Source organism: Citrobacter sp. Cf136, from assembly GCF_030333815.1.
GTDB lineage: Bacteria > Pseudomonadota > Gammaproteobacteria > Enterobacterales > Enterobacteriaceae > Citrobacter > Citrobacter freundii.
Map to the genome: position 1 here is coordinate 692,058 of NZ_JAOWFE010000037.1, position 115,343 is coordinate 807,400.

General features: G+C 51.4%; 99 protein-coding genes, 1 tRNA gene, 1 other RNA gene and 1 pseudogene (1 of these 102 only partly in view). 63 read left to right on the forward strand and 39 right to left on the reverse strand.

Annotated features, from left to right (window positions below; translation table 11 throughout):
- From OGV98_RS17080 to OGV98_RS17095, 4 genes are all read right to left on the reverse strand, one after another.
- A protein-coding gene (locus OGV98_RS17080) for a DUF1479 domain-containing protein (protein WP_048998119.1) crosses the window boundary here: on the reverse strand, positions 1–699 show its 5' portion. It extends 564 nt beyond the left edge of the window; only the first 699 of its 1,263 coding nucleotides appear in the window; it begins with the start codon at positions 697–699; the stop codon falls past the left edge of the window.
- A 153-nt stretch (positions 700–852) separates the two neighbouring features.
- Positions 853–1,668 (reverse strand): Cof-type HAD-IIB family hydrolase, encoded by an 816-nt coding sequence (locus OGV98_RS17085; protein ID WP_003836989.1) that lies wholly within the window; start codon positions 1,666–1,668, stop codon positions 853–855.
- A gap of 167 nt (positions 1,669–1,835) precedes the next feature.
- A complete protein-coding gene (locus OGV98_RS17090; protein WP_286551734.1) occupies positions 1,836–4,268 on the reverse strand; it encodes a glycyl radical protein in 2,433 nt (810 codons plus the stop codon).
- A gap of 5 nt (positions 4,269–4,273) precedes the next feature.
- Positions 4,274–5,173: a glycyl-radical enzyme activating protein gene (locus tag OGV98_RS17095; protein WP_003845444.1), complete on the reverse strand. Its 900-nt coding sequence runs from the start codon at positions 5,171–5,173 to the stop codon at positions 4,274–4,276.
- Positions 5,174–5,305: 132 nt separating this feature from the next.
- Between OGV98_RS17095 and fsa the strand changes: the two genes are divergently transcribed.
- Both fsa and OGV98_RS17105 read left to right on the forward strand, forming a co-directional pair.
- Complete coding sequence (fsa, locus tag OGV98_RS17100; RefSeq protein WP_003836983.1) at positions 5,306–5,968, forward strand: fructose-6-phosphate aldolase; 663 nt, start codon at positions 5,306–5,308, stop codon at positions 5,966–5,968.
- Between the two features lie 179 nt (positions 5,969–6,147).
- Complete coding sequence (locus OGV98_RS17105; RefSeq protein WP_202580657.1) at positions 6,148–7,077, forward strand: Rpn family recombination-promoting nuclease/putative transposase; 930 nt, start codon at positions 6,148–6,150, stop codon at positions 7,075–7,077.
- A 48-nt stretch (positions 7,078–7,125) separates the two neighbouring features.
- Here the strand turns inward: OGV98_RS17105 and moeB are convergent, their stop codons facing one another.
- Positions 7,126–7,875, reverse strand: a complete 750-nt coding sequence (moeB, locus tag OGV98_RS17110; protein ID WP_049016251.1) for a molybdopterin-synthase adenylyltransferase MoeB — start codon at positions 7,873–7,875, stop codon at positions 7,126–7,128.
- Positions 7,875–9,110: a molybdopterin molybdotransferase MoeA gene (moeA, locus tag OGV98_RS17115; RefSeq protein ID WP_202580656.1), complete on the reverse strand. Its 1,236-nt coding sequence runs from the start codon at positions 9,108–9,110 to the stop codon at positions 7,875–7,877. Before moeA ends, moeB begins: the two co-directional genes overlap by 1 nt.
- Positions 9,111–9,285: 175 nt before the next feature.
- On the opposite strand from moeA, the gene OGV98_RS17120 reads away from it, so the two are divergent.
- From OGV98_RS17120 to gsiD, 6 genes are all read left to right on the forward strand, one after another.
- Complete coding sequence (locus OGV98_RS17120) at positions 9,286–10,074, forward strand: aminoglycoside adenylyltransferase family protein (protein WP_202580655.1); 789 nt, start codon at positions 9,286–9,288, stop codon at positions 10,072–10,074.
- 191 nt (positions 10,075–10,265) lie between these two features.
- Positions 10,266–11,231 (forward strand): beta-aspartyl-peptidase, encoded by a 966-nt coding sequence (gene iaaA / locus OGV98_RS17125; RefSeq protein ID WP_003836974.1) that lies wholly within the window; start codon positions 10,266–10,268, stop codon positions 11,229–11,231.
- Entirely contained in the window at positions 11,218–13,089 is a 1,872-nt protein-coding gene (gsiA, locus tag OGV98_RS17130) for a glutathione ABC transporter ATP-binding protein GsiA (RefSeq protein WP_202580654.1), read from the forward strand. The genes iaaA and gsiA overlap by 14 nt, the downstream gene beginning before the upstream one ends.
- A gap of 28 nt (positions 13,090–13,117) precedes the next feature.
- Positions 13,118–14,656, forward strand: a complete 1,539-nt coding sequence (gene gsiB, locus OGV98_RS17135; protein ID WP_088902498.1) for a glutathione ABC transporter substrate-binding protein GsiB — start codon at positions 13,118–13,120, stop codon at positions 14,654–14,656.
- A 46-nt stretch (positions 14,657–14,702) separates the two neighbouring features.
- On the forward strand, positions 14,703–15,623 hold the full coding sequence (gene gsiC / locus OGV98_RS17140) for a glutathione ABC transporter permease GsiC (protein ID WP_003836970.1): 921 nt from the start codon (positions 14,703–14,705) through the stop codon (positions 15,621–15,623).
- Positions 15,624–15,625: 2 nt separating this feature from the next.
- A complete protein-coding gene (gsiD, locus tag OGV98_RS17145) occupies positions 15,626–16,537 on the forward strand; it encodes a glutathione ABC transporter permease GsiD (protein ID WP_279279015.1) in 912 nt (303 codons plus the stop codon).
- Between the two features lie 55 nt (positions 16,538–16,592).
- Here gsiD and rimO read toward each other — a convergent pair whose 3' ends face one another.
- Entirely contained in the window at positions 16,593–17,918 is a 1,326-nt protein-coding gene (gene rimO, locus OGV98_RS17150) for a 30S ribosomal protein S12 methylthiotransferase RimO (RefSeq protein WP_003035305.1), read from the reverse strand.
- Positions 17,919–18,147: 229 nt separating this feature from the next.
- Here rimO and bssR point away from each other — a divergent pair, with 229 nt between their 5' ends.
- Both bssR and OGV98_RS17160 read left to right on the forward strand, forming a co-directional pair.
- A complete protein-coding gene (gene bssR / locus OGV98_RS17155) occupies positions 18,148–18,531 on the forward strand; it encodes a biofilm formation regulator BssR (RefSeq protein ID WP_003845496.1) in 384 nt (127 codons plus the stop codon).
- A 102-nt stretch (positions 18,532–18,633) separates the two neighbouring features.
- A complete protein-coding gene (locus tag OGV98_RS17160) occupies positions 18,634–19,731 on the forward strand; it encodes a PQQ-dependent sugar dehydrogenase (RefSeq protein WP_202580645.1) in 1,098 nt (365 codons plus the stop codon).
- Positions 19,732–19,736: 5 nt separating this feature from the next.
- On the opposite strand, the gene OGV98_RS17165 is transcribed toward OGV98_RS17160, so the two are convergent.
- Positions 19,737–20,363 carry a glutathione S-transferase family protein gene (locus tag OGV98_RS17165; RefSeq protein WP_003836961.1) on the reverse strand — a complete coding sequence of 209 codons (627 nt, stop codon included), beginning with the start codon at positions 20,361–20,363 and terminating at the stop codon, positions 19,737–19,739.
- 328 nt (positions 20,364–20,691) lie between these two features.
- Between OGV98_RS17165 and dacC the strand changes: the two genes are divergently transcribed.
- Positions 20,692–21,894, forward strand: coding sequence for a serine-type D-Ala-D-Ala carboxypeptidase (gene dacC, locus OGV98_RS17170; protein ID WP_003035316.1), 1,203 nt, complete (start codon positions 20,692–20,694; stop codon positions 21,892–21,894).
- A 45-nt stretch (positions 21,895–21,939) separates the two neighbouring features.
- Here the strand turns inward: dacC and deoR are convergent, their stop codons facing one another.
- Together deoR and ybjG are read right to left on the reverse strand one after the other, a co-directional pair.
- The gene (deoR, locus tag OGV98_RS17175; protein WP_003836960.1) at positions 21,940–22,698 is read right to left on the reverse strand and encodes a DNA-binding transcriptional repressor DeoR; all 759 of its coding nucleotides are present in this window, start codon (positions 22,696–22,698) and stop codon (positions 21,940–21,942) included.
- Between the two features lie 64 nt (positions 22,699–22,762).
- Positions 22,763–23,371, reverse strand: a complete 609-nt coding sequence (gene ybjG, locus OGV98_RS17180) for an undecaprenyl-diphosphate phosphatase (RefSeq protein ID WP_200018073.1) — start codon at positions 23,369–23,371, stop codon at positions 22,763–22,765.
- 298 nt (positions 23,372–23,669) lie between these two features.
- Here ybjG and OGV98_RS17185 point away from each other — a divergent pair, with 298 nt between their 5' ends.
- Positions 23,670–24,902, forward strand: a complete 1,233-nt coding sequence (locus OGV98_RS17185) for an MFS transporter (protein WP_003836956.1) — start codon at positions 23,670–23,672, stop codon at positions 24,900–24,902.
- A 28-nt stretch (positions 24,903–24,930) separates the two neighbouring features.
- Here OGV98_RS17185 and OGV98_RS17190 read toward each other — a convergent pair whose 3' ends face one another.
- The 3 genes from OGV98_RS17190 to OGV98_RS17200 all read right to left on the reverse strand — a co-directional run bounded on the left by OGV98_RS17190 (position 24,931) and on the right by OGV98_RS17200 (position 27,343).
- Positions 24,931–25,212 (reverse strand): hypothetical protein, encoded by a 282-nt coding sequence (locus tag OGV98_RS17190; protein ID WP_003836954.1) that lies wholly within the window; start codon positions 25,210–25,212, stop codon positions 24,931–24,933.
- 107 nt (positions 25,213–25,319) lie between these two features.
- Positions 25,320–26,135, reverse strand: a complete 816-nt coding sequence (locus OGV98_RS17195; protein WP_003035335.1) for a Cof-type HAD-IIB family hydrolase — start codon at positions 26,133–26,135, stop codon at positions 25,320–25,322.
- Complete coding sequence (locus OGV98_RS17200) at positions 26,135–27,343, reverse strand: MFS transporter (RefSeq protein WP_286551740.1); 1,209 nt, start codon at positions 27,341–27,343, stop codon at positions 26,135–26,137. Before OGV98_RS17200 ends, OGV98_RS17195 begins: the two co-directional genes overlap by 1 nt.
- Positions 27,344–27,428: 85 nt before the next feature.
- Here OGV98_RS17200 and OGV98_RS17205 point away from each other — a divergent pair, with 85 nt between their 5' ends.
- Positions 27,429–27,977 (forward strand): TetR/AcrR family transcriptional regulator, encoded by a 549-nt coding sequence (locus tag OGV98_RS17205; RefSeq protein WP_003035341.1) that lies wholly within the window; start codon positions 27,429–27,431, stop codon positions 27,975–27,977.
- 5 nt (positions 27,978–27,982) lie between these two features.
- Here OGV98_RS17205 and OGV98_RS17210 read toward each other — a convergent pair whose 3' ends face one another.
- Positions 27,983–28,897 carry a LysR family transcriptional regulator gene (locus tag OGV98_RS17210; RefSeq protein WP_106107478.1) on the reverse strand — a complete coding sequence of 305 codons (915 nt, stop codon included), beginning with the start codon at positions 28,895–28,897 and terminating at the stop codon, positions 27,983–27,985.
- 102 nt (positions 28,898–28,999) lie between these two features.
- Between OGV98_RS17210 and OGV98_RS17215 the strand changes: the two genes are divergently transcribed.
- On the forward strand, positions 29,000–29,914 hold the full coding sequence (locus OGV98_RS17215) for a DMT family transporter (protein ID WP_200018011.1): 915 nt from the start codon (positions 29,000–29,002) through the stop codon (positions 29,912–29,914).
- Positions 29,915–29,926: 12 nt separating this feature from the next.
- Here OGV98_RS17215 and OGV98_RS17220 read toward each other — a convergent pair whose 3' ends face one another.
- The 4 genes from OGV98_RS17220 to OGV98_RS17235 all read right to left on the reverse strand — a co-directional run bounded on the left by OGV98_RS17220 (position 29,927) and on the right by OGV98_RS17235 (position 34,966).
- Complete coding sequence (locus OGV98_RS17220; RefSeq protein WP_003845515.1) at positions 29,927–30,724, reverse strand: SDR family NAD(P)-dependent oxidoreductase; 798 nt, start codon at positions 30,722–30,724, stop codon at positions 29,927–29,929.
- A gap of 165 nt (positions 30,725–30,889) precedes the next feature.
- Positions 30,890–32,101 carry a multidrug effflux MFS transporter gene (locus OGV98_RS17225; protein ID WP_200018010.1) on the reverse strand — a complete coding sequence of 404 codons (1,212 nt, stop codon included), beginning with the start codon at positions 32,099–32,101 and terminating at the stop codon, positions 30,890–30,892.
- Positions 32,102–33,246: 1,145 nt separating this feature from the next.
- On the reverse strand, positions 33,247–34,266 hold the full coding sequence (locus tag OGV98_RS17230; protein WP_204528817.1) for a phage integrase: 1,020 nt from the start codon (positions 34,264–34,266) through the stop codon (positions 33,247–33,249).
- Positions 34,267–34,345: 79 nt separating this feature from the next.
- The gene (locus OGV98_RS17235) at positions 34,346–34,966 is read right to left on the reverse strand and encodes a phage repressor protein CI (RefSeq protein ID WP_286551741.1); all 621 of its coding nucleotides are present in this window, start codon (positions 34,964–34,966) and stop codon (positions 34,346–34,348) included.
- A 196-nt stretch (positions 34,967–35,162) separates the two neighbouring features.
- On the opposite strand from OGV98_RS17235, the pseudogene OGV98_RS17240 reads away from it, so the two are divergent.
- The 6 genes and pseudogenes from OGV98_RS17240 to OGV98_RS17265 all read left to right on the forward strand — a co-directional run.
- A pseudogene (locus OGV98_RS17240) lies at positions 35,163–35,657 on the forward strand (hypothetical protein); the annotation flags it as partial.
- Complete coding sequence (locus OGV98_RS17245; protein WP_137397120.1) at positions 35,629–36,174, forward strand: baseplate complex protein; 546 nt, start codon at positions 35,629–35,631, stop codon at positions 36,172–36,174. The pseudogene OGV98_RS17240 and the gene OGV98_RS17245, both read left to right, overlap by 29 nt.
- Positions 36,174–37,877, forward strand: coding sequence for a hypothetical protein (locus OGV98_RS17250; RefSeq protein ID WP_286551743.1), 1,704 nt, complete (start codon positions 36,174–36,176; stop codon positions 37,875–37,877). The genes OGV98_RS17245 and OGV98_RS17250 overlap by 1 nt, the downstream gene beginning before the upstream one ends.
- A gap of 105 nt (positions 37,878–37,982) precedes the next feature.
- Positions 37,983–38,315, forward strand: a complete 333-nt coding sequence (locus OGV98_RS17255) for a hypothetical protein (RefSeq protein WP_001738742.1) — start codon at positions 37,983–37,985, stop codon at positions 38,313–38,315.
- A gap of 148 nt (positions 38,316–38,463) precedes the next feature.
- Positions 38,464–38,712 carry a hypothetical protein gene (locus tag OGV98_RS17260; RefSeq protein WP_286551746.1) on the forward strand — a complete coding sequence of 83 codons (249 nt, stop codon included), beginning with the start codon at positions 38,464–38,466 and terminating at the stop codon, positions 38,710–38,712.
- Positions 38,713–38,903: 191 nt separating this feature from the next.
- The gene (locus OGV98_RS17265) at positions 38,904–39,629 is read left to right on the forward strand and encodes a hypothetical protein (protein WP_286551748.1); all 726 of its coding nucleotides are present in this window, start codon (positions 38,904–38,906) and stop codon (positions 39,627–39,629) included.
- Between the two features lie 88 nt (positions 39,630–39,717).
- Here the strand turns inward: OGV98_RS17265 and OGV98_RS17270 are convergent, their stop codons facing one another.
- From OGV98_RS17270 to OGV98_RS17280, 3 genes are all read right to left on the reverse strand, one after another.
- Positions 39,718–40,500, reverse strand: a complete 783-nt coding sequence (locus tag OGV98_RS17270) for a DUF2971 domain-containing protein (protein WP_286551750.1) — start codon at positions 40,498–40,500, stop codon at positions 39,718–39,720.
- A gap of 113 nt (positions 40,501–40,613) precedes the next feature.
- Positions 40,614–41,012, reverse strand: coding sequence for a hypothetical protein (locus tag OGV98_RS17275; protein ID WP_286551752.1), 399 nt, complete (start codon positions 41,010–41,012; stop codon positions 40,614–40,616).
- Positions 41,013–41,277: 265 nt separating this feature from the next.
- Positions 41,278–42,963, reverse strand: coding sequence for an aspartate:alanine antiporter (locus tag OGV98_RS17280; protein WP_003035354.1), 1,686 nt, complete (start codon positions 42,961–42,963; stop codon positions 41,278–41,280).
- A gap of 269 nt (positions 42,964–43,232) precedes the next feature.
- Here OGV98_RS17280 and OGV98_RS17285 point away from each other — a divergent pair, with 269 nt between their 5' ends.
- Positions 43,233–43,613, forward strand: coding sequence for an inner membrane protein YbjM (locus OGV98_RS17285; protein ID WP_003035356.1), 381 nt, complete (start codon positions 43,233–43,235; stop codon positions 43,611–43,613).
- 34 nt (positions 43,614–43,647) lie between these two features.
- Here OGV98_RS17285 and OGV98_RS17290 read toward each other — a convergent pair whose 3' ends face one another.
- Positions 43,648–43,911, reverse strand: a complete 264-nt coding sequence (locus OGV98_RS17290) for a GrxA family glutaredoxin (protein ID WP_003035358.1) — start codon at positions 43,909–43,911, stop codon at positions 43,648–43,650.
- 172 nt (positions 43,912–44,083) lie between these two features.
- Between OGV98_RS17290 and OGV98_RS17295 the strand changes: the two genes are divergently transcribed.
- The 10 genes from OGV98_RS17295 to rlmC all read left to right on the forward strand — a co-directional run bounded on the left by OGV98_RS17295 (position 44,084) and on the right by rlmC (position 52,949).
- Positions 44,084–44,374, forward strand: coding sequence for a YbjC family protein (locus tag OGV98_RS17295; protein ID WP_003845523.1), 291 nt, complete (start codon positions 44,084–44,086; stop codon positions 44,372–44,374).
- On the forward strand, positions 44,358–45,080 hold the full coding sequence (nfsA, locus tag OGV98_RS17300) for a nitroreductase NfsA (RefSeq protein WP_044701671.1): 723 nt from the start codon (positions 44,358–44,360) through the stop codon (positions 45,078–45,080). Before OGV98_RS17295 ends, nfsA begins: the two co-directional genes overlap by 17 nt.
- A 59-nt stretch (positions 45,081–45,139) precedes the next feature.
- Positions 45,140–46,042: a 30S ribosomal protein S6--L-glutamate ligase gene (rimK, locus tag OGV98_RS17305; protein WP_202580642.1), complete on the forward strand. Its 903-nt coding sequence runs from the start codon at positions 45,140–45,142 to the stop codon at positions 46,040–46,042.
- A 90-nt stretch (positions 46,043–46,132) separates the two neighbouring features.
- A complete protein-coding gene (locus tag OGV98_RS17310; protein ID WP_003035368.1) occupies positions 46,133–46,609 on the forward strand; it encodes a type III secretion system chaperone family protein in 477 nt (158 codons plus the stop codon).
- Between the two features lie 433 nt (positions 46,610–47,042).
- The gene (gene potF, locus OGV98_RS17315; protein WP_046669940.1) at positions 47,043–48,155 is read left to right on the forward strand and encodes a spermidine/putrescine ABC transporter substrate-binding protein PotF; all 1,113 of its coding nucleotides are present in this window, start codon (positions 47,043–47,045) and stop codon (positions 48,153–48,155) included.
- A gap of 138 nt (positions 48,156–48,293) precedes the next feature.
- Positions 48,294–49,427, forward strand: a complete 1,134-nt coding sequence (gene potG / locus OGV98_RS17320) for a putrescine ABC transporter ATP-binding subunit PotG (protein ID WP_003035373.1) — start codon at positions 48,294–48,296, stop codon at positions 49,425–49,427.
- Positions 49,428–49,436: 9 nt separating this feature from the next.
- A complete protein-coding gene (gene potH, locus OGV98_RS17325) occupies positions 49,437–50,390 on the forward strand; it encodes a putrescine ABC transporter permease PotH (RefSeq protein WP_044701670.1) in 954 nt (317 codons plus the stop codon).
- A complete protein-coding gene (gene potI, locus OGV98_RS17330; protein WP_003035376.1) occupies positions 50,387–51,232 on the forward strand; it encodes a putrescine ABC transporter permease PotI in 846 nt (281 codons plus the stop codon). Before potH ends, potI begins: the two co-directional genes overlap by 4 nt.
- A 59-nt stretch (positions 51,233–51,291) precedes the next feature.
- Positions 51,292–51,780 (forward strand): YbjO family protein, encoded by a 489-nt coding sequence (locus tag OGV98_RS17335; protein WP_003035378.1) that lies wholly within the window; start codon positions 51,292–51,294, stop codon positions 51,778–51,780.
- Positions 51,781–51,821: 41 nt separating this feature from the next.
- Positions 51,822–52,949 (forward strand): 23S rRNA (uracil(747)-C(5))-methyltransferase RlmC, encoded by a 1,128-nt coding sequence (rlmC, locus tag OGV98_RS17340; protein ID WP_286551755.1) that lies wholly within the window; start codon positions 51,822–51,824, stop codon positions 52,947–52,949.
- 141 nt (positions 52,950–53,090) lie between these two features.
- Here rlmC and OGV98_RS17345 read toward each other — a convergent pair.
- The 4 genes from OGV98_RS17345 to OGV98_RS17360 form a co-directional block, all read right to left on the reverse strand.
- Positions 53,091–53,227: non-coding RNA, RtT sRNA (locus OGV98_RS17345), on the reverse strand.
- Positions 53,228–53,271: 44 nt separating this feature from the next.
- Positions 53,272–53,359 (reverse strand) — tRNA-Ser (locus OGV98_RS17350).
- Between the two features lie 149 nt (positions 53,360–53,508).
- Positions 53,509–54,186 carry an isochorismatase family protein gene (locus OGV98_RS17355; protein WP_016149852.1) on the reverse strand — a complete coding sequence of 226 codons (678 nt, stop codon included), beginning with the start codon at positions 54,184–54,186 and terminating at the stop codon, positions 53,509–53,511.
- 16 nt (positions 54,187–54,202) lie between these two features.
- Complete coding sequence (locus OGV98_RS17360) at positions 54,203–55,063, reverse strand: pirin family protein (RefSeq protein ID WP_202580641.1); 861 nt, start codon at positions 55,061–55,063, stop codon at positions 54,203–54,205.
- A 108-nt stretch (positions 55,064–55,171) separates the two neighbouring features.
- Here OGV98_RS17360 and OGV98_RS17365 point away from each other — a divergent pair, with 108 nt between their 5' ends.
- Complete coding sequence (locus OGV98_RS17365) at positions 55,172–56,083, forward strand: LysR family transcriptional regulator (protein ID WP_003847025.1); 912 nt, start codon at positions 55,172–55,174, stop codon at positions 56,081–56,083.
- Between the two features lie 79 nt (positions 56,084–56,162).
- On the opposite strand, the gene infA is transcribed toward OGV98_RS17365, so the two are convergent.
- The 5 genes from infA to trxB form a co-directional block, all read right to left on the reverse strand.
- Positions 56,163–56,381 (reverse strand): translation initiation factor IF-1, encoded by a 219-nt coding sequence (gene infA, locus OGV98_RS17370; RefSeq protein ID WP_002211347.1) that lies wholly within the window; start codon positions 56,379–56,381, stop codon positions 56,163–56,165.
- A 285-nt stretch (positions 56,382–56,666) separates the two neighbouring features.
- The gene (gene aat / locus OGV98_RS17380; RefSeq protein WP_032948928.1) at positions 56,667–57,371 is read right to left on the reverse strand and encodes a leucyl/phenylalanyl-tRNA--protein transferase; all 705 of its coding nucleotides are present in this window, start codon (positions 57,369–57,371) and stop codon (positions 56,667–56,669) included.
- Between the two features lie 44 nt (positions 57,372–57,415).
- On the reverse strand, positions 57,416–59,137 hold the full coding sequence (cydC, locus tag OGV98_RS17385; RefSeq protein ID WP_286551760.1) for a heme ABC transporter ATP-binding protein/permease CydC: 1,722 nt from the start codon (positions 59,135–59,137) through the stop codon (positions 57,416–57,418).
- Positions 59,138–60,904, reverse strand: a complete 1,767-nt coding sequence (gene cydD, locus OGV98_RS17390; protein WP_044712554.1) for a heme ABC transporter permease/ATP-binding protein CydD — start codon at positions 60,902–60,904, stop codon at positions 59,138–59,140.
- A 114-nt stretch (positions 60,905–61,018) separates the two neighbouring features.
- Positions 61,019–61,987: a thioredoxin-disulfide reductase gene (trxB, locus tag OGV98_RS17395; protein WP_003035727.1), complete on the reverse strand. Its 969-nt coding sequence runs from the start codon at positions 61,985–61,987 to the stop codon at positions 61,019–61,021.
- Positions 61,988–62,534: 547 nt separating this feature from the next.
- Here trxB and lrp point away from each other — a divergent pair.
- The 8 genes from lrp to OGV98_RS17435 all read left to right on the forward strand — a co-directional run bounded on the left by lrp (position 62,535) and on the right by OGV98_RS17435 (position 74,825).
- A complete protein-coding gene (gene lrp / locus OGV98_RS17400) occupies positions 62,535–63,029 on the forward strand; it encodes a leucine-responsive transcriptional regulator Lrp (RefSeq protein ID WP_002439523.1) in 495 nt (164 codons plus the stop codon).
- A 134-nt stretch (positions 63,030–63,163) separates the two neighbouring features.
- Complete coding sequence (gene ftsK / locus OGV98_RS17405; protein ID WP_202580640.1) at positions 63,164–67,189, forward strand: DNA translocase FtsK; 4,026 nt, start codon at positions 63,164–63,166, stop codon at positions 67,187–67,189.
- A 111-nt stretch (positions 67,190–67,300) separates the two neighbouring features.
- Positions 67,301–67,912, forward strand: coding sequence for an outer membrane lipoprotein periplasmic chaperone LolA (gene lolA, locus OGV98_RS17410; RefSeq protein ID WP_003831898.1), 612 nt, complete (start codon positions 67,301–67,303; stop codon positions 67,910–67,912).
- Between the two features lie 10 nt (positions 67,913–67,922).
- Positions 67,923–69,266: a replication-associated recombination protein RarA gene (rarA, locus tag OGV98_RS17415; RefSeq protein ID WP_003836910.1), complete on the forward strand. Its 1,344-nt coding sequence runs from the start codon at positions 67,923–67,925 to the stop codon at positions 69,264–69,266.
- A gap of 92 nt (positions 69,267–69,358) precedes the next feature.
- Complete coding sequence (gene serS / locus OGV98_RS17420) at positions 69,359–70,651, forward strand: serine--tRNA ligase (RefSeq protein WP_202580639.1); 1,293 nt, start codon at positions 69,359–69,361, stop codon at positions 70,649–70,651.
- A gap of 236 nt (positions 70,652–70,887) precedes the next feature.
- On the forward strand, positions 70,888–73,332 hold the full coding sequence (gene dmsA, locus OGV98_RS17425; protein ID WP_003836906.1) for a dimethylsulfoxide reductase subunit A: 2,445 nt from the start codon (positions 70,888–70,890) through the stop codon (positions 73,330–73,332).
- Positions 73,333–73,342: 10 nt separating this feature from the next.
- Positions 73,343–73,960, forward strand: a complete 618-nt coding sequence (gene dmsB, locus OGV98_RS17430) for a dimethylsulfoxide reductase iron-sulfur subunit DmsB (protein ID WP_171862266.1) — start codon at positions 73,343–73,345, stop codon at positions 73,958–73,960.
- A gap of 1 nt (position 73,961) precedes the next feature.
- Complete coding sequence (locus OGV98_RS17435) at positions 73,962–74,825, forward strand: dimethyl sulfoxide reductase anchor subunit family protein (protein ID WP_202580638.1); 864 nt, start codon at positions 73,962–73,964, stop codon at positions 74,823–74,825.
- Positions 74,826–74,934: 109 nt separating this feature from the next.
- Here the strand turns inward: OGV98_RS17435 and ycaC are convergent, their stop codons facing one another.
- Positions 74,935–75,561: an isochorismate family cysteine hydrolase YcaC gene (gene ycaC, locus OGV98_RS17440; protein WP_171862267.1), complete on the reverse strand. Its 627-nt coding sequence runs from the start codon at positions 75,559–75,561 to the stop codon at positions 74,935–74,937.
- A 384-nt stretch (positions 75,562–75,945) separates the two neighbouring features.
- Here ycaC and OGV98_RS17445 point away from each other — a divergent pair, with 384 nt between their 5' ends.
- Together OGV98_RS17445 and OGV98_RS17450 are read left to right on the forward strand one after the other, a co-directional pair.
- Positions 75,946–77,094, forward strand: a complete 1,149-nt coding sequence (locus OGV98_RS17445; RefSeq protein ID WP_003836902.1) for an MFS transporter — start codon at positions 75,946–75,948, stop codon at positions 77,092–77,094.
- A gap of 213 nt (positions 77,095–77,307) precedes the next feature.
- Complete coding sequence (locus OGV98_RS17450) at positions 77,308–78,729, forward strand: amino acid permease (protein WP_003035749.1); 1,422 nt, start codon at positions 77,308–77,310, stop codon at positions 78,727–78,729.
- Between the two features lie 43 nt (positions 78,730–78,772).
- On the opposite strand, the gene pflA is transcribed toward OGV98_RS17450, so the two are convergent.
- The 4 genes from pflA to ycaO form a co-directional block, all read right to left on the reverse strand.
- Complete coding sequence (gene pflA, locus OGV98_RS17455; protein WP_003035751.1) at positions 78,773–79,513, reverse strand: pyruvate formate lyase 1-activating protein; 741 nt, start codon at positions 79,511–79,513, stop codon at positions 78,773–78,775.
- Positions 79,514–79,698: 185 nt separating this feature from the next.
- Positions 79,699–81,981, reverse strand: coding sequence for a formate C-acetyltransferase (gene pflB / locus OGV98_RS17460; protein ID WP_003035753.1), 2,283 nt, complete (start codon positions 81,979–81,981; stop codon positions 79,699–79,701).
- Positions 81,982–82,040: 59 nt separating this feature from the next.
- On the reverse strand, positions 82,041–82,898 hold the full coding sequence (focA, locus tag OGV98_RS17465) for a formate transporter FocA (RefSeq protein WP_003035756.1): 858 nt from the start codon (positions 82,896–82,898) through the stop codon (positions 82,041–82,043).
- A gap of 405 nt (positions 82,899–83,303) precedes the next feature.
- Positions 83,304–85,064, reverse strand: coding sequence for a 30S ribosomal protein S12 methylthiotransferase accessory factor YcaO (gene ycaO, locus OGV98_RS17470; RefSeq protein WP_016149860.1), 1,761 nt, complete (start codon positions 85,062–85,064; stop codon positions 83,304–83,306).
- Between the two features lie 136 nt (positions 85,065–85,200).
- Here ycaO and OGV98_RS17475 point away from each other — a divergent pair, with 136 nt between their 5' ends.
- The 14 genes from OGV98_RS17475 (at position 85,201) to OGV98_RS17540 (ending at position 101,072) form a co-directional block, all read left to right on the forward strand.
- Positions 85,201–85,893, forward strand: coding sequence for a DUF421 domain-containing protein (locus OGV98_RS17475; protein ID WP_003847009.1), 693 nt, complete (start codon positions 85,201–85,203; stop codon positions 85,891–85,893).
- Between the two features lie 212 nt (positions 85,894–86,105).
- On the forward strand, positions 86,106–87,194 hold the full coding sequence (gene serC / locus OGV98_RS17480; RefSeq protein WP_003847007.1) for a 3-phosphoserine/phosphohydroxythreonine transaminase: 1,089 nt from the start codon (positions 86,106–86,108) through the stop codon (positions 87,192–87,194).
- A 69-nt stretch (positions 87,195–87,263) separates the two neighbouring features.
- Positions 87,264–88,547: a 3-phosphoshikimate 1-carboxyvinyltransferase gene (gene aroA / locus OGV98_RS17485; RefSeq protein ID WP_049001087.1), complete on the forward strand. Its 1,284-nt coding sequence runs from the start codon at positions 87,264–87,266 to the stop codon at positions 88,545–88,547.
- A 138-nt stretch (positions 88,548–88,685) separates the two neighbouring features.
- On the forward strand, positions 88,686–89,447 hold the full coding sequence (gene loiP / locus OGV98_RS17490) for a metalloprotease LoiP (protein WP_049001090.1): 762 nt from the start codon (positions 88,686–88,688) through the stop codon (positions 89,445–89,447).
- A gap of 171 nt (positions 89,448–89,618) precedes the next feature.
- Complete coding sequence (gene cmk / locus OGV98_RS17495) at positions 89,619–90,302, forward strand: (d)CMP kinase (RefSeq protein WP_003035772.1); 684 nt, start codon at positions 89,619–89,621, stop codon at positions 90,300–90,302.
- A gap of 113 nt (positions 90,303–90,415) precedes the next feature.
- Entirely contained in the window at positions 90,416–92,089 is a 1,674-nt protein-coding gene (gene rpsA / locus OGV98_RS17500) for a 30S ribosomal protein S1 (RefSeq protein WP_003035776.1), read from the forward strand.
- 159 nt (positions 92,090–92,248) lie between these two features.
- On the forward strand, positions 92,249–92,533 hold the full coding sequence (gene ihfB / locus OGV98_RS17505; RefSeq protein WP_003035780.1) for an integration host factor subunit beta: 285 nt from the start codon (positions 92,249–92,251) through the stop codon (positions 92,531–92,533).
- 206 nt (positions 92,534–92,739) lie between these two features.
- Positions 92,740–95,004, forward strand: a complete 2,265-nt coding sequence (locus OGV98_RS17510; protein ID WP_049001093.1) for a ComEC family protein — start codon at positions 92,740–92,742, stop codon at positions 95,002–95,004.
- A 36-nt stretch (positions 95,005–95,040) separates the two neighbouring features.
- Positions 95,041–96,789: a lipid A ABC transporter ATP-binding protein/permease MsbA gene (msbA, locus tag OGV98_RS17515; protein ID WP_003035784.1), complete on the forward strand. Its 1,749-nt coding sequence runs from the start codon at positions 95,041–95,043 to the stop codon at positions 96,787–96,789.
- Complete coding sequence (gene lpxK / locus OGV98_RS17520) at positions 96,786–97,763, forward strand: tetraacyldisaccharide 4'-kinase (RefSeq protein ID WP_044712540.1); 978 nt, start codon at positions 96,786–96,788, stop codon at positions 97,761–97,763. The genes msbA and lpxK overlap by 4 nt, the downstream gene beginning before the upstream one ends.
- Positions 97,764–97,804: 41 nt before the next feature.
- Entirely contained in the window at positions 97,805–99,037 is a 1,233-nt protein-coding gene (locus OGV98_RS17525) for a winged helix-turn-helix domain-containing protein (protein ID WP_202580637.1), read from the forward strand.
- A gap of 51 nt (positions 99,038–99,088) precedes the next feature.
- Positions 99,089–99,271, forward strand: coding sequence for a protein YcaR (gene ycaR / locus OGV98_RS17530; RefSeq protein WP_003035793.1), 183 nt, complete (start codon positions 99,089–99,091; stop codon positions 99,269–99,271).
- Positions 99,268–100,014, forward strand: coding sequence for a 3-deoxy-manno-octulosonate cytidylyltransferase (gene kdsB / locus OGV98_RS17535; protein ID WP_003035796.1), 747 nt, complete (start codon positions 99,268–99,270; stop codon positions 100,012–100,014). The genes ycaR and kdsB overlap by 4 nt, the downstream gene beginning before the upstream one ends.
- Positions 100,015–100,178: 164 nt before the next feature.
- Positions 100,179–101,072 carry a YcbJ family phosphotransferase gene (locus OGV98_RS17540; protein ID WP_003035798.1) on the forward strand — a complete coding sequence of 298 codons (894 nt, stop codon included), beginning with the start codon at positions 100,179–100,181 and terminating at the stop codon, positions 101,070–101,072.
- 117 nt (positions 101,073–101,189) lie between these two features.
- On the opposite strand, the gene elyC is transcribed toward OGV98_RS17540, so the two are convergent.
- Entirely contained in the window at positions 101,190–101,954 is a 765-nt protein-coding gene (gene elyC, locus OGV98_RS17545) for an envelope biogenesis factor ElyC (RefSeq protein WP_003846991.1), read from the reverse strand.
- A 135-nt stretch (positions 101,955–102,089) separates the two neighbouring features.
- On the opposite strand from elyC, the gene cmoM reads away from it, so the two are divergent.
- The 7 genes from cmoM (at position 102,090) to OGV98_RS17580 (ending at position 112,752) form a co-directional block, all read left to right on the forward strand.
- Positions 102,090–102,893, forward strand: a complete 804-nt coding sequence (gene cmoM, locus OGV98_RS17550) for a tRNA uridine 5-oxyacetic acid(34) methyltransferase CmoM (RefSeq protein WP_003846990.1) — start codon at positions 102,090–102,092, stop codon at positions 102,891–102,893.
- A complete protein-coding gene (gene mukF / locus OGV98_RS17555; RefSeq protein WP_286551768.1) occupies positions 102,886–104,208 on the forward strand; it encodes a chromosome partition protein MukF in 1,323 nt (440 codons plus the stop codon). The genes cmoM and mukF overlap by 8 nt, the downstream gene beginning before the upstream one ends.
- Entirely contained in the window at positions 104,189–104,893 is a 705-nt protein-coding gene (mukE, locus tag OGV98_RS17560; RefSeq protein WP_003035809.1) for a chromosome partition protein MukE, read from the forward strand. Before mukF ends, mukE begins: the two co-directional genes overlap by 20 nt.
- Positions 104,893–109,353 carry a chromosome partition protein MukB gene (gene mukB / locus OGV98_RS17565; RefSeq protein WP_286551771.1) on the forward strand — a complete coding sequence of 1,487 codons (4,461 nt, stop codon included), beginning with the start codon at positions 104,893–104,895 and terminating at the stop codon, positions 109,351–109,353. Before mukE ends, mukB begins: the two co-directional genes overlap by 1 nt.
- Before the next feature lie 245 nt (positions 109,354–109,598).
- Positions 109,599–111,350 (forward strand): L,D-transpeptidase, encoded by a 1,752-nt coding sequence (gene ldtD / locus OGV98_RS17570; protein WP_202580636.1) that lies wholly within the window; start codon positions 109,599–109,601, stop codon positions 111,348–111,350.
- Positions 111,351–111,527: 177 nt separating this feature from the next.
- Positions 111,528–112,076 carry a peptidoglycan L,D-endopeptidase MepK gene (gene mepK / locus OGV98_RS17575; RefSeq protein WP_003035820.1) on the forward strand — a complete coding sequence of 183 codons (549 nt, stop codon included), beginning with the start codon at positions 111,528–111,530 and terminating at the stop codon, positions 112,074–112,076.
- Between the two features lie 28 nt (positions 112,077–112,104).
- Positions 112,105–112,752 (forward strand): MBL fold metallo-hydrolase, encoded by a 648-nt coding sequence (locus OGV98_RS17580; RefSeq protein WP_003035823.1) that lies wholly within the window; start codon positions 112,105–112,107, stop codon positions 112,750–112,752.
- Positions 112,753–112,805: 53 nt separating this feature from the next.
- Here OGV98_RS17580 and aspC read toward each other — a convergent pair whose 3' ends face one another.
- Together aspC and ompF are read right to left on the reverse strand one after the other, a co-directional pair.
- A complete protein-coding gene (gene aspC / locus OGV98_RS17585) occupies positions 112,806–113,996 on the reverse strand; it encodes an aspartate transaminase (RefSeq protein ID WP_003035825.1) in 1,191 nt (396 codons plus the stop codon).
- Between the two features lie 183 nt (positions 113,997–114,179).
- A complete protein-coding gene (gene ompF, locus OGV98_RS17590) occupies positions 114,180–115,256 on the reverse strand; it encodes a porin OmpF (protein ID WP_016149871.1) in 1,077 nt (358 codons plus the stop codon).
- Between the last annotated feature and the right edge of the window lie 87 nt (positions 115,257–115,343).

Here is a 115,343-nt window from a genome sequence, read left to right on the forward strand (position 1 = left end):
ATCGTAATCTGCCAGCTTGCCATTGAAAACATGAGCAAATACCTGCTGATACGCAGGCAGCAGCCAGCGTTCCAGCGCGCCGGAATCCGTATGCGCTCCCAGCCCTTTGGAGGTGGTTCCCGGCGGACGGCGGCGTATACGGTCAGGGTAGATAACGCTGACATCCGGGTTAAACCATTGTTTACCTTCGCTTGAAAATGTCCAAAGACGATTGAGGAACGACTGGGCATTGGCCATTTCTTCACTTTGGCGGGCCTGCATCTGCGCCGGGGACCAGTAAATGGGGTAGATTTCAGGTCGCGATGCGCTCAGGGTGCCGAAGAAGTTATCGCCCGGCCCTTTGTAGACGTCATCAAAATGGTTGCGATCCAGGTAATCGAGCATCGACTGATCCCATGCCAGCGCCTGTTCGCGGGGGAAATGCCCTTTAATGACTGCGCATCCGCGACGCTTAATTTCTTCACGCTGCTCTGCACTCACGCGACCCGCTTTGATATCCGCATAGGACAACACAGGCCATACCGGGGAACCTTGCGCTTTGAGAGCGTTGATTTCCGCCACGCGGGTGGCAATGGCATCGCTCAGCTGATTGAAGATCAACTGAACATCCCCAAGCTGTGCCCGCAGTTGCTGTTTCATCTGACGGATTGCCGCTTTGTGATCGGCGGGCAACGTGTCGCTGGTAAAAGTAAAAGCCATAACCACCTCGCATTAACTTTCATTCGAAACTAAATCTGATTGCAAGTGATAATATAAGTTAAAAATTGGTTAATGCAAGTTTAAAAACCTGCTGGTGTGAGCAAAATAGAAAAAGAGTGAAAACCGGGATGAGGGATACCCCGGTTGGCAGGATCAGACGTTAAAAGGTGAAGTGTTATCCAGCACTGCCTGAATTACGTTCAGCGCGCCTTGATGGTTATTGTCATCGGTCTGATAGCGGGCAATCGCTTTGATGCTCTCTGCCGCATTGGCCATGGCGAAAGAGTAGTGCGCCATCTTCAGCATTTCCGCGTCATTGCCACTGTCGCCAATGGCGACCACGTTTTGCGGTGACAGGTTCCAGCGTTTTAGCAGACGGCTGATTCCGTTGGCTTTATGTAAGCCTGGAATGATCAGGTCGATAAACCCAAAGCCGCTGGTGACGGGCTTCATAATGCCGTCGAGAGCAGAATGAAGGTGATCGATAACTAATGGGATCTGTTGGTCTGGTAAATTCAGCGAGAACTTGAACAGCACATCGTCGATATCCTGATAATCCTTGACGGGTTTCAGGCGGTGGTAGTGTTTTGACATCAAACCGACAAAGGACTCTGGGGCATTTTCGCTCACGTAGGCGCTTTGCAGTCCACAGGCCACAAAGTTGAGCTGCTTATCTTTGAGCAGTTCGCCAATGACAATGCGTGATTCGTGGCGCGTAAGTTCGCCGTGAAACAGCTGTTTGCCATGTTCAAACACCAGCGCCCCGTTCTCGGCGACAAAAGAGATCTCATCTTTGAGCTGCGGGAAAAAGGAGATCAACTGGTAATACTGGTTGCCGCTTGCCACGACAAATTCAATATCTCGTTTCTTCAGTTCCTGATACTGCGCCATAAAGCGTGCACGATCGTATTGCTTGGCGTCGTCGAGAAAAGTTCCGTCCATGTCTGTGACGATAACTTTGATGGTCATATATGCTCCTGGCTCATAACTGCGACCAGAAACATTTTAATAACAATGTGAGCTAAAGCACAAATTTAATTTCGAATGAAAGTAAAACGCCAGGTGGCAACTTCGCCTTACCCGGCTAAAGGGGGAGTATGTAAGCCCGGTAAGCGCAGCGCCACCGGGCGGGAGGGTTACAGCATATGTTCAGTGCGCGCGATGATATCGTCCTGCGCATCCGGTGAGAGAGCGGTGAAGAAGGCGGAATAACCTGCTACACGCACCACCAGGTCACGGTACTGATCCGGGTGTTTTTTGGCTTCCAGCAGCGTTTCACGAGAAACGATGTTGTACTGAATATGCCAACCTTTGTGCTCTTCAAAGAAGGTACGCAGCAGAATCATCAGCTTTTGTTTGTCAGACTCATTTTCCAGCGTGGCCGGGTTCAGCTTCTGATTTAATAGCACACCACCGAGAATCGAACCGGTCGGCAGTTTACCCACCGAGCCAATTACCGCAGTTGGGCCGAGATGGTCCGTACCGGAAGCCGGGCTTGCGCCTTCTGCCAGTGGAGTGTGTGCTTTACGGCCATCCGGCGTTGCCATTGTTGCTGCGCCAAACGGCACGTTTGCAGAAATAGACGAGGTCCCGGCGTAGTAATTGCCGCCAACCGGACCACGCCCGTAACGCGGATTATGATACTGTTTCAGTTCATCGATATAAGTCTGATAAGCGCGGGCCAGCAGCGTATCAACGCTATCGTCATCGTTGCCATATTTCGGTGCGCCGTTGATTAGTCGTTGGCGTAACTGCTCATGGGTCAGACCGTCAAAATCATCGGCCAGCGCGGCGGCCAGTTGTTGTTGACCGATAGCGCCCTGTTCAAAGACCAGTTTCTTCACTGCTGCCAGGCTGTTGCCGAGGTTGGCGATACCCACCTGCAAACCTGATACCCAGTCATACTTCGCGCCGCCTTGCTTAATGCTTTTCGCGCGTTCGATACAGTCGTCTACCAGCGCGGAGCACAGAATATCGTGTACGTTCTCTTCCAGCATGGTGTCAACGACATACTCGATTTCAATGGATTTACGCGTGTAGTAGCGAATCTGTGTATCCCAGGCATCCATCACTTCATCGAAATTGTTGAAGTTGCCAGCTGAGAGCGCTTTTTCCTGCGGCAGGAAGACTTTGCCGCTGGTGGCATCGCGTCCGCCTTCCAGCGCCGCCAGCATCACGCGGGCAAAGTTAATAAAGCTCATGCCGGTGCAGCGGTAGCCCCATTTGCCGCCAACGGCGGTTTCGATGCAACCAATCGCTGCATAGTCATAGGCGTCTTGCGGTTCAATGCCCAGCTTAATGAATTCCGGAATGACGATTTCATCGTTGTTAAAGGCTGGCATCCCGAAGCCGCAGCGGATCACCTGCACGCAGGCATCAAGGAAGTCATTACTCATCCCCGCGTGATAACGCACGCTCAGGTTCGGCTGAGTAGAACGCAGGCGGCCACATGATTCCAGAATGGCGTAGGAGAGCGGGTTGACGGCATCCATCGCCTGACCGCTGACCAGGTTCTGGCCACCTATGGTTACGTTCTGATAGAGCGGGCTGCCCGCTGAGGCTTTCGAATGGGAGCCGGAACGGATTTTGTTCACTTCCAGCAGTTTCAGCCAGCAGCTGTGCAACAGCTCAATGGCGTGCTCACGATCGAGGCTCTGATTCAGTTCTACGTCGCGACGGTAGAACGGGTAGAGGTACTGATCCATACGGCCAAACGATACTGAGTGACCGTTAGATTCAATTTGCAGAATCAACTGGATGAAATAGCACAACTGCAACGCCTGCCAGAATGTTTTTGGTGGCTCATGGGCAATCACATCACAGTTTTCCGCCATGGTCAGCAGTTCATCACGACGGCTGGTGCGCGTTTCTGTGGACGCCATTTTACGCGCCAGCGCGACAAAGCGCTCAATGTGCAGGCTGACGGCCTCCAGCACGATATCAATCGCTTTCAGGAACTGATCGCCGTGGAGATCGTCCAGACACGTCAGATTGATGCGGGAGCGACGTTCATCGACCTTGTGGCGCAGGCCGTCGAGACCTTTTTCCAGTAGTAGCGGGAAGTTCACCGCCAGGTGTGCGTCGCCGGAGGTCATATTACCTTCGGCTTTGATAATGCCGGTTTCCAGCAGCCCTTTCTGCTCGTCAGTGAACATCCCGTAGCAGCGATCCTGCACGGTCTGACCACGCCACCACGGACACACCTCATGTAATACGCGTTTATTCTCTTCGCTTACCGCAAAGCCGGCACCCGGTCTGTCGGCGAGGTCGTCGATCTCTTTTTCAATCCAGGAGACGGTGTATTCCGGGAAGATCGGCGCGGCGCGCACTTCGCTTGCCTGGTTACCGATAATCAGTTCGTCATGCTTGATCCAGATGGTGCGTTCCGCCAGATGATGGGCCAGCGCCAGCGCGCGGCGTACCGGGAGCGGCTTATCCAGGTGTTGCTGATACATCTCGGTATAGTGCTGGGCGCGCTCGGTACAAACCGGCGGTTTCACGATGTGGATCAGGGCTGTTTTATGCGCTTTGATACGATCGCTGAGTGTGTCCAGTTTCAGAGTGGTCATGGCGATTATCCTCGTAGGGTCGCGGTTAAACCTTTAAGGCTGGCATACTGCTGGGCAAATTCGAGCAGTGCAGGCGCATCAAGCGGTTTATCCGGTGCGTTGTAGGGTTGACTGAGTAAGTGGTATTTGTTGATACCAAGGGTGTGGTAGGGCAAAAAATGAATCTCCCCGACGTGAAGCTCGTCGGCAGCAAAATCGGTAATAGCCTGGATGGCGGCTTCGTCAGCGTTGAATCCCTGAATCAGCGGTACGCGGATAATCATTTTTTTACCAGCTGCGGCCAGTTTTTTTAGATTTTCCAGCACACGAGAGGCGCTGCCATCGGTCCACTGTTTAAACGGCGCATCCGCCACGTGTTTTAGATCGGCCAGAAACAGATCGACGTCAGATAATGATGGTTCAATATATTTCCACGGGACATGCAGGCAGGTTTCCACTGCGGTATGAATGCCGGCGTCGTGGCTGGCTTTGAGCAAAGAAGCCGCCAGCTCTGGCTGCATAAACGGTTCACCACCGGACAGGGTGAGGCCCCCTCCGCTGCGATCGTAAAACGGTTTATCACGCAATACGGTCGCCATGATTTCGTCCACGCTTTTTATCTCTCCACAGACGGTTAGCGCCTGCGTTGGACAGCAGTGGGTCAGCGCCGTCAGATCGTCATCGGTCAGTTTTTCGCGATGAATCAGCAACCCGCTTAGTGCCCGCTCAATTACTGCGGGTGCTGCCTGAGTACAAAGATCGCAACCATCAAGGCACAGGCGTGCGTCATAGAGCAGATCCTGCGTACGGGCGCGACTTTCCGGATTCTGGCACCACCGACAGCCCAGGGAGCATCCCTTAAGGAACACCACAGTACGGATCCCGGGACCATCATGCGTGGAATAGCGCTGGATATTGAAAATCATAAGCGACCTCTTTTCTTTCATATAAAGATTAAATTACTTTCGAATGAAAGTTATATTGACGTGCGTCAACTAACTGTGAGGTTTCGCCGTGCTACCTTTTATTCATGCCAATAATTCGTTTGAGGAAAGGTTATGGAACTCTATTTAGATACGTCTGATGTTGATGCGGTAAAAGCTCTGGCGCGCATTTTCCCGCTGGCAGGGGTGACCACTAACCCGAGCATTGTGGCGGCGGGGAACCAGACGCTGGAAGTACTACTGCCGCAACTGCAGGAAGCGATGGGAGGACAAGGCCGTCTGTTTGCTCAGGTGATGGCGACCACCGCCGAAGGGATGGTTAGCGATGCGCGTAAGCTGCGGGCAATCATTGCTGATATCGTGGTCAAAGTGCCGGTAACAGCAGAAGGTCTGGCGGCTATAAAATTGCTGAAAGAAGAAGGGATCCCGACGTTGGGTACTGCGGTATACGGTGCAGCTCAAGGGTTATTGGCTGCACTGGCAGGTGCGGAATATGTTGCGCCATACGTTAACCGCGTGGATGCGCAAGGAGGGGATGGCATTCAGACGGTGACCGACCTGCAGACGTTACTGAAAATGCATGCCCCGCACGCCAAAGTACTGGCAGCCAGTTTTAAAACGCCGCGTCAGGCGCTGGATTGCCTGCTGGCAGGCTGCGAGTCCATCACGCTACCGCTGGACGTTGCTCAGCAGATGATTAGCTCTCCGGCAGTTGATGCTGCCGTCGCGAAGTTTGAGCACGACTGGCAGAGCGCATTCGGTCGCACATCTATTTAAACGAGAGTGCCGGGATGTAGTCCCGGCATTATTGCGTACATGATTCCGTCAAAATGAATGTGTTGCAGTTGTACGCTTTTATCTGTGAATCCCCCTCGTAAAACCGACAAAGTCGGCATGCGACCCGTCATCATGGCAGGTACAGTCGTGTCATCATGTTAATCAGGTGACGGACCGCCATGAAAAAATCACCCACATCCACGCCGCACGATGCGCTATTTAAAACGTTTTTAAAATACCCGGAAACGGCGCGCGATTTCATTGAAATCCATCTTCCCTCCACGCTACGAACGCTGTGCGATTTTTCGACATTAAAGCTGCAACCGACCAGTTTTATCGAGGATAACTTACGTGCATATTATTCCGATGTACTTTGGTCGATGAAAACCAGTGAAGGGCACGGCTATATTTATGTCGTAATCGAACATCAAAGCCGCCCGGATGTTCATATGGCATTTCGCCTGATGCGTTATGCGATAGCGGCAATGCAAAGTCACCTCGACGCCGGGCATAATACGTTACCTTTAGTTGTGCCGATGCTGTTTTATCACGGAATCGATACACCTTATCCCTTCTCTCTATGCTGGCTGGATGAGTTTTATAATCCAACACTTGCACGTCAGCTCTACCTGTCAGCTTTTCCGCTGGTAGATATTACCGTTGTTCCAGATGAAGAAATTATGCAGCACCGACGCATTGCTCTTCTGGAACTGATTCAAAAGCATATTCGTCAGCGAGATTTGATGGGGTTGGTGGACAAGCTGGCCGCGCTGTTGGTTACCGGAAGCGCTAATGACAGCCAGCTAAAAGCGCTGTTTAATTACCTGCTAATCCAGCACGGTCACAAACCGCGCTTTGGACGATTTATGCGCAAGCTGGCGCAGCGGGTACCCGAACACAAGGAGAGTACAATGAATATTGTGGAAAAAATACGTAGGGCAGGACAGCGAAAGGGGATGCGGGAAGGAATGCAAAAAGGCTTGGTTGAAGGCCGCCGCGAGGAAGCGTTACGCATTGCTCACTCAATGCTGGACGATGGTCTCCCACGGGCGGTCATCGTGAGGATTACTGGGCTTTCTGAAGATGACGTTAAATCACTGACGTATTGAACGTATATTAATTCAGCCCCGGATAACAAACGCCGCCGGGGCTTTCGTTTATTGCCCGCAGACCTCGCACCCCGGATTACGCATCAGCTTCATTTCGCGAAACTGGCAGGTCATGGCATCGTACATGACGATTTTTCCGGATGCCGGTTTACCGTAGTTTGCCAGCAGCTTAATGGCTTCCATCGCCTGTAACGAGCCGATCACGCCGATCAGCGGGGCCATCACTCCGGCTTCTACGCAGGTCAGGGCGTTTTCACCGAACAAACGGCTCAGGCAACGGTAGCAGGGCTCGCCTTCCTGATACGTAAAGACGGTAATTTGCCCTTCCATGCGAATTGCTGCACCGGAAACCAGCGGAACTCTGGCGGCAAAGCATCCGGCATTCAGCTGATTGCGGATGCTGACGTTATCCGTACAGTCCAGCACCAAATCGTGTTCGGCAATAAGCGCGTGAATCTCGCTATCGTCCAGCAGCGCATTCACCGGCGTAATGGCGATATAAGGGTTAATCCGCGTTAGCGCGTCACGAGCGGATATCACTTTTGGTTGCCCTACGGTTGCATCGCTGTGCAGCGTCTGGCGTTGGAGGTTCGACACGGAGACCGTGTCAAAGTCGAGCAGGGTTAAATGCCCGACGCCAGCACCAGCAAGGTACTGGGTTGCAGCACATCCCAGTCCCCCCAGACCAACGACCAGTACCCGCGCATCTTTGAGCGCTTCCTGACCTTCGAAATCGAAGCCGCGCAGAATGATTTGCCGGTTATAGCGCATCATCTCCTGGTCGCTGAGTTCTGCCATTACAGACCTCCAAACAGTGCGTTAAATGGCTCAACTTCAACCCATTCTCCGACCTCAACGTTACCGCGATCGCGCTCCAGCACAATAAAGCAATTGCCCTGGCTAAAGGAGCTAAAAATATGCGAGCCTTGGTGCCCGGTGGTAGTGACTTCCAGTTCGCCTTCCGCGGTACGCTGCAATACACCACGCTGAAAATCCAGACGCCCTGGCGTTTTCTTCAGGCGTGAAGCGGTGCGCACGCGCTGGCGCGGAGGCAACCCACAGGCGGTGTTGCCGCTGAGTTTCGCCAGCAGCGGTTGTACCAGTTGATAAAAGGTGAGGGCAGCAGACACCGGGTTACCCGGCAGGCCGCAAAACCAGCTGTTGCTCAGTTTGCCAAAGGCGAACGGTTTACCGGGTTTGATAGCCAGCTTCCAGAAGGCAATTTCTCCCAGCTCTTCCAGAATGGTTTTGGTGTAATCCGCTTCGCCTACCGAAACGCCACCAGAGCTGATGACAACGTCGGCCTGGCTGTCGGCTTCGATAAATGCGGCCCGCAGCGCGTTGGGATTGTCGCGAATAATCCCTAAGTTGATCACCTCGCAGCCCAACTGCTGCAGCATCAGGTGAACGGTCAGACGGTTTGTGTCATAAATCTGCCCGTCGCCCAGCGGCTGACCCGGCAATTGCAGCTCATCACCGGTGGAGAACAATGCCACGCGGACTTTACGCACAACGGGGACCTCGGCAATACCGAGCGAAGCCAGCACGGGAAGCTCGGCGGTTGTCAGACGAGTTCCTGTGGGGAATACCACCGCGCCGTTTGCAATATCTTCACCGCGCAGACGAATATTTTGTCCGCTGCGGACGTCGGAGGTAAAACGCACACCGTCGTCAGTTTGTTCCGTTTGCTCCTGCATTACCACGGCTTCACAACCGGCAGGCACCGGGGCTCCGGTCATAATACGGATGCAGGTTCCCGCAGGCCACCCGCCGTGAAATGGCTGTCCAGCAAAGGCTTTGCCAGCCACCGCAAGAGGCTGGTCTGATTGTAAATCGGCTAATCGCACCGCATAGCCATCCATTGCCGAGTTATCGAATCCCGGCACATCAATCGGGGAGACGACGTCGGTGGCCAGAATGCGGCCAAAGCATTGAACCAGCGGCAGCGTTTCGACGGCGGTGAGTGGGGTAATACGCGAAAGCATCTGAGAAAGAGCCGTTTCAAGCGGCATCAGTCCGGCGGTAAATTCCATGAGAAGACTCCTGCGGGGCAAAATCGAATCCGCTCATTATGTCAGAAAATGGACGCGGACAGTATGCTACCTCAGGCTTAGGATCAGATCTGATACAGGTTTTCTGCCAGAGATTAGCGCTACAGGAAAAATGCAGTATAGACTCATGATTTCTGCTTTTTCTCCAGGAGGCTAAATGTCTGCGACTATCCCGGATTCAATTCGACGACAGGTGAATGCCGCCAGTGCACTGATTGCGCGGATTATCGAGGGCGACCTGGTTGCTGTTCATTTGTATGGCTCTGCTGTTGAAGGTGGCTTAAAGCCCCAAAGCGATATCGATTTACTGGTTACCATTAGGCAGCCACTTAATACCCGGCAAAGAAAAGATCTGATGCAGGGTTTTCTGGAAATATCAGCCCCGCCTGGTAGCGTTGATAGATATCGGGCGCTGGAAGTGACCATCGTGATCTATTCACAACTTGTACCCTGGCAATTCCCACCGTCAAGAGAAATGCAATTTGGCGAATGGTTGCGTGACGATATTCGCGCGGGAATTGTTGAACCGACACAGGTGGATCCTGATCTTTCCATCCTGCTGACCCAGGCCAGGCGCGCCAGCGTAGCGTTGTTCGGTGAAGCCGCTGAGACGTTATTCAACGTCATTCCTTTTAGCGATGTCGTGCAAACATTTCGGCATATTCTTGATATGTGGCAGAAAACGGGCGATTTAGAGGGTGACGAGCGAAATATCATCCTTACTCTGGCGCGTATTTGGTACAGCCTGGTTACGGGCAATATTGTCGCTAAAGATGAAGCCGCCGCCTGGCTTATACCGCAATTACCCGTTGAGTATGCTGACACGCTGCAAGCCGCGCGTGCGGAATACCTGGGGTTAACCAAAAAGAACAGGGCTGCGTCTATGCCGTCTGTTGAACGCTTTGTGTTTTATGCAAAAAAACAGATTGCCGATCGGCTTGAATAATATATTCAACGATGTTGGAAGATCCCCTTTCTGATTAACTCATCTAAATAACCTGATGGGATGGGGGGTGAGGTACGGGCCTTAACCTTTACATGACGTCTGCATCTTTCTATATTCAAAAATCGAATCAATAAGTCACAGAAATTCTGATATTTATAACCCCGGTACCTGCCACCTAATGGACGAAAAAAATGGGTAAAGCAGTCATTGCAATTCACGGCGGCGCAGGGGCTATTACCCGTTCGCAGCTGAGCCAGGAGCAAGAGTTGCGTTATATACAGGCGCTGTCGGATATCGTTGAAACCGGCCAGCGGATGCTTGAAGACGGTCGTAGCGCACTGGATGTCGTTACCGAGGCCGTGCGCCTGCTGGAAGAGTGTCCATTGTTTAATGCCGGAATTGGCGCGGTGTATACCCGTGATGAAACCCATGAGCTGGACGCCTGTGTGATGGACGGTAATACGCTGAACGCAGGCGCCGTCGCCGGGGTAAGCCATCTGCGAAACCCGATTCTCGCGGCACGGCTGGTAATGGAACACAGCCCACACGTCATGATGATAGGTGAAGGGGCTGAAAACTTTGCCATTGCGCAGGGTATGGAGCGCGTATCAGCGGATATTTTCTCGACGCCAGAACGCTACGCTCAACTTCTGGCGGCGCGAACAGCGGGTGAAACGGTGCTGGACCATAGCGCGAGCCCGCTGGATGAAAACAACAAAATGGGTACCGTGGGTGCGGTCGCGTTAGATATGTTTGGCAATCTGGCGGCAGCAACATCGACCGGCGGGATGACCAATAAATTACCGGGGCGGGTGGGTGACAGTCCGTTGGTTGGCGCAGGCTGTTATGCCAATAATGCAAGTGTGGCAGTCTCCTGCACCGGAACCGGAGAAGTCTTTATTCGTGCTTTGGCGGCCTATGACATTGCGGCGTTGATGGACTACGGCGGTCTGAGTTTATCCGAAGCGTGTGAACGCGTAGTGATGGAAAAATTACCGGCGCTTGGCGGCAGCGGCGGTTTAATTGCTATCGATCATGAAGGCAATGTCGCTTTGCCGTTTAACAGCGAAGGCATGTACCGCGCCTGGGGATACGCAGGTGATACGCCAACCACCGGTATTTATCGGGAAAAAGGAGATAGTGTTGCCACACAGTGATGAGCTTGATGCCAGCGATGTGCTGGCAGTCAGCAATCTGAATATTGCCTTTGAACAGGAGCAGCAGCGTGTCAGCGCAGTGCGCAATCTGTCATTTCGCCTGAAGCGTGGCGAAACGCTGGCGATAGTCGGCGAGTCTGGTTCTGGTAAGTCGGTGACCGCCTTGTCGCTGATGCGTCTGATTGAACAGTCCGGCGGCGAGGTGAGCTGCGATGAAATGCTCCTCCGACGCCGTAATCGACAGGTTATTGAGCTGGGTGAACAGAGCGCATCACAAATGCGTCACGTGCGCGGTGCGGATATCGCGATGATCTTCCAGGAGCCTATGACATCGCTTAATCCGGTGTTTACCGTGGGCGAGCAAATTGCCGAGTCTATCCGCTTGCACCAGGGTGCCAGTCACGAAGAGGCGATGGTAGAAGCGAAGCGAATGCTCGATCAGGTGCGTATCCCCGAGGCGAAGGCGATTTTATCGCGTTATCCACACCAGCTTTCCGGCGGTATGCGCCAGCGGGTGATGATCGCCATGGCACTGTCGTGTCGCCCTGCGGTTTTAATTGCTGATGAGCCGACAACCGCGCTGGATGTCACCATTCAGGCGCAGATCCTGCAACTGATAAAAGTGTTGCAGCAGGATATGTCGATGGGAGTGATCTTTATTACCCACGATATGGGCGTTGTGGCGGATATTGCCGACCGCGTGCTGGTGATGTATCAGGGCGAGGCGGTAGAAACCGGCAGCGTTGAGCAGATTTTTCACGCTCCCCAGCATCCTTATACCAAAGCGCTGCTGGCAGCCGTGCCGCAGCTTGGGGCAATGAACGGGCATGAACTTCCGCGCCGTTTCCCGCTTATTTCATTACACGATCCCAGCCATGTAGAGCCACAGACCGAACAGGATACCGTGGTTGAAGGCGAGCCAATTTTGCAGGTACGTAACCTGGTGACGCGTTTTCCTCTGCGTAGCGGCATTCTAAATCGCGTAACTCGCGAGGTGCATGCAGTGGAAAACGTCAGCTTTGACCTGTGGCTGGGAGAAACGCTATCGCTGGTGGGGGAGTCGGGCTGTGGGAAATCCACCACCGGGCGGGCGCTGTTGCGCCTGGTTGAGTCTCAGCGTGGGGAAATCATTTTCAACGGACAGCGTATTGATACCCTTGCTGCCAGCAAGTTGCAGCCGCTGCGTCGGGATATTCAGTTTATCTTCCAGGATCCGTATGCCTCGCTCGATCCACGTCAGACGGTGGGATATTCCATTCTGGAGCCGCTACGGGTGCATGGGTTATTGCAGGGGGATGCGGGGTCAAAACGAGTTGCATGGCTGCTGGAACGCGTAGGATTGCTGCCTGAGCATGCCTGGCGCTATCCGCACGAGTTTTCCGGCGGTCAGCGTCAGCGTATCTGTATTGCACGGGCATTGGCACTCAATCCCAAAGTGATTATTGCCGATGAATCTGTCTCGGCGCTGGATGTTTCAATTCGTGGGCAAATTATCAACCTGTTGCTCGACCTGCAGCGGGAAATGGGAATTGCATACCTGTTTATTTCCCACGATATGGCGGTGGTGGAACGGATCAGTCACCGTGTGGCGGTGATGTATCTCGGGCAAATCGTTGAGATTGGCCCCCGACGCGCGGTGTTTGAAAATCCGCAACATCCGTATACGCGCAAACTGATGGCGGCAGTACCGGTTGCCGATCCATCGCATCACCGACCACAGCGTGTGCTGTTGTCGGATGATATCCCCAGCAATATCCGCAAGCGCGGCGAAGAGATTTCCCCCGTGTCGTTACAGTTAGTTGGCCCGGGGCATTATGTTGCGCGTGGGCAACCAGAAAATGCGCTTTCACGTTTATAACAGGCAGACAGGGTTTAAGGAGAATAACATGACAAAAATTGTTGCTCGGAAATGGCTGGTTGCTGTGGGAGTGGCCTCTGCGCTGGCCGCATCGCCTGGCTGGGCGGCCAAAGACGTGGTGGTGGCGGTAGGATCCAATTTCACCACGCTTGACCCCTATGACGCGAATGACACATTGTCGCAGGCGGTAGCGAAGTCGTTTTATCAGGGACTGTTTGGTCTTGATAAAGAGATGAAGCTGAAAAATGTGCTGGCAGAGAGCTATACGGTTTCTGATGACGGCCTGACTTACACTCTTAAGCTGCGTCAGGGCGTGAAATTTCAGGATGGTACCGACTTCAACGCCGATGCGGTTAAAGCCAACCTCGACCGCGCCAGCAATCCGGAAAACCGTCTGAAACGCTACAACCTGTATAAGAATATCGATAAAACCGAAGTCGTCGATCCGTCGACGGTGAATATTACGCTGAAACAGCCATTCTCTGCTTTTATCAATATTCTGGCACATCCGGCAACGGCAATGATTTCTCCCGCCGCGCTGGAGAAATACGGTAAGGAGATCGGTTTCCACCCTGTGGGGACCGGGCCGTACCAGCTTGATACCTGGAATCAGACAGATTTTGTGAAGGTTAAGAAGTTCGCGGGTTACTGGCAGGAAGGGCTGCCAAAGCTGGATACGATTACCTGGCGTCCGGTGACCGACAACAACACGCGTGCGGCCATGCTGCAGACCGGGGAAGCGCAGTTTGCCTTCCCGATCCCTTACGAGCAGGCGGCGTTACTGGCGAAGAACAAAAACCTGGAACTGGTGGCCAGTCCGTCTATTATGCAACGTTATATCAGCATGAACGTCACGCAAAAACCATTCGACAACCCGAAGGTGCGTGAAGCGCTGAATTATGCCATCAACCGCCAGGCGCTGGTGAAAGTGGCGTTTGCGGGTTATGCCACGCCAGCAACGGGCGTTCTTCCTCCGTCGATAGCCTATGCGCAAAGCTATACGCCATGGCCATACGACCCGGCGAAAGCGCGCGAACTGCTGAAAGAAGCAGGTTATCCGAACGGTTTTACCACCACGCTATGGTCTTCGCATAATCACAGTACCGCGCAGAAAGTGCTGCAATTTACCCAGCAGCAGCTGGCGCAGGTGGGAGTTAAGGCTCAGGTAACAGCGATGGATGCCGGCCAGCGCGCGGCGGAAGTAGAGGGTAAAGCGCAGAAAGAGAGCGGGGTGCGGATGTTCTACACCGGCTGGTCTGCCTCTACGGGGGAAGCTGACTGGGCGCTGTCACCGCTATTTGCATCACAAAACTGGCCGCCAACACTGTTTAATACGGCGTTCTATAGCAATAAGCAGGTGGACAGTGATTTAGCGGCAGCGTTGCAAACCAACGATCCGGCGCAGAAAGCGAAGCTGTACAAGGATGCGCAGGATATTATCTGGAAAGAGTCGCCGTGGATCCCACTGGTAGTGGAAAAACTGATTTCGGCGCACAGCACCAGATTGACCGGGTTCTGGATTATGCCGGATACCGGATTTAGCTTTGATGATGCGGATTTAAAATAAGCTATTCATTCGGCCCCGCTAACCAGGGGCCGGCGAAGGGAGCGTGATGCTTAACTATGTTTTCAAGCGCCTGCTGGGGTTGATTCCAACTCTGTTGATTGTTGCGGTGCTGGTGTTTTTATTTGTTCACCTGTTACCCGGCGATCCGGCCCGGCTGATTGCCGGACCGGAAGCTGACGCCGAGGTGATTGAACTGGTACGCAAGCAGTTGGGGCTGGACCAACCGCTGCATATTCAGTTCTGGCATTACATGACCAACGTGTTGCAAGGCGATTTTGGCACGTCGATGGTTTCTCGTCGCCCGGTTTCCGAAGAGATAGCCAGCCGTTTTATGCCGTCGTTATGGCTGACAATTGCGAGTATGGCATGGGCTGTGTTATTTGGTATGACGGCGGGGATCATTGCAGCCGTATGGCGCAATCGCTGGCCGGACAGGTTGAGTATGACGCTGGCGGTCACCGGGATCTCGTTCCCGGCGTTTGCGCTTGGCATGCTGCTCATGCAGATATTCTCCGTTGAGCTCGGTTGGTTACCCACCGTTGGCGCTGACACCTGGCTGCACTATATCCTCCCGTCTATTACGCTGGGCGCGGCGGTGGCTGCGGTGCTGGCCCGGTTTACCCGCGCCTCGTTCGTCGATGTGCTCAGCGAAGACTATATGCGCACCGCGCGGGCTAAAGGGGTGAGTGAGACCTGGGTGGTGTTAAAACATGGTCTGCGTAACGCGATGATCCCGGTGGTCACCATGATGGGACTACAGTTTGGCTTTTTGCTTGGTGGATCAATCGTGGTTGAGAAGGTGTTCAACTGGCCTGGGCTTGGGCGACTGCTGGTGGACTCCGTCGAAATGCGCGACTACCCGGTGATTCAGGCCGAGGTGCTGTTGTTTTCTCTGGAGTTTATTCTTATCAACTTAGTGGTGGATGTGCTTTACGCCGCCATTAATCCGGCTATCAGGTACAAGTAAGGATGCGATTTTTTAACTGGCGCCGACAGGCGATTTTGAATGCAATGCCCCTTGTTAAGCCAGAGCAGATACGCACACCGTGGCATGAGTTCTGGCGTCGTTTTCGTCGACAGCACATGGCGATGTTCGCTGGGCTGTTTGTATTGCTCCTGATCATGGTGGCGATTTTTGCTCGCTGGTTGACGCCATTTGATGCCGAAAATTACTTCGATTATGACCGTTTGAATGATGGGCCGTCGATGCTGCACTGGTTTGGTGTCGATTCTCTGGGACGAGATATCTTTAGCCGCGTGCTGGTTGGCGCCCAAATCTCGCTGGCGGCAGGAGTCTTTGCCGTGTTTATTGGCGCTGCGATTGGCACAGTGCTGGGTCTGCTGGCGGGATACTACGAAGGTTGGTGGGATCGGCTGATTATGCGTATCTGCGATGTGCTGTTCGCCTTTCCCGGCATTCTGCTGGCGATAGCCGTGGTCGCCGTGCTGGGCAGCGGCATTGCGAACGTGATTATCGCCGTGGCCATTTTCTCCATTCCTGCTTTCGCGCGTCTGGTGCGCGGAAATACACTGGTGCTGAAGCAACAGACGTTTATTGAGTCTGCGCGCAGTATTGGTGCCAGCGATACGACTATCATTTTTAACCATATCCTGCCGAGTACGGTTTCATCGATCGTGGTCTTTTTTACCATGCGAATTGGCTCGTCGATCATCTCTGCCGCGAGCCTGTCATTTCTGGGATTAGGCGCACAGCCGCCGACGCCGGAGTGGGGGGCAATGCTTAATGAAGCGCGTGCTGACATGGTGATCGCGCCGCACGTGGCGATTTTCCCGGCGGTAGCGATATTCCTGACGGTGCTGGCGTTTAACTTACTGGGAGATGGTCTGCGCGACGCGCTGGACCCGAAGATAAAAGGATAAATTACAGGCCGGATAAGACGTAACGCTTATCCGGCCTACGGTTGAGTTACGCTTATTAAACGCGTGAACCCCACAGATCGTATTCATCTGCGTTTTCGACCTTCACGCGGATGATATCACCAGGTTTCACCTTGGTTTCACCATTCAGGTATACCGCGCCGTCGATTTCCGGAGCATCAGCCATGCTACGACCAATTGCGCCTTCTTCGTCAACTTCATCAACGATAACCAGAATCTCGCGGCCCACTTTCTCTTGCAAACGTTCAGCAGAGATCTGCTGTTGCAATTGCATAAAGCGGTTCCAGCGTTCTTCTTTCACCTCTTCCGGGATTTGATCCGGCAGGTCATTAGCGCCAGCGCCTTCTACCGGGCTGTATTTAAAGCAGCCCACGCGATCCAGACGTGCTTCCTTCAGGAAGTCGAGCAACATCTGGAAGTCTTCTTCCGTTTCACCCGGGAAACCAACAATGAAGGTGGAGCGCAGCGTCAGTTCAGGGCAGATTTCACGCCACTGCTTGATGCGCGCCAGCTGTCTGTCTACGGAGCCTGGGCGTTTCATCAATTTAAGAATACGCGGGCTGGCATGCTGTAACGGGATGTCCAGATACGGCAGGATTTTCCCTTCTGCCATCAGCGGGATCACGTCATCAACGTGCGGGTAGGGGTAGACGTAATGCAGGCGCGTCCAGATCCCCAGTTTTGATAACTGTTCGCACAGATCAACCATGCTGGTTTTGACCGGCTCGCCGTTATGGAAACCGGTACGATGCTTCACATCCACACCGTACGCAGAGGTATCCTGAGAGATTACCAGAATCTCTTTCACGCCCGCATCGACCAGACGTTTGGCTTCGCTGAGGACGTCGCCAATCGGACGGCTCACCAGATCGCCGCGCATGGATGGAATAATGCAGAACGTACAGCGGTGGTTACAGCCTTCAGAAATCTTCAGATAGGCGTAGTGGCGCGGAGTCAGCTTGACACCCTGCTCAGGAACCAGGCTCAGGAACGGATTATGCTTTGGTTTGGGTACGTAATGATGAACGTGCTCCAGAACCTGCTCGTAGCTATGCGGCCCGGTGATTTCCAGCACCTTCGGGTGGACTTCACGGATTTGATCGACTTTCGCGCCCAGACAACCGGTGACGATCACCTTGCCGTTTTCGTTCAGCGCTTCGCCGATTGCTTCCAGGGATTCCTGAACCGCACTGTCGATAAAGCCGCAGGTATTAACGATAACCATATCCGCGTCGTCGTAGCTTGGCACGACATCATAGCCTTCGGTACGAAGTTCGGTCAGGATGCGCTCAGAATCGACGAGGTTTTTCGGGCAGCCGAGGGAGACAAAGCCGATTTTCGGCTGGTGGGTTACATTGCTCATAGCGTAAAAAGTGTTCAGTTATTGGAATATTCAGGGCAGGGATTCTACAGAGTTCTGAACAAAAATTGTATCGCAATCTCATACCATCAGCGGCCTGCCGGGCGCGGAATTAAAGATTATTTGTAAATTATGTTAATTTTAAGTGATGGATTGATCCTGGACACGACTTTGTTCAAAAAACAACCATACTATTAAGTTGCACCATAGTTGGAAAGAGGAGGAACAAAGTATGGTTGTTGACAGACTGAGAACCGATCTTCTCAACAAATTGATAAACGCCCGTATCGAACTTGCCGCTTATCTGCTGTTGAGAAAGGCGAAAGGCTACATGTCAGTCAGCGAGAGCGATCGTCTGCGTGATAATTTTTTTGCACTGAATCGCGAATTGCACGAACAATCACAGCTTCACGGTATGCATCTTGATCAGGAAGAGTGGAATGCCCTTCATCGTGCTGAAGGGGCGTTAGCCGCCGCCGCTGTTTGTCTTATGAGTGGACACCATGATTGTCCAACGTTTATCGCCGTTAACGCAGAGAAACTGGAAAACTGCCTGACAACGCTGACGCTGAGTATCCAGAGTTTGCAATCTTACCCAACGCTGGAACACGTCTGAATCAGGGGGAGGGCGCTCCCCCTTTTTGTTAAGATTATGTAAATATAACTGGGTGATTCCCCTTGCTGGCTACGCTTTATGCAGAGCCATTAAGGAGGTGTTATGCGTCTACTCTTTCTCTGTGCTATCCCACTTGCGCTATTTTCCTCTTATGCCATCGCGGTAAAAGTGGAAGTGCTGCAAACCAAACTCGATCATCCATGGTCACTGGCTTTTTTACCCGATAACCGAGGTATGCTCATTACGCTCAAAGGTGGGCAGCTTCGACTCTGGCAGGCTGATAAAGGGCTTTCCGACCCGCTAACCGGCGTACCCAAAGTCTGGGCGAATGGTCAGGGCGGATTGCTTGATGTGGTGTTAGCTCCGGACTTTGAACGATCCCGCCGGGTGTGGCTAAGCTTCGCTGAAGCCGACCGTGAAGGCAAAGTGGGCACCGCGGTAGGCTACGGGCGATTGAGTGACGATCTCAAACATTTGCAAGGGTTTCAGACCGTTTTTCGCCAACAGCCAAAGCTTTCCACCGGAAACCATTTTGGTGGACGTCTGGTATTTGATGGCAACGGCTATCTGTTTATTGGCCTGGGGGAGAATAATCAACGCGCTACCGCCCAGGATCTGGATAAGCTGCAGGGCAAGGTCGTACGGCTTACCGATGAGGGCAAAATTCCACCGGATAATCCGTTTGTGAACATGGCGGGAGCGCGGGCAGAGATTTGGTCGTATGGCACCCGCAACCCGCAGGGTATGGCGATGAATCCGTGGAGTGATGTGTTGTGGCTCAATGAGCATGGCCCACGCGGAGGCGATGAAATTAATATCCCCGAGAAAGGGAAAAACTACGGTTGGCCTATCGCGACCTGGGGTGTTAACTACAGTGGTTTGAAAATTCCCGAAGCAAAAGGTCAAATTGTTGCTGGCACGGAACAACCCATCTTTTACTGGGAAAAGTCGCCAGCGGTCAGCGGAATGGCTTTTTATAATAGCGATACCTTTCCACAGTGGCGGCAGAAGTTGTTCATCGGCGCGTTGAAAGATAAAGAAGTGATCGTACTGAGCGTTAAAGGGAATACGGTCACTGAGGATGGTCGTCTGTTGCAGGAAAGGGGGCAACGGATCCGTGATGTGCGCGTCGGACCAGACGGTTATTTGTATGTACTAACCGACGAGTCCGACGGGGAATTACTGAAAGTGAGTCCCTGATTGAATTAGCTGACCGGGATCATCACGATTTTTTGAAACGCCGGGCGCTCGGTCAGTTGTTGATACCAGCGCTCCAGATGAGGGCGCGGGGTCCAGCTCAGGCCAACGTTGAACAGGTTATAGATGAACGGCGCAACGGCGATATCGGCAGTGCCAAATTCAGCGCCGGAGAACCATGGCTGGTCCGCCAGCGCGTTATCCAGAATGGCAAACAGGTTATCGCAAACTTGCTTACTGGCCTCAATGGCCGCTAGATCGCGCTGATCGGCAGGTGTTCTGACCAGGCCAAATAAGATAACCCGATGCGCGGGGCTTAGCGTCTGATTTGCCCAGTCCATCCATTTTTCGCCGACGGCGCGCGCGGCCGGAGCGTCAATCCACAAACGTTTTTGTCCGTACTGAGCGGCCAGATAGCGGACAATGGTATTGGATTCCCACAGAACAACGTCCGTTTCATCATCGCGTAGCAACGGGACCAGTCCGTTCGGGTTTAGTGCCAGATAGTCGGCATCGCGGTTACCGCCATGCTGTCCGCCCGCCAGAATTTGGTTATACGGCAGTTCCAGTTCCTCGAGCGTCCACAATACTTTTTTTACGTTGGTCGAGTTATTGCGACCCCACAGTGTAATCATAGTAACCCCGCAAATTAATTGAGCAGCTTTATGGCTGCAGATGCCATCTGACTAGCTCACATGGTGGGGTAAACCTAATATTTACGCAACAAAGTCTAAAAAAATCGTGCCAGGAGCAGCGCAGCGCGGCGTTATTGCATAAACTTTAAAAACTTTACCAACTTACGGTTTCTTTAAGCTCGTTAGTGCGTTATTACTCACCGCACTTATTTTACACGTCATCCATCAGACTTTTTCTGCATGGGTTGGTCGAGGTCGCTTGGCCGGTTTTGTGTAAACACGGTGTGGTATGACGTGGTTTTTTGGAATGGATACTCGGGTGGCATTTATGACGCAATACTTCTCTTCACTTCGCAGCTTTGCTGCAGGTTCTGCACTCTTAATCCTTTTGGCGCCGACCGTACAGGCGGCGGAGCAACCGACGGCCCCGCCGAGCGTGGACGCGCGCGCGTGGATTCTGATGGATTACGCCAGTGGCAAGGTGCTGGCGGAAGGTAATGCTGATGAGAAACTGGATCCTGCCAGTCTGACCAAAATCATGACCAGCTATGTGGTTGGGCAGGCGCTGAAGGCCGGAAAAATTAACCTCAACGACATGGTCACCGTGGGCAAAGACGCCTGGGCGACCGGTAATCCAGCCCTGCGCGGTTCGTCGGTCATGTTCCTCAAGCCCGGCGATCAGGTTGCGGTGTCAGATCTGAATAAAGGCGTTATCATTCAGTCAGGTAACGATGCCTGTATTGCACTCGCTGATTACGTTGCCGGCAGCCAGGAATCCTTTATTGGTCTGATGAACGGCTATGCGAAAAAACTGGGGCTGACCAACACTACTTTCCAGACGGTGCACGGCCTGGATGCGGCAGGACAGTTCAGTACCGCACGTGATATGGCGCTGCTCGGGAAGGCGTTAATTCATGATGTGCCGGAAGAGTATGCTATTCACAAAGAGAAAGAATTTACCTTCAATAAAATTCGTCAACCGAACCGCAACCGTCTGCTGTGGAGCACCAATCTTAACGTGGACGGAATGAAAACCGGGACCACTGCCGGGGCGGGATACAACCTGGTGGCTTCCGCGACCCAGGGCGATATGCGCCTGATCTCCGTGGTGCTGGGGGCGAAAACCGATCGCATTCGTTTTAATGAGTCAGAAAAGCTGCTGACCTGGGGCTTCCGCTTCTTTGAAACCGTTACGCCGATCAAGCCGGATGCGACTTTCGTTACTCAGCGCGTATGGTTTGGCGATAAGAGTGAAGTGAATTTGGGTGCCGGAGAAGGTGGTTCTGTGACCATCCCGCGTGGCCAGCTCAAAAACCTGAAGGCCAGCTTTACCCTGACTGAACCACAGCTAACAGCACCGCTGAAGAAAGGTCAGGTTGTGGGCACTATCGACTTTCAGTTGAACGGAAAATCTATTGAGCAACGTCCGTTGATGGTGATGGAAGATGTGCAAGAGGGTGGTTTCTTTAGCCGCATGTGGGACTTTGTGATGATGAAATTCCACCAGTGGTTTGGTGGTTGGTTCTCTTAATCTTACCTATTGCCGGATGGCGCAATCGCCGTCCGGCAGTATCTCTTAATACTTCAGCGTGATACGTTGCGCTTTAGCGTACTCAACAAACTCATCGTCAGGGCGGTTATCACTGATGATGGTATCAAAGCGTTTTAATTCCCCCATCCTCGCAGGCCGCACCTTGCCAAACTTGCTGTGATCGACCACCAAAACGTGATGCTGCGCCATCGACATTGCCCAGTGCTTCACCGGCAGTTCTTCCAGATTAAAACAGGTCGCGCCTTTCTCGATATGAACGCCTGCCGCGGAATAAAAGGCGATATCCGGACACAGATTGTTCAGCGTTTCCTGGAAGTCGAGCGGTTTAAAAATCGCGTTACTGGCATGGAATTCGCCACCACACAGAATGACGCGGCACTGCGGTTTTTCCTGCAGCACCAGAAACGTATTCAACGAGTAGCAGATTGCGGTGAAGGGCAGTTCATTGTCGATCGCTTCAATGATCCACGGTGTGGTAGTACCGCAATCGAAAAAGATGGTCTGATGTGCCTGCACGAGACTCGCCGCCAGCTGGGCGGCGCGACGTTTTTCATCAACCAGACGGGATTTTTGATCGCTGATTAAATAATGGTTAGCGCTGCGGGGTTCCAGAACAATATAGCCCCCGAGCAGTACGACGGGAGCATCATGATTATTCAGGTCGCGACGAATGGTCATCTCAGACACGCCCAGCAACGTTGCGGCTTCTTTGAGGTGTAATTTATCGCTGCGTTTCAGCGCCTGCAGTAATTGACCAATACGCTCGTCGCGTCGAGTTTCCATAGTTCCCCTGGAGAATAGAATAAGTGCTCAGTTTCGCGCTTAATACTACTCTTTTTACCGTGGGTTAGTCACGTACCCAACCTTTACGGATGGGGAGGGCGAAGCAGGCGCGATAGCAAGTTTGCAAGCCGAGGTACAGGGTCGCGCCAAAGCGCTGCCAGATCATCTGGGCGCTCAGACAGCCGATCAACCCAGCCAGTAATCCGCCCAGCATATCCAGCGGCCAGTGTACGCCAAGGTAAACCCGCGACCAGGCAATCGCCACGGCAACGACCATCAGCAGAGCGCCCGTCCACAGGCGATGCCAGAACAGGAAGGCCAGTGCAAAGGTAAAGATAACCGTACCGTGGTCACTCGGGAAAGAATCATCTGCCGCATGATGCAGGAAGTTGTAACCGATGTGGTTTACAAACGGGCGATCGTGAGGGAACAGATGTCCCATCAGCCAGGAAATCGTCAGACCAACTATCAACGCAATGGCCATTTTGATGACCAACTGGCGCTGGAGCGTAACCTGACCACGCGGCCCCCAAAGCCAGAGCACAACGGCTAACAGCGGCACAATGCTGATCAGATCTTTGGCAATGAAAATGGCGAGCGAAATTGCCCTTTGCGCAGAGTCGGGTGTTGCATTGATCAGGTAAAAAAGTGAGTTGTTCAGATTTTCCAGCATAACGTCCAGACTCAGTGTAATCGTTAAAAAGGCCCATGGGAGCGAGAGCATAAAATTGCTTTCACGGGATAAAAAGCGGTCTTGTCTTATTTGTCTGCTAAATGACTATTTTTAAGACAATTAATGAGACTTATTGAGCATGATAGCGGTCTCAACTTAAATTAACCTTAAAGCAAAATCTTCTTGAGCAAATGAATGTAAAAATGTGCGCATTTTGCTTTCAAATCACATAATTCACTATCACCAGTACGGCGCATTTATTACACTTTGCGCGATTTTTCTATAGCTAAGAGACTGCATGCAGAACCGTTTATCTTCAGGTGCCCGTTTGGGGCGTCAGGCATTACTTTTCCCTCTCTGTCTGGTGCTTTACGAATTCTCTACTTATATCGGCAACGATATGATCCAGCCTGGAATGTTGGCGGTGGTGGAGCAATACAATGCCGGATTAGATTGGGTACCCACATCCATGACCGCCTATCTGGCTGGCGGCATGTTTTTACAGTGGTTGTTAGGACCGCTATCGGATCGTGTTGGGCGTCGTCCGGTGATGTTAACCGGCGTGCTCTGGTTCATTGTGACCTGTCTTGCGACCCTGCTTGCGCAGAATATTGAGCAATTTACTTTCCTGCGTTTTTTGCAGGGGATAAGCCTGTGCTTTATTGGTGCGGTGGGTTACGCCGCCATTCAGGAATCCTTTGAAGAAGCGGTCTGCATAAAAATTACCGCGCTGATGGCAAACGTGGCGCTGATTGCGCCGCTGCTGGGTCCGTTGGTAGGCGCAGCCTGGGTACATGTTCTGCCGTGGGAAGGGATGTTTATCCTGTTTGCTGCTCTGGCGGCCATCTCCTTTTTTGGTCTGCAACGCGCGATGCCGGAAACGGCAACCCGGCTGGGTGAAAAGCTGTCCATTAAAGAGCTGGGCAAGGATTATAAGTTGGTGCTAAGGAACGTGCGTTTCGTTGCAGGCGCACTGGCGTTGGGTTTTGTCAGCCTGCCGTTACTGGCGTGGATTGCGCAATCTCCGATTATTATCATCAGCGGAGAACATCTCAGTAGTTACGAATATGGCCTGTTGCAGGTGCCGATTTTTGGTGCGCTGATTGCCGGTAACCTGGTGCTGGCGCGTCTGACTTCGCGAAAAACCGTGCGTTCGCTGATTATCATGGGCGGCTGGCCAATTGCCGTTGGCCTGATTATTGCCGCTGCGGCCACAGTGGTGTCATCTCATGCATATCTATGGATGACGGCGGGTTTGAGTATCTATGCGTTTGGCATTGGCGTGGCGAATGCGGGGCTGGTGCGCCTGACGCTGTTTGCCAGTGAAATGAGTAAAGGTACGGTTTCTGCCGCAATGGGTATGTTGCAGATGCTGATTTTTACCGTTGGTATCGAGCTGAGTAAACACGCTTATCTGCTGGGAGGCAACGGCTTGTTCAGCTTGTTCAATCTGGCCAGCGGGGTGCTGTGGCTGATTCTTATGGTGATCTTCCTGAAAGATAAACGGGTAGGGGATTCCCGGGAAGGCTAAAGCCCGGTTGCCCGGGCCTGGCAGAAGCTTAGTGGTGATCGTCAATCTGATGTTCGATGATCATGCCTTCACCGACGCTGGCAACATGTCGCGCATAAGGATGTGCGCGATAAACAGGAGCCGGGGCAGGAGTCGGGGCAACATACACCGTTTGTGGCGCGGTAGTCACGTTGACCGCCTGCGGCACGCTGACGGAAGAGGGCACGATCACCACTTTATAACCGCTTGGTACATCAACGGTAACGCTTTGCGCAAATACTGACCCTGCAAAACCCAGCAACAATGTCGCCATCAGTACACTTTTCTTCATAATCCGCTCACCTGAAATATTCACTGGAAGTAATAATCCAGTGGGTTAATTTGAGGCGGATTATGAATAGATCATGCCATCATTTTGTTGCCGTCTGTGCTGAGGCGTTAATGCGTAAACGGTGCTTCATTCTTTAACACGCGGTCGATAATATCCAGGACGCCCTCTTCGTTGTTCGATCCCGCGCGATATTTCGCCGCCTTGATAACCGGCTCATGGGCGTTGGCCATTGCAAAACTAAATCCCGCCTGGCGCAGCATTTCAATATCATTTCCACCATCGCCAAACACAACAACCTCATCGTCGTTAATATTCCAGCGTTGTTGCAGCAGCCGCAGACCATTTGCCTTATGCACGCCAGGAATAATTAAATCGATGCTCCCGTAGCCGGTATGCACCGGCACCATAATGTCGCCAATCGCCTCGTGGAGATCGGCCTGCACCTGTGGGATTCTGTCGTCGGAAATATTCAGCCCGAACTTGAAGAAAACGTCGTTAAGATTGTCAAAATTATCTACAAATTCGAGACGATGATAATACATGGCAGAAACAGCTTTATGTTCATCGCTGTACTGCTTCAGCGTGTAGGCGCTGCTTTTACCACAGGCAATGATATCAATGTCTGTACGGGTCAGCAGATGTTCAACGATGGCCTGGAAATCATCCTTTGCCAGTTCGCCGTTAAAAACATCTTCACCTTCACTGACTACCCAACCGCCGTTTTCGGCAACAAATGAGATCTCACTGGCCAGTTCGGGGAAAAAGGAAATCAACTGATAATATTGATTGCCGCTGGCGACCACAAAGCGGATCCCTTGTTCTTTCATCTGGCGGTATTGCGCCATAAAGCGCTCACGGTTATAGGTTTTTTGGTCACTTAAAAATGTGCCATCCATGTCGACCGCAATTAATTTGATGCTCATTAGCTGTTCTCCATCACCGTGGTATTTTTGAGATCCGGTTTCGCCACCGCTTTCGCGACGATGGCGGCGACAAGCACCAGCGCCAGCACCACCAGCATAGCGCTGCGCAGGCCGTAGTGTTCACCCAGGTAGCCCAGCAGCGGCGGTCCAACCAGGAACGCCAGATAGCCGGTTGTTGCGACAACGCTGACGCGGGTTGGTGCATCGGGGCCGGTGTCGCTGGCGGCTGAAATGGTCAGCGGGAAGCCGAGTGATGCACCGAGTCCCCACAAAATAACGGAAACACCCGCCACCCAAGAGCTGTCGACAAAAATAATCAGGCTAATCCCGAGAGCGCCCATCAGCGCACTGGCGCGCACCACCGTTACGCGGCTGTAGCGGTCGATGAACCAGCCGCCAGTAAAGCGGCCAACGGTCATGCCCAGCGTAAATCCGGCATAAATCAGAGAGCCTGATGTTGGGCTAAACCCATGACCGTCCACCATCAGCAGCGGAAGCCAGTCGTTGGCGGAACCTTCAGCAAATGCCATTGCGAGCACCACGACGCCAATCAGCAATAACTGGATATCGCGATAAAAAGGCAGTCCTTTTTCACCGGAGGGAGAACCATCAGCGGCATTTTTACCCGTGCCGTCAGGAATCGCTTTGATGGCGATAAAGATAGGAGTGATAGCTACCAGCGCCGCCAGCAGAATATGCGCGTTTGCCGGGACGCTGAAGGCGGTAAGCATCATCCCGACTCCTGCGCCCGCCAGCGTACCCAGGCTGTAAAAACCATGCATCATCGGCAGCACGGTTTTATTCATTTCGCGTTCAACCGCCGCACCTTCGACGTTGATGGCCACTTCTGCTGCGCCAAAACTGGCGCCAAACACGGCCAGACCAAATGCGAAAAGCCAGGCGGAATGTAGCCAGAGCGCCACGCTGAGGATAGCCATCCCAATGACCGCACATGACATGGTAGTGCGGATCACTTTGCGCGTGCCAAATCGTTTCACCAGCCAGGCCGAACAAAGAATGCCACTCATCGAACCAATAGAGAGTCCAAACACTACCGCGCCCATTTCGGCGGTAGAGATGGAGAGGATATCTCTGATGGCAGGGGTACGCGTTGCCCAGGAGGCCATTAATAATCCTGGTAAAAAGAAGAACGTGAACAGCGCCCAGGTGCGACGTCTTAAGGCTTTGCGTGATGAGATGCCAGTCATGAATTCGAGCCAAAGAAAAGAGGAAAGAAGACAACATTAGCAAGGTTGTGTACATTTGTACACAAATGCAAGAAGAGGAAATGCAGTGCGACGTGCAAACGATCCGCAGCGGCGGGAAAAAATAGTTCAGGCCACCCTTAAGGCGATAGTAATCCATGGTATTCATGGGGTTACACACCGTAAAATCGCTATGATTGCCGAGGTGCCACTGGGCTCAATGACCTATTATTTTGCAGGAATAGATGATCTGCTGTTGGAGGCATTCAGCTGTTTTACGCATACTATGTCTCAGCAGTACCAGGATTTTTTTGCCGACGTTGCTGATGCGCAGGCGGCCTGCCATGCGATTACCGATATGATTTACGGCTCCCAGGTCACAACGCCTGATAATATGGAGCTTATGTATCAGCTGTATGCTTTCGCCAGCCGTAAACCAGCGTTGAAAACGGTGATGCAGAACTGGATGCTACGCAGCCAACAAACGTTAGAGCAGTGGTTTGATCCGGTTACGGCGCGGGCGCTGGATGCGTTTATTGAAGGAATGACGCTGCATTTTGTTACGGATAAAAAACCGCTGCAGCGAGAAGATATTCTGATGATGGTGGAGCGTATTGCCGAATTGCCGCAGAGATAAAATCCTCAAAATGGTTTGTCGAGGCGGGTAACGGCCTGACGTAAAAAATCAATGACTTTTACCGCCTCTGGCGTCAACGGTCGGGCGGCTATTTTTACCGTCCCGACATCCATATAAGTAATAAAATCATCAATCGTTCTGTGCATGACGCGCAGACCATCCAGTGACCACGGGCGATACACCAGGTCGGATAAAATGGTTATCCCTCTGCCTTTTGCAACCAGACTTCTTATTGCTTCAAAAGAGTTGCTGCGAAAACTGATATTGGGCGTATAGCCACGCTGCTGCCAGTAATCGATGATTACGTCAGGGTACTTATCGGTTTCCAGCAGTAAAAATGGTAGTTTCTCGACGTCTATTAAACGGATCGATGCCTGGCTCTGTAGCGGATGCCCAATAGACGTCCACAGGCGGCGCTGTGAACGAATAAATGTTTCGATCTCCAGGTCGTTATCATGGTTGATATTTGAGGTCAGAAGCAGGCAAAAATCGACCTTTTGTTCCCGTAGCGCCTGTACCAGTTCCGGTGCGGTAGCTTCATAAAACACGAACTCCAGCAAAGGGAAACGTCGTTCAATATCGTTGAGTATATCCGGGATAAGATAGGCAGAGAGCGTTTCGGCAATGCCTATGCGCACCGTGCCGGTGAGAATTTCGCTCCTGTCATGCAGGGCGTCAATAGCCGAGTGGCTACTGTTGATGATGTTGCAGGCATGTGCCAGAAAGCGCTCGCCCTCAGCGGTGAGCTTCACACCTTTGGGATAACGTACAAATAGCTGCACGTCTAATGCTTCTTCCAGGTTCCGCATGGCAATGGTCATTGATGACTGAGAAATATGACAGCGTGCAGCAGCTTTGGAAATTTGTAATGTTTCTGCAAGCGCGATGTAAAACTCAAGTTGCCTTAGCGTAAATTTCATAGTTTTAATCTATGCAGATGGATAAAAACGTTATATTAGCATTCATTCTCACGCCGCCGTAGCCTTGTGGTCATACCGTACAACTGACAATAAGGCGCAAATATGCCCTATCTTTTACTCAGTCTGGCTGCCTGTTTTTGGGGTGGAAATTATGTGATTGGTCATCTCTTGGTCGCTGAAGTTAATCCCATCATTTTATCAGCGACACGCTGGATATTTACCGCGTTATTATTGATGACGCTCTATTTTCGTCAGGTCACAGAGCAATGGCCGGTGATGAAAAAACCCTTTGGTACTATCGTCTTCCTTGCGCTTTGTGGTCAGGTTCTTTTCCCCTTAACGTTGTATATCGGCTTGCAATATACAACCTCGCTTAATGCCGCGATTTATATGTCCACCACCCCGGCGCTCGTACTGTTAATCAATAAGTTCTTTTTTAAAGAGCGGATTTCTGCGCGAAATATAGCTGGTGTGATCCTGAGTACTGTTGGTGTTATATGGCTGGTGTCGCAGGGTGATATGATAAATGCGCGGGTATTTGCGCATCTGAATCAGGGCGATTTCTGGACCATGGGGTCAGCGTTAAGTTGGGCCGTCTATTGTGCTTTTTTACGCATTAAACCGCGTGAGGTAAAGGGAAACGCCTTTGTCGCAGTGAGCGCGCTGTTAGGTGCGATTGTACTTATTCCGGTACTGGCTTTGGAGTTGATACGCAATGGTATGCCGGGATGGAATAGCTATGGCAATACAGGCGTTGTGACTGGGCTGGCATACCTTGTTATTTTTCCTTCGTGGCTGTCATATCTATTATGGAACAAAGGGATTAGCGCCATTGGCGCAACGCGTGGAGAGATCTATTCACACTTGATCCCATTGAGTGGCGGATTATTTAGTGTGATGTTTTTGCACGTCACTCTGCATTCATATCATCTGGTGAGCGCGTTGGTTATTATGTGCGGTATAGCATTGTGTTCCCGTCCGAGTGCAAAAAAAGGCTCGCAGCAGCGCGTGGCGTGAAAAGCGGGTAAATTAGCTTATGGTGGCGCCCCCGGTAATATTTACCACTGTGGCGGTCATGGCGCTGGCATGGTCTGAAGCGAGAAAGGTTGTAACCTCAGCGATTTGTGCAAGCGTAGGCAGGCGCGCGAGCATGGTACTTTGCGCCGCCCCCCCTAACCATTGATCGACGGTTAAACCCATTGACTGTGCTTTAGCGGTGAAAATTTCTCCGGTATAGGAGCCAGCCGCTACAGCATCCACAATCGCATGCGACCGCACGCCGACGACACGAATGTTTATTGGTCCCGTCTCGCTGGCGAGCGCCTTAATAAAAGCCTCTGTTCCTGCACAGCCGACGATATGGCCGAGATGTCCGGGCATCGCCATCGGGGCTGCGGGCGCAACGATGGTGAGAATAACGCCCGCTCGATTGCCGCCCATGTGCGGCGTTACGGCTTTTGCGATATTGAACTGCGCCGCAAGAAAAGGGGTGATACCGCTCATAAACTCAGAGAGGGATAATGCATCGATGCGCTTGCCCTGTTCGTGCATAAATCCCGTTGCGTTAACCACCACATCTATTCCACCGGTTTGCTGTACAAGGCGGGTAACTTCCTTCGATGCGTTGTGCTCGTCGAGTACATCGGTGATAAAGGTTTCGACTGTACCTCCCGCCGTTCGGATGCCACTGGCGGTCCAATCCAACTTTTCCTGACGGCGCGCGCCCAGATACACATGGGCCCCTTCGCGCGCCATAGTATGCGCAACTGCACTACCAATAGCGCCGCTGCCACCGAAGATCATTGCGACTTTGCCTGAGAGTAACATAGCAACCCCATCACCATTTAGCACCGAGTAAAGTATGTGCCATAACGGGCATGCTGCAAATTTGAGAAAGCGTTTCCGGGGAACCTCACTCAGCGATGAAAAATCAGGTTATGTCGGGGACATTGCTGCTATAGATCTTATAGCAGCAATGTCTATCAGCTCATTTTAACGCCGATCGGTTACTGTAAGTGTTTGATATTTCTTTAATATGTATATCATTATCAAAATTATTAAAAGCAAGTACATCATCCAGATGCTGGTATTTAGCTCAATTAAAAAACTACCGACACCTCCGATGACTGACGGAATAACCAGCGAGGCGGCTCCCATCAACGCAGAGGTCGCTCCCAGGTTGGTGCGCTGGCTGGACATGGTCAGGTAGGTATAGAGTGATTCGAACATCCCTCCAGCAAACATCAGGATAATAAAGAAGAATATAAAAATATTGACGTGATAACTAAGTATTATTAATGGAATACACAGTACAATAAATGAGGCGATGATTTTCAGCCACGAATTCAAAATTTGCGGCGCAGACCTTTTCTTAAGAAGTTTACCTGATAATGCAGCCCCCAGCAGTAGGAAGCCTCCAATAATTGATGAAAGCACACCAAATTGCGTTGATGAGTATCCAAACGTAACCATAAAAATAAATGGGGAGGCTGTGACATAGCAATAAATCAGCGAAAATGACAGACCAAGAGACAGACAAGGTAGATAAAATCGAGGTTGTTTGCTGATCTCTTTATACGTATTAAATGATGATTTTAATGAATAGGCAACCCTTCTCTCATGGCTGAGTGTTTCAGGGAAGTTAAAATAAACGTATATTAACGTTATAATAGCATAGCCACATATCATTAAAAAAATTGCGCGCCATCCCCATAAGTCATTAATTACCCCTCCCAGCAGGGGCGAAGCAATGGGAACGACACCTTCGATAGTGATGATGATGGCATACAGCGTCGCGGCCACTGAACCACGAGTTACATCTCGAACTGCGCTGATTGCTGTAACCAGCGTTATTGATATAGAAAGACCTTGTATGACACGGATCGCCAGAAACATAACCAGACCGGTTGAGAGCGTGAGACAATATGTTGTCACGCCATAAATAACCGCACCTGTAAGCATAATTTTTCGCCGGCCAATAGCATCAGATAATGGACCAAAAATTAGCTGTCCAAAACCAATGCATAGGGTATAAACCATAATCGACAACTGCGTGGTTGAGACATTTTTTTCAAATTCTTTTGCGATGTCGGGAATTGAAGGTAAATAAGTGTCCACTCCCAGAATTCCCATTATCGTCAACATGGCCAGGCCGACAGTAAAGTAAATTATGTTCTTTCTATGAATAACAGTTTGCAGCTTCATTACTTATCACCATGAGTAAATTAAAAGCATGAAAAAGTTCACTATTTAAATAGAGATGTTGTGGATAATTATCGTGTAGGCAATAAAACAGAGTTGAAATGAACTGTCAAACTTTTGACTCAAAAAATTGAGATATGAGTCACAGGTATATAGCCATAATTTTCGATGGTAGGGTTCCAGTTAAATTTAATTGTGTTTGATTGCCAGGCAGCACGAGGAACCATAAGTACACTGACTTCGAATACGGGCATACTGCTGGTGTTGGTGTTGGTGTTGGTGTTGGTGTTGGTGTTGGTGTTGGTGTTGGTGTTGGTGTTGGTGTTGGTGTTGGTGTTGGTGTACGTGATTGATTTTTTCAGTAGTAAATTTCAGGCAACAAAAAACCCATTTATATAAATAGGTCAGTGAAAACAGCAAGTTACATTATAATCAATGAGTTAAAACAGTAGTGAATGGTTATAAAGGTTAGGGAATGGCAATCGCTGCCGCCATTTTGTCGCCACTATAGGGTGGTTCATAAAGTAGGTTGGTAGCTATGGCCGTTCATTAATCAGAAAACCAATGTGGTGATAAAAGCCGCTGGTAGGATTACCCGCGGCTTTGATTCTTCAACCTGTGTGGAGTATGAGCTATGTTTTAAAAGAAATTTGACTTAGCTAATAGTGAGAATTTTACAGGTAGCGAGCAATGGTATCGGCGATGGAGTGGTGTCCATGCCTTCTTAATATATCAATAAAGACGTCCCAAGGAGGAATGTTGCTTCGGTATGATTCTCCTGGTCCTGTGTACATTCCACCACCTGGTCCAGTGTGTAGCCCCCCTCCGGGACCTGTATATAAACCACCACCAGGGCCAGTATAGAGCCCCCCCCCTGGTCCGGTATACATTCCGCCACCTGGCCCAGTATATAGGCCTCCACCAGGACCTGTGTACATGCCACCACCAGGACCTGTATAGAGACCACCACCCGGTCCTGTGTAAGCACCGCCACCTGGTCCTGTATAAAGACCTCCGCCAGGGCCGGTATATCGTCCGCCACCCGGACCAGTGTATTTATTTCTTGGCCACATGCTAAGACTCTCCAAAAAGTCCATATAATCAATGAATTTGCAATATATATTATTTAAATTAATGGAAAAGAGATCTCAGTAGGATTTCATCGTTGCTAATGGGTTAAATCTTAATGCAGACTCAAGATGGTCCGGAGCGAGATGAGCATATCGCATAGTCATTTTTATATCGTGATGACCCAGTATTTTTTGTAACGCAAGTATGTTTCCACCGGACATCATAAAGTGAGCCGCAAAGGTATGGCGAAGTACATGGGTTAGTTGACCACGGGGAAGAATGATAGAAGTTTTATCCATTACTGATGCAAATTGAAAATAGTAATCATCAAAAAATTTAAATCCCTCAAGCGCGGTGATCTCTTCATACAGTTCCTTGCTGATAGGAATGCTTCTGTTTTTCTTTCCCTTTGTTCTGGTGAACGTAATGCGGTACTTCGTAACCTGCGATCTTGTTAAGTTGACAGCTTCTCTCCATCGCGCTCCTGTACTGAGGCATATTTTCACAACGAGCGTTAAAAGCTTGTTTTGGAGCTGGCAGTCATACAGCAATTCTGCAATCTGGTCATGTGTAAGCCATGCCATTTCCTTTTCTGCAACGGTAAATTTGCGCATGTTTTCAAGAGGGTTTGGCAAGAGCCATTCGCCCAAGCGAATCAATTCACTAAAGGCACCACTTAAATAACTTTGCTCAAGATTTACCGTTACTGGGCTTGCTCCTTTCTTCCATTTTTCACTGAAATAAATCTCTCCGGTTAGGCGTTTGTCGCGATAGTGAGCAAACATCTTTGGGGTCAGCGCCGTAGCCAGCGGGTTCCCCAGTGCATCCACGATTAGTAGTAGTTTTTCATATACATGTTCGCCAGCGGAAAGAGATATGCCGTGAAGCTTATACCAGAGGTTCACAATGTCTTTTAGAGAGCGCCGATCAACAGCATCACCCAGCCAAGGTTTAGACGCGATTTCATCCATTGTGTGGCGCTCAAAAGCCAACGCCTCGCCTTTGGTTGCAAATTGTTTTCGTACCCTGCGCCCAGAACGTCCGGCAGGGTAGCATTCACAGAGCCATTTACCCGTCTCAAGTTTACGAACTGCCATTCAATACCCCTTATTACATTGAGATAGGGGTATGATTTACTGTTTATTTATACAGTGTCAATGTTTGATAATCTCTCAATCAAACATTCGACATTAGGTAGTAGTAGCATTTAGCCAGTGGTTTAAGGTCATTAATTCCACATTCAAAAGATTGGCCTCCAGATGAAGGGGTTACAAGAACCTTGCCTACTGGAATGCGGGTTAGTTCCTTAACGCTTACTTTGCCTTCGATCTCTACAACCCAGGTTCCGTCTGAAACTTCGTCTGTTTTTTGATCTGCAATATAGGGAGTGTCTTCATCAAAAATGATTACAGGCTTGCCTAGATGAGAGGGCAGCATTGCTTTATCAAGCATATAAAAATTGGAGTCGTAAAGAATTCCATCAATGATTTTTTTCCGGGGTACCGCAATCACATCACCCAGAGCATTATCGTTTGCAGTTGCAAAGTACTCATTTGGAGTTTTTTTGTCTCCATTTTCGAAAGGATCGCCCTTTCCGAAAGAAAGCCATTCTAATGAGGCTCCTGTTTCCATCGCACATTGAATTACCCAGTCAGCAGGGAAAATATCCCTCATCCAGCGGGTGCTCATCGTGCTAGTTGATGCGCCAAGTTGATTGCATAAAGCCTGTCTTGTCTTGAACCCATAAGCAGTGAGTAATCGCTTGATTACTTCCTGCCCGCCTTTATTGAAGTCCATAATTACGCCTTTGGAGTTTTAATTGTTGACTAACTCCATTTGAAGCATTAGCCTTCCGTTTGAAGTACGGATATGGAGTTATTAATACTTGTCACCGCTCGCTACGGTTAAGACTTAAACGAGGAATCTTGCACTATGACTACAAACATTTCAATCAATCTGCCTGTCCCCTCGATCTCAAAAGAGAAGTACATAGAACTCACTGGATTGTCTGGATGTTTTCCCGGCACCGGCATTCACTCAGGTAAAACGCCTGGCACAATCCGCAGCGGCGCTGGCCATCGAAAAAATGCAGATCCCCGCTAAAACCGGGGCGGGGTTGCCGGTGGCCATTCCGCTGTCTGTGCCAACCAGCAGGGTGGCATTGTCTGCGGCGGCTGTCAGCCAGGCACAAAAAGCGGCCAGTGCGGGATTCAGCCTGGACGGACTAAAGCAGCAACTGGGTGAGTTCACGCAGCTGCGCGACAGCCTGATCAGTGATGTGGCCAGCGGGCTGAATGATTTGCAGGGGAAAAGTGCCAGAGCATGGGTGTTTACCAGCACCGGTGATACGGCCACCACGCTGCTGGAACTGGTAAAGGATATCCCGCAACCGTCAGCCGTCTACACAGCGGCGGTGATGCTGGTCGGTGACAATCTGGATGGAATAAAGGGAATGATTCATGACTTCGATCCCAACGCTGGCGCTTAATGGTGAGGCTATCCAGCTGAAAAATATGCGCGTGACCGTATCGCAGCAGTTTCAGGATAAAGACCAGTCCGGCCAGACAAGTGCCACAACCAAATCAGAACAGGGGGCAAAAGGGAAAGAGCTGCGTATCAGTGGCGAAATTCCGTTTAAAAGCCCGGAGATCCTGAAGCGTATTTTCGAACTGGCCAGCGCCACGGATGCCGGAGGCAACCGCCAGAAATACCGCGTGGCGCATGAAGTGGCCAGAGCCGTGAATTTTCGTGAGGCGACATTCAGCGGAATGCTAGATGCCCCGCAGCAGGACGGGAAAATGGCCTGGCTGGTCACGTTTACGCTGGCAGAACATATCAGCGTGCAGGAAAAACGGGAAGCCAGGGCAACAGGTAAAACGTCTGCTAAAAAACAGACGGCCGGTAATGCCGGACAGCCTGGCGGCCAGAGTGCCGGAGAAGATGAAGAAAAACTGACGTGGTTTGAAAAACGGGTGCTGAAACCCGTCAATGATGCTTTGGGTTAATGATGAAACCAGTTAAACGCCTGTACCTTTCAACGGATGAAGTTCACCTGGCTGATGCCAGCCTGGTGCTGGAGCTGAGCAGCTGTGGCCGGGGGTTTATCACCGCACAGACAGCCACGGATTACACCGGGAAACTGGTGCGGCTGGATGTGGGTTATTCCGATCTGCTTTTGCGCTGGTTTACCGGCTATGTGGAACGCGCACAACCCGCCGAAAACGGTTTTCAGCGTCTGTTTGTGCGCGAGCTGGTCGGCGTATTTGAAAGGATGTGGCCATGTTCATTTCAGCATCCCACTTTGCGCAAGGTAGCCCGCTGGCTGGAGGAAAACAGCGGAATTGCTGTCAGTGTGCCGGATTCCCCTTACAGCGATAAGCCGATCCCCCATTTCACCCACAATGGCACGGGCTATCAGTTGCTGAATAATCTGGGCAAAGCATTCAGTATCCCGGATTACATCTGGTACCAGTTGCCGGATGGTTCCCTGTATGTGGGCGGCGCGGAAAAAGCGATGTTTGCCGATCGTCCGGTCGATATCCCGGCAGAGTTCAGCCAGGGGGCGGCTGGCGGTAATTCCATGACGGTGCCACTGATCCAGAGTTTGCGGCCGGGTGTGGAGCTGAACGGGGAGCGCGTGACCAAAGTTCATCTGACCAATGACACCATGGCCATCACCTGGACACCCAGAAACCGCGCAACAGGTCAGCCATTACAGAAAACACCGGCACAGCGCCAGATTGAAAGCCATTACCCGGAACTGGCTTCCGGGCTGCACCTGCCAAAGCTGGCCAGAGTGGTGGCACCCAGTGAGACTGTGAAAAGCGGTAATTTTGCCGATCCGTTCCGGCCGCGCTATGCCGTTGATGTGCAGCTGCTTGATGCAGACGGCAACCCGGACAACCAGACGCCGGTTTATTCTGCGGTGCCGCTGCCGGTACCTATGGCCGGGAATGACTCTGGCATGTTCCAGTTCCCGCCAGAAGGGACGCTGGTTGAAGTTGCGTTTACCGGAGGGCGCCCGGATAAACCGTTTATCAGGCAGACGTTGCCGGATGGTACCAGTCTGCCGGATGTTAAACCCGGCGAGCAGCTGCAACAGCAACGGGCGGAGGTGTCGCAGCGTGTTACCCAGGCTGGCGACTGGGTGAGGCAGACCGATCAGACTATCAGTGAAACATCGATGGTGCGGACGGTTAAAGCCGATATGGAGCAGCGTGATCTTGTCAGCCGTGAAACCACGATTAAGGCTACCGATAAGACCACGGTACTGGGTACCGCCACCCTGATGGCCGGAGCCATTCAGCAGGTCAGTGCCGGTGATTTTAGCCAGGCCGTGAAGGGCAACCGGCTGGCCAGCATTGAGGGGAATGACGAAGCCGATATAACCGGCAAACAATCCACGAAAGTGGCCGGTGCCGTGGATGTTGATGTGGGGGGAACCCTGACAGAAAAGATTGCCGCGTTGCGTAAATCGGTGGCGGCGGGCGGCCAGCAGATTATGGGGCCAACCGTCCATATTGGCAGTGAGAGCATCAACACCCTGACCATGATGCTGGACACCATTGATTTGCTGGCAGAGCTGGCGCAGCAATGTGCGAGCCATTCACACCCCAGCGTTGGTACGCCAACCAATGCCGGAGCATTTACCCAGACAGCAGAGAAGGCCGGACAGACCCGGAGTAAGTACCAGAAAATAATCGCCTGATCATCCCATCAGCCCGCGCATAATGCGGGCTTTGTCGTTTGCTCAGTTCCTTGTTAGGATTGTTGCGATAGGATTATTGCTGACTCAAAGGATAGGAAAAGGGATATGAAAAATTTCATTATGTTAGCTGTAGGCGCAGCAGTTTCATTCAATGTGTTAGCCGCTGAAGTTTTTACTGTGCCAACGGATACGAAGGCTAGCTATACGGTCTTAGAGAAGACGCGTACCGGTGATATGGCTACGATAACAACCAAGAGAGAGGGACCATCTGGAGTGTCATATTCTAAGCGCTTGTACGACTGTACGGCCTCGACAGTCAAGTATCTTGGAAGCGGTGACACTATCGAGCAAATGAATGGCTCAGCACCAGATCCAAATATGGCACCTATAATTGACCGTTCAATTGCATACTATGTTGGTCAGAAAGCCTGCCGATAACCATAGCTTCATATCAGTTGATATAAATTGAGTATTCCGCTAACCCGCACAATGCGGGTTTTTTTGTGCCAGTTAACAGGCGGCACAGAACGCACACTGTACGCATTGCAATGCTCAGATACCACACGAGACACCTCAATAGGATCAAATGCACAGCGAAGCACTGACGGCTCTACATGCTGACAAAAAAAATACTTCACAGACAAAAACGGCACTACACCGCACCCGCCTGCGGTTTTTGGATCGTAAAAAATTTTCAGTTTTATTTTTCTACAAATCACCGCGGCGGACAGCGCCAGTACTGGCGGTTTTGCGGAAACCCCAAACTGAAAAGATTGAAAGAAATTTCAGTGTTTTTCATTTTTGGGTTGATCTTTATTTTTTTAATGAAACGTAACTGGTTGAATTTTATTGTGTATTTTGAGATTGCGTCTAAGTTAAAGAGCAAGGTTAACAGTTGGTATGTTATGCTCATCTTGGATAAAACCAGGGATGGTGCGGCTTTCGGGAAGTTGCTCATTCACTGTTTACTGAAATTTTCGGAACGAACCAGTAAGAAGGTGCGTGTTTTTAAATAGTGGTGTCAGAATGAAAATAAAAGATGGTGTACTAGTTTTAATAATTACTGCATGCTCGTATTTATATACTTATGTTTATTATCTGGGATACTTTAGAACAAAAGGTATACCCGATGATTTTATAGACATACAGTTAGTTTCAATTCTCAAGGTTGGTGTTTTTTTATTGGCATTTTTGGGGTTGATGTCATTTTTTATCGATCTGCTTACGTCTGTTAGTGAAAGTGAATCCAATGAAGATTCAAGTGATAATATGAAATTAAGTGAGCCTTGGAGGCTTTTCTTAAAAAGGAATAGTGTAATTATTATCACAATACTGTTGGCTATGATGGATTTGTATCACAAACCTACGACATCAAAAGTATTCTTCATAATTTTTGTTGTGTATTTTATATTTAACTTTGAATTTGCAGTATGCTCCAAAAAAAACGGGAAAAAATGGTATCAACGAAGGTTTGTTATCTCTTTGAAGCCACCTAGAGTAACAGGGACGATAAAAGCTGCTCATAAATTTAATGTGTTGCAATATTATGTATATTTTAGTTGGGGAATGTCTGCATTACTCTTAATGTATTTTATTGGGGCAACTATTGCTAATGATGAAAAAAACAACTTGATGTGTAATGAAATATATCACGTTTTGCAAGTTAACTCTGATTCAGTACTTGCCACAAAGGATTTCAAGGAGTTTAAGTTTATCGAGAAACCAGAGTGTAGTTTTACTACCAAGAAATAAAAAAACAAAACGTTAAGGCTTCTCACCGAAGCCTTCTTGCTATAAATTGCACAGGGTTATTATTGTCACGTATTTAAATGGTAAGTGGTTAGTTAAGTTCTACAAATTTATAGCTATCAAATGCTATGCTAAGTTCGGTGAATTTGCATCGTGATTTCATTTCTTTGTTCATATCAGTAATTGCGTCCTTTACCTTTACTTTGTTTTCTTTACTGATTCGTACTCCCGTAAAAACTCTGGAAATTTGAAGTCTTGAAAATTGATGGATTCCTTCATAATTACTAAGCGCTCTTACCTCTTTTTCATAATCCCATTGGGTGCTTTTAGAAAGTGCTATATCTAGTCCACTCATATTGCCATTTTTATCGTATAAAGCAGGTCGTTTATCTGTATAGTTAACATCGAAGGGAACGATAATTATTTTATCGGCTGATTTTGATATTTTTTCAATTATCTCCGGAGTGTATTCGAACTCAATTACACAACCTTGATGGTCGTCAGCATAATGTGCCCACATTGGAGCCGATAAATGGTCTAAACTGAAGCATGTTACTGTTAAATTATTTGATACTAGGCTGTGCGTAATTCCACCTATACCCGTTTGACTCATTATTTTAAAATTATTTTGTAATATTTTATTAGAAACTTTCTGTTCCGGTTTGTGAGTGTTTTTGAGTTTTTTAAATAATTTATTCCTTCCTTGAATGGGAAAGTATGGATAACAGTCGAAAGGATCGTTAAATTTCTCTGGCCTAGAAAACCATAAGGTCCCATTCCTCAAGGTTTTTAAACAATTTTCAATGTTAAGATATTTATAAAATTTCCTGTGTACTGGTCGTTCAGGCTCAGGAGTTGTACAGGTATCCATCATTAAGTATCTCCATCGTAACTATATAGTTCAAGATGCTCTGGTTTTTACAGCTCAAGTTAGTACGGTATTGATAGACCATAATGGTGAGTATTTAGGTTGCACCCACCAACGTTTCATTCTTTAGGGCTGATAGAAATCTGAGACTTGTGTTGAGATTCAACACTATCGGTATGAGATACCCGAATAGTACTCGCAGCCTCGATAAGCTTCAGAGCATCTTCTGTCGAGATGCCCTTCAAATCTATGAGCTTACGATCAGAAGAAATTTCAATTTTGATGCTGTTTTTTCGTTGTAACATTTCAAGCGCCTTTAGTACTAATGGTGCGTAGGTCTTACCACGTTCATAAAGGACACTAAGATACTCTTTAACGGTTGATGGTTTAGCTGAGAAACAATGAACCACCCCAGCGTGTAAACCAACTTCATCAAAACCATCTATGAATGCTTGCTTCAGGTCCTCAGGAACGCGAAGGTCGATAGAATCGTACCTGGATTTTCTACCTGATGCCATTGATGTAGTTCTCCACGATTGATGAAACTTCTCTGTCGCCACTTTGCCGCCAGTCGGGTGCCTAGCATCGAGTAAATGAGTGATTTAGAAAGGCTAAAATAACAGACAACAAAAAACCCATCAACCTTGAACCAAAACGGCGGGGTTGATGGGCTCCACAAATTGGGGACATCAAAGAAAAGCAGTGGCAATAGTTATGACTGACGCCTTGAAGAAAAGTTCTGCTTACCTGCAAAAAATTTTCGTTTAAGGGTAAATTTCAGCGCTAACCAAGGCCAGGCCAGACAATGACGATGAGTGTCCCCGCTAATGTCAGCAGAACGTTGGCTATCGCGTAGGTCCCGGCATAGCCTAACGCAGGGATGTTGCTGCGTGCGGTGTCGCTGATGATTTCCATTGCCGGAGCACAGGTACGTGCGCCCATCATGGCGCCAAACAGCAGGGCGCGGTTCATGCGCAATACGTAAGCACCAAACAAGAAACAGATAACAACCGGAACCAGGCTGACTACCAGACCGGCAATCAACATTTGACCACCGACGGCCCCCAGCCCATTACCAATGCCACTGCCTGCGCTTAAACCGACGCCAGCCATGAATACCATCAGGCCAAATTCTTTCACCATGTTCAGCGCACCCTGTGGGATGTAGCCAAACGTTGGATGGTTGGCTCGCAGGAAGCCCAGCATGATACCGGCGAACAGCAGTCCAGCCGCATTCCCGATGCCGAAGCTGAAATTACTGAACTGGAAGGTGATCATCCCGATCATCAGACCGATGATAAAGAAGGCGCAGAAGGCCAGCAGATCGGTCACCTGACTGTGAATCGAAATGAAGCCGATACGATCGGCAATGGTTTTCACGCGGCGAGCATCACCGCTGACCTGCAATACGTCACCTTTGTTGAGCACGACGTTGTCATCAATAGGCATTTCAATCTGGCTGCGGATCACGCGGTTCAGGAAACAACCGTGGTCGGTCAGTTTCAACTGAGCCAGGCGACGACCAACGGCATTGTGGTTTTTCACTACAATTTCTTCAGTGACGATGCGCATATCGAGCAGATCGCGATCGAACACCTCTTTACCGTTACGGAAGCTGGGATCGAGGCGGGCATGGGCGTCCGGATAACCCACCAGGGCTATCTCATCGCCCATTTGCAGCACCGCGTCACCATCCGGGTTGGCAAGAATGCCGTTGCGACGGATACGTTCAATGTAACAACCGGTCTGACGATAAATACCCAGTTCGCGCAGATTTTTACCATCGGCCCATGCCACCAGCTCCGGGCCAACGCGATAGGCGCGAATCACCGGGAGGTAAACTTTACGATTGGCATCAGTATCCAGGCCTCGTTCACGCGCGATTTGTTGGGCGCTGGTTTGCAGATCCTGATGCTGAAGTTTCGGCAAATAGCGCGCACCAACAATCAGACTGACCAGACCAATCAAATAGGTGAGGGCGTAACCCAAGCTCAGGTTATCGAGAGCGCTTGAAAGTTGTGTTCCTGACATTCCTGAATGGCGCAAGGTGTCACCTGCGCCGACCAGCACCGGCGTTGAGGTCATCGAGCCAGCCAGCATACCCGCCGTCAGGCCGATGTCCCAGCCAAATAGCTTACCCAGCCCCAGGGCGATCAGCATTGCGCTACCGACCATCACCAGAGCAAGCATTAGATAATTTTTCCCATCGCGAAAAAAAATCGAAAAAAAGTTGGGGCCGGCTTCGACGCCGACGCAAAAAATAAACAGCATAAAGCCGAGATTTAATGCATCGGTGTTAATACTAAAGTGCTGCTGACCTAATAATAGGGAGACCACTAAAACGCCAATGGAATTACCGAGTTGGACTGAACCCAGACGCAATTTGCCCAGACACAGGCCCAGAGCCAGGACCACAAATAATAACAGGATGTAATTCCCATTTAACAAATCTGCGACGTTTATATTCACGGAGACTAACTTCTTGTTTACTAGTAAGCTATTGAAAGAAATGGCAATTTACGCTAATGTTTTTGCCAGAAATTAAGGGGCGATAGCATCGTACACAGCCCCGAATAATGCAGCATAACAATATATGCGGCTAGTTTAATCTCATTACGTATCAACGGCTATAAGAATCGTGTGGGTGTGTTTTTGGCATGGAATGCCGAGTTACTTTATCTGACTGGACGCCTGCGGGCGAAAAGAGTGTTCGATAGAGAATGTGTCAGGAGGAACGATTGAAACATAAGCAAAGTTGGGCGAGTGCGGTCTGCTGCTTTGTGCTCTTTATTGTGGTGTGTCTTTCATTAACGCTGAACGTGAAAGGGGCTTTCAGAGCAGCAGGGCATCCTGAGGTCGGATTGTTGTTTTTTATCTTACCTGGTGCTGCAGCAAGCTTTTTTTCCCATCGTCGGGAAGTACTCAAACCCCTTCTTGGTGCAATGTTGGCGGCGCCGTGCTGCCTGTTACTGATGCGTTTCGTTTTTATGCCGACGCGTTCATTGTGGCAAGAGCTGGCGTGGTTGTTTAGTGCGGTGTTTTGGTGCGCGCTTGGAGCATTATGTTTTTTATTTATCAGTAGCTTATTCAATCAGCATCAACGGCGGAAAAAGAACTGATGACGCCCTCAAGCTGAGGGCGTAGAAACAGCTATCAGGCGAACAGATTCATATTCTCTTTTGCCCATGCTTCAAAATCCGTGCAGCCGCCGATGTGTTTTTGATCGACGAAAATCTGCGGAACGGTTTCAACTGGCTTACCTACTGTTTTTTCCAGATCTGCTTTGGTAATTCCTTCAGCATGGATATCAATGTAGCGGAAGTTAAAATCGTCATGCTCACTGCTTAATTTTTCTGCTAATTCTTTTGCGCGCACGCAATACGGGCACCCTGGGCGACCAAAAATAACGGCAAACATCTCTTTCTCCTCGAACTTATCAGGCCGGATGGCAATACTTGTTATGATGCCGCGATTTGTGACGGATGGAAAGCAGGTTCAGCCTGTTGCTTTGATATCCTCAAGCTATATCTGTTAAACACGGCAAGCCGGAACGTTTTATAATGAAAGCCATTTCGCCGGGAGGCCGCGTATGCGCACAATTGGTGTATTACCCAAAAGCGTATTGATGCTGGAAATAATTGGGATGGTTTTGTTATCGCTGGCGCTGCTATCGCTTAACGATTACCTCACCTTGCCCGCACCGCTTAACAGCCCGTTAGCCTGCGTGGTGATGATATTTCTGGGCGTACTGCTGATGCTCCCTGCTGCGGTGGCGTTGATGTGGCGTATTGCTCAACTGCTGGCACCGCAACTGATGTCACGCGCACCCGGTGATTCAACTGATTTAGACAGAGACAAAAGAGATGACACCAACCATTGATTTACTCCGCAGCCACCGTTCCATTCGCCATTTTACCGATGATGATATTTCGGATGCACAGCGTGAGGCGATTATTGCCGCCGCTCAGGGAACGTCAAGCTCCAGTTTTCTACAGTGCACGACGATCGTTCGTATAACGGATAAATCTCTGCGTGAATCGCTGGCTACCTTATCTGGCGGCCAAAAGCATGTGGCCCAGGCCGCTGAGTTCTGGGTGTTTTGCGCTGATTTTAATCGTCATTTGCAGATTTGCCCTGATGCGCAACTTGGGCTGGCGGAACAGCTGCTGCTGGGCGTGGTTGATACTGCAATGATGGCGCAAAATGCGTTGACGGCGGCAGAGTCGCTGGGACTTGGCGGCGTATTCATTGGCGGTCTGCGTAACAATATTGAGCCGGTCACCGAACTGCTGAAGCTGCCGCAGCACGTTCTGCCGCTGTTTGGTTTGTGCCTTGGCTGGCCTGCGGATAACCCGGATATCAAGCCGCGCCTGCCTGCGTCGCTTGTTGTGCACGAAAACCAGTATCAGCCGCTCGATACAGACGTTTTGTCGCAGTATGACGAACAGCTTGCGCAGTACTATCTGACCCGCGGCAGCAATACGCGTCGTGACACCTGGAGCGATCACATTCGCCGTACCATCATTAAAGAAAGTCGCCCCTTTATCCTGGAATATTTGCATAAACAGGGATGGGCCACGCGCTAAAGATTTTAACCCAGTGTATGATACGCCAGCTTTTACCAGGTCATTCAGAGAGGTGCAGGGTGAAAATTGCCATTTTGTCCCGGGACGGAACGCTCTATTCTTGTAAACGCCTGCGTGAAGCGGCGATGCAGCGCGGTCACCTGGTTGAAGTTATCGATCCCCTTTCTTGCTATATGAACATCAGTCCGGCGGCATCTTCTATTCATTACAAGGGCCGTCAGCTTCCCCATTTCGACGCGGTGATCCCGCGGATTGGTTCCGCGATTACCTTTTATGGGACGGCGGCGCTGCGCCAGTTTGAGATGCTGGGTAGCTATCCGTTGAATGAATCGGTAGCGATTACACGAGCGCGCGATAAGCTGCGTTCGCTACAGCTGCTGGCGCGTCAGGGAATTGATTTACCCATCACCGGGATCGCCCACTCTCCCGACGATACCAGCGACATGATTGACATGGTTGGCGGTGCGCCGTTGGTGGTGAAACTGGTTGAAGGCACCCAGGGTATTGGCGTGGTGTTGGCGGAAACGCGGCAGGCTGCAGAAAGCGTGGTAGATGCCTTTCGTGGGCTGAATGCCCATATCCTGGTTCAGGAATATATCAAAGAAGCGAAGGGGCGCGATATCCGCTGTTTCGTGGTGGGCGACGAAGTAGTGGCCGCCATTGAACGACGGGCTAAAGAGGGCGATTTTCGTTCTAATCTCCATCGCGGTGGTGTGGCGACTATTGCGAGTATCACGACGCGCGAAAGAGAAATTGCGCTCAAAGCCGTCCGGACTATGGGCCTGGACGTTGCAGGTGTTGATATTCTGCGCGCTGATCGAGGGCCACTGGTCATGGAGGTCAACGCGTCTCCGGGGCTGGAAGGAGTGGAGAAAACCACCGGGATAGACATAGCTGGCAAGATGATCCAGTGGATCGAACGTCACGCTACGCCTGAATTTTGCCTTAAAATCGGCGGCTAAGCGCAATATCGATTGCGATCGTGGTATGACACGCTCTTTTTGCGTAAGCTGTGCCGGTATTTTTTTCATCAATAGAGGTCGCACATTATTATGACATCACTGGTCGTTCCCACTCTGGATACGTTGCGTCAATGGCTCGACGACCTGGGCATGAGTTTTTTTGAATGCGATACCTGTCAGGCGCTGCATTTACCGCACATGCAGAATTTTGACGGCATCTTTGATGCAAAAGTTGATTTGGTCGATAACGTCATTCTGTTTTCCGCGATGGCAGAAGTCAGACCTTCTGCACTGTTGCCGCTGGCCGCCGATCTGTCCGCGATCAATGCCAGCTCACTGACGGTGAAAGCTTTTCTGGATATGCAGGATGATAATCTGCCAAAACTGGTGGTTTGCCAGTCTTTATCCGTTATGCCGGGCGTGACGTTTGAGCAGTTTGAATGTTTTGTTCGCCAGAGCGAAGAGCAGATATCGATGGTGATCCTTGAAGCCGGTGCGCATCAGCTGTTATTTAATGCTGAAGAAGATGCGCAGAATAGCACCGCTGAAATTCATTTCCTCCATTAATTCTTCCTGAATCTGGACATATATTGCGCAGCCGCTGCCAGAGCGGTTGCGTATTGCCCGTTTTTATTCTGTATTTAACCTTTTATTAAAGAATTATTCACCTCTATTCAGCGCCTTCCGCTTTACGTCATAGACAATTCCTGCATAAAAAATTGATAAAAGACGTTTTTTAATCTGGGCTATATCCACAATTCCTGGCTAAAGTTATTCTTGCGAAGCTTACCAACGTCATCATTTAAACAGCCCCTTGTGACCTGTTCTACGGCCACAATGTATGTTGAATGCCTGGGCGGATGCCAGCGAGCAATAGCGGCGTGAGGAGAGGTCTCTCTTTACATCGGTGCCGCATGAAAGAATATGCACGTTTCTTGCATATCATTAGAGTGTGACATTTTTGTTCGTTTGTTAACGAACTTTCAGAAGGAAAGAGATTATGACCGCCTTAAATAAAAAATGGTTATCAGGCCTGGTTGCGGGTGTTCTGATGGCCGTCTCTGCCGGCACGCTCGCTGCTGAACAAAAAACGCTGCATATATATAACTGGTCTGATTATATTGCCCCGGACACGGTGGCTAATTTTGAAAAAGAGACCGGAATTAAAGTCATCTATGACGTATTTGATTCCAATGAAGTGCTGGAAGGTAAGCTCATGGCTGGCAGTACCGGCTTTGACCTTGTCGTTCCATCCGCCAGCTTCCTTGAACGTCAACTGACCGCGGGCGTATTCCAACCGCTGGATAAGAGCAAATTGCCGGGCTGGAAAAACCTTGATCCTGAACTGCTGAAGCTGGTGGGCAAACACGATCCGGACAACAAGTTTGCGATGCCGTATATGTGGGCTACGACCGGTATTGGTTACAACGTGGATAAAGTTAAAGCTGTGCTGGGGCCGGATGCGCCGGTTGACAGCTGGGATTTGATCCTCAAGCCAGAAAATCTGGAAAAACTCAAAAGCTGCGGCGTCTCTTTCCTTGATGCCCCCGAAGAGGTGTTCGCCACGGTGCTGAACTATTTGGGTAAAGATCCAAACAGTACCAAAGCGGATGATTACACCGGACCGGCAACGGATCTGTTGTTGAAACTGCGACCGAATATTCGCTATTTCCACTCTTCGCAGTACATCAACGACCTGGCAAACGGTGATACCTGCGTTGCAATCGGCTGGGCTGGGGACGTATGGCAGGCCGCAAACCGTGCGAAAGAAGCGAAAAATGGCGTCAATATTTCCTTCTCAATTCCTAAAGAAGGTGCAATGGCGTTCTTTGACGTATTCGCGATGCCTGCCGATGCGAAAAACAAAGACGAAGCCTATCAGTTCCTCAACTACCTGCTGCGCCCTGATGTGATTGCGCATATCTCCGACCACGTGTTTTATGCCAATGCCAACAAAGAAGCGACGGCTCTGGTAAGCCCTGAAGTTCGTGACAACCCGGGTATTTACCCGCCTGCGGATGTGCGAGCTAAGTTATTCACACTGAAAGTACAGGATCCGAAGATCGATCGTGTACGTACCCGCGCATGGACGAAGGTAAAAAGCGGGAAATAAACCGATGTTTGGGACATGACCCGGCAGGATTTGTGCCTGCCGGGCAGCGTTGAGCCCGGACACATATAACCCGGCAATACGCACCGTTATGGTGCGTTATTTGCACCGTTTCTTTGTTTTATGCCGGAGAGCACCTGAGTGAATGATGCAACCCCACGCCCACAAGCGAAAATCCGCAAGGCGCTGACCCCGCTGCTTGAAATTCGCAATCTGACCAAGTCATTTGACGGTCAGCACGCCGTTGATGACGTCAATCTTACTATCTACAAAGGTGAAATATTTGCTCTGCTCGGCGCGTCCGGCTGTGGCAAATCGACACTGCTGCGGATGCTGGCGGGATTTGAACTGCCGACTACCGGGCAAATCATGCTTGATGGCGTCGATTTAGCGCATGTCCCGCCTTATCTGCGTCCAATTAATATGATGTTTCAGTCCTACGCCTTGTTTCCGCATATGACTGTCGAGCAGAACATTGCCTTTGGTCTCAAGCAGGACAAACTGCCGAAGGCTGAAATCGCCAGTCGGGTGAATGAGATGCTGGGACTCGTGCATATGCAGGAGTTCGCTAAACGCAAACCACATCAGCTTTCTGGCGGCCAGCGTCAGCGCGTGGCATTGGCGCGCAGCCTGGCAAAACGTCCAAAACTGCTGCTGCTGGATGAACCAATGGGGGCGCTGGATAAAAAACTCCGAGACCGCATGCAACTGGAGGTAGTGGATATCCTGGAACGCGTCGGTGTGACCTGCGTGATGGTGACGCACGATCAGGAAGAAGCCATGACGATGGCGGGTCGTATTGCGATCATGAATCGTGGAAAATTTGTCCAGATTGGTGAGCCAGAAGAGATCTACGAGCATCCGACCACGCGTTATAGCGCAGAGTTTATCGGTTCGGTAAACGTTTTTGAGGGACTGCTGAAAGAACGTCGGGAAGATGGTCTGGTGATTGAGTCTCCAGGACTGGTGCATCCGCTGAAAGTGGACGCCGATGCTTCTGTTGTCGATAACGTCCCGGTGTATGTTGCGCTGCGTCCGGAAAAAATCATGCTCTGCGAAGCGCCTCCGCCAGAGGGTTATAACTTCGCGGTAGGCGAAGTGGTGCACATTGCCTATCTGGGTGATTTGTCGGTGTATCACGTACGTTTGAAAAGCGGTCAGATGTTGAGCGCCCAGCTACAAAATGAGCATCGTTATCGTAAAGGGTTACCAACCTGGGGTGACGAAGTCCGTTTATGTTGGGATGCGGACAGCTGTGTGGTGTTGACGGTTTAAGGAGCGAAGATGAGTACACTTGAACCTGCGGCACGCGTGGATAACGCGGGGCGATTCAGGCTGTTTATGTCGCGGCTGCAAATGAAGCACGGGCGCAAGCTGGTGATCGCGCTGCCGTATGTGTGGCTGCTGCTCCTGTTTCTGCTGCCTTTTCTGATCGTCTTCAAAATCAGTTTGGCTGAAATGGCGCGCGCTATTCCACCCTATACCGACCTCGTTTCATGGGCTGACGATCAGTTATCCATCACGCTCAACTTAGCCAACTTCCTGCAACTGACGGACGATCCGCTCTATTTCGATGCCTACCTGCAATCGTTACAGGTGGCGGGAATTTCGACAATCTGTTGTCTGCTGCTGGGATACCCGCTGGCATGGGCAGTCGCGCACAGTAAACCCTCAACGCGTAATATTCTGCTGTTGCTGGTGATCCTACCGTCCTGGACCTCGTTTTTAATTCGCGTGTATGCCTGGATGGGGATCCTGAAAAACAACGGCGTCCTGAACAACTTTCTGATGTGGCTGGGTGTCATCGACCAACCGTTGACTATTTTGCACACCAATCTGGCGGTCTATATCGGCATTGTTTACGCCTATTTGCCCTTTATGGTGCTGCCGATTTATACCGCGCTGACCCGTATTGATTACTCGCTGGTGGAAGCGGCGCTGGATTTAGGTGCCCGACCGCTGAAGACTTTCTTTAGCGTGATTGTGCCGTTGACCAAGGGCGGGATTATTGCCGGGTCAATGCTGGTGTTTATTCCGGCTGTTGGCGAGTTTGTGATCCCTGAGCTGCTGGGCGGCCCGGACAGCATCATGATTGGCCGTGTGCTTTGGCAGGAGTTTTTCAATAACCGCGACTGGCCGGTGGCTTCTGCTGTCGCCATTATTATGCTGCTGTTACTGATTGTGCCGATCATGTGGTTCCACAAATATCAGCAAAAAAGCGTGGGGGAACACGGATGAATAACTTACCAGTCGTTCGCTCGCCGTGGCGTATTTTTATCCTGGTAGTTGGCTTTACCTTCCTGTACGCGCCGATGCTGATGTTGGTTATCTATTCGTTTAACAGCTCGAAGCTGGTGACGGTTTGGGCGGGGTGGTCAACGCGTTGGTATGGCGAGCTTTTTCACGATACCGCGATGATAAGCGCCGTAGGCATGAGCCTAACGATTGCCGCGGGCGCTGCGACGATGGCGGCAATCCTTGGTACCATCGCCGCCGTGGTAATGGTGCGCTTTGGTCGTTTTCGTGGTTCGAATGGTTTCGCCTTTATGATCACCGCGCCGCTGGTTATGCCAGATGTCATTACCGGTTTGTCGCTGCTGCTGCTGTTTGTAGCGTTGGCTCACGCCATCGGCTGGCCGGCGGATCGCGGTATGCTGACCATCTGGCTGGCGCACGTCACCTTCTGTACAGCGTACGTAGCGGTGGTAATTTCTTCACGTTTGCGCGAACTGGATCATTCCATTGAGGAAGCTGCGATGGATCTTGGCGCCACGCCGCTGAAGGTCTTTTTCGTCATCACGTTGCCGATGATTATGCCGGCGGTGATTTCCGGTTGGCTATTAGCCTTCACGCTGTCACTCGATGATCTGGTTATTGCCAGCTTTGTCTCTGGTCCTGGCGCCACAACGTTACCGATGCTGGTGTTCTCCAGCGTACGTATGGGGGTGAACCCGGAGATCAACGCGCTGGCGACGCTGATTCTTGGTGTGGTAGGAATTATCGGATTTATCGCGTGGTATCTGATGGCGCGAACAGAAAAACAACGGATCCGCGATATCCAACGTGCAAGACGCGGCTGAAAAAACTAAAATCTGCCAACCTGTCTATACGGCGCAGCTGTGGTGGTTGCGCCGTTTTCATGGAAGACGACGCGTTGGGATTTTTTAAGAAATCATCCACATCACATGCTCGCTTAAACGTCCCTGCTTTGGTGCAGGTGGCGGCGCTGGCTATTATTATGATCCGCTGTCTCGATCTGTTGATGATTTTTAATACGCTTGGGTTTCGTGGAACCAGTGAGTTTATTCATCGCAGTGTGCAGACCTGGAATTTGACGCTGGTGTTTCTGGGCAGTCTGGTGCTGCTATTTATCGAAATTTACTGTGCATTTTCGCTGGTAAAAGGACGGAACTGGGCACGCTGGATCTATCTGTTGACCCAGATTATCGCCAGCGTCTATCTGTGGGCTGCTTCGCTGGGCTACGGATATCCCGAACTGTTCAGTATTGCGGGGGAGTCCAGACGCGAAATCCTGCATACGCTGGTGATGCAAAAACTGCCGGATATGCTGGTATTGCTGCTACTGTTTGTTCCTGCGTCCAGCAGGCGGTTCTTCCGTTTGCAATAACGTGTATAATCTTGGCCCCCGGTTAATTTGTAGGTCTTTGTATGCAGTGCGCACTTTATGACGCCGAACGCTGTCGCTCCTGTCAGTGGATAACACAGCCTGTCGCCGATCAACTCTTCGCTAAAACAGCCGATCTGCAGAATCTGCTGGCCGATTATCCGGTCGGAGAATGGTGCGCGCCGGTCAGTGGTCCGGAAAGCGCGTTTCGCAATAAAGCCAAAATGGTGGTCAGCGGCAGCGTGGAAAAACCGTTGCTGGGGATGTTGCATCGTGACGGTACGCCGGAGGATTTGTGCGACTGTCCGCTCTACCCTGAGTCTTTTGCGCCCGTATTTTCCGTTCTTAAGCCGTTTATCGCCCGAGCAGGATTAACACCCTATAACGTTGCGCGTAAACGCGGGGAACTGAAATATTTGCTGTTAACGGAAAGCCGGTTCGATGGCGGCATGATGCTGCGTTTTGTCCTGCGTTCTGAAGCAAAACTGGCACAGCTGCGCGCGGCGCTGCCCTGGCTGCAGGCACAACTCCCACAGTTAAAAGTGATCACTGCCAATATTCAGCCGGTGCATATGGCGATTATGGAAGGGGAGACAGAAATCTTCCTGACGGAACAACAGGCGCTGGCGGAACGCTTTAACGATGTACCGTTGTGGATCCGCCCACAGAGCTTCTTCCAGACTAACCCGGTGGTGGCGGGGCAGTTGTATGCCACGGCGCGCGACTGGGTGCGTCAGCTTCCGGTTAATCACATGTGGGATCTGTTTTGCGGCGTTGGGGGTTTTGGTCTGCACTGCGCTACACCGCAAATGAAACTGATGGGGATTGAAATCGCGCCAGAGGCGATTACCTGCGCGAAGCAGTCGGCGCAGGAACTTGGGTTGCAGAATCTGCATTTTCAGGCGTTGGATTCAACTCAGTTTGCTACCGCTCAGGGCGAAGTTCCGGATCTGGTGCTGGTGAATCCGCCGCGTCGCGGGATTGGGAAACCGCTGTGCGATTTTCTTTCCCGCATGGCACCGCGTTTTATTGTTTATTCCAGCTGTAATGCGCAAACCATGGCGAAGGATATTCGTGAGTTGCCTGGGTATCGAATTGAACGCGTTCAGCTTTTCGATATGTTCCCGCACACCTCGCATTATGAAGTGTTAACGCTACTCAGCCGACAATAATTGCTATGCCTGATGGCGCTTCGCTTATCAGGCCTACAGGTTGTTCGTCATTCGTAGGCCGGATAAGGTGCTTGCACCGCATCCGGCAAATCAATATGCGAAAAAAAAGCCCGTACTTGCGTACGAGCTCTTCTTAAAATATGGCGGTGAGGCGGGGATTGACTCGCTTCGCTCGCCCTGCGGGCAGCCTGTTCGCTGCGCTCTCAGTCTGTCCAACTGGCTGCGCCAGTAGTCGAACCCCGGTCCGGGCTTCTCATCCCCGCCAGGCTGTGCAACATGCGAAAAAAAAGCCCGTACTTGCGTACGAGCTCTTCTTAAAATATGGCGGTGAGGCGGGGATTCGAACCCCGGATACGTTGCCGTATACACACTTTCCAGGCGTGCTCCTTCAGCCACTCGGACACCTCACCATATTGTATTGCTGCCTGACCGCTTGGGGGGCAACGGGGCGCTACTATAGGGAGTTGCGCTAAAACGGTCAAGCAGAATTTACGTGTTAACTCTCGTTTGGTTACGCAATATACATATTCCTCCGCCCAGGCAGGCGCGGAGGATAGGATTAGCGCTGAGAGTCCAGTTTTTCGCCGTTGGTCACGACTTCCTGGGCTTTACTGTAGCTCTCGATCAGCAACTGATAAGCCGGGAAGACTTTGGTATACACTTCCGCCCATTCGGCGGCGTCTTCACGGTTCCATGTGCCCTGAATTTCAGAAGCGACGGCGGCGGTATCCATCGGCACGACGCCAGCCTGAACAACGCGAGCCAGGGTGATTTCCTGCGCCATTTTGCTGTAAGTACCGGAAGCGTCGATCACTGCGAAGACCTTATAGCCTTCCGCAACCGCGCTGATAGCCGGGAAAGCCATGCACACGCTGGTAATCGTACCGGCGATAATCAGCGTCTTGCGACCTGTTGTTTTTACCGCTTTCACGAAGTCTTCGTTATCCCAGGCGTTGATTTCGCCTTTACGCGCCACGTATTGGGCATGTGGCGCATTAGCGTGGATCTCAGGGATCAGCGGGCCGTTAGGTCCCTGCGGTACGGATGCCGTGGTAATCACCGGTATCTTCGCCAGGGTCGCCATTTTAGCCAGCGCGGCGGCACGCGCACGCAGTTCTGGCATTGGCATGTCGCCGACGGTCTGGAACAACCCGCTCTGATGATCGATAAGCAGCATGACGGAATCATTTACATCGATGACCGGACGTGAACCATTAAAGTTTGCAGGACTGGACATATTCTTCTCCTTCGATTCAGATTTGGCCAAAGCGGCCGGAGTTAAAATCGCGTACGGCTTCAGCGATTTCTTGTTTCGTGTTCATTACAAACGGACCGTAACCTACAATCGGCTCGTTCAACGGTTCTCCAGAAAGCAGTAGCACGCTGGCGTCGCTGGAGGCTTCAATATGCAGCGTTTTCCCTTGCTGGCTCAGCACCACCAGTTGCGCTTCGCTGGCAGACGTAGTGCCGTTTACGGTGATATTCCCTTTCAATACCACCAGCGCAGTGCTCCATCCTTCCGGCTGGGACAACGTGAGCTGATGATTACGTTGTAAACGCATATCCCAAACGTTCAGCGGCGAGAAGGTATGTGCCGGGCCTTTTGTATCCTGATAGCTGCCCGCAATCACCCGAACGCTTCCTGCTTCATCAGGCAGGGCGACAGAGGGGATCACATCGCTGTTGATGCCCTGGTAACCCGGAACGGCCATTTTGTCCTTTGCTGGCAGATTGACCCACAGCTGTACCATTTCCAGTTCGCCGCCCTGACGGGTAAATTCTGGTGAATGGAACTCTTCGTGTAATATTCCTGCACCCGCAGTCATCCACTGCACGTCGCCGGGGCCGATAATGCCGCCGCGACCGGTTGAATCACGGTGTTCAACTTCGCCGCTGTAAACGATGGTCACCGTCTCAAAACCACGGTGAGGGTGCTCGCCTACGCCGCGTTTTTCGTTACCCGGCGTAAACGTATATGGACCGGCGTAATCCAGCAGCAGGAACGGACTTAGTTGCTCAGCATGAGACTGGTAAGAAAACATCGAGCGAACCGGAAATCCATCGCCAACCCAGTGCGGGCGAGGTGCGGTGTAGACGCCTGTTACGTGTTTCATTTGTGTCTCCTCAGTGGCGTTATCTTGATGTGAATAAGCTTATATTCATGACAGCGAACTGAGTAGTAGCTAAAATAGTTCTCACTGTCTCATAAATAGGACAATTAGATGACGAAGCCAGATCTCAATGATTTTGCATGGTTTGTGCATGTTGTAGAGGAAGGAGGATTCGCGGCGGCGGGTCGGGCGCTTGATGAACCGAAATCAAAACTAAGCCGACGGATAGCGCAACTGGAAGAGAGGCTGGGAGTTCGACTGATTCAGCGAACCACCCGCCAGTTTAACGTGACGGAAGTGGGGCAAACCTTTTACGAACACTGTAAGGCGATGCTGGTTGAAGCGCAGGCGGCGCAGGATGCCATTGCCGCGTTACAGGTTGAACCGCGTGGCGTGGTGAAGTTGACGTGCCCGGTCACGTTACTGCATGTGCATATCGGGCCGATGCTTGCTCGTTTTATGGCGCGTTATCCTGACGTATCAGTGCAACTGGAGGCGACAAATCGTCGTGTTGACGTCGTTGGAGAAGGTCTGGACGTGGCGATTCGCGTCAGGCCCAGACCATTTGAGGATAGCGACCTGGTGATGCGTGTGCTGGCGGACAGGGGGCATCGTTTGTATGCCAGCCCGCAGTTAATCGAGCAAATGGGGGCGCTACACTCTCCGGCGGAGCTGACTCGCTGGCCTGGTTTGAGTCTCGCCTCGGGCAAACATGTACATCGTTGGGAGTTATTTGGCCCGCAGGGCGCGCGGGCAGAGGTGCATTTCACGCCGCGAATGATTACCACCGATATGCTGGCGCTACGTGAAGCCGCAGTTGCCGGTGTGGGGGTAGTGCAGCTTCCGCAACTGATGGTAAAAGATCAATTAGCCGCGGGTGAACTGGTGGCGTTGCTCGACGGTTGGGAACCGAAGCGAGAAATTATTCACGCAGTCTTTCCATCACGCAGGGGATTATTGCCGTCAGTGCGCGCTTTAGTAGATTTCTTAACGGAAGAATATGCGCGGATGATTGAGGATTAAATACATATCCTCAGCCCACAAAAAAGGCCGGTTAAACCGACCTTTTATTATCTGGACGCCATTCGGGCGTTAAAAACAATCAGCGACTACGGAAGACAATGCGGCCTTTGCTCAGGTCGTACGGGGTCAGCTCAACAGTCACTTTGTCGCCCGTCAGGATGCGGATATAGTTTTTGCGCATTTTACCGGAGATGTGTGCAGTAACCACGTGACCGTTTTCTAACTCTACGCGGAACATGGTATTAGGTAACGTATCGAGAACGGTACCCTGCATTTCAATATTGTCTTCTTTGGCCATCTAATCCTCTGGGGTATCACTACCGTAATTTGAACCGGCAAGATAATGCCGAAGTTCTTTTAATAAGTAAAGATTTGTGCGTTTAAAACACAGCAAATCGGGTTTGGCGCATTACTCTAACCACACACGGCAAAGCCGCACTTAAAGCGCAACGTGTAAGGGAACGAGGAGATAAACGATAGGCGTTGCCTGACGCGAACTGTTCCTTAACGGCGGCGGGGTAATGGGCTAAACCAACTCTGCGCGACAATTATAACACCCCGACAAAAAATGTGCCGAAAACATTCACCCCTGAGGCGAAAATAACGTCCTGGGAACCCAGAAATGGCTCGGTAGCCGCTGCTGGCGCAGTCTGCTCAGGTGTTCAAGGTACTCCCGACGAGGGGTTTCGACGGCGCCCAGCGAAGCTGTGTGGCTATTTAATACCTGGCAGTCGATTAATTTTCCGCCCTGACGGATAAATTCAGCGCAAAAAACAAGCAGTGCGGTTTTGGACGCATTTTCCTGACGGCTGAACATTGATTCGCCACAAAATAGTGTACCTTGCGCCACGCCATACATACCGCCCACTAATTCATTTTGTCGCCACACTTCAATGGAGTGCGCATGGCCCAGTTCGTGCAGGCGATGGTAGGCGTCCACTACATCATGCGTTATCCAGGTGCCTTCTTCCCGGTCGTTCGCGCAGCCTTCAATCACCTGACCGAACGCGTAATTGAGCGTCACGCGATAAGGCGAGTTTTTATGAAAGCGTTTCATGCTGCGGCTGAGATGAAATTTCTCGGGCCAAAGAATGGCGCGTGGATCGGGCGACCACCAAAGGATGGGGTCGCCAGGTGAAAACCACGGGAAAATTCCGCGCTGATAGGCCATTAACAGTCGGGCTGGGCTGAGATCGCCGCCAAGCGCCAACAAACCGTTAGGCTCGCGTAAAGCGCCTTCCGGTGAAGGGAAGGCTATAGAATGGCGGGACAATTGCACCAGGCGCATGACTGCGAAACTCCACTACGCGAGTTTGATCGTTCAATAATAGCTTACAGACGTTGCTTAAACTGGTAATAACGCCCCTGCCGGGCTAACAAATCTGCGTGATTACCTTGCTCAATAATGTGTCCGTTGTCCATCACTATTATTTGATCAAAACGTGACAAGCCGCGCAGACGATGTGTCACCATCAGTACGGTTTTATCACGCATGGCATCGCCAATTAATTCAAGCATTTGGCTTTCTGTTGTTGCATCAAGCCCTTCGGTCGGTTCGTCCAGCAGCATCAGTGGGGCATCGTGCAATAAGGCACGAGCGATAGCCAGACGACGAAGTTCGCCACCAGAAAGCTGTCGACCCCCTTCGCCTAACCAGGCGTTGAGTCCATCACCCTCAAGCAGTTTGTCCAGACCGACGCGGCACAGCATCGCGGATAATGTGTCATCACTGGCGTGCGGTGCCGCCAGTAGAAGATTGTCGCGAAGCGTCGCGCTGAAAAGGTGCACGCGCTGTGGCACGACGCTGATGCTCTGGCGCAGCGTAGTTTCACTGAGGGCTGAAATCGGCTGCTCACTAATCAGAATTTCGCCGTGCTGCGGATCCCATGCGCGGGTGAGCAATTGCAGTAACGTTGACTTACCGCATCCGGTGCGACCGAGAATCGCAATATGCTCACCGGGCTGAGCCTGCAGGGAAAGGGTGTCGAGCGCTTTTTGTGCTTGTCCCGGATAACTGAATGATACATCGCGTAGCGTGAGAGTGACCCGCTCAGAAACCGGGGAACCGGCATCCGGGAAGGTGACTTCTGGCTGCTGTTCAGTCAGTTCGGTGATGCGCAGCGCAGAGGCAATAACCTGTCCGAGATGCTGAAACGCGCCGGTGACGGGGGCTAATGCTTCAAATGCGGCCAACGCACAGAAGACAAACAGCGCGATCAGCGCACCCGGCTGGGTATTGCCACCTACGCCACCTGAGGCCATCCATAACATCACAACCACTGCCAGTGCGCCGACTAACAGCATGACCGCCTGTGATAGCGCCGTTAATTCAGACTGACGTCGTTGAGCTTCATGCCACTGCAACTCGGTGGCTTCCATTTGGGCGCGGTAACGTTCACTGGCACCAAAGATGGTCAGTTCAGCCTGGCCCTGCAGCCAGGATGTTAACTGCTGACGATACTGCCCACGTAAATGCGTCAAGCTTTGCCCGGTGCTTTTACCTGCCTGATAAAAGAGTGGGGGCAAGATAAATAAGGTCAGCAGCATAATACCGCCGAGAGTAATAGCTAGCGTGAAATCGAGAACGCTTAGCCCCAGCGTGACCACCATGATGACGACAAAAGCGCCTACAAGCGGGGAGAGCACGCGTAAATAGAGATGATCGAGCGTGTCGACATCCGCCACCACGCGATTAAGCAATTCACCTTGTCCATAACGGGACAGGCCAGCAGGAGAGAGCGGCAGCAGTTTGCTGAAGGTATATATACGCAAATGTTGCAGCACGCGGAACGTCGCGTCGTGGCTGACCAGTCGCTCGAAATAGCGGCCCGCGGTGCGGGTGATTGCCGCACCGCGTACCCCGGCGGCAGGGAGCATATAGTTAAAACTGTAAATCCCGGTGACACCCACCACAGCAGAAGCCGACAGGAACCAACCGGAAAGCGTCAGCAAACCAATACTTGCCAACAGTGTGACGATCGCCAGAACGATCCCCAGGGTTAACATCCATTTGTGACGTTTATACAGCGTCAGATAAGGTAGCAAAGCGCGCATTTAGATGTCCTCCTGACGATGAGCCAGTAATGTCGCAAACGCCCCGTTGGCTGCGCTAAGTTCGGCATAAGTGCCTTGTTCAACGATCTGTCCGTCCTGCATCACCCAGATAGCATCCCAGTCGGCAAGGTCTTCAAGTTGGTGTGTCACCATCAGCGTAGTCTGGCGGCGTGACGCTGCGTTCAACGCTTGCATCACGCGTTGTTCGCTGTGTGCATCCAGGCTGGCGGCGGGTTCATCAAGCAGCAGCAACTGACACGGGTTGAGTAAGGCGCGAGCCACGGCAACGCGCTGCGCTTGTCCGACAGAAAGTCGAGCCGCCTGATCGCCTACTGGTGTATCTACACCCTGCGGCAGTAGCGGTAAAAACTCACTGACCCAGGCGCTGTCGAGTGCGGCCCGCAGCTGTTCTTCGCTGGCATCGGGGCGAGCGAGCAGCACGTTATCGCGTAACGTGGCGGCAGGGAGCTGCGGATTTTGTCCAACCCAGGACAGCTGTTTGCGCCAGCAATCAGGCGACAGGTCGCGTAGTTCAAAGCCGTTAATTCGCAGCGATCCCTGATAAGAGAGAAATCCGGACAGGACATTGAGCAACGAACTTTTGCCGGAGCCGCTGCGGCCAACCAGCACCGCGCGTTGGCCCGCTGGCAGGGTAAAGTTGAGCGGGCCTGCAAGCACTTTACCTTCCGGCGAGGTGATGACCAGATCTCGTGCTTCAATTGAAACAGCTTCTTTTGTTGTCAGCTCAATGTCGCCACGCTCAGGATGTGCAAGCGGGGTTTCCATGAAGGTTTTCAGACTGTCTGCTGCACCAACGGCTTGTGCTTTGGCGTGATAAAAAGTGCCCAGATCGCGCAGGGGCTGGAAAAATTCCGGCGCCAGAATGAGCGCGAGGAAGCCGGCAGCCAATGTGACACCTGTGCCGTAGTGTCCAAAATCGAGTTCGCCAAGGTAGGAAAAGCCGAAGTAAACCGCGACCAGTGCGATGGACAGGGAGGTAAAGAACTCAAGGACACCGGATGACAGGAAAGCCAGGCGCAGGACTTCCATAGTGCGCTGGCGGAAATCCTGTGACGCAACGCGGATGCTTTCCGTTTCGGCTTCACCGCGACCAAAGATTCTTAGCGTCTCCATGCCCCGCAGGCGGTCGAGGAAATGGCCGCTGAGGCGAGCAAGAGCCTGAAAATTGCGGCGGTTAGCGTCGGCAGCACCCATACCAACCATCGCCATAAACAACGGGATCAGCGGGGCAGTTCCAAGCAGAATAAGGGCGGCCACCCAGTTTGACGGGAATACCGCCGCCACGATCAATAAGGGGACGCATACGGCCAACGCCATTTGCGGCAGATAACGTGCATAGTAATCATGCATATCGTCAATCTGCTCCAGGATCAACGTGGCCCAACTCCCGGCCGGTTTGCCTTGTATCCAGGCCGGACCTGCCTGTTGCAGACGGTCAAGCACCTGGCGGCGAATTTCAAAGCGAATATGCTGCCCTGCGTGAAACCCGACCCGTTCGCGTAACCAAACGACCCATGCCCGCAGGATGAAAATCAATACCAGCACGATGAAAGGAAGCAGAAGCGCCTCTCGGGGAATATTGGCCATGATCATATGGTCCAGAATTCGGGCCATGAGCCAGGCCTGAGCGACAATTAACAGGCCGCTCACGAACCCCAACAGGCGCGAAATGTTCAGCCATCGTTGGGAAATTACACTTTGCTGTTTTAACCAGCGGGTCAGCTCTTTTTGACGGGTTTTATTCATTGCACGCTTAGCAGGTGAGTTATTGGAATTTTTGGGCAGGGCAATGTTACAACGAGGCAAAAATAAAGGCGACTTATAGTCGCCTTTTTTACTTTTGTTACTGATTTGTAAAACTTATTTGCAAGCGTCCGCCAGACCGTCGAGATAACGTTCTGCATCAAGCGCGGCCATACAGCCCGTGCCCGCAGAGGTAATCGCCTGGCGATAAATATGGTCCATCACGTCACCGGCTGCGAAGACACCCGGAATGCTGGTTTGAGTGGCATTGCCGTGAATACCGGACTGAACTTTGATGTAGCCGTTTTCCAGTTCCAACTGACCGTCGAAAATAGCGGTATTCGGGCTGTGACCGATAGCGACAAATAACCCGGCAACGTCCAGTGATTCTACGTTGTCAGTGTTTTGCGTATCGCGCAGACGCAGTCCGGTTACGCCCATTTGATCGCCGGTCACTTCTTCCAGCGTGCGGTGGGTGTGAAGCACGATGTTGCCGTTTTCAACTTTATCCATCAAACGTTTGATGAGAATTTTCTCCGCGCGGAAGCTGTCGCGACGGTGAATCAAATGCACTTCAGATGCGATATTCGCCAGATATAGCGCTTCTTCAACAGCGGTGTTGCCGCCGCCGATCACCGCAACTTTTTGGTTACGGTAGAAGAAACCGTCGCAGGTCGCGCAGGCGGAAACGCCACGGCCTTTGAATGCTTCTTCTGAAGGCAGACCCAGGTAACGTGCTGAAGCGCCGGTGGCGATGATCAGTGCGTCACAGGTGTATTCACCGCTGTCGCCGGTCAGACGGAAAGGACGGTTTTGCAGATCAACTTTGCTGATGTGATCAAAAATGATTTCAGTGTCAAATTTGGACGCATGTTCGTGCATACGCTCCATCAGCAGCGGGCCAGTAAGATCGTGCGGATCGCCAGGCCAGTTTTCCACTTCTGTTGTTGTGGTCAACTGACCACCTTTTTCCATACCGGTAATCAGTACCGGTTGCAGGTTCGCGCGTGCAGCGTAGACCGCAGCGGTATATCCCGCAGGGCCAGAGCCCAGAATAAGAAGTTTACTGTGTTTGGTTGCGCCCATGAGATCCCCATAGTTGTTGGCAGGCAATGAGCAGGATTGTAGGGAATTTACAGACGTAAAAAAAGAGTATGGCGATTTTGTTAACAATATGTGTAATAGCAGAAACCGATGAACGGGGTGATCAGCCGTAATACTATAACGATTTCTACTTAAAATCGGTCAGTTATAAGGTGATAAAATGACGATTTTCCATCACTGCGAATGAATAACTGGCATGTTGTACTAAAAATCGATGTTTTGCTTTGACAATCCCCTGCTGTTTTGCGAAAACATTCAAGGAAGAAAAAAACTGTGTCATGTATGTGCTGCATAATCATGCATGTAGATACCATGTTTACCGTGTTAGCGAAATCTACGCATGGTGTGGACAGATGCCATTCGTGATGTCGATAGCCGCCGACAGGCAACGGTCTTCTCACCATAAACCCAGACATTGCGAACCGAAAATCCCTCTGGGTTGCGGTTTATTTTGATGGGTAGCGACTCTGAACAGTGATGTTGGTAGAGTCAGGCAGGAGTAGGGAAGGAATACAGAGAGACAATAATAATGGTAGATAGTAAGAAGCGCCCTGGCAAAGATCTCGACCGTATCGATCGTAACATTCTTAATGAGCTGCAAAAGGATGGGCGTATTTCTAACGTCGAGCTTTCTAAACGTGTGGGACTTTCACCAACGCCCTGCCTTGAGCGTGTGCGTCGGTTGGAAAGACAGGGTTTTATTCAGGGCTATACAGCGCTGTTAAACCCGCATTATCTGGATGCATCACTTCTGGTTTTTGTTGAGATTACTCTGAATCGTGGCGCCCCGGATGTGTTTGAACAATTCAACTCTGCAGTACAAAAACTTGAAGAAATTCAAGAGTGTCATTTGGTTTCCGGTGATTTCGACTATTTGCTGAAAACACGCGTACCGGATATGTCGGCATACCGTAAGCTGTTGGGGGAAACCCTGCTGCGTCTGCCTGGCGTGAATGACACACGTACTTATGTAGTCATGGAAGAAGTCAAACAGAGCAATCGTCTGGTAATTAAGACGCGCTAACACGGAACAGGTGCAAAATCGACGCAGTTTGATTACACTCCTGTTAATCCATACAGCAACAGTGCCGGGGTAACCCGGTGCTGTTGTCCGTTTTAGCATCGGGCAGGAAAAGCCTGAAACCTGGAGAGCCGTTTTTGAGCCAGGAATACACTGAAGACAAAGACGTCACATTGACGAAGTTAAGCAGCGGGCGCCGACTTCTGGAAGCGCTACTGATCCTTATTGCCCTTTTTGCCGTCTGGTTGATGGCTGCCTTACTCAGCTTTAACCCTTCGGATCCCAGTTGGTCACAAACCGCATGGCATGAACCTATCCATAATCTGGGGGGAATACCCGGAGCATGGTTGGCGGACACGCTGTTCTTTATTTTTGGCGTCATGGCCTACACCATTCCCGTCATCATTGTTGGCGGCTGTTGGTTTGCCTGGCGACACCAGGCCAGCGACGAATACGTCGATTATTTTGCCGTCTCGCTGCGCATTATTGGCGTTCTGGCGCTGATTCTCACTTCCTGCGGGCTGGCCGCAATTAACGCCGATGACATCTGGTATTTCGCCTCTGGCGGCGTGATCGGCAGTCTGCTCAGCACTACGCTACAACCTTTACTGCACAGCAGCGGCGGCACGCTGACGTTGTTGTGCATTTGGGCGGCGGGATTAACGCTGTTCACCGGTTGGTCATGGGTGAGCATTGCGGAAAAACTGGGCGGCTGGTTACTCAATATCCTGACGTTTGCCAGCAACCGTACCCGCCGCGACGATACCTGGGTCGATGACGAAGAATATGAAGATGAAGAAGAGTCTGTCGATGCCGCTGATGGCAAACCCCATGAATCGCGTCGGGCTCGTATTCTGCGCGGTGCGTTAGCGCGCCGTAAGCGTCTGGCAGAGAAATTTACCAACCCGCTTGGTCGTCACACCGATGCGGCGCTGTTCTCCGGCAAACGCATGGATGATGAAGACGAAATTGAATACAGCGCCCGTGGCGTGGTTGCCGATCCTAACGATGTGCTGTTTTCCGGCAATCGCGCGACGCTGCCTGAATATGACGAGCTTGATCCACTGCTTAACGGCCACTCGGTGACCGAGCCTGTGGCTGCAGCAGCTGCAGCTACAACGGCCGCTCAGGCCTGGAGCGCGCCGGTAGATCCGTTGCTGCAAACCTCGCCCGTGACCAACACTGTTATGGAGCAACCGGCCCCAGCCGTAGCCTGGCAATCCGCACCAGGCCCGCAAACCGGTGATGCCGCGATTGCACCAACGCCTGAAGGTTATCCGCAACCAGCCCAGTACGCGCAACCTCCGGTGCAGCAGCCGTATGAGCCATGGCAACAGCCGGTTGTGGAGGAGAGTCCGCAGCCGCAATATTACGCACCGCAGCCGGAACCTGTTTATCAGCCAGAGCCTGTGCTGCAGCCTGTCTATCAACAGGATCCGACCTCTCAACAGAACGCCACATTCCAGCAGCCTGCTTATCAGCCGGAGCCTGCGCCGCAACCTGTTTATCAGCAGGAATCAATCCCTCAACAGAGCACTACGTTCCAGCAACCTGTGGTTGAACAACCGCTTGTGGTGGAACCTGAGCCCGTGGTTGAAGAAGTTAAACCGACTCGTCCGCCGCTCTATTACTTTGAAGAAGTCGAAGAGAAACGTGCGCGTGAGCGTGAGCAACTGGCCGCATGGTATCAGCCGATTCCAGAACCTGCTCAGGAGCCTGAGCGTATTAAACCGTCTACGCCATCTATGCCGACGACTGCATCCATACCGCCCGTTGAGTCTGTTGCTGCTGTTGCACCGCTGGCTGCCGGTGTAAAAAGCGCCGCTTCAGGGGCGGGTGCAGCGGCAGCTGCACCTGTCTTTAGCCTTGCGGGCAGCGGTGCGCCGCGTCCGCAGGTGAAAGAGGGGATTGGCCCGCAGTTACCGCGCCCAAATCGTGTGCGCGTGCCTACTCGCCGGGAATTGGCGTCGTATGGCATCAAACTGCCGTCACAGCGTATGGCTGAAGAGAAAGCGCGCGAAGAGCAGCTTGATACAGATGCGTACAATGACGATGAAATGGATGCAATGCAGCAGGACGAGCTGGCACGCCAGTTCGCTCAGTCGCAGCAGCATCGTTATGGCGAAGAGTATCAGGACGATACCCACCAGACTGATGACGAAGATTCAGCCGCAGAAGCGGAACTGGCTCGCCAGTTTGCTTCTTCTCAGCAGCAGCGTTATTCCGGTGAACAGCCTGCCGGAGCGAATCCGTTCTCGCTCGATGACTTTGAATTTTCGCCAATGAAAACGCTGGTAGATGAGGGGCCGCATGAGCCACTGTTTACGCCTGGCGTGATGCCGGAGCCTGCGCCGCAGTACCAGGAACCAGTTGCACCGCAGCAGCATTATCAGCAACCGGCGCAACCTGTTGCACCGCAGCAGCATTATCAGCAGCCGGCGCAGCCTGTCGCACCGCAGCAGCATTATCAGCAACCGGCGCAGCCTGTCGCACCGCAGCAGCATTATCAGCAGCCAGCGCAGCCTGTCGCACCGCAGCAATATTATCAGCAGCCGGCGCAGCCTGTTGCACCGCAGCAGCATTATCAGCAGCCAGCGCAGCCTGTTACGCCGCCGCCGCAGGATAGTCTGATCCATCCGCTGCTGATGCGTAATGGCGACAGCCGTCCGGCGCACCGTCCAAGCACGCCGCTGCCATCGTTAGATCTGCTTACACCGCCGCCGAGCGAGGTTGAGCCGATAGATACGTTCGCGCTGGAGCAAATGGCACGTCTGGTGGAAGCGCGTCTGGCGGATTTCCGCATTAAAGCCGATGTGGTGAACTACTCTCCAGGCCCGGTGATTACCCGCTTTGAGCTTAATCTGGCTCCTGGGGTTAAAGCGGCGCGTATTTCCAATCTGTCGCGAGATCTGGCGCGTTCATTGTCGACCGCAGCGGTACGTGTGGTCGAGGTTATTCCAGGCAAACCGTATGTCGGACTGGAGTTACCGAATAAAAAACGTCAAACCGTTTATCTGCGTGAAGTACTGGATAACGCTAAATTCCGTGATAACTCATCTCCGCTGACTGTGGTGCTGGGTAAAGATATTGCGGGCGAACCGGTGGTGGCCGATCTGGCAAAAATGCCGCACCTGCTGGTAGCAGGGACAACCGGATCCGGTAAGTCTGTTGGGGTGAACGCCATGATCCTCAGCATGCTGTATAAGGCGCAGCCGGAAGACGTTCGCTTTATCATGATTGACCCGAAAATGCTGGAACTGTCGGTTTATGAAGGCATTCCGCATCTGCTGACCGAAGTCGTGACCGATATGAAAGATGCTGCTAACGCCTTGCGCTGGAGCGTCAATGAAATGGAACGTCGCTACAAGCTGATGTCGGCGCTTGGCGTGCGTAACCTTGCCGGTTATAACGAGAAAATCGCTGAAGCCGCCCGCATGGGGCGTCCGATTCCGGACCCGTACTGGAAGCCGGGTGACAGTATGGATGTTCAGCATCCGGTGCTGGAAAAACTACCGTATATTGTTGTGCTGGTGGATGAATTCGCCGACCTGATGATGACGGTTGGCAAAAAGGTGGAAGAACTGATTGCTCGTCTGGCGCAAAAAGCGCGTGCGGCGGGGATCCATCTGGTGCTGGCAACCCAGCGACCGTCGGTTGACGTTATCACCGGACTGATTAAAGCGAACATTCCAACGCGTATCGCCTTTACCGTGTCCAGTAAAATTGACTCGCGTACCATCCTTGACCAGGGCGGAGCGGAATCGCTGTTAGGTATGGGTGACATGCTCTATTCCGCACCGAACTCGACGATCCCTGTGCGTGTTCACGGCGCCTTTGTCCGCGACGAAGAAGTTCACGCAGTGGTACAGGACTGGAAAGCGCGCGGTCGTCCGCAATACGTCGACGGCATTACCTCTGACAGCGAAAGCGAAGGCGGCGGTGGCGGTTTTGATGGTGGCGAAGAGTTGGATCCGCTGTTCGATCAGGCGGTAAACTTTGTGACCCAGAAACGCAAAGCCTCAATCTCCGGCGTCCAGCGTCAGTTCCGCATCGGCTACAACCGAGCGGCGCGCATCATCGAGCAGATGGAAGCGCAGGGTATTGTCAGCGAACAAGGGCATAATGGTAATCGTGAAGTGCTGGCTCCGCCGCCCTTCGAATGATTGCAAAGTTAAGTAATTCAGTATTTTCTACTTTCCTCATGCTGATTTTTGGCCTGAAATGGATAGCAGAGGGATCTCCCCGTTGGGAGTGACGTATTTTGAGGAATAACGATGAAAAGAATCGCAATCACCTGTGCATTACTGTCGAGCTTTGTGGTGAGCAGCGTCTGGGCTGACGCTGCCAGCGACCTGAAAAGCCGTCTGGATAAAGTCAGTAGCTTCCATGCCAGCTTTACTCAGAAGGTCACGGACGGCAGCGGCGCAGCGGTGCAGGAAGGTCAGGGTGATTTATGGGTTAAACGTCCTAATCTGTTTAACTGGCATATGACCCAGCCTGATGAGAGCATCCTGGTTTCCGATGGGAAAACGCTGTGGTTCTTTAACCCGTTTGTTGAACAGGCGACCGCGACCTGGCTGAAAGACGCCACGGGCAATACGCCGTTCATGCTGATCGCGCGTAACCAGGCCAGTGACTGGCAGCAGTACAACATTAAGCAAAACGGCGATGATTTCGTGCTGACGCCAAAAACCAGCAGCGGTAACCTGAAGCAGTTTACGATCAATGTTGGGCGTGACGGGACGATCCATCAGTTTAGCGCCGTTGAGCAAGACGATCAGCGCAGCAGCTATCAGCTGAAATCTCAGCAGAATGGTGCGATTGAACCTTCCAAATTCACCTTTACCCCGCCGCAAGGTGTAACGGTTGACGATCAACGTAAGTAGAGGCGTGTGAGTGAGCAATCTGTCGCTCGACTTTTCTGATAATACCTTTCAGCCACTGGCCGCGCGTATGCGGCCAGAAAATTTAGCGCAGTATATCGGCCAGCAGCATTTGTTGGCTGCGGGTAAACCCTTGCCGCGCGCTATCGAGGCCGGGCACCTGCACTCCATGATTTTATGGGGGCCTCCGGGGACGGGGAAAACCACCCTTGCCGAAGTCATTGCCCGTTACGCTAACGCCGATGTCGAACGCATTTCGGCGGTTACGTCTGGTGTAAAAGAGATTCGTGAAGCGATTGAGCGTGCGCGTCAGAACCGTAACGCTGGTCGGCGTACGATCCTGTTTGTCGACGAAGTTCACCGTTTTAATAAAAGCCAGCAGGATGCGTTTTTACCGCATATTGAAGACGGTACCATCACGTTTATTGGCGCCACCACTGAAAATCCCTCGTTTGAACTGAACTCAGCGCTGCTGTCGCGGGCGCGTGTTTATTTACTGAAATCGTTAACCACCGACGACATTGAACAGGTGCTGGACCAGGCGATGTCAGACAAAGCGCGGGGTTACGGCGGCCAGGATATCGTACTGCCGCCAGAGACGCGTCGGGCTATTGCCGAACTGGTTAATGGTGATGCGCGCCGGGCGCTGAATACGCTGGAAATGATGGCCGATATGGCCGAAGTTGATGATTCCGGCAAGCGCGTATTGAAACCAGAATTGCTCACTGAAATTGCCGGTGAGCGCAGCGCACGCTTCGATAATAAAGGCGATCGCTTTTACGATCTCATCTCTGCATTACATAAATCGGTTCGCGGCAGTGCACCGGATGCAGCGCTTTATTGGTATGCGCGCATCATTAGTGCAGGCGGTGACCCGCTGTATGTTGCTCGTCGCTGTCTGGCAATTGCCTCTGAAGATGTGGGCAATGCCGATCCACGCGCCATGCAGGTGGCAATTTCCGCATGGGACTGCTTTACCCGCGTGGGACCAGCGGAAGGTGAACGTGCGATTGCTCAGGCGATTGTTTATCTGGCCTGCGCGCCGAAAAGTAATGCAGTTTACACCGCCTTCAAAGCCGCGCTGGCTGATGCACGTGAACGTCCGGATTACGACGTGCCGGTTCACCTGCGCAATGCGCCGACGAAGCTGATGAAGGAGATGGGCTACGGTCAGGAGTATCGTTACGCCCATGATGAACCAAATGCCTATGCCGCCGGAGAAGAGTACTTCCCGCAGGAAATGGCACAAACGCGCTATTATCACCCCACAAACAGAGGTCTTGAAGGCAAGATTGGCGAAAAGCTCGCCTGGCTCGCCGGACAGGATCAAAATAGCCCTATAAAACGCTACCGTTAGTGTTATCGTTGCGGTAATGTTGTCTCTGTATCCCTGTGACCGCAGGCTGTGGTCACTTTCTCCTATTTTAATTCGATAAGCACAGGATAAGCATGCTCGATCCCAATCTGCTGCGTAATGAGCCAGACGCAGTCGCAGAAAAACTGGCAAGCCGGGGCTTTAAGCTGGATGTAGATAAGCTGCGCGCTCTTGAAGAGCGTCGTAAAGTTCTGCAGGTACAAACTGAAAACCTGCAGGCAGAGCGTAACTCTCGATCGAAATCCATCGGCCAGGCAAAAGCGCGCGGGGAAGATATCGAGTCTTTACGTCTGGAAGTGAACAAACTGGGCGAAGAGCTGGATGCCGCGAAAGCTGAACTTGATACCTTACAGGCCGAGATCCGCGATATTGCGCTGACCATTCCTAACCTGCCAGCGGACGAAGTTCCAGTGGGTAAAGATGAAAATGACAACGTCGAAGTCAGCCGTTGGGGTACTCCGCGTGAGTTTGATTTCGAAGTGCGCGATCACGTTACTCTGGGTGAAATGCACACGGGTCTTGATTTCGCCGCGGCGGTTAAGCTGACTGGCTCTCGTTTCGTTGTTATGAAAGGCCAGATCGCACGTATGCACCGTGCGCTGTCTCAGTTTATGCTGGATCTGCATACCGAACAGCATGGTTACAGCGAAAACTACGTTCCGTATCTGGTTAACCATGACACGCTGTACGGAACAGGCCAACTGCCGAAATTTGCTGGCGATCTGTTCCACACCCGTCCGCTGGATGAAGAAGCTGACAGCAGCAACTATGCGCTGATCCCAACGGCAGAAGTGCCGCTGACCAATCTGGTACGTGACGAAATCATCGACGAAGATGCGCTGCCGATCAAAATGACTGCGCATACGCCGTGCTTCCGTTCTGAAGCAGGTTCTTACGGTCGTGATACCCGTGGTCTGATCCGTATGCACCAGTTCGATAAAGTTGAGATGGTGCAGATCGTTCGCCCGGAAGACTCTATGGACGCGCTGGAAGAGATGACCGGTCATGCTGAGAAGGTCCTGCAACTGTTGGGTCTGCCGTATCGCAAGATCATCCTGTGCACTGGCGACATGGGCTTCGGCGCATGCAAAACCTACGATCTGGAAGTGTGGATCCCGGCGCAGAACACCTATCGCGAAATCTCCTCTTGCTCCAACGTGTGGGATTTCCAGGCTCGTCGTATGCAGGCGCGTTGCCGCAGTAAAACCGACAAAAAGACCCGTTTAGTACATACGCTGAATGGTTCTGGTCTGGCGGTAGGACGTACGCTGGTTGCGGTAATGGAAAACTATCAGCAGGCTGATGGCCGCATTCAGGTTCCGGAAGTGTTGCGTCCGTACATGAATGGCCTGGAATTCATCGGCTAAGCTACCTTTCCCTGCTAAAAAAGCGCCTCCGGGCGCTTTTTTTATGCCTGTTTGACGCTGGACAATAACATCTACCTCCATAGGAGTAATACTGCCTTCAAATGAAAGTCAGTATTTATCTCTGTCTTTTCGCAAATTCAGTATCTACCAGTCTTTATATCGATAGTAACGCTATATAAAAACCTATACAACGGATATTTGCCTTTTGTTTATTGTGAGCAGCAGAGTGAGCCACTATGAAAACTAAGATCCCCGATGCCATGCTGGCAGCTGAGGTTAGTCGCCGAGGTTTGGTGAAAACGACGGCGATAGGCGGACTGGCGGTGGCCAGTAGCGCGTTTACCCTGCCATTTACCCGTATTGCAAATGCTGCAGAAGCCCTTAATCCAACACAGGCCAGTGAGAAAGTCATCTGGAGCGCGTGTACGGTGAACTGTGGTAGCCGCTGTCCTCTGCGTATGCACGTGGTAGATGGTGAAATAAAGTATGTTGAAACCGACAACACCGGTGATGACAACTACGACGGTTTGCATCAGGTACGCGCCTGTCTGCGAGGTCGTTCCATGCGTCGTCGCGTCTATAATCCCGATCGTCTGAAATACCCGATGAAACGCGTCGGCAAGCGTGGCGAAGGTAAATTTGAGCGTATCAGCTGGGATGAAGCCTACGATATCATTGCCAGCAATATGCAGCGTCTTATCAAAGACTACGGCAACGAGTCTATCTACCTGAACTACGGCACAGGTACGCTGGGCGGCACCCTGACACGCTCCTGGCCACCGGGCAAAACGCTGGTAGCTCGTCTGATGAACTGCTGTGGTGGCTACCTAAACCACTACGGTGACTACTCTTCAGCGCAAATCGCTGCCGGGTTGAACTACACCTACGGCGGCTGGGCAGACGGTAACAGCCCGTCAGACATTGAAAACAGCAAGCTGGTGGTTCTGTTCGGGAATAACCCAGGTGAAACCCGTATGAGCGGGGGTGGGGTAACCTATTACCTTGAACAGGCGCGACAGAAATCCAATGCCCGCATGATCATTATCGATCCTCGCTACACGGATACTGGCGCGGGTCGTGAAGATGAGTGGATCCCCATCCGTCCTGGTACGGATGCCGCGCTGGTAAATGGGCTGGCGTATGTTCTGATCACCGAAAACATGGTAGATCAACCGTTCCTTGACAAATATTGCGTAGGTTACGACGAGAAAACCTTACCGGCAGATGCACCGAAAAACGGTCACTATAAGGCGTATATTCTTGGGCAGGGCAAAGACGGTATTGCCAAGACCCCGGAATGGGCAGCGCAAATTACCGGAATTCCTGCTGAACGAATCGTCAAACTGGCACGTGAAATCGGTAGCGCTAAACCGGCATACATCAGCCAGGGGTGGGGACCGCAGCGTCATGCTAATGGTGAAATAGCGACCCGCGCCATTTCTATGCTGGCTATTCTGACCGGTAACGTTGGGATTAACGGCGGCAACAGCGGGGCGCGTGAGGGCTCATACAGTTTGCCGTTTGAACGTATGCCTACGCTGGAAAACCCTGTAGAAACCAGTATCTCGATGTTTATGTGGACGGACGCCATTGAGCGAGGTCCGGAGATGACGGCGCTGCGTGACGGTGTTCGTGGTAAAGATAAGCTCGATGTTCCGATTAAGATGATCTGGAACTATGCGGGTAACTGCCTGATTAACCAGCACTCTGACATCAACCGCACACACGAAATCCTACAGGATGATAAGAAGTGCGAGATGATCGTTGTCATCGACTGCCATATGACCTCCTCGGCGAAATACGCGGATATTTTGCTGCCGGACTGTACCGCTTCGGAGCAGATGGACTTCGCACTGGATGCCTCCTGCGGGAATATGTCGTATGTGATTTTCACCGATCAGGCGATCAAACCACGCTTCGAATGCAAGACTATCTACCAGATGACCAGCGAGCTTGCAAAACGCCTTGGCGTTGAGCAGCAGTTCACAGAAGGTCGCACTCAGGAAGAGTGGATGCGTCATCTGTACGAGCAGTCGCGCAAAGCGATTCCTGAACTGCCAACGTTCGAAGAATTCCGCAAGCAGGGGATCTTTAAACAGCGTGACCCACAGGGGCATCACGTGGCGTACAAGGCGTTCCGTGAGGATCCTGACGCCAATCCGCTGACTACTCCGTCAGGTAAGATCGAAATTTATTCGCAGCAACTTGCCGAGATCGCGGCGACCTGGGAACTGCCGGAAGGTGATGTGATTGATCCACTGCCGATTTATACCCCAGGATTTGAAAGCATAAACGATCCTCTGGTGGAGAAATTCCCTCTGCAATTGACCGGCTTCCACTACAAATCTCGCGTCCACTCTACCTATGGCAACGTGGATGTTCTGAAAGCATCCTGCCGTCAGGAAATGTGGATCAACCCGATGGATGCGCAGAGACGCGGCATTAACAACGGCGACAAGGTGCGCATCTTTAACGATCGTGGTGAAGTGCACATCGAGGCGAAAGTAACGCCGCGTATGATGCCTGGCGTGGTGGCACTAGGCGAAGGGGCGTGGTATGACCCGGACGCAAAACGCGTGGACCAGGGCGGTTGTATTAACGTCCTGACGACCCAGCGTCCGTCTCCTCTCGCGAAGGGGAACCCATCACACACGAACCTTGTTCAGGTTGAAAAGGTGTAAGGAGTAACCGATGACAACCCAGTATGGATTTTTTATTGATTCCAGCCGTTGCACCGGTTGCAAAACCTGCGAACTGGCCTGCAAAGACTTCAAAAATTTAACCCCGGAAGTCAGCTTCCGCCGCATTTATGAATACGCGGGCGGTGACTGGCAGGAGGATAACGGCGTCTGGCATCAGAATGTCTTTGCCTATTACCTCTCCATTGCGTGTAACCACTGCGAAGACCCAGCCTGTACCAAGGTGTGTCCGAGTGGCGCCATGCACAAACGTGAAGATGGCTTTGTCGTTGTCGATGAGGACGTGTGCATTGGCTGTCGGTATTGCCACATGGCCTGTCCTTACGGCGCGCCGCAGTACAATGCTGAAAAAGGGCATATGACTAAATGCGATGGCTGCCATGAGCGCGTCGCTGAAGGTAAGAAACCTATCTGCGTCGAGTCCTGTCCACTGCGTGCGCTGGATTTTGGCCCAATTGATGAACTGCGCAAAAAACACGGTGTTTTGGCTGCGGTTGCACCACTACCGGGCGCGCACTTTACCAAACCGAGTATTGTCATCAAACCTAACGCCAATAGCCGCCCGACCGGGGATACCACAGGTTATCTGGCCAATCCGAAGGAGGTGTAAGATGGGAAGTGGATGGCATGAATGGCCGCTGATGATCTTCACGGTCTTCGGACAGTGTGTAGTTGGTGGCTATATCGTTCTGGCGCTGGCGTTGATGAAAGGTGACTTACGTCCAGAATCGCAGCAGCGCGTGATTGCCTGCATGTTTGGGCTGTGGGTATTAATGGGCATTGGCTTCATTGCTTCTATGCTCCACCTGGGCTCGCCGATGCGCGCCTTTAACTCGCTCAATCGCGTAGGGTCTTCGGCGTTGAGTAACGAAATTGCCAGCGGTTCAATCTTCTTTGCCGTTGGTGGTATCGGCTGGCTGCTGGCCACGTTGAAAAAAATGTCGCCCGCATTACGCAATCTGTGGTTAGTTGTCACCATGGTGCTGGGTGTGGTTTTTGTCTGGATGATGGTACGCGTTTATAACACCATTGATACTGTGCCGACCTGGTACAGCGTCTGGACTCCGCTGGGCTTCTTTCTGACGATGTTTATGGGAGGTCCGCTGCTGGGGTATCTGTTACTGAGAATTGCTGGCGTGGATGGTTGGGCGATGCGCCTGCTGCCGGCAATTTCAGTGCTTGCTCTGGTCGTAAGCGCCATTATGTCTGTCATGCAGGGGGCTGAACTGGCGACGATCCACAGTTCGATTCAGCAGGCGTCTGCGCTGGTTCCGGATTACGGCTCGCTGATGGCGTGGCGGATTGTGGCGCTGGCATTAGCGTTGTGCTGCTGGATTGTACCGCAAGTGAAGGGCTACCAGCCTGCTGTTCCGCTGCTTTCCGTGGCGTTTATTTTGCTGTTAGTCGGCGAGCTGATTGGTCGTGGCGTGTTCTACGGGCTGCATATGACAGTCGGTATGGCGGTGGCGAGTTAATCCAAACTATGCCGGATGGCGGTTTGCGTCTTATCAGGCCTACAGATCTGTAGGCCTTAAAGCTGCGCGTCATCAGGCAATATGTCAGGCCAGGGCTTTCGCCCTGGTTTTACTTCTGCTTAGTTAACGTGTCGTAGCTGGTCATCAGATTGCGGTAGTCCGGAATGTGATTCGAGAACAGCGTTGCCAGACCTTCGATATCGTTGCGCCAGTCGCGGTGCAGCTCGCACGCTACTCCGAACCATGTCATCAACTGAGCGCCTGCTTTAGACATCCGATCCCAAGCTGAATGACGGGTAATTTCATTAAATGTGCCTGAAGCATCGGTTACCACAAAGACGTCAAAGCCTTCTTCAATAGCTGAGAGCGCAGGGAAGGCGACGCAAACTTCCGTCACGACACCGGCGATAATCAGCTGCTTTTTGCCGGTCGCTTTCACTGCCTTCACGAAATCTTCGTTATCCCATGCGTTAATGTTTCCTGGGCGAGCAATATAGGGCGCATCGGGAAATTGCGCTTTCAGTTCCGGTACCAGCGGCCCGTTTGGTCCTGTCTCAAAACTGGTTGTCAGAATGGTTGGGAGGTTGAAGTATTTTGCTAAGTCACCCAGGGCTAGCACGTTGTTTTTAAATTTATCGGGATCGATATCCCGAACCAGAGAGAGCAGGCCTGCCTGATGGTCGACCAGCAGTACTGCCGCATTATCTTTATCAAGTCTTACGTAAGGTTTAGTCATGATATTTCTCCTGTTCAGCTCAGTGGGGGAAATTTGATGAGTTTAAGTCTACGAAAAGAACGATATCTGGAGTAGATGCCTAAATAAGAACTCACTGTTCTATTTTGAAGACAATGCAGCTCAGCATCCCGCATTGAGTTTAGTAAGAAATAAAAGTAAGGTTAATCCATGAAATTTTTCGACTGAACGTAACGCGAGATTTTTGTTTTAGATCAATAAAAACAAGCAGATGTGATTTTGTATTTTTTATCTATTCACATTAAGAATCAGTAATGCAAATCGATCGACCAGAAAGCGCCTCAGCCCTCTGATTACGCCGATTGACAATGTTTTTAGCAGTGGCATGATGCGCATGAAATTTGAACTTCCTCACGGTTTTTATTCATGTCCACCTATACCCGTCCCGTCATGCTATTGCTGTGCGGGCTACTTCTGTTGACCCTGGCGATCGCCGTGTTAAACACGCTCGTCCCGCTTTGGCTCGCCCATGAAAATCTGCCCACCTGGCAGGTAGGCGTGGTGAGCTCGTCCTACTTTACCGGTAATCTGGTAGGGACGTTGTTGACAGGGTATTTAATAAAACACCTTGGTTTTAACCGCAGCTATTATATCGCCTCGCTTATTTTTGCCGCGGGCTGTGTCGGGCTGGGGATTATGGTGGGATTCTGGAGCTGGATGACCTGGCGTTTTATCGCTGGTGTTGGCTGCGCCATGATTTGGGTGGTGGTGGAAAGCGCGCTGATGTGCAGCGGGACTTCGCGTAATCGCGGACGTTTGCTTGCCGCCTATATGATGATCTATTACGTGGGGACGTTTTTAGGCCAACTGCTGGTGAGTAAAGTATCCACGGAATTGATGAACGTCCTGCCGTGGGTGACGGGTACTATCCTGGCGGGTGTTTTGCCACTGCTGTTTACGCGCATTGCCAATCAGCAGGGTGATGAGCAGCAGTCTACGCCTATTGTCTCCATGCTGAAACTCCGCCAGGCGCGTCTGGGCGTGAATGGCTGTATTATTTCCGGGATTGTGCTGGGGTCTTTGTATGGCCTGATGCCGCTGTATCTCAATCATCAGGGGGTGAGTAATGCCAGCATTGGTTTCTGGATGGCGGTCCTGGTAAGTGCAGGTATTCTGGGGCAATGGCCGATTGGCCGTCTGGCGGACAAGCTGGGACGTCTGTTGGTTTTACGCGTCCAGGTCTTCGTGGTGATCGTCGGGAGTATCGCCATGCTGAATCAGGCGGCGATGGCGCCCGCGTTGTTTATGTTGGGTGCGGCAGGCTTTACCCTCTACCCGGTCGCGATGGCCTGGGCCTGTGAAAAGGTGGAGCATCATCAGCTGGTCGCCATGAATCAGGCATTGTTATTGAGCTATACCGTGGGCAGTCTGCTGGGTCCTTCATTTACAGCGATGCTGATGCAGAATTATTCAGATAGCTTGCTGTTTATCATGATCGCCAGCGTATCGTTTATTTATTTACTGATGCTGTTGCGTAAAACGGGCCATACACCCAATTCTATTGCGCACATTTGACCTGATTTAACAGAATATGAACAGGTTCCCATACATACTGTTTATGTATGCTTTATGGGAACCTGCATTATTTAATCACACACTTCTTTCCTGAAAATAAAGTGTGCAGAAGGTTATAGTTTTACATCCTGCCGTTTCCGCTCGCTCATTTTACCGCGCATAATCCCACGCCTCATTTATTTATAATCATAAAGCTTCCACGAAGGATTGCGTATGGCTGGTGTGCAGGAAAAACAATTGCGATGGTACAACATTGCATTGATGTCTTTTATTACCGTTTGGGGTTTTGGCAACGTCGTTAACAACTATGCCAATCAGGGATTAGTTGTTGTCTCCTCTTGGATCTTTATTTTCGCGCTCTATTTTATACCTTATGCGTTGATCGTCGGGCAGCTTGGCTCAACTTTTAAAGAGGGTAAAGGCGGCGTCAGTACCTGGATTAAACATACCATGGGGCCAGGGCTGGCTTATCTTGCTGCATGGACCTATTGGGTTGTGCATATTCCTTATCTGGCGCAAAAACCGCAGGCTATTCTGATTGCGCTGGGATGGGCGCTGAAGGGCGATGGTTCGTTGATTAAAGAGTACACCGTCGTGGCGTTGCAGGGGCTGACACTGGCGCTGTTTGTCTTTTTCATGTGGGTTGCGTCCCGTGGCATGAAATCGCTGAAAATTGTTGGGTCAGTTGCAGGCATCGCGATGTTTGTGATGTCCATTTTGTATGTCGTGATGGCGGTAACTGCGCCTGCAATTACGGATGTGCAGATAGCGACAACTAATATCACCTGGGAATCGTTTATCCCGCACATTGATTTTACCTACATTACCACGATCTCCATGCTGGTCTTTGCCGTGGGCGGCGCGGAGAAAATTTCGCCATACGTTAATCAGACACGTAATCCGGGCAAAGAATTTCCGAAAGGGATGCTCGTTCTGGCTGTTATGGTGGCGGTATGTGCGATTCTCGGATCGCTGGCTATGGGAATGATGTTTGACTCCCGGCATATTCCAGATGATCTGATGACGAATGGTCAATATTACGCCTTCCAGAAACTGGGTGAGTATTATGGTATGGGTAATTCGCTGATGGTTATTTACGCGATTGCCAATACGCTGGGACAGATTGCGGCATTGGTATTTTCTATTGATGCACCGCTTAAAGTTCTGCTGGGTGATGCTGATCGTAAATATATTCCCGAGAGCCTGTGTAAAACCAACGCTTCCGGTACGCCGGTAAATGGTTATATTCTGACGCTGGTGCTGGTGGCGATTCTGATTATGTTGCCAACACTGGGAATTGGCGACATGAACAATCTGTATAAATGGCTATTGAATCTTAACTCTGTCGTGATGCCATTGCGTTATTTATGGGTGTTTGTGGCATTCATTGCCGTTATTCGTCTGGCGCAAAAATATAAATCAGAATATGTCTTTATTCGCAACCGATCGCTTGCGATGACCGTGGGGATCTGGTGCTTTGCCTTTACCGCATTTGCCTGTCTGACCGGGATTTTCCCGAAAATGGAAGCCTTCACCCCTGAGTGGACATTCCAGCTCACGCTGAATATTGTGACGCCATTTGTGCTGGTTGGACTGGGATTGATTTTCCCGTTACTGGCGAGAAGAGGGCGTTAAGGCAGAGTCAGGTGGGTAACGTATCTGTTACCCACCATAAAACTCAATACATCACTTTATGTCCATATTGCTCGAGAATACCCTTCACGCGCTCCATGGTCTCTTTCTTCGGCGGCTTAACGCCGTCGAGTTTGTACTCTTCGCCCATTGCCACCCATTTGTGTTTGCCCAGCTCGTGGTAAGGCAGCAGCTCGATTTTTTCAACGTTGCCCATATCGCGGGTAAATTCGCCAAGGCGGTGTGCGGAGTCGTCATCGTCAGACCAGCCAGGTACGACAACATAGCGGATCCACACTTTGATGTCTTTGTTGGACAGGTAACGCGCGAACTCGAGTGTACGATGGTTAGACACACCCACCAGATTCTGATGGATTTCATCGTTCATTTGTTTGAGATCGAGCATGACCAGGTCGGTGACTTCCAGCAACTCATCGATCACCGGATCGTAGCGGCGAACAAAACCGTTAGTATCCAGACAAGTATGAATACCTTCTTTTTTACAGGCCCGGAACCAGTCACGTACGAATTCAGCTTGCAAGATAGCTTCGCCGCCAGACGCTGTCACGCCGCCTCCGGAGGCGTTCATAAAGTGGCGGTAGGTCACCACCTCTTTCATTAATTCGTCAACGGTAACTTCTTTACCGCCGTGCGTATCCCACGTGTCGCGGTTATGGCAATACAGGCAGCGCATCAGGCAGCCCTGAAAGAAGGTAATAAAACGGATGCCCGGGCCATCAACAGTGCCACAGGATTCAAAGGAGTGAATGCGACCAATAACTGACATTGCGGTGTTTCTCCAGGTGTGGCCCATCCGGGGCCAGTGTTAGTGCACAGTTATTAACTGTGTCGAGTCTGTTTTGGCTGCTATCCATAAGTATAGATGGCTGACAAAGCAGGCTATTAAAAAGGCCCCACTTACGTGGAGCCTTTATTGTACGCTTTTTAAAGTACGATTTCAGTCAAAACCAATTACATGGTCTGAGTGAAGGTACGAGTGATAACGTCCTGCTGCTGTTCTTTAGTCAGGGAGTTAAAACGTACTGCGTAGCCAGAAACGCGGATGGTCAGCTGCGGATATTTTTCCGGATGTTCCATCGCATCCAGCAGCATTTCACGGTTCATGACGTTCACGTTCAGGTGCTGACCACCTTCGATGGACGCTTCGTGGTGGAAGTAACCATCCATCAGACCCGCCAGGTTGGTCTTACGAACTTCGTCGTCTTTACCCAGAGCGTTCGGAACGATAGAGAAGGTGTAAGAGATACCATCTTTAGCGTAAGCAAACGGCAGTTTAGCAACGGAGGTCAGAGAGGCAACAGCACCTTTCTGGTCACGGCCGTGCATTGGGTTAGCACCCGGTCCGAACGGCGCGCCAGCACGACGACCATCTGGGGTGTTACCAGTTTTCTTACCATAAACCACGTTAGAGGTGATGGTCAGAACAGACTGAGTCGGGATAGCGTTACGATAAGTAGTCAGTTTCTGAATTTTCTTCATGAAACGTTCTACCAGGTCAACCGCCATGTCATCAACGCGAGAGTCGTTGTTACCAAACTGCGGGTATTCGCCTTCGATTTCGAAGTCGATAGCCAGACCGTCTTCGTCACGAATCGGTTTAACTTTCGCATATTTGATTGCAGACAGGGAGTCAGCAGCAACGGACAGACCAGCGATACCACACGCCATGGTGCGGATAACGTCACGGTCGTGCAGCGCCATCAGAGAGGCTTCGTAGCTGTACTTGTCGTGCATGTAGTGGATAACGTTCAGTGCAGTGACGTACTGTTTAGCCAGCCAATCCATGAAGTGATCCATGCGGTCCATAACTTCGTCGAAGTTCAGAACGTCGCCTTTGATCGGTTCAGATTTAGGACCAACCTGCATTTTCAGTTTTTCATCAACGCCACCGTTGATTGCGTACAGCATGGTTTTCGCCAGGTTTGCACGCGCACCGAAGAACTGCATTTGTTTACCAACAACCATCGGGCTTACGCAACAAGCGATAGCGTAGTCGTCGTTGTTGAAGTCCGGACGCATCAGGTCATCGTTCTCGTACTGCAGAGAAGAGGTGTCGATGGACACTTTAGCGGCGAATTTCTTGAAGTTCAGAGGCAGTTTTTCAGACCACAGAACAGTGATGTTCGGCTCCGGAGAAGGACCCATGGTGTACAGGGTGTTCAGGAAGCGGAAGCTGTTTTTGGTAACCAGAGTACGGCCATCAACGCCCATACCACCGATTGATTCAGTTGCCCAAATCGGGTCACCGGAGAACAGTTCATCATATTCAGGAGTACGCAGGAAGCGAACCATACGCAGTTTCATGACCAGGTGGTCGATCATTTCCTGTGCGTCTTGCTCGGTGATTTTGCCTGCTTTCAGGTCACGTTCGATGTAAGCATCCAGGAAGGTGGATACGCGACCGAAGGACATTGCTGCACCGTTCTGAGATTTAACAGCGGCCAGGTAGCCGAAGTAAGTCCACTGGATAGCTTCCTGAGCATTGGTCGCCGGACCAGAGATATCGCAGCCATATTTAGCAGCCATTTCTTTGATCTGACCCAGAGCGCGGTGCTGTTCAGCAATTTCTTCACGCAGACGGATAGTTGCTTCCAGGTTTACGCCGTTTTCCAGATCGGACTGCAGAGAGACGAACTGAGCGTATTTGTCTTTCATCAGGTAGTCGATACCGTACAGCGCAACGCGACGGTAGTCACCGATGATACGGCCACGGCCATACGCATCTGGCAGACCAGTCAGAACACCGGATTTACGGCAGTTCAGAATGTCTTTGGTGTAAACATCGAATACGCCCTGGTTGTGGGTTTTGCGGTATTCGGTGAAGATTTTTTTCAGCATCGGGTCCAGTTCGCGATTGTACGCTTTGCAGGAACCTTCAACCATTTTGATGCCGCCAAACGGAATGATCGCACGTTTCAGCGGAGCTTCAGTCTGCAGACCAACAATCTTCTCGAGCGCTTTGTTGATGTAGCCTGCGTCGTGAGAAGTGATGGTAGAAGCAACGGAGGTGTCAAAGTCAACAGGCGCGTGAGTGCGGTTTTCCTGTTTAACGCCTTCCATCACGCTGTCCCACAGTGCAGTGGTCGCATCAGTTGCGCCAGCCAGGAAGGACTCGTCACCCTCATATGGAGTGTAGTTTTTCTGAATGAAGTCACGTACGTTTACTTCATTCTGCCAGTCACCTTTGGTAAAACCTTCCCAGGCTGTGGCTAACTTTTCATTAAGCTCGGACATGTAACACCTACCTTCTTAAGTGGATTTTTTATTTACTGCGTGTAATGGGCATCATCAGATTAATGATGATCGTTACCACGCAGATAAATGACCCAGTATGTCAACCCGACCAACAAACCGCCGCCGATAATGTTACCGATCGTAACCGGAATCAGGTTATCGGTGATGAAATTCATCACGGTCAGGTGAGAAAAATTCTCCGGAGAAGACCCAACTGCGGTCCAGAATTCCGGGGTGGCGAAATCGCGTATTACAATACCCATAGGGATCATAAACATGTTTGCGATACTGTGCTCAAAACCGCTGGCAACAAACATTGCGACCGGTAATACCATGATAAACGCTTTGTCCATTAGGCTGCGGCCCGAGTAGCTCATCCATACGGCCAGACACACCATCAGGTTAGCCAGGATGCCAAGACTTACCGCCTCAACAAAAGTATGGTGCACTTTGTGGTCGGCTGTTTGTAGGACGTTGAGCCCCCACGCGCCGTTGGCGGTCATGTATTCGCCGGAAAGCCACATCAATAGCACAAAGAGCAAGCAACCCACCAGGTTACCGACATAAACGTTAAGCCAGTTTTTAGCCAATTGGCCCCAGGTAATACGACCACTGGCTTTTGCTACGACAATCAATACGGTTGAGGTGAAGAGGTCTGCGCCGCAGACAACACAAAGAATCAGCCCCAGGGAAAAGCAGATACCACCTACTAATTTTGCCATGCCGAAAGGCATAGTTCCGGTACCGGTTGTGGCGGTGATATAGAAAACAAAGGCAATTGAAATGAATACACCGGCAGTAATTGCCAGATAGAACGTCTTAAGCGGATGTTTCGTTGCTTTATAGACGCCTGCTTCTTCGGCAACTTTGGCCATTGCAGCAGGTAGAATAAGATCAAAAGGGTTGTCAGCTTTCACACTAACTCTCTCTTTATTAAGTCGGCGACGAGATACTAACAAAGCATTATAGATGAGAATTTGATATAGATCATATCTCGCCTGGCTTATAGGCCCGCAAGACGCATGGTTTTTATGCGATTACGGAGTAACTTGTTGATTATCCATATAAAAATAAATTTTAAAAATTATAAAGTGAGTTGAATTTTTTCTTTTCATCTCCTGTCAGACGGTTAATTAAAATGGAGTAATTGAGATAAAAAACCACATTAATATGCTAATTTTTTTAATATCAACTACTAATATTTAACCTTGTTTTTACATTTATTTTCCGATTTGAACAAAATAAAAAAACAGGGCGCTTAAAGCGCCCCGTAATATATCCCAGACAATACTTTTAGCCTACTTAGCGCAGGCTGACTGTCATTATTTTGACCAATGTGCCGCTTTCGCGCGCTGCAGTTTTTCATAGGCTTTCAGTAGAGACTGATGCGCCGGGAAAGCTTGCAGATCGTTATCAACGGTTTGCAACCCGTAGAATGGCGCTTCGCCACTCAATGCCGCACTTGCCGCTTCAACCGCCTCGGCACCGTACATGCGGACAAACGCATTCAGATATTGCAGCGGCTGACGGTCTTCTTCCTGAGACAGCAGCAACAATGTTTGCAGGCAGCGATAGTAGTTTGCACGTTCCGCGCTAAAGACGGAGGCGTTAAATTCCATCGTCCATTCTGTCCACACCAGCGCCTGCTCCAGATCGCCACCGGCCAGCGCCAGCATCACTTTAAGCTCGCCAATACGCAGGGTGTACCAACCGTTATCCGCACCGGTCGCCAGACCGAGTAGCTCGCGTACGCGGGTGAAGTCGTCAAACCCTTCTTCATCCAGTTGTTCGATCAGATTGAGATAGTCTTCTTTATCCCATTCGCTGCCCGGCAGAGAGAGAATGGTGTCACGCAGATGGGCGCCCATAGCGTTGTTAGCTAACCACAGATCTTCTGCCGGATAGATGTCAGACATTCCCGGAACAATAATGCGGCACGCGTAAACGCTCAGGTGTTCATAGTCAGCGATATACACTTCTTTATCTTCAGCATTGAAGATGGCCATCAGGGTGGCGAACTCTTCTTCCGTGGTGCCAGAGAAATTCCAGTCAACGAACGGATAATCGGCATCCTGCTTGAACAGATCCCATGAGATCAAACCGCTGGAATCGATGAAGTGAGTTTCAAGGTTGGTATGTTCTGCCACTTCCTCATCGTCGAAGGTCGGTGGGGTGAAGACATCAAGATCCTTCAGACCACGGCCCTGCAGCAGTTCAGTGACGGTACGCTCCAGCGCCACGCCGAAATCCGGGTGTGCGCCGAAGGAAGCGAAGCAGGTACCGTTGGTTGGGTTGAACAGGACAACGCAAATCACCGGATACTTGCCGCCCAGCGAGCCATCATAGGCAAAAATTGGGAAACCTTCAGCTTCCAGTGTGGCGATGGACTCCACCACTGCCGGATAGCGCGCCATGACTTCGGCCGGGATTTCCGGCAGGCTGATGCTTTCCGCAATAATGCGGTTCTTCACATGACGCTCAAAGACTTCAGACAGGCCCTGAACGCGCGCTTCGTTAGGCGTGTTACCCGCGGACATGCCGTTAGAAACATACAGGTTGCCGATAATATTCATCGGAATATAGACAGTCTGGTTATCCGACTGACGGGTAAACGGCAGGCCGCAGACGCCACGTTCTTCATTACCAGACTGCAGATCGATAAGCATGCTGCCAGTCAGTTCGTTATCTGGATCGTAAAACGCTCGCAGACGTGCATCCAGTAAACCTTCTGGTACATCGTCTTCTTCTGTCAGCGGGAACCATTTTTCGTTCGGATAATGCACGAACGGGCCATTGGCGATAGTTTCGCCCAACCAGAAATCCGCAAAGAAATAGTTAGTCGACAGACGCTCAAAATATTCGCCCAGCGCGGAAGCCAACGCCGCTTTTTTCGTCGCGCCTTTACCGTTGGTGAAGCACAGCGCGCATTCTTTGTCGCGAATATGTACAGACCAGACGTTAGGGACGGGATTCAACCACGAGGCTTCTTCAATTTGAAAACCGAGGTCGAGCAATTTTTGCTGGAAGCGAGCGATGGAGTCTTCCAGAGCGGCATCTTTGCCGGGGATAAATGTTTGCGTCATGAAAATCACTTTTGTCGTACGGAAAGCGCGCAATGATACGGGTTTTCAATGAACGGCGCTATCGCCGCCGGAGCTCAGGCGTAAATAAAAGCATTGGCTATGCTTTCTTACAACCAACCACGTTTAGAGCATATTAATGAAAGCTTTCGATTTGCACCGTATGGCGCTTGATAAGGTGCCCATGGATTTTCTGGGGGAAGTTGCGTTACGCAGCCTCTACACCTTTATATTGGTTTTTCTGTTTTTAAAAATCACCGGACGTCGCGGCGTACGCCAGATGTCGCTTTTTGAAGTGCTGATCATCCTTACGCTGGGTTCTGCAGCGGGAGACGTGGCATTCTATGACGATGTCCCGATGCTGCCAGTGCTGGTGGTTTTTATTACTCTTGCTGTGCTGTATCGGTTGGTGATGTGGCTGATGGCGCATAGTGAAAAAATGGAGGACCTGCTGGAGGGCAAACCCGTCGTGATCATTGAAGACGGCGAGCTGGCATGGTCAAAGCTCAATAGTGCCAATATGACGGAATTTGAATTCTTTATGGAACTGCGTTTGAACGGCGTGGAGCAATTGGGACAGGTAAAACTGGCTATTCTGGAGACGAATGGACAAATCAGCGTCTACTTCTTTGCCGATGAAGACGTAAAGCCGGGGCTCAGTATTTTACCTAAGCACTGTACGCAACGATTTAAAGTAATGCCTGAAGCAGGAGACTATGCCTGTATACGTTGTAGCGAAGTGGTGCAAATGAACGCCGGAGATCATCAATTATGTCCACGCTGTGCAAATCCAGAATGGTCGAAGGCCAGTCGGGCAAAACGGGTGACCTGACAGCAAAAATCTCGGTTTTTACCCGTCAATCCGATAGATTCTGTTGTGTGACCAATGACACATTTTTACCCTGGTCAGTTTTACCCATTGCGGCGCGTGTCACTGAATGATAAAACCGATATCCACAGGAATAACTTATACCAATGTCTGTCACCGGATTATCGTCAATGACAGGATGTTGATTGGACAACAACACAACGTGGTGAGGGGAAATGGCTCAGGTCTTTAATTTTAGTTCAGGTCCGGCAATGCTACCGGCAGAAGTACTTAAACTGGCTCAACAGGATCTTCGCGACTGGAACGGTCTTGGCACGTCGGTGATGGAAATTAGCCACCGTGGCAAAGAATTCATCCAGGTCGCCGAGGAAGCGGAGCAGGATTTTCGTGATCTTCTTAGCATCCCCTCCAACTATAAAGTGTTGTTCTGCCATGGCGGTGGTCGTGGGCAGTTCGCGGGTATCCCGTTAAATATTCTGGGGGATAAAACCACCGCGGATTACGTCGATGCCGGTTATTGGGCCGCCAGTGCAATTAAAGAAGCGAAAAAATACTGCACACCAAACGTTATTGATGCCAAAGTCACCGTGGACGGCCTGCGTGCTGTTAAGCCGATGAGTGAATGGCAGCTTTCTGATAACGCGGCGTACCTGCACTATTGTCCGAACGAAACTATCGATGGCATTGCGATCGATGAAACGCCGAATTTTGCCAGCAACGTTGTGGTCACGGCGGATCTGTCCTCTACCATTCTTTCCGCACCGCTTGACGTTAGCCGTTATGGCGTAATTTATGCCGGTGCACAGAAAAACATCGGCCCGGCCGGCCTGACGATTGTCATCGTCCGTGAAGATTTGCTGGGTAAAGCTCATGTATCATGCCCGTCAATCCTCGACTATACCGTGCTGAATGACAACGATTCCATGTTCAATACGCCGCCAACCTTTGCCTGGTATCTGTCTGGCCTGGTCTTTAAATGGCTGAAAAAGCAGGGCGGTGTTAATGCAATGGATAAGATTAACCAGCAAAAAGCGGAACTGCTGTACGGCGTAATTGATAACAGCGATTTCTACCGTAACGATGTGGCGAAATCCAACCGTTCACGCATGAACGTACCGTTCCAGCTGGCTGACAGCGCACTGGATAAACTGTTCCTGGAAGAGTCTTTTGCTGCGGGCCTGCATGCGCTGAAAGGGCATCGTGTGGTCGGCGGTATGCGTGCGTCCATCTACAATGCAATGCCGCTTGAAGGTGTAAAAGCACTGACCGATTTCATGGTCGATTTTGAACGCCGTCGCGGCTAATCTGCTGTACTTTTCATCCCCACAGCCCGTCTGTGGGGTTTTTATGTCTGTTTTTGAGAGTCGAGTTTCATGGAATCCCTGACGTTACAACCCATTGCGCGGGTGGATGGCACAATCAATCTGCCTGGATCCAAAAGTGTTTCTAACCGCGCTTTGCTGCTGGCCGCATTAGCCAATGGCACCACTGTCCTGACCAACCTGCTGGACAGCGATGATGTTCGCCATATGCTTAATGCTCTGAATGTGTTAGGGATTAGCTATACCCTTTCTGCTGATCGTACCCGCTGCGAGATTATTGGCAATGGTGGTGCATTACATGCGCAAGGCTCAGTGGAACTGTTCCTTGGTAATGCCGGAACCGCCATGCGCCCGCTGGCCGCAGCGCTATGTCTGGGCAGCAATGACATCGTGCTGACGGGCGAACCGCGCATGAAAGAGCGCCCGATTGGCCATCTGGTTGATGCGCTGCGCCAGGGCGGAGCCAAAATTGACTATCTGGAGCAGGAAAACTATCCACCTTTACGTCTGCGCGGTGGCTTTACCGGAGGCCAGGTTGAGGTAGACGGTAGCGTTTCCAGCCAGTTCCTCACTGCGCTGCTGATGACTGCGCCGCTTGCGCCGCAGGATACGACGATTGCAATTAAAGGTGACCTGGTATCCAAACCTTACATTGATATCACACTGAACCTGATGAAAACGTTTGGTGTTGAAATTGAAAATCAAAACTACCAGCACTTTGTCGTGAAGGGGCAGCAGCAGTACCAGTCACCGGGTGCATACCTGGTTGAAGGCGATGCTTCTTCCGCTTCCTATTTCCTCGCGGCGGGTGCCATTAAAGGCGGTACGGTAAAAGTTACCGGGATTGGTCGTAACAGCATGCAGGGTGATATTCGTTTTGCCGATGTACTGGAAAAAATGGGTGCTACCATTACATGGGGCGACGATTTTATTGCCTGTACTCGCGGCGAGTTGAACGCAGTGGATATGGATATGAACCATATTCCTGATGCGGCGATGACCATTGCAACGGCGGCGCTGTTTGCGAAAGGCACCACAACATTACGTAATATCTACAACTGGCGCGTCAAAGAGACCGATCGTCTGTTCGCGATGGCGACGGAGTTACGCAAAGTGGGCGCGGAAGTGGAAGAGGGGCATGACTTTATCCGCATCACCCCGCCTGCAACATTGCAATTTGCGGACATCGCGACCTATAACGATCACCGCATGGCGATGTGTTTCTCGCTGGTGGCGCTGTCTGACACGCCTGTGACCATTCTTGATCCAAAATGTACCGCCAAAACTTTCCCGGATTATTTCGAACAGCTGGCGCGTATTAGTACATCTGCCTGATCCTCACGAAACGTCGGTCCCCGGACTGGCGTTTCTGTGTCCGTAACCGCACTGTTTTTACGCTTACAACTAATGCTAACTTGTGGATGATTTAACTTATTTATTTGTTTTTATTATAAATATCATCGGAAGATTAGCATGAAAAATAAATCACTCTTTTTGGCATTGACTGTTTCCGCTACGTTGCTGGCAGGTTGTAAAAATGGTGTAAATGGCGACCTTGTTGCCAGTTCTGGTATGGCAGCTTATAAAGCTGCGACGCTTACCGACGCTGATGTCAAATCCCTCTCTAACAGCTCATGTAAGCAGATGGATAGTGAAAACCAGCTGGCGGGCGCAAAAAGCAAATACACTAAGCGTCTGAATAAAATTGCGAAAGCGTTGGGTAATAACATTGATGGAACGCCGGTCAACTATAAAGTTTATATGACCAGTGATATCAATGCCTGGGCAATGGCGAATGGATGTGTACGTGTTTATTCGGGCTTGATGGACCTGATGACCGACAATGAAATTGAAGGCGTGCTGGGTCATGAGTTGGGCCATGTTTCTTTAGGGCACTCACGTAAAGCAATGCAGACCGCGTATGCCACACTTGCTGCGCGCGATGCTATTTCTGCGACCAGCGGCGTCGCTTCTCAGCTTTCCCAGTCTCAGTTGGGCGATCTGGCGGAAGGTGTGATTAACTCAGCCTTCTCCCGTAGCCAGGAATCGGATGCGGATGACTTTTCCTATGATTTGCTGAAAAAACGCGGTATTGACCGTCAGGGGTTAGTGACTGCGTTTGATAAGTTTGCCACGATGGACGCAGGCCATGCAAAATCACTGATGGATTCTCATCCGGCATCTGACGATCGCGCTCAGCATATGCGTGAACGTATCGCAGCAGATAAAAAGTAAAACAGTGCCATCTTCCGGGCTGGTTTCTCGCCAGCCCGCTATAATTGCGCAATTCTTCCACATATCGTTACAGACTAATCGGGTTTTTACACTCTGTATTAACGATCATTAGCGTTGGCGCGTATAATGCGCGGCGTTCACGTTAATGTACGCCCGTTTAAGGAGAAAAAGATGACGGCAATTGCCCCGGTTATTACCATTGATGGCCCAAGCGGTGCAGGAAAAGGCACCTTGTGCAAGGCAATGGCGGAAGCATTGCAGTGGCATCTGTTAGATTCAGGCGCGATCTACCGCGTACTGGCGCTCGCAGCGTTACATCACCATGTTGATGTCACTTCTGAAGATGCTCTGGTACCGCTTGCCTCACACCTGGATGTGCGTTTTATCTCAACAGACGGCAACCTTGAAGTCATTCTTGAAGGTGAGGATGTCAGCGGTGAAATCCGTACCCAGGAAGTGGCGAATGCCGCCTCTCAGGTCGCGGCGTTTCCTCGCGTGCGTGAAGCGCTTTTACGTCGTCAACGCGCATTTCGCGAAACCCCAGGTCTGATTGCTGATGGACGTGATATGGGGACCGTGGTGTTCCCGGATGCGCCGGTGAAAATTTTTCTAGACGCCTCCTCGCAAGAACGTGCGCATAGACGTATGCTACAGTTGCAGGAGAAGGGCTTTAGTGTTAACTTTGAACGCCTTTTGGCCGAGATCGAAGAACGCGATTATCGCGATCGTAACCGTGCTGTAGCGCCGCTGGTTCCTGCTGCTGATGCTTTAGTTTTGGATTCAACCCGATTAAGCATTGAGCAAGTGATTGAAAAAGCGTTACAATACGCGCGCCAAAAACTGGCTCTCGCTTAAGTGCGACCGAATTTGCAGTACCCCCGTTGCAATGGATTGACAGCGGGTATGTTAAACAACCCCATCCGGCATGGAGCCAGGTGGACGTTAAATATGAAACCTGAAGATTAAACATGACTGAATCTTTTGCTCAACTGTTTGAAGAATCCTTAAAAGAAATCGAAACCCGTCCGGGTTCCATCGTTCGTGGTGTTGTTGTTGCTATCGACAAAGACGTAGTACTGGTTGACGCTGGTCTGAAATCTGAGTCCGCCATTCCGGCAGAGCAGTTCAAAAACGCCCAGGGCGAGCTGGAAATCCAGGTTGGTGACGAAGTTGACGTTGCTCTGGATGCAGTAGAAGACGGCTTCGGTGAAACCCTGCTGTCCCGTGAAAAAGCTAAACGTCACGAAGCTTGGATCACGCTGGAAAAAGCTTACGAAGAAGCTGCAACCGTTACTGGTGTTATCAATGGCAAAGTCAAGGGTGGCTTCACTGTTGAGCTGAATGGTATTCGCGCGTTCCTGCCGGGTTCCCTGGTAGACGTTCGTCCGGTCCGCGACACGCTGCACCTGGAAGGCAAAGAGCTTGAATTCAAAGTAATCAAGCTGGATCAGAAGCGTAACAACGTTGTTGTTTCCCGTCGTGCCGTTATCGAATCCGAAAACAGCGCAGAACGCGATCAGCTGCTGGAAAACCTGCAGGAAGGCATGGAAGTTAAAGGTATCGTTAAGAACCTCACTGACTACGGTGCATTCGTTGATCTGGGTGGCGTTGACGGCCTGCTGCACATCACCGACATGGCATGGAAACGCGTTAAGCATCCGAGCGAAATCGTAAACGTTGGCGACGAAATCACTGTTAAAGTGCTGAAGTTCGACCGCGAGCGTACTCGTGTATCTCTGGGCCTGAAACAGCTGGGCGAAGATCCATGGGTAGCTATCGCTAAGCGTTATCCAGAAGGTACCAAACTGACTGGTCGCGTGACCAACCTGACCGACTACGGCTGCTTCGTTGAAATCGAAGAAGGCGTTGAAGGCCTGGTTCACGTTTCCGAAATGGATTGGACCAACAAAAACATCCACCCGTCCAAAGTTGTTAACGTTGGCGACGTAGTGGAAGTTATGGTTCTGGATATCGACGAAGAACGTCGTCGTATCTCCCTGGGTCTGAAGCAGTGCAAAAACAACCCATGGCAGCAGTTCGCGGAAACCCACAACAAGGGCGACCGTGTTGAAGGTAAAATCAAGTCTATCACTGACTTCGGTATCTTCATCGGCCTGGACGGCGGCATCGACGGCCTGGTTCACCTGTCTGACATCTCCTGGAACGTTGCAGGCGAAGAAGCAGTTCGTGAATACAAAAAAGGCGACGAAATCGCAGCAGTTGTTCTGCAGGTTGACGCAGAGCGTGAGCGTATCTCTCTGGGCGTTAAACAGCTCGCAGAAGATCCGTTCAACAACTGGGTTGCACTGAACAAGAAAGGCGCAATCGTAAACGGTAAAGTCACTGCAGTTGACGCTAAAGGCGCAACCGTAGAACTGGCTGACGGCGTTGAAGGTTACCTGCGCGCTTCTGAAGCTTCACGTGACCGCGTTGAAGATGCAACTCTGGTTCTGAGCGTAGGCGACGACGTTGAAGCTAAATTCACCGGCGTTGATCGTAAGAACCGTGCAATCAGCCTGTCTGTTCGTGCTAAAGACGAAGCTGATGAGAAAGATGCAATCGCAACTGTTAACAAACAGGAAGATGCTAACTTCTCTAACAACGCAATGGCTGAAGCTTTCAAAGCAGCTAAAGGCGAGTAATATCGAGTGCTCTAAATCCTTTGTGCTGTTAACGGCACAAAGGATGACGAGTAGCTTGACAGATTACAGGATTCGTCCTGTAATCAATGACAAAGGGCGGCTACGGCCGCCCTTAATCAATGCAGCAGCTAATTATGCCTTTAAGGAACCGGAGGAATCATGACCAAGTCAGAATTGATTGAAAGACTTGCAACCCAGCAACCTCATATTCCCGCGAAAGCGGTTGAAGATGCAGTTAAAGAGATGCTGGAACATATGGCCTCGACTCTTGCGCAGGGCGAGCGTATTGAAATCCGCGGTTTCGGCAGCTTCTCTTTGCATTACCGCGCACCACGCACCGGACGTAATCCGAAGACCGGCGATAAAGTGGATCTGGAAGGGAAATACGTTCCGCACTTTAAACCAGGTAAAGAACTGCGCGACCGCGCCAATATTTACGGTTAAGTTTTTAGCGAGACTTAACGCCGAGAAAAGCACCCATATGGGTGCTTTTTTCATTTCTGTGCGCCTATCCTGGAATCCTCATCCCAGTTAATTTGTACGTTACAACCCCCACTAAATGTCTGCGGAACTCAGGTCGTATAACGATAAATTGATGCCAGACAATCGTCGAAGAGTACTGCACACTCCCTGTAACAGGGAGGTTATTGATGAAAATAACAACGGTGAGTACGTGTGCATTATTCGGCATTCTCCCACTCATGCTATTACCTACGCTGCCAGGCATGTTGTGTATCGGCATTGTATTTTGTTTGGCATGTCTGCTCTGTTTTCTCCCCCACAAATATATACGTTCCGCCGGACTAACCCTGCTGTTTTTTCTTTGGGGAATCCTGGCTGCGAAAGAGGCTCTGTGGGCCGGTAATACGCTGCCTGAGAAAAACCAGCAAGCCATTGTGCGGATAACCGGAACTGACAATATGACAACGCACTACGGCCAAATCACTCACCTTCAGGGGAGACGAATCTTTCCTGCACAAGGAATCGTCTTGTACGGACAGTATTTACCCGGTGATGTTTGTGCGGGTCAGACATGGGCGATGACGTTGAAAGTCCGCGCCGTACACGGTCAATTAAACGAAGGCGGATTTGATAGCCAGCGTTACGCATTGGCGCAGCATCAACCGTTGACGGGGCGATTCTTACAGGCTTCGGTTATCACACCACAATGCAGTTTGCGTTCGCGATTTCTCGACTCGTTGAAAACGGTACTCGCCGACTATCCCTGGCAGCAGGTCATACTGGGTCTGGGAATGGGTGAGCGCTTGTCCGTGTCACAAGAGGTGAAAACGATTATGCGTGATACCGGCACGGCTCATTTGATGGCAATCTCCGGGCTGCATATTGCGTTTGCTGCACTTCTGGCTGGCGGAATAATTCGCGCGGGACAATTTTTTATGCCCGCCAGATGGATTTGCTGGCAGGTTCCATTAGTGGGTGGGATTATCTGCGCCACATTATATGCCTGGCTGACGGGGCTGCAACCCCCGGCATTACGAACGGTTGTTGCGCTGCTAGTCTGGGGGGCGCTAAGACTTAGCAGCAGGCAGTGGAGCGGATGGTCGGTATGGATCTGCTGTCTGGCAGCCATTCTGGTGGTGGATCCTGTTGCCGTTCTTTCGCAAAGTCTATGGTTGTCTGCATCCGCCGTTGCGGCACTGCTGTTCTGGTACCAATGGGTACCGCTCCCGGACTGGCCGCTGTCGCGTGCTGGTCGTCAATTTCTGGCGCTGGCTCATCTGCAATTGGGTATTACGCTTCTGCTTCTTCCCGTACAAATCGCAATGTTTCACGGTTTTAGTCTGACCTCGTTTCCGGCTAATTTGTTTGCCGTCCCTTTGGTCACGTTTGTTTCCGTACCCTTGATATTAGCAGGCATGATCGTGCATTTAGCCGGACTGGTGATGATTGAATCGAATCTGTGGTATTTAGCGGATCGTTCTCTGGCGCTACTATTTTGGGGGCTCAGGAGCCTGCCTGAAGGGTGGATCAATATTGATGCACGCTGGCAATGGCTCGCATTTTTACCCGGAATAATGATTATCGCATGGCGACTAAATATCTTGCGTACGCTACCGGTGGTCTGTTTCTCTGCGCTACTTTTGCTGAGTGGGCCGCTTTGGCGTGCACCGCGTACAGATGTGTGGCAAGTGCATATGCTGGATGTCGGGCAGGGGCTGGCGATGGTGATTGTGCGTAATGGAAAAGCGCTGCTTTACGATACCGGTCTGGCATGGCCTGAAGGCGATAGCGCGCAACAGCTGATTATTCCCTGGTTGCGTTGGCATAATCTGGAGCCAGAAGGGGTCATTTTAAGCCATGAACATATGGATCACCGAGGAGGGTTGCACTCCTTACAACAAGCCTGGCCATCACTATGGATAAGAAGTCCGCTAGGCTGGAAAGGACACCTCCCGTGTTTTCGCGGAGAACGTTGGCAATGGCAAGGGTTAACCTTCAGTGCGCACTGGCCTGTGCGTGGAAGTGCAGGGCAGGGGAATAACCACTCCTGCGTGGTTAAAGTTAATGATGGGTATCAGAGTGTTCTGCTGACCGGCGATATTGAGTCTCCCGCTGAACAAAAAATGCTAAGTCACTACTGGCAGCATCTGCAGTCTACGGTGATGCAGGTTCCGCATCATGGCAGCAATACTTCATCATCACTGGCACTCATTCAGCGAGTTGACGGGCAGGTCGCATTAGCCTCTGCATCCCGTTACAACGCCTGGCGTCTGCCATCCTGGAAAGTGAAGCAACGTTATCGGAAACAAAATTATCAATGGCTGGATACACCACATCAGGGGCAGATTACGCTGGATTTTTACCAAAAAAACTGGCGAATACACAGCTTGCGGGATCAGATTTTACCTCGTTGGTATCATCAGTGGTTTGGCGTGTCGGAGGATAACGGGTAGAATATGCGGCTATTCTAACAAATGCTGGTTTTTTGAATGCATAACGATAAAGATCTCTCTACGTGGCAGACGTTTCGCCGACTATGGCCAACCATAGCGCCTTTTAAATCGGGTCTGATCGTGGCGGGTATAGCGTTAGTCCTTAACGCGGCCAGCGATACCTTCATGTTATCGCTCCTTAAACCATTACTGGATGATGGTTTTGGTAAAACGGATCGTTCGGTGCTGCTGTGGATGCCGCTGGTGGTCATTGGGCTGATGATAGTTCGTGGCTTAACCAGTTATGTCTCCAGCTACTGTATCTCATGGGTGTCAGGCAAAGTGGTCATGACCATGCGTCGCCGCCTGTTTGGTCATATGATGGGCATGCCAGTCTCCTTTTTTGATAAACAGTCTACAGGTACGCTGTTGTCACGTATTACCTATGATTCAGAGCAGGTCGCGTCATCGTCTTCCGGCGCGCTGATCACCGTGGTACGTGAAGGGGCCTCAATCATTGGCCTGTTTATCATGATGTTCTATTACAGCTGGCAGTTGTCACTGATCCTGATTGTACTGGCGCCAATTGTGTCAGTGGCGATCCGTGTGGTTTCCAAGCGCTTTCGTAGCATCAGTAAAAACATGCAAAACACTATGGGGCAGGTTACGACCAGTGCGGAGCAGATGCTGAAAGGCCACAAAGAAGTTCTGATTTTTGGTGGTCAGGAAGTCGAAACCAAGCGCTTTGATAAGGTCAGCAACAAGATGCGTTTGCAGGGTATGAAGATGGTTTCCGCTTCTTCTATCTCCGATCCTATCATCCAGTTGATTGCGTCTCTGGCTCTGGCCTTCGTGTTATATGCGGCCAGCTTCCCAAGCGTAATGGAAAACCTGACGGCAGGGACAATTACGGTTGTCTTCTCCTCAATGATCGCGCTGATGCGTCCGTTGAAATCGCTGACCAACGTCAACGCGCAGTTCCAGCGCGGTATGGCGGCATGCCAGACCTTATTTACGATTCTGGATAGCGAACAGGAGAAAGATGAAGGTAAACGTGTTATCGAGCGTGCTACCGGCGATCTCGAGTTCCGCAACGTGACTTTCACCTATCCGGGACGTGAAGTACCGGCTCTGCGTAACATCAACCTGAATATTCCCGCGGGTAAAACCGTTGCTCTGGTTGGCCGTTCGGGCTCAGGGAAATCCACCATCGCCAGCCTGATTACGCGCTTCTACGATATTGATGAAGGGCAGATTCTGATGGACGGACACGATCTGCGCGAATATACCCTGGCATCCCTGCGCGATCAGGTTGCGTTGGTTTCGCAGAATGTGCACCTGTTTAACGATACGGTTGCCAACAACATCGCCTACGCGCGTACCGATATGTACAGCCGTGAGCAGATCGAAAAAGCGGCACAGATGGCCTACGCCATGGATTTCATCAACAAGATGGATAATGGTCTGGATACGGTGATTGGTGAAAACGGCGTCCTGCTTTCCGGCGGACAACGTCAGCGTATCGCTATCGCCCGTGCCTTGTTGCGTGACAGCCCAATTCTGATCCTTGATGAAGCAACATCAGCTCTTGATACCGAATCTGAACGTGCGATTCAGTCTGCGCTGGATGAGCTACAGAAAAACCGTACTTCTCTGGTCATTGCTCACCGTCTTTCAACCATTGAACAAGCCGACGAAATCATCGTGGTGGAGGATGGTCTGATTGTCGAACGCGGAACCCATAGCGACCTGATTGAGCAGCGCGGGGTCTATGCGCAATTACACAAAATGCAATTCGGTCAATGATCGCACGTATCTGGTCTGGTGAATCGCCGCTGTGGCGATTGTTACTTCCACTCTCCTGGCTTTATGGCCTGGTGAGTGGCGGGATCCGCCTATGCTACAAGCTTGGGCTTAAACGCGCTTGGCGCGCGCCAGTACCGGTTGTGGTGGTCGGAAACCTTACTGCCGGCGGCAATGGCAAAACACCGGTGGTGATTTGGCTGGTTGAACAACTGCAGCAACGCGGGATTCGCGTGGGCGTGGTGTCGCGTGGGTACGGCGGGAAAGCGGCTGCTTATCCGTTGTTATTGACCGCAGAGACCACTACCGCAGAAGCGGGTGATGAACCTGTGCTGATCGCCCAACGTACCGGCGTGCCGGTAGCGGTATCCCCGGTAAGATCGGATGCGGTAAAAGCCATTTTGGCCCAACATGACGTGCAGATTATTGTGACCGACGATGGGCTACAGCACTATCGTCTGGCGCGAGATGTTGAAATCGTGGTTATTGACGGCGAACGTCGGTTTGGCAATGGCTGGTGGCTTCCCGCTGGTCCAATGCGGGAACGCGCAGGTCGTCTAAAATCGGTGGATGCGACTATTGTTAACGGTGGCGTTGCGCAACCAGGGGAAATCCCTATGCGACTTGAACCGGGGCTGGCCGTTAATTTACGTACAGGCGAACGCCGTGATGTAGCGCAATTGCCCAATATTGTCGCCATGGCGGGCATTGGTCACCCTCCGCGTTTTTTTGCCACGCTGAAAGCATGCGGTGCCAGCGTGCAAAAAAGCATTGCGCTGGCAGACCATCAGTCTCTGACCTACAGTGACGTCAGTGCGTTTGTAAACGCCGGGCAAACGCTGGTGATGACGGAAAAAGATGCGGTTAAGTGCCGGGCATTTGCCGATGAAAACTGGTGGTATTTACCTGTTGACGCACATTTGTCAGGCGATCGGCCTGACATGTTGCTGGATAGCTTAATCTCGCTGACTCGCTAACTGATTCACGCTGCGGCAGCGAATCATTTATGAGGCCATAGATGTCGTTGCCGCACCTTTCTCTGACGGATGCCCGTCATCTTCACCTTGCCGCTCAAGGTCTGCTGAAAAAAACACGCCGTCGGGCAACCCCGGCAGATATTCTCGCGACTATTTCGCGCATGTCGTTACTGCAAATCGATACCATCAATATTGTGGCGCGAAGTCCTTACCTGGTGCTGTTTAGTCGTTTAGGAGATTATTCACCCCAATGGCTGGACGACTCGTTACAGCAGGGCGAACTGATGGAATACTGGGCGCACGAGGCCTGCTTTTTGCCGCGCAGCGATTTTATGCTGATACGTCACCGCATGCTGGCCCCGGAGAATATGGGCTGGAAGTATAAAGCGGCGTGGATGAAAGAACATGCTCATGAAATTGAGCAACTGCTCCAGCACATCCAGCATAACGGACCGGTACGATCTGCTGATTTTGAGCATCCACGTAAGGGGACCAGCGGCTGGTGGGAATGGAAACCGCAGAAGCGTCATCTTGAAGGGCTGTTCACTGCCGGGAAAGTGATGGTGGTGGAACGGCGTAATTTCCAGCGAGTGTATGATTTAACCCATCGCGTCATGCCACACTGGGACGATGAACGCGACCCACTTTCGCAGGAAGATGCTGAAAGCGTCATGCTGGATAACAGCGCCCGCAGTCTGGGGATTTTCCGCGAACAATGGCTGGCAGACTACTACCGCCTGAAGCGCCCGGCGCTAAAAAACTGGTGCAACGAACGGGCGGAACAGCAACAGATTATTCCTGTCGACGTTGAAGGGCTGGGAACGCTGTGGCTGCATAGCCACCTTCAGCCGCTGCTCGAACAGGCGCTGGTGGGCAAATTAACGGCGACCCACAGCGCAGTGTTATCGCCTTTTGATCCGGTGGTTTGGGATCGTAAACGGGCAGAGCAGCTATTCGATTTTAGCTACCGGCTGGAGTGTTACACGCCAGCACCAAAACGTCAGTACGGTTATTTCGTCTTGCCGTTGCTGCACCGCGGGCAGTTGGTTGGGCGAATGGATGCCAAAATGCACCGTAAAACGGGCGTGCTGGACGTGATTTCGCTGTGGTTACAGGATGGGGTTAAGCCTGGGGTGACTTTGCAAAAAGGATTGTTTCAGGCGATTGACGATTTTGCCCGCTGGCAACTGGCAACACGCGTGACGCTGGGACGTTATCCTGAAGGTTTATTTGTTGATGCACGCCATGGTTGGGAAATAGACCCAGCCCATTAAGCGATTATGTTAATATTTACGGATTCACAATCCGGTCCATCTGGAGGAACTATGGATCATCGTCTGCTTGAAATCATTGCCTGCCCGGTATGCAATGGCAAACTCTGGTTTAACCAGGAAAAACAGGAACTGATTTGTAAACTGGATAACCTTGCTTTCCCACTGCGTGATGGCATTCCTGTGTTACTGGAAACCGAAGCCCGCGTTCTGACTGCTGATGAGAGTAAATCATGAGTTTTGTGGTCATTATTCCTGCGCGTTATGCGTCCACTCGTCTGCCGGGCAAGCCGCTACTGGATATCAACGGCAAGCCTATGATCGTGCATGTCCTGGAGCGTGCGCGTGAATCTGGCGCTGAACGTATCATCGTGGCCACCGATCACGAGGATGTCGCTCGCGCGGTAGAAGCGGTGGGGGGGGAAGTGTGCATGACCCGCGCCGATCACCAGTCTGGTACGGAGCGCCTGGCGGAAGTCGTCGAGAAATGTGGTTTTAGCGATGATACCGTTATTGTGAACGTACAGGGTGATGAGCCGATGATTCCGGCGGTCATTATTCGCCAGGTGGCTGAGAATCTGGCGCAACGTCAGGTCGGCATGGCGACTCTTGCGGCTCCGATTCACAGTGCGGAAGAGGCATTTAATCCGAATGCGGTAAAAGTCGTTTTGGACGCTGAAGGATATGCGCTCTATTTTTCACGCGCGACCATCCCATGGGATCGCGATCGTTTCGCCAAAAGTCTGGAAACGGTGGGGGACACCTTCCTGCGCCATCTGGGCATTTACGGCTATCGCGCCGGTTTTATTCGCCGCTATGTTAACTGGCAGCCTAGCCCGCTTGAGCATATCGAAATGCTGGAGCAGCTGCGAGTGCTGTGGTACGGCGAAAAAATTCACGTTGCCGTCGCAAAAGAAGTCCCGGGTACCGGCGTAGACACTACCGAAGATCTCGAGCGCGTTCGCGCCGAAATGCCTTAGTTTTTCTCACGGCACTCCCCCATATTGATGCGTATTTTTGGGAGGAGTGTCGTATCGTTGCGCTTTCCCTCCACTTTTCTTTTCATCAATTGATCTCATCCGGGTGACATCTGTCTGCCCGACGCTCATTATGAAAGCAGTAGCATTTATGAGGGCAATCTGAAATGGAACAGTTGCGTGCCGAACTCAGCCACCTGCTGGGCGAAAAACTCAGTCGTATAGAATGCGTGAATGAAAAAGTGGATACGGCCCTGTGGTCACTGTACGACAGCCAGGGAAATCCGATGCCGCTGATGGCGAGAAGTTTCACCACGCCAGGTATGGCGCAGCAACTGGCATGGAAAACCTCCATGTTAGCGCGCAGCGGTACGGTGCGTATGCCCGTCATTTACGGGGTCTTAACCCACGAAGAGCATCCCGGCCCCGATGTGTTACTGCTTGAGCGTTTACGGGGTGTGCCGGTGGAAGCGCCAGCCCGAACGCCCGAACGCTGGGAACATTTAAAAGATCAGATCGTAGAAGGTCTGCTGTCATGGCATCGGCAGGATAGCCGTGGCTGCGTGGGCATGGTGGATAACACGCAAGAGAATATCTGGCCATCCTGGTATCGCCAGCGTGTTGAGGTGCTGTGGACCACGTTAAATCAGTTCAACAATACTGGCTTGACGATGCAGGATAAGCGGATCCTGTTTCGTACCCGTGAGTGTTTACCCGCTTTATTTGAAGGATTCAATGATAACTGCGTACTAATCCACGGTAATTTCAGTTTACGTAGCATGCTCAAAGACGCCCGTAGCGATCAGCTACTGGCCATGGTGGGACCGGGGTTGATGCTGTGGGCGCCCAGAGAGTATGAATTGTTCCGTTTAATGGATAACGCGCTGGCGGAAAGCCTGCTTTGGCAATACCTGCAACGCGCGCCCGTGGCGGAGTCCTTCATCTGGCGGCGCTGGCTGTATGTGTTATGGGATGAGGTGGCGCAACTGGTCAACACCGGACGTTTTAATCGCACCAACTTTGACCTGGCAACGAAATCACTGCTGCCGTGGCTCGCCTGACTATCCCGTTACGGCATTGCCGGATGGCGGCGTGAGCGCCTTATCCGGCCTACAATTCTGCGCTGAACGCCTGGGGCTGATAAGCCGCGTTAGCGTCGCCGTCAGGCAATATTTCTGTCAGTGCTCCGATCCCTTTAACCACTGCCAGATGCGACCCAATGTTTCGTAACCAACACGATCGCTATGCATCAACCAGACGGGAGAGGGGATCGCGCGCTCCCACGGATTTAGCGGTGAATCAATTGCTAACTGATTAGCCGGCGCGGGCAACGGTTGTAGTCCAGCCTGTTGGAAGAAAATCATTGCTCGTGGTAAGTGCGATGCGGAGGTCACCAGCAGGAACGGCGCGCTGCCGATGGCCTGCTTAACCGCTGCGGCTTCTTCTTCAGTATCTTTAGGTTTATCCAGCGTGATGATATCACCGGGTGGCACACCCAGTGACTGCGCTACGCGGGCTCCCGCTTCTGCAGTACTGACGTTATTGCTCTTTGCCGCAGCACCGGTAAAGATAAGCTTCGATCCCGGATTAGCACGCCAGAGGCGAATACCTTCATTCAGACGCGGAAGACTGTTGCTGATTAGGTTTGAACTTGGTGCCCACTGAGGATTCCAGGTATACCCTCCGCCCAGCACCACAATGTATTCCACTTTTTGTGTATCCTGCCAGGTTGGATAGCTGTCCTCAATCGGTTTCAGTAGGCTATCAGCGACGGGTTGCAAGCTAAGAAGTAACAGCGCCAGCCAACTCAGGCTAATGCACACTTTCCCTGTTTTTTGAAAGCGACTAAACCAGAGCAGCACCAGGCCTGTACCCATGATAATGAGCATTAGCGGAAGTGGCAGCATCATACCGCCAATCACTTTCTTCAGCGTAAAAAGCATCCTTTTTGGTTCCTTTTTTAACCATACAGCAGGGGATCTGCAGGGATATTACACCAGGAAGGTTCATTCTCGGCGTGGGTGTGACAAAATAGCGGTTTTACTTAGTCACCCTAAAGCCAGCGTGTGGAGAGCCCGATGCGGGATCGCAATTTTGATGACATTGCAGAGAAGTTTTCCCGTAACATTTACGGCACCACTAAAGGTCAGCTTCGCCAGACGATCCTCTGGCAGGATCTGGACAAACTTCTTGCCGAATACGCGGGCCAGACATTGCGTGTGCTTGATGCGGGTGGCGGAGAAGGGCAGACAGCCATTCTGATGGCGCAGCGGGGCCATCATGTTACCTTGTGCGATCTTTCTGCTGAGATGGTGGCGCGAGCGCAACGGGCGGCAGAAGAGCAAGGTGTGAGCGACAACATGCATTTTATACATTGTGCCGCTCAGGACATCCCACAGCATTTGGATTCTCAGGTTGATCTGATATTGTTTCATGCTGTGCTGGAATGGGTGGCCGATCCACAAGCCGTCTTAAAAACATTGTGGTCGATGTTACGCCCGGGCGGTGCTTTATCGCTGATGTTCTACAATGCAAATGGCCTGTTGATGCGTAATGTGTTGGTCGGTAATTTCGGCTATGTACAGCAGGGAATGTATAAAAAGAAACGGCGCACGTTGTCTCCCGATTTCCCGCGCGACCCTCAGCAGGTCTATGGCTGGCTGGAGGAGATTGGCTGGGAGATAACCGGTAAAACGGGCGTGAGGGTGTTTCATGATTATCTGCGTGATAAACAAAAACAGCATGACTGTTTTGATGCTTTAACAGAAATAGAAACGCGCTATTGCCGCCAGGAACCGTATATCAGCCTTGGGCGCTATATTCATGTCACCGCGATTAAACGTCCGGCCCGAGCCGCAGATGCAAGGATAACCTATGAGTGAATTTTCCCAGACAGTCCCCGAACTGGTTGCCTGGGCCAGAAAAAATGACTTCTCCATCTCTCTGCCGGTAGACAGACTTTCGTTCCTGCTGGCGGTCGCCACATTGAACGGTGAGCGACTTGACGGTGAGATGAGTGAAGGTGAACTGGTGGATGCGTTCCGCCATGTGAGTGATGCGTTTGAGCAAACCAGCGAAACCATCGGCGTCCGCGCCAACAACGCGATCAACGATATGGTGCGTCAACGTCTGCTGAACCGCTTTACCAGCGAGCAGACTGAAGGCAACGCCATTTACCGTTTAACGCCGCTCGGGATTGGCATCACAGATTACTATATTCGTCAGCGCGAGTTCTCTACGCTGCGTCTTTCCATGCAACTGTCGATTGTTGCAGACGAACTGAAGCGCGCGGCGGATGCGGCAGCGGAAGGTGGCGATGAGTTCCACTGGCACCGCAACGTCTATGCGCCATTGAAATACTCGGTGGCGGAGATTTTCGACAGTATCGATCTGACCCAGCGCATCATGGATGAACAGCAGCAGCAGGTAAAAGACGACATCGCACAGTTGCTAAACAAAGACTGGCGGGCGGCGATTTCCAGCTGTGAACTGTTGCTTTCTGAAACGTCTGGTACGCTGCGTGAACTGCAGGATACGCTGGAAGCGGCGGGGGATAAGCTGCAGGCTAACCTGTTACGCATCCAGGATGCCACAATGACGCATGATGATTTGCATTTTGTTGATCGGCTGGTGTTTGATTTACAAAGCAAGCTCGACCGCATTATTAGCTGGGGTCAGCAGTCCATTGACTTGTGGATCGGCTACGATCGTCATGTGCATAAATTTATCCGTACCGCGATCGATATGGATAAAAACCGCGTCTTCGCCCAACGTCTGCGTCAGTCCGTGCAGACCTACTTTGACGACCCATGGGCGCTGACCTATGCCAACGCCGATCGTCTGCTGGATATGCGTGACGAGGAGATGGTGCTGCGTGACGAAGAGGTCACCGGTGAACTTCCGGAAGATCTGGAATATGAAGAATTTAACGAGATCCGTGAACAACTGGCGGCGATCATCGAAGAACAGCTGGCTATCTACAAATCCAGACAAACACCACTGGATCTCGGTTTGGTAGTGCGCGAGTATCTGGCGCAATACCCACGTGCGCGTCATTTCGACGTCGCGCGTATTGTTATCGATCAGGCGGTACGCCTTGGCGTAGCGCAAGCAGACTTCACCGGACTGCCAGCCAAATGGCAGCCGATTAATGATTACGGAGCCAAGGTACAGGCGCATGTCATTGACAAATATTGAACAAGTGATGCCGGTAAAGCTGGCGCAGGCGCTGGCGAATCCGTTATTTCCGGCGCTGGATAGTGCCTTACGTTCGGGCCGCCATATCGGTCTGGATGAACTGGATAATCATGCCTTCCTGATGGATTTTCAGGAATATTTTGAAGAGTTTTACAGCCGCTATAACGTGGAATTGATCCGTGCGCCGGAAGGGTTCTTTTACCTTCGTCCGCGTTCAACGACGCTCATTCCGCGTTCGGTCCTGTCTGAACTGGACATGATGGTGGGTAAAATTCTTTGCTATCTCTATCTCAGCCCGGAACGCCTGGCGAACGAAGGGATTTTTACCCAGCAAGAGCTGTATGACGAGCTGTTAACGCTGGCGGATGAAGCCAAACTGCTGAAGCTGGTAAACAACCGTTCAACCGGTTCTGACGTTGACCGCCAGAAGCTACAGGAAAAAGTGCGTTCTTCGCTCAACCGCTTGCGCCGCTTAGGCATGGTGTGGTTTCTGGGCCACGACAGCAGCAAATTCCGTATTACAGAATCTGTCTTCCGCTTTGGCGCGGATGTGCGTAGCGGTGACGATCCGCGTGAAGCACAGCGTCGCTTAATTCGTGATGGTGAAGCGATGGCGGTCGAGAACCGTCTGCAGCTCAACGATGAGCCTGAAGAGAATCAGCCGGACAGTGGAGAAGAAGAATAATGATTGAACGCGGTAAATTTCGCTCACTTACGCTGATTAACTGGAATGGTTTTTTTGCCCGTACGTTTGATCTCGATGAGCTGGTCACCACGCTGTCCGGTGGTAACGGTGCGGGTAAATCCACCACCATGGCGGCATTTGTTACGGCGCTCATTCCGGACTTAACCCTGCTGCATTTCCGTAACACCACCGAAGCTGGTGCAACCAGCGGTTCACGAGATAAAGGTCTGCACGGTAAGCTGAAAGCAGGGGTCTGTTACTCAATGCTCGACGTCCTCAACTCGCGTCATCAGCGCGTGGTCGTGGGTGTGCGTCTGCAACAGGTTGCGGGTCGTGATCGTAAAGTGGATATCAAACCGTTTGCCATTCAGGGGCTGCCGATGTCGGTACAGCCAACCCAACTGGTGACGGAAACGCTGAACGAACGCCAGGCGCGCGTACTGTCTCTACCTGAGCTGAAAGAGAAGCTTGATGAGATGGAAGGTGTGCAGTTTAAGCAGTTCAACTCAATAACCGATTATCATTCGCTGATGTTCGATCTGGGCATCATTGCTCGCCGTCTGCGCTCCGCGTCTGATCGTAGTAAATTCTACCGTTTGATTGAAGCCTCGCTGTACGGCGGGATCTCCAGCGCCATTACCCGTTCACTGCGTGACTACCTGCTGCCGGAAAACGGCGGCGTCCGTAAAGCGTTCCAGGATATGGAAGCCGCGCTGCGTGAAAACCGCATGACGCTTGAAGCGATTCGCGTAACCCAGTCTGACCGCGACCTGTTTAAGCATTTGATCAGCGAAGCGACCAACTATGTGGCTGCGGATTATATGCGCCATGCCAACGAACGTCGTATCCATCTGGATAAAGCACTGGAATATCGTCGTGAACTGTATACCTCACGTAAGCAGCTGGCGGCAGAGCAGTACAAGCACGTGGATATGGCGCGTGAACTGGGCGAGCATAACGGCGCCGAAGGCGATCTGGAAGCCGATTATCAGGCCGCGAGCGATCACCTGAATCTGGTGCAAACCGCGCTGCGTCAGCAGGAAAAAATTGAACGCTACGAAGCGGATCTCGAAGAACTGCAGATCCGTCTTGAAGAACAAAATGAGGTGGTTGCGGAAGCCGTTGACCGCCAGGATGAAAACGAAGCCCGCGCGGAAGCCGCCGAACTGGAAGTGGATGAGCTGAAAAGCCAGCTTGCCGATTACCAGCAGGCGCTGGACGTCCAGCAGACGCGAGCCATCCAGTATACCCAGGCGATCCAGGCCCTAAATCGGGCGAAAGAGCTCTGCCACCTACCGGATCTGACAGCCGACAGCGCCGCCGAATGGCTGGAGACTTTCCAGGCCAAAGAGCAGGAAGCCACTGAAAAGCTGCTAACGCTTGAACAAAAAATGAGCGTGGCGCAAACCGCGCATAGCCAGTTCGAACAGGCTTATCAGCTGGTGGCGGCTATCAACGGCCCGCTGGCACGTAGTGAAGCCTGGAGCGTGGCGCGTGAACTGCTGCGCGAAGGCGTTGAACAGCGCCACCTGGCGGAACAGGTTCAGCCATTGCGTATGCGACTGAGCGAACTGGAGCAGCGTCTGCGCGAACAGCAGGATGCCGAGCGTCTGCTGGCCGAATTCTGCAAGCGTCAGGGTAAACAGTTTGATATCGATGAGCTGGAAGCGCTGCACCAGGAACTGGAAGCGCGCATCGCCGCCTTGTCGGACAGCGTCTCGTCTGCCAGCGAACAGCGTATGACGCTGCGTCAGGAACAGGAACAGCTACAATCCCGTATTCAGCATTTGATGAAGCGGGCACCTGTCTGGCTGGCTGCGCAAAATAGCCTGAATCAGCTTAGCGAGCAGTGTGGCGAAGAGTTTACCTCTAGCCAGGATGTGACCGAGTATCTGCAACAATTGCTGGAGCGCGAGCGTGAGGCCATTGTTGAGCGTGATGAAGTCGGTGCACGTAAAAATGCGGTTGATGAAGAGATTGAATGTTTAAGTCAGCCGGGCGGGGCGGAAGATCAGCGTCTGAACGCGCTGGCGGAACGCTTTGGCGGCGTGCTGCTGTCAGAAATTTATGATGACGTTAGCCTTGAAGATGCCCCGTACTTCTCTGCGCTGTATGGTCCTTCGCGCCATGCCATCGTGGTACCAGATCTATCACTAATTACCGAACAGCTTGAAGGGCTGACGGATTGCCCGGAAGATCTCTATTTCATCGAAGGGGATCCGCAGTCGTTTGATGATAGCGTCTTCAGCGTTGATGAACTGGAAAATGCGGTGGTGGTGAAAACCGCCGAGCGTCAATGGCGTTATTCCCGCTTCCCGAAGGTGCCTATTTTTGGTCGTGCAGCGCGTGAAAGCCGTATCGAAACCCTGCATGCCGAGCGTGAAGGGCTGTCTGAACGTTTCGCCACGCTCTCCTTTGATGTACAGAAAACCCAGCGTCTGCATCAGGCGTTCAGCCGCTTTATCGGCAGCCATCTGTCGGTGGCGTTTGAAGCCGATCCAGAAGCGGAAATTCGCCAACTGAATAGCCGTCGCGTTGAACTGGAACGTGCGCTGACCAATCATGAAAATGATAATCAGCAAAGCCGTATGCAGTTTGAACAGGCGAAAGAGGGCGTCTCCGCGCTGAACCGCCTGCTGCCGCGCTTGAATCTGCTGGCAGATGACACGCTGGCCGATCGCGTGGACGAAATTCGCGAGCGTCTGGATGAAGCTCAGGAAGCCGCGCGTTTTGTACAGCAACATGGTAATCAGTTGGCGAAACTGGAACCTATCGTTTCAGTTCTGCAAAATGACCCTGAGCAGTTTGAACAACTGAAGGAAGACTATACGTATTCCCAGCAGATGCAGCGCGACGCACGTCAGCAGGCTTTTGCGCTGACTGAAGTCGTACAGCGTCGGGCGCACTTTAGTTATTCCGACTCAGCCGAAATGCTGAGCGGTAATAGCGATCTGAACGAAAAATTGCGTGAACGCCTGGAACAGGCGGAAGCCGAACGTACCCGCGCTCGTGAAGCGCTGCGTAGTCATGCTGCACAGTTAAGCCAGTACAACCAGGTCATGGCATCGCTAAAAAGCTCTTATGACACCAAAAAAGAGCTGCTTAATGATTTACAACGTGAACTGCAGGATATTGGCGTTCGTGCGGACAGCGGTGCCGAAGAGCGCGCGCGTATCCGTCGTGACGAACTGCATGCGCAGCTCAGCAACAACCGTGCACGCCGTAACCAACTTGAGAAAGCACTGACCTTCTGCGAAGCGGAGATGGAAAACCTGACCCGCAGACTGCGCAAGCTGGAACGTGATTATCATGAAATGCGCGAGCAGGTAGTCACCGCCAAAGCCGGCTGGTGTGCAGTCATGCGGATGGTGAAAGATAACGGTGTGGAACGTCGTCTGCACCGTCGCGAGTTGGCCTATCTTTCCGGTGACGAACTGCGTTCGATGTCGGATAAGGCGCTCGGTGCGCTACGTCTGGCGGTTGCGGATAACGAACACCTGCGCGATGTGTTGCGTATGTCTGAAGATCCAAAACGCCCAGAGCGCAAAATCCAGTTCTTCGTCGCGGTTTACCAGCATCTGCGTGAACGTATTCGCCAGGATATTATCCGTACCGACGATCCGGTTGAAGCCATCGAACAGATGGAGATTGAGCTGAGCCGTCTGACGGAAGAGCTAACCTCTCGTGAACAGAAACTGGCGATCAGCTCACGCAGCGTGGCGAACATTATTCGTAAGACCATTCAGCGTGAACAGAACCGTATTCGCATGCTGAACCAGGGGCTGCAAAGTGTGTCGTTTGGCCAGGTTAACAGCGTTCGCCTGAACGTCAATGTGCGTGAAACGCATGCTACCTTGCTGGACGTACTTTCAGAGCAGCATGAGCAGCATCAGGATCTGTTTAACAGCAATCGCCTGACCTTCTCAGAAGCGCTGGCGAAGCTGTATCAGCGTCTGAATCCGCAGATCGACATGGGGCAACGCACGCCGCAAACCATTGGTGAAGAGCTGCTGGACTATCGTAACTATCTGGAAATGGAAGTTGAGGTTAACCGTGGCTCTGACGGCTGGCTGCGTGCTGAATCTGGCGCGCTGTCAACGGGTGAAGCGATCGGGACCGGGATGTCTATTCTGGTGATGGTGGTGCAAAGCTGGGAAGATGAAGGTCGCAGATTGCGCGGGAAAGACATCTCTCCTTGCCGCCTGCTGTTCCTTGATGAAGCAGCACGACTCGATGCGCGTTCTATTGCGACTCTGTTTGAGCTGTGTGAGCGTTTGCAGATGCAGCTGATTATCGCTGCGCCGGAAAACATCAGCCCAGAGAAAGGCACCACCTACAAACTGGTGCGTAAAGTCTTCCAGAACACCGAGCACGTTCATGTGGTGGGGCTGCGCGGATTTGCGCCTCAGTTACCGGAACCACTGCCGGGGACTGAAGATGCCTCCTCGCAGGCAAGCTAAATAGAAAGGCGGTCATTTGACCGCCTTTCTTCTTTTCCGAAAAGTCTCAATTGCAGGTGCAATTTCTTTTAACTTCTTTACATTATACCAGGTAAAACATTGGCGAAGTTTATATACTGAAGATAAGCCTGACGGGTATGCAGGCTTACTCGTCATACTTCAGTTGTATTGGCGTCTACAGGCGTTGCACACCCGATTTATGGTGCCTGGCTATAGAGTATGATAAAGAAAACAGGGGGCAAGGGATGTTGCTTAATAAAATGTGTGGTCGTCGGCTGTCGGCAATCAGTTTGTGCCTGGCCGTAACATTCGCTCCACTGTTCAATGCGCAGGCCGATGAGCCTGAAATGATCCCTGGCGATAGCTCTGCGAGCGTCAGTGAACAGCCAACAGCATTATCGCAGCCGCAGGTACAATCTTCCGCGACGGCTATTATGGCGGGGATTCAACCGTTACCGCAGGGCGTGTCAGTTGATCAAGCCCGCGCCGAATTACAATCTCAACTTCCAGCGGGCTTCACGCCAGTGTATATGAGCCAGCTGGAATTGCTGTATGCCGCACGTGAAATGAAGCCGGTGTGGGAAAATCGTGATGCGGTAAAGGCCTTTCAACAACAGTTGGCCGAGGTCGCGATTGCTGGCTTTCAGCCGCAGTTTACTACCTGGGTTGCACTTCTGACTGATCCGGCAGTAACCGGTCAGGCGAGAGACATTGTGCTCTCGGATGCGATGATGGGGTATCTGCACTTTATCGCTAATATCCCTGTCAAAGGTAATCGCTGGCTTTACAGCGGTAAGCCCTATGCGCTAACGACGCCGCCGATTTCTGTCATCAACCAGTGGCAGGTCGCACTGGATAACGGTCAACTAACTTCGTTTGTTGCCAGCCTGGCACCGCAGCATCCGCAGTACGCCGCAATGCATGAATCGCTGCTCAAGCTGGTAGGTGATACACGTCCCTGGCCGCAGCTCACCAGTACAGCAACGCTACGTCCGGGGGAGTGGAGTAATGACATCCCTGCGCTGCGTGAAATTTTGCGTCGTACGGGAATGCTGGAGTCCACCGTCAGTACATCTGCTAAAGAAGGACGTAGCGCTTACGATCGTGAACTTGTCGATGCGGTAAAGCGTTTTCAGACGTGGCAGGGACTTGGCGCCGATGGCGCGATTGGCCCTGCCACGCGTGACTGGCTGAACGTGACGCCCGCTCAGCGTGCTGGCGTGCTGGCGTTAAATATTCAGCGCTTACGCCTGCTGCCGAGTGAGCTGTCTACCGGTATCATGGTGAACATTCCTGCCTATTCGCTGGTTTATTATCAGAATGGCAATCAGGTGCTGGCCTCGCGCGTTATTGTCGGGCGTCCAGATCGCAAAACGCCGATGATGAGTAGTGCGCTGAATAACGTGGTCGTTAACCCACCGTGGAACGTTCCGCCGACGCTGGCCCGAAAAGATATTCTGCCTAAGTTATGGAATGATCCGGGATATCTTGAACGTCACGGCTATACCGTGATGCGCGGTTGGAACAGTAAAGAGACGATAGATCCGTGGCAGGTTGACTGGGCCACCATCACTGCGTCCAATCTGCCGTTCCGCTTTCAGCAGGCTCCGGGCGCACGTAACTCGCTCGGACGCTATAAATTCAATATGCCGAGTTCGGATGCTATTTATCTGCACGATACGCCGAACCACAATCTGTTCCAGAAAGATACGCGGGCGTTAAGTTCCGGCTGTGTGCGTGTGAATAAGGCATCTGAGCTGGCGAATATGCTGCTACAGGACGCGGGTTGGAATGATACCCGCATCTCGGATGCCCTGAAGCAAGGGGATACGCGGTACGTGAATATTCGCCAGAATATTCCGGTCAACCTCTACTATCTGACCGCATTTGTTGGCCCGGATGGTCGCACGCAGTATCGTACAGATATTTACAATTACGATCTGACAGCGCGATCCAGCGCACAAATTGTGTCAAAAGCCGAGCAATTAATCAGATAAATGAAGCAGTTCGAGGAAAATGATTGTCGTAAGTTATGCTGGAAACGGGGCAAAATGGCTGTGAGCCCCGTATTTCCTGGGGTTGGGAGCCTTGACGTGGACTACTTAGCCAGATAAGGTTTCCCGCGTGCGCTAGAGCATACATACGATAACATTGACCTTGTAGACCTTAATACCATGGACAAATTTGACGCTAATCGCCGCAAACTGCTGGCGCTTGGTGGTATTGCCCTCGGCGCTGCCATCCTGCCTACGCCTGCGTTTGCAACACTCTCTACCCCACGTCCGCGTATATTGACTCTGAATAACCTGCATACCGGTGAGTCAATAAAAGCAGAGTTTTTTGATGGCAGGGGCTATATTCAGGACGAATTAGCAAAACTTAACCACTTTTTCCGTGATTTTCGGGCCAATAAAGTGAAATCCATTGACCCCGGACTGTTTGATCAACTCTTCCGTCTGCAGGGCCTGCTGGGTACGCGTAAACCCGTACAGCTGATCTCCGGTTATCGTTCCGTCGATACCAATAATGAACTACGTGCGCGCAGTCGCGGTGTGGCCAAGAAAAGCTACCACACCAAAGGGCAGGCCATGGATTTCCATATTGAAGGCATCGCATTAAGTAATATTCGCAAAGCTGCGTTATCTATGCGCGCAGGTGGTGTAGGATACTACCCCAGCAGTAACTTTGTGCATATTGACACCGGCCCTGCACGGCACTGGTGATCCATAAGCTTAATGAAACAGGAGCTGTATGAACTATCGTATTATTCCGGTCACTGCATTCGCCCAGAACTGCTCGCTAATCTGGTGTGAGCAGACTCGTCTGGCCGCGTTGGTCGATCCCGGCGGCGATGCCGAGAAAATCAAACAGGAAGTGGATGCCAGCGGTCTGACGCTAATGCAGATCCTGCTTACTCACGGTCATCTTGATCATGTTGGGGCGGCAGCTGAACTGGCACAGCATTATGGTGTACCGGTTATTGGTCCGGAAAAAGAAGATGAGTTCTGGCTACAGGGTCTCCCTGCGCAGAGCCGCATGTTTGGCCTGGGCGATTGTGAGCCGCTGACGCCCGATCGCTGGTTGAACGAAGGTGATCGGGTCAGCGTTGGCAACGTGACGTTGCAGGTGTTGCATTGTCCGGGTCATACACCGGGACATGTGGTCTTCTTTGATGAGCAATCAAAGTTACTGATTTCGGGTGACGTGATTTTCAAAGGTGGCGTAGGGCGCAGCGATTTTCCGCGCGGAGATCACAGCCAACTGATCGATTCGATTAAACGTAAACTGTTGCCGCTGGGCGATGACGTGACGTTTATTCCGGGTCACGGCCCACTTTCTACGCTGGGTAACGAACGGCTTCATAACCCGTTCCTGCAGGACGAAATGCCTGTCTGGTAATACAGCAGATAAATAAAAAGGCCGCTATTGCGGCCTTTTTTGTACGCGATAGATTACAGTACTGCGACAATCGCTTCGCACAGCGGTGCCATGTTATCTGGCGTCATTCCAGCTACGTTTACACGTCCGGAAGCGACAGCGTAGACACCAAACTCTTCACGCAGACGCAGAACCTGCTCTTTTGTCAGGCCGCTGAATGAGAACATGCCGTTCTGTTTGATGATAAAGCTGAAGTCGCGGTTCGCACCTTTCTCCTGCAGCGTATTCACGAACAGTAAACGCATGCGCTGAATGCGTTGGCGCATATCGGTCAGTTCCTGTTCCCAGATGGCACGCAGCGCGTCATTGCTCAGAATCGTGGCAACTACGGATGCGCCGTGTGCTGGCGGGTTGGAATAGTTAGCGCGAATGGCTGATTTCATCTGACTAAACGCACGGTCGACGGTTTCAGCATCAGCAGCAACCAGCGTACAGGCACCTACGCGCTCATTGTACAGACCAAAGTTCTTGGAGTAGGAACTGGCAACGATCAGCTCTTTGTGCAGCGCGGCGAATGCGCGCAGACCTTCTGCATCTTCTTCCAGACCGCGGGCAAAGCCCTGGTATGCGAAGTCAAACAGCGGCAACCATCCTTTCTCGACAGAAAGCTGAGCCAGCGTTTGCCACTGCTCAAGCGTAGGATCGATACCGGTTGGGTTATGACAGCAGCCGTGGAACAGTACCACATCGCCAGCCTGAGCTTCGCTGAGGCTGGCCAGCAGCGCATCAAAGTCTAATGAGTGGTTCGCCGCATCGTAATAGTTGTATTCACGAACTTCCAGACCGGCAGAGTTAAAGACGCTCTTATGGTTCGGCCAGCTTGGGTTGCTCACCCATACGCGTTTAGCCGACGTATTTCTTGCGAGAAAATCAGCTGCCACGCGCAGTGCGCCAGTGCCACCAGGGGTCTGTGCTGTACGTGCGCGTTTATCGTTGATAAGCGAACTCGTTTTACCAAACAGTAATTCCTGAGTACAACGCCCAAACTCTGGAATACCGTCAATGCCAAGATAGTTTTTGGTGGTTTCATTTTCCAGTATATATTGCTCGGCTTTTTTAACGCTGGTCAGCACCGGCGTTTTGCCTGTCTCATCTTTATATACACCGATCCCGAGGTTTATTTTTCCAGGGCGGTCATCGGCACGAAACAAATCAGCCAGACCCAAAATGGGGTCGGCAGGAGCGGCGGTAATGTTCTCAAACATGACGAGGTTCCATAGTGATTACAGAAGGGAAGTCCGCTATCAGGTTAACGGTAGATTTACAAAATGCCAACCGTTACTGACGAAAAGCTGAGGTGTTTTTTTAAGACGCAAGAATTCGCTAGCAGATATAAAAAAACAGGACCGAAGTCCTGTTTTTAAGGCATTTAACAAAGAGGTCTGCTATTAGAACTGGTAAACGATACCAACTGCAACGATGTCGTCAGAGTTCACGCCCAGTTTGTTGTCAGAATCGATTTGGTTAATCTTGTAGTCAACATAGGTGGACATGTTTTTGTTGAAGTAGTAGGTCGCACCTACTTCGAAGTAATCGACCAGATCCACATCACCGATACCTTCTACGTCTTTCGCTTTAGACTTGTTGTAGGAGAGGGACGGACGCAGGCCGAAATCGAACTGGTACTGAGCAACGACGAATACGTCTTCAGTTTTGTTCGCAAAACCGCTGTTACCAGCACCTGAGATGCGGGTCGCGTTACGGGTTTCACCGTAGTTCGCTGCCAGGTAGATGTTGTTAGCATCGTATTTCACGCCGGTCGCCCACTGCTCAGCTTTTTTACCGCCATTGCCGTAGAAAGAGTTTTCCTGCGCGTTGGTGCGGTCAGCTGCGCCGTAAGCACCCACGATACCGAAACCATCCATTTCGTAGCTTACAGAACCGCCAACGCCGTCGCCGTTAGAGCGACCGGTATTGCCATCACGTTCGTTTTTACCCAGATACTGGATACCGAAGTTCAGACCGTCAACCAGACCGAAGAAGTTGGAGTTACGGTAGGTTGCAACACCACCAACACGACCAACGAAGAAGTTGTCGCTGTATGCGGTATCACCACCAAATTCTGGCAGCATATCGGTGTAACCCAGGGCATCGTAAACGATACCGTAGTTACGACCGTAGTCGAAAGAACCCAGATCGGCATATTTCAGACCAGCAAATGCCAGACGGGTTTTGTTGCCGTTCTGAGCGTCACTGCCGCCTTCAGAGTTGTTACCGGCAAAGTTGTATTCCCACTGACCGTAACCGGACAGCTCGGAGTTAATCTGAGTTTCCCCTTTGAAACCAAGACGAGCATAAGTCTGATCGCCATCGTCAGCAGCGCTGTCAGAAAAATAATGCAGACCAACGGTTTTACCGTAGATATCCAGCTTGTTACCATCTTTGTTGTAAACTTCTGCAGCGTTAGCTGCCCCGGCTACCAGCAGAGCAGGGATAACCACTGCCAGAATATTGCGCTTCATCATTATTTATTACCCTCATCGGTTTTTATATGACACCTGCCACTGCCGCCAATAAATTCCGTCAATGAAAATTTACGGAACTATTGATGA

Excerpts from the sequence above, each read along its gene's own strand:
- rpsA (WP_003035776.1), top strand. The coding sequence starts at position 90,416 with ATGACTGAATCTTTTGCTCAACTGTTTGAAGAATCCTTAAAAGAAATC.
- dacC (WP_003035316.1), top strand. The coding sequence starts at position 20,692 with ATGACGCAATACTTCTCTTCACTTCGCAGCTTTGCTGCAGGTTCTGCA.
- loiP (WP_049001090.1), top strand. The coding sequence starts at position 88,686 with ATGAAAAATAAATCACTCTTTTTGGCATTGACTGTTTCCGCTACGTTG.
- moeA (WP_202580656.1), bottom strand. The coding sequence starts at position 9,110 with ATGGAATTTACCGCCGGACTGATGCCGCTTGAAACGGCTCTTTCTCAG.
- moeB (WP_049016251.1), bottom strand. The coding sequence starts at position 7,875 with ATGGCAGAACTCAGCGACCAGGAGATGATGCGCTATAACCGGCAAATC.
- OGV98_RS17190 (WP_003836954.1), bottom strand. The coding sequence starts at position 25,212 with ATGAAGAAAAGTGTACTGATGGCGACATTGTTGCTGGGTTTTGCAGGG.
- ihfB (WP_003035780.1), top strand. The coding sequence starts at position 92,249 with ATGACCAAGTCAGAATTGATTGAAAGACTTGCAACCCAGCAACCTCAT.
- gsiB (WP_088902498.1), top strand. The coding sequence starts at position 13,118 with ATGACAAAAATTGTTGCTCGGAAATGGCTGGTTGCTGTGGGAGTGGCC.
- serC (WP_003847007.1), top strand. The coding sequence starts at position 86,106 with ATGGCTCAGGTCTTTAATTTTAGTTCAGGTCCGGCAATGCTACCGGCA.
- OGV98_RS17435 (WP_202580638.1), top strand. The coding sequence starts at position 73,962 with ATGGGAAGTGGATGGCATGAATGGCCGCTGATGATCTTCACGGTCTTC.
- OGV98_RS17525 (WP_202580637.1), top strand. The coding sequence starts at position 97,805 with ATGTCGTTGCCGCACCTTTCTCTGACGGATGCCCGTCATCTTCACCTT.
- fsa (WP_003836983.1), top strand. The coding sequence starts at position 5,306 with ATGGAACTCTATTTAGATACGTCTGATGTTGATGCGGTAAAAGCTCTG.
- rimO (WP_003035305.1), bottom strand. The coding sequence starts at position 17,918 with ATGAGCAATGTAACCCACCAGCCGAAAATCGGCTTTGTCTCCCTCGGC.
- OGV98_RS17195 (WP_003035335.1), bottom strand. The coding sequence starts at position 26,135 with ATGAGCATCAAATTAATTGCGGTCGACATGGATGGCACATTTTTAAGT.
- lrp (WP_002439523.1), top strand. The coding sequence starts at position 62,535 with ATGGTAGATAGTAAGAAGCGCCCTGGCAAAGATCTCGACCGTATCGAT.
- aat (WP_032948928.1), bottom strand. The coding sequence starts at position 57,371 with ATGCGCCTGGTGCAATTGTCCCGCCATTCTATAGCCTTCCCTTCACCG.
- ldtD (WP_202580636.1), top strand. The coding sequence starts at position 109,599 with ATGTTGCTTAATAAAATGTGTGGTCGTCGGCTGTCGGCAATCAGTTTG.
- OGV98_RS17250 (WP_286551743.1), top strand. The coding sequence starts at position 36,174 with ATGATGAAACCAGTTAAACGCCTGTACCTTTCAACGGATGAAGTTCAC.
- lolA (WP_003831898.1), top strand. The coding sequence starts at position 67,301 with ATGAAAAGAATCGCAATCACCTGTGCATTACTGTCGAGCTTTGTGGTG.
- OGV98_RS17210 (WP_106107478.1), bottom strand. The coding sequence starts at position 28,897 with ATGAAATTTACGCTAAGGCAACTTGAGTTTTACATCGCGCTTGCAGAA.
- elyC (WP_003846991.1), bottom strand. The coding sequence starts at position 101,954 with ATGCTTTTTACGCTGAAGAAAGTGATTGGCGGTATGATGCTGCCACTT.
- OGV98_RS17445 (WP_003836902.1), top strand. The coding sequence starts at position 75,946 with ATGTCCACCTATACCCGTCCCGTCATGCTATTGCTGTGCGGGCTACTT.
- dmsA (WP_003836906.1), top strand. The coding sequence starts at position 70,888 with ATGAAAACTAAGATCCCCGATGCCATGCTGGCAGCTGAGGTTAGTCGC.
- OGV98_RS17580 (WP_003035823.1), top strand. The coding sequence starts at position 112,105 with ATGAACTATCGTATTATTCCGGTCACTGCATTCGCCCAGAACTGCTCG.
- OGV98_RS17335 (WP_003035378.1), top strand. The coding sequence starts at position 51,292 with ATGGAAGACGACGCGTTGGGATTTTTTAAGAAATCATCCACATCACAT.
- OGV98_RS17310 (WP_003035368.1), top strand. The coding sequence starts at position 46,133 with ATGACATCACTGGTCGTTCCCACTCTGGATACGTTGCGTCAATGGCTC.
- OGV98_RS17540 (WP_003035798.1), top strand. The coding sequence starts at position 100,179 with ATGGAACAGTTGCGTGCCGAACTCAGCCACCTGCTGGGCGAAAAACTC.
- mukE (WP_003035809.1), top strand. The coding sequence starts at position 104,189 with ATGTCATTGACAAATATTGAACAAGTGATGCCGGTAAAGCTGGCGCAG.
- OGV98_RS17355 (WP_016149852.1), bottom strand. The coding sequence starts at position 54,186 with ATGTCCAGTCCTGCAAACTTTAATGGTTCACGTCCGGTCATCGATGTA.
- OGV98_RS17220 (WP_003845515.1), bottom strand. The coding sequence starts at position 30,724 with ATGTTACTCTCAGGCAAAGTCGCAATGATCTTCGGTGGCAGCGGCGCT.
- ycaO (WP_016149860.1), bottom strand. The coding sequence starts at position 85,064 with ATGACGCAAACATTTATCCCCGGCAAAGATGCCGCTCTGGAAGACTCC.
- OGV98_RS17275 (WP_286551752.1), bottom strand. The coding sequence starts at position 41,012 with ATGGCATCAGGTAGAAAATCCAGGTACGATTCTATCGACCTTCGCGTT.
- OGV98_RS17215 (WP_200018011.1), top strand. The coding sequence starts at position 29,000 with ATGCCCTATCTTTTACTCAGTCTGGCTGCCTGTTTTTGGGGTGGAAAT.
- trxB (WP_003035727.1), bottom strand. The coding sequence starts at position 61,987 with ATGGGCGCAACCAAACACAGTAAACTTCTTATTCTGGGCTCTGGCCCT.
- iaaA (WP_003836974.1), top strand. The coding sequence starts at position 10,266 with ATGGGTAAAGCAGTCATTGCAATTCACGGCGGCGCAGGGGCTATTACC.
- OGV98_RS17230 (WP_204528817.1), bottom strand. The coding sequence starts at position 34,266 with ATGGCAGTTCGTAAACTTGAGACGGGTAAATGGCTCTGTGAATGCTAC.
- OGV98_RS17200 (WP_286551740.1), bottom strand. The coding sequence starts at position 27,343 with ATGACTGGCATCTCATCACGCAAAGCCTTAAGACGTCGCACCTGGGCG.
- OGV98_RS17270 (WP_286551750.1), bottom strand. The coding sequence starts at position 40,500 with ATGATGGATACCTGTACAACTCCTGAGCCTGAACGACCAGTACACAGG.
- ybjG (WP_200018073.1), bottom strand. The coding sequence starts at position 23,371 with ATGCTGGAAAATCTGAACAACTCACTTTTTTACCTGATCAATGCAACA.
- msbA (WP_003035784.1), top strand. The coding sequence starts at position 95,041 with ATGCATAACGATAAAGATCTCTCTACGTGGCAGACGTTTCGCCGACTA.
- aroA (WP_049001087.1), top strand. The coding sequence starts at position 87,264 with ATGGAATCCCTGACGTTACAACCCATTGCGCGGGTGGATGGCACAATC.
- mukB (WP_286551771.1), top strand. The coding sequence starts at position 104,893 with ATGATTGAACGCGGTAAATTTCGCTCACTTACGCTGATTAACTGGAAT.
- cydD (WP_044712554.1), bottom strand. The coding sequence starts at position 60,904 with ATGAATAAAACCCGTCAAAAAGAGCTGACCCGCTGGTTAAAACAGCAA.
- gsiC (WP_003836970.1), top strand. The coding sequence starts at position 14,703 with ATGCTTAACTATGTTTTCAAGCGCCTGCTGGGGTTGATTCCAACTCTG.
- OGV98_RS17225 (WP_200018010.1), bottom strand. The coding sequence starts at position 32,101 with ATGAAGCTGCAAACTGTTATTCATAGAAAGAACATAATTTACTTTACT.
- aspC (WP_003035825.1), bottom strand. The coding sequence starts at position 113,996 with ATGTTTGAGAACATTACCGCCGCTCCTGCCGACCCCATTTTGGGTCTG.
- OGV98_RS17360 (WP_202580641.1), bottom strand. The coding sequence starts at position 55,063 with ATGAAACACGTAACAGGCGTCTACACCGCACCTCGCCCGCACTGGGTT.
- ycaC (WP_171862267.1), bottom strand. The coding sequence starts at position 75,561 with ATGACTAAACCTTACGTAAGACTTGATAAAGATAATGCGGCAGTACTG.
- OGV98_RS17290 (WP_003035358.1), bottom strand. The coding sequence starts at position 43,911 with ATGTTTGCCGTTATTTTTGGTCGCCCAGGGTGCCCGTATTGCGTGCGC.
- OGV98_RS17235 (WP_286551741.1), bottom strand. The coding sequence starts at position 34,966 with ATGGACTTCAATAAAGGCGGGCAGGAAGTAATCAAGCGATTACTCACT.
- OGV98_RS17090 (WP_286551734.1), bottom strand. The coding sequence starts at position 4,268 with ATGACCACTCTGAAACTGGACACACTCAGCGATCGTATCAAAGCGCAT.
- gsiD (WP_279279015.1), top strand. The coding sequence starts at position 15,626 with ATGCGATTTTTTAACTGGCGCCGACAGGCGATTTTGAATGCAATGCCC.
- OGV98_RS17160 (WP_202580645.1), top strand. The coding sequence starts at position 18,634 with ATGCGTCTACTCTTTCTCTGTGCTATCCCACTTGCGCTATTTTCCTCT.
- cydC (WP_286551760.1), bottom strand. The coding sequence starts at position 59,137 with ATGCGCGCTTTGCTACCTTATCTGACGCTGTATAAACGTCACAAATGG.
- deoR (WP_003836960.1), bottom strand. The coding sequence starts at position 22,698 with ATGGAAACTCGACGCGACGAGCGTATTGGTCAATTACTGCAGGCGCTG.
- OGV98_RS17105 (WP_202580657.1), top strand. The coding sequence starts at position 6,148 with ATGAAAAAATCACCCACATCCACGCCGCACGATGCGCTATTTAAAACG.
- OGV98_RS17255 (WP_001738742.1), top strand. The coding sequence starts at position 37,983 with ATGAAAAATTTCATTATGTTAGCTGTAGGCGCAGCAGTTTCATTCAAT.
- potH (WP_044701670.1), top strand. The coding sequence starts at position 49,437 with ATGAGTACACTTGAACCTGCGGCACGCGTGGATAACGCGGGGCGATTC.
- rlmC (WP_286551755.1), top strand. The coding sequence starts at position 51,822 with ATGCAGTGCGCACTTTATGACGCCGAACGCTGTCGCTCCTGTCAGTGG.
- mukF (WP_286551768.1), top strand. The coding sequence starts at position 102,886 with ATGAGTGAATTTTCCCAGACAGTCCCCGAACTGGTTGCCTGGGCCAGA.
- OGV98_RS17165 (WP_003836961.1), bottom strand. The coding sequence starts at position 20,363 with ATGATTACACTGTGGGGTCGCAATAACTCGACCAACGTAAAAAAAGTA.
- OGV98_RS17510 (WP_049001093.1), top strand. The coding sequence starts at position 92,740 with ATGAAAATAACAACGGTGAGTACGTGTGCATTATTCGGCATTCTCCCA.
- ycaR (WP_003035793.1), top strand. The coding sequence starts at position 99,089 with ATGGATCATCGTCTGCTTGAAATCATTGCCTGCCCGGTATGCAATGGC.
- OGV98_RS17365 (WP_003847025.1), top strand. The coding sequence starts at position 55,172 with ATGACGAAGCCAGATCTCAATGATTTTGCATGGTTTGTGCATGTTGTA.
- OGV98_RS17450 (WP_003035749.1), top strand. The coding sequence starts at position 77,308 with ATGGCTGGTGTGCAGGAAAAACAATTGCGATGGTACAACATTGCATTG.
- OGV98_RS17475 (WP_003847009.1), top strand. The coding sequence starts at position 85,201 with ATGAAAGCTTTCGATTTGCACCGTATGGCGCTTGATAAGGTGCCCATG.
- mepK (WP_003035820.1), top strand. The coding sequence starts at position 111,528 with ATGGACAAATTTGACGCTAATCGCCGCAAACTGCTGGCGCTTGGTGGT.
- potI (WP_003035376.1), top strand. The coding sequence starts at position 50,387 with ATGAATAACTTACCAGTCGTTCGCTCGCCGTGGCGTATTTTTATCCTG.
- cmk (WP_003035772.1), top strand. The coding sequence starts at position 89,619 with ATGACGGCAATTGCCCCGGTTATTACCATTGATGGCCCAAGCGGTGCA.
- OGV98_RS17185 (WP_003836956.1), top strand. The coding sequence starts at position 23,670 with ATGCAGAACCGTTTATCTTCAGGTGCCCGTTTGGGGCGTCAGGCATTA.
- cmoM (WP_003846990.1), top strand. The coding sequence starts at position 102,090 with ATGCGGGATCGCAATTTTGATGACATTGCAGAGAAGTTTTCCCGTAAC.
- OGV98_RS17095 (WP_003845444.1), bottom strand. The coding sequence starts at position 5,173 with ATGATTTTCAATATCCAGCGCTATTCCACGCATGATGGTCCCGGGATC.
- OGV98_RS17120 (WP_202580655.1), top strand. The coding sequence starts at position 9,286 with ATGTCTGCGACTATCCCGGATTCAATTCGACGACAGGTGAATGCCGCC.
- OGV98_RS17295 (WP_003845523.1), top strand. The coding sequence starts at position 44,084 with ATGCGCACAATTGGTGTATTACCCAAAAGCGTATTGATGCTGGAAATA.
- potF (WP_046669940.1), top strand. The coding sequence starts at position 47,043 with ATGACCGCCTTAAATAAAAAATGGTTATCAGGCCTGGTTGCGGGTGTT.
- pflA (WP_003035751.1), bottom strand. The coding sequence starts at position 79,513 with ATGTCAGTTATTGGTCGCATTCACTCCTTTGAATCCTGTGGCACTGTT.
- ompF (WP_016149871.1), bottom strand. The coding sequence starts at position 115,256 with ATGATGAAGCGCAATATTCTGGCAGTGGTTATCCCTGCTCTGCTGGTA.
- OGV98_RS17245 (WP_137397120.1), top strand. The coding sequence starts at position 35,629 with ATGACTTCGATCCCAACGCTGGCGCTTAATGGTGAGGCTATCCAGCTG.
- infA (WP_002211347.1), bottom strand. The coding sequence starts at position 56,381 with ATGGCCAAAGAAGACAATATTGAAATGCAGGGTACCGTTCTCGATACG.
- bssR (WP_003845496.1), top strand. The coding sequence starts at position 18,148 with ATGGTTGTTGACAGACTGAGAACCGATCTTCTCAACAAATTGATAAAC.
- pflB (WP_003035753.1), bottom strand. The coding sequence starts at position 81,981 with ATGTCCGAGCTTAATGAAAAGTTAGCCACAGCCTGGGAAGGTTTTACC.
- lpxK (WP_044712540.1), top strand. The coding sequence starts at position 96,786 with ATGATCGCACGTATCTGGTCTGGTGAATCGCCGCTGTGGCGATTGTTA.
- serS (WP_202580639.1), top strand. The coding sequence starts at position 69,359 with ATGCTCGATCCCAATCTGCTGCGTAATGAGCCAGACGCAGTCGCAGAA.
- nfsA (WP_044701671.1), top strand. The coding sequence starts at position 44,358 with ATGACACCAACCATTGATTTACTCCGCAGCCACCGTTCCATTCGCCAT.
- OGV98_RS17260 (WP_286551746.1), top strand. The coding sequence starts at position 38,464 with ATGCACAGCGAAGCACTGACGGCTCTACATGCTGACAAAAAAAATACT.
- kdsB (WP_003035796.1), top strand. The coding sequence starts at position 99,268 with ATGAGTTTTGTGGTCATTATTCCTGCGCGTTATGCGTCCACTCGTCTG.
- OGV98_RS17085 (WP_003836989.1), bottom strand. The coding sequence starts at position 1,668 with ATGACCATCAAAGTTATCGTCACAGACATGGACGGAACTTTTCTCGAC.
- OGV98_RS17265 (WP_286551748.1), top strand. The coding sequence starts at position 38,904 with ATGAAAATAAAAGATGGTGTACTAGTTTTAATAATTACTGCATGCTCG.
- dmsB (WP_171862266.1), top strand. The coding sequence starts at position 73,343 with ATGACAACCCAGTATGGATTTTTTATTGATTCCAGCCGTTGCACCGGT.